At 44.6% G+C, this 115,343-nt stretch carries 123 protein-coding genes, 1 tRNA gene, 1 pseudogene, 1 riboswitch and 1 other annotated feature (2 of these 127 running past the window's edge); of the genes and pseudogenes, 109 read left to right on the plus strand and 16 right to left on the minus strand.

Going from position 1 to position 115,343, the window contains the following annotated elements:
- A riboswitch (FMN riboswitch) is annotated at positions 1 to 83 on the plus strand (it extends 99 nt beyond the left edge of the window).
- Between the two features lie 234 nt (positions 84 to 317).
- The 9 genes from ribD to ytfJ all read left to right on the plus strand — a co-directional run bounded on the left by ribD (position 318) and on the right by ytfJ (position 7,537).
- Positions 318 to 1,427, plus strand: coding sequence for a bifunctional diaminohydroxyphosphoribosylaminopyrimidine deaminase/5-amino-6-(5-phosphoribosylamino)uracil reductase RibD (gene ribD, locus QFZ77_RS18575; protein WP_307441706.1), 1,110 nt, complete (start codon positions 318 to 320; stop codon positions 1,425 to 1,427).
- A 16-nt stretch (positions 1,428 to 1,443) separates the two neighbouring features.
- A complete protein-coding gene (gene ribE, locus QFZ77_RS18580) occupies positions 1,444 to 2,115 on the plus strand; it encodes a riboflavin synthase (RefSeq protein WP_307441708.1) in 672 nt (223 codons plus the stop codon).
- 130 nt (positions 2,116 to 2,245) lie between these two features.
- Positions 2,246 to 3,472 carry a bifunctional 3,4-dihydroxy-2-butanone-4-phosphate synthase/GTP cyclohydrolase II gene (locus QFZ77_RS18585; RefSeq protein WP_307441709.1) on the plus strand — a complete coding sequence of 409 codons (1,227 nt, stop codon included), beginning with the start codon at positions 2,246 to 2,248 and terminating at the stop codon, positions 3,470 to 3,472.
- A gap of 51 nt (positions 3,473 to 3,523) precedes the next feature.
- Positions 3,524 to 3,994, plus strand: coding sequence for a 6,7-dimethyl-8-ribityllumazine synthase (gene ribH / locus QFZ77_RS18590; RefSeq protein ID WP_029192962.1), 471 nt, complete (start codon positions 3,524 to 3,526; stop codon positions 3,992 to 3,994).
- A complete protein-coding gene (locus tag QFZ77_RS18595) occupies positions 3,994 to 4,635 on the plus strand; it encodes a site-2 protease family protein (protein ID WP_307441711.1) in 642 nt (213 codons plus the stop codon). Before ribH ends, QFZ77_RS18595 begins: the two co-directional genes overlap by 1 nt.
- Before the next feature lie 16 nt (positions 4,636 to 4,651).
- On the plus strand, positions 4,652 to 5,443 hold the full coding sequence (locus tag QFZ77_RS18600) for a segregation and condensation protein A (protein WP_307441713.1): 792 nt from the start codon (positions 4,652 to 4,654) through the stop codon (positions 5,441 to 5,443).
- Positions 5,427 to 6,029 (plus strand): SMC-Scp complex subunit ScpB, encoded by a 603-nt coding sequence (scpB, locus tag QFZ77_RS18605; RefSeq protein ID WP_307449636.1) that lies wholly within the window; start codon positions 5,427 to 5,429, stop codon positions 6,027 to 6,029. Before QFZ77_RS18600 ends, scpB begins: the two co-directional genes overlap by 17 nt.
- Before the next feature lie 182 nt (positions 6,030 to 6,211).
- The gene (locus QFZ77_RS18610; RefSeq protein WP_307441715.1) at positions 6,212 to 6,922 is read left to right on the plus strand and encodes a DUF2953 domain-containing protein; all 711 of its coding nucleotides are present in this window, start codon (positions 6,212 to 6,214) and stop codon (positions 6,920 to 6,922) included.
- A gap of 117 nt (positions 6,923 to 7,039) precedes the next feature.
- Complete coding sequence (ytfJ, locus tag QFZ77_RS18615; RefSeq protein ID WP_307441717.1) at positions 7,040 to 7,537, plus strand: GerW family sporulation protein; 498 nt, start codon at positions 7,040 to 7,042, stop codon at positions 7,535 to 7,537.
- Positions 7,538 to 7,595: 58 nt separating this feature from the next.
- Here the strand turns inward: ytfJ and QFZ77_RS18620 are convergent, their stop codons facing one another.
- Entirely contained in the window at positions 7,596 to 8,891 is a 1,296-nt protein-coding gene (locus QFZ77_RS18620; RefSeq protein ID WP_307441718.1) for an ArsB/NhaD family transporter, read from the minus strand.
- Between the two features lie 272 nt (positions 8,892 to 9,163).
- Between QFZ77_RS18620 and QFZ77_RS18625 the strand changes: the two genes are divergently transcribed.
- The 9 genes from QFZ77_RS18625 to QFZ77_RS18665 all read left to right on the plus strand — a co-directional run bounded on the left by QFZ77_RS18625 (position 9,164) and on the right by QFZ77_RS18665 (position 18,662).
- Positions 9,164 to 10,357, plus strand: a complete 1,194-nt coding sequence (locus QFZ77_RS18625) for a D-alanyl-D-alanine carboxypeptidase family protein (protein ID WP_307441719.1) — start codon at positions 9,164 to 9,166, stop codon at positions 10,355 to 10,357.
- A gap of 103 nt (positions 10,358 to 10,460) precedes the next feature.
- Entirely contained in the window at positions 10,461 to 11,060 is a 600-nt protein-coding gene (locus QFZ77_RS18630; RefSeq protein WP_057301847.1) for a nucleoside recognition domain-containing protein, read from the plus strand.
- Between the two features lie 6 nt (positions 11,061 to 11,066).
- Positions 11,067 to 11,600: a spore maturation protein gene (locus QFZ77_RS18635; protein WP_047674096.1), complete on the plus strand. Its 534-nt coding sequence runs from the start codon at positions 11,067 to 11,069 to the stop codon at positions 11,598 to 11,600.
- Between the two features lie 107 nt (positions 11,601 to 11,707).
- Positions 11,708 to 12,454: a pseudouridine synthase gene (locus tag QFZ77_RS18640; RefSeq protein ID WP_047674099.1), complete on the plus strand. Its 747-nt coding sequence runs from the start codon at positions 11,708 to 11,710 to the stop codon at positions 12,452 to 12,454.
- Positions 12,455 to 12,539: 85 nt separating this feature from the next.
- The gene (locus QFZ77_RS18645) at positions 12,540 to 13,073 is read left to right on the plus strand and encodes a redoxin domain-containing protein (RefSeq protein ID WP_307441722.1); all 534 of its coding nucleotides are present in this window, start codon (positions 12,540 to 12,542) and stop codon (positions 13,071 to 13,073) included.
- Positions 13,074 to 13,108: 35 nt separating this feature from the next.
- On the plus strand, positions 13,109 to 14,770 hold the full coding sequence (resB, locus tag QFZ77_RS18650; protein WP_307441723.1) for a cytochrome c biogenesis protein ResB: 1,662 nt from the start codon (positions 13,109 to 13,111) through the stop codon (positions 14,768 to 14,770).
- Positions 14,767 to 16,026: a cytochrome c biogenesis protein CcsA gene (ccsA, locus tag QFZ77_RS18655; RefSeq protein WP_307441724.1), complete on the plus strand. Its 1,260-nt coding sequence runs from the start codon at positions 14,767 to 14,769 to the stop codon at positions 16,024 to 16,026. The genes resB and ccsA overlap by 4 nt, the downstream gene beginning before the upstream one ends.
- A 37-nt stretch (positions 16,027 to 16,063) precedes the next feature.
- Entirely contained in the window at positions 16,064 to 16,777 is a 714-nt protein-coding gene (locus tag QFZ77_RS18660) for a response regulator transcription factor (protein ID WP_307441725.1), read from the plus strand.
- A gap of 1 nt (position 16,778) precedes the next feature.
- Positions 16,779 to 18,662: an ATP-binding protein gene (locus tag QFZ77_RS18665; protein WP_307441726.1), complete on the plus strand. Its 1,884-nt coding sequence runs from the start codon at positions 16,779 to 16,781 to the stop codon at positions 18,660 to 18,662.
- A gap of 136 nt (positions 18,663 to 18,798) precedes the next feature.
- Here the strand turns inward: QFZ77_RS18665 and serA are convergent, their stop codons facing one another.
- Positions 18,799 to 20,379 (minus strand): phosphoglycerate dehydrogenase, encoded by a 1,581-nt coding sequence (gene serA, locus QFZ77_RS18670; protein ID WP_307441727.1) that lies wholly within the window; start codon positions 20,377 to 20,379, stop codon positions 18,799 to 18,801.
- Between the two features lie 107 nt (positions 20,380 to 20,486).
- Positions 20,487 to 20,718, minus strand: a binding site (T-box leader).
- 283 nt (positions 20,719 to 21,001) lie between these two features.
- Between serA and QFZ77_RS18675 the strand changes: the two genes are divergently transcribed.
- Positions 21,002 to 21,283: a rhodanese-like domain-containing protein gene (locus tag QFZ77_RS18675; RefSeq protein WP_307441728.1), complete on the plus strand. Its 282-nt coding sequence runs from the start codon at positions 21,002 to 21,004 to the stop codon at positions 21,281 to 21,283.
- Positions 21,284 to 21,320: 37 nt separating this feature from the next.
- On the opposite strand, the gene QFZ77_RS18680 is transcribed toward QFZ77_RS18675, so the two are convergent.
- A complete protein-coding gene (locus QFZ77_RS18680) occupies positions 21,321 to 22,241 on the minus strand; it encodes a hypothetical protein (protein ID WP_307441730.1) in 921 nt (306 codons plus the stop codon).
- Between the two features lie 91 nt (positions 22,242 to 22,332).
- Here QFZ77_RS18680 and QFZ77_RS18685 point away from each other — a divergent pair, with 91 nt between their 5' ends.
- Together QFZ77_RS18685 and QFZ77_RS18690 are read left to right on the plus strand one after the other, a co-directional pair.
- Positions 22,333 to 22,941, plus strand: a complete 609-nt coding sequence (locus QFZ77_RS18685) for a CPBP family intramembrane glutamic endopeptidase (protein ID WP_307441731.1) — start codon at positions 22,333 to 22,335, stop codon at positions 22,939 to 22,941.
- 316 nt (positions 22,942 to 23,257) lie between these two features.
- Positions 23,258 to 24,913, plus strand: coding sequence for a stalk domain-containing protein (locus QFZ77_RS18690; RefSeq protein WP_307441732.1), 1,656 nt, complete (start codon positions 23,258 to 23,260; stop codon positions 24,911 to 24,913).
- A 57-nt stretch (positions 24,914 to 24,970) separates the two neighbouring features.
- Here QFZ77_RS18690 and QFZ77_RS18695 read toward each other — a convergent pair whose 3' ends face one another.
- Positions 24,971 to 25,804 (minus strand): polysaccharide deacetylase family protein, encoded by an 834-nt coding sequence (locus tag QFZ77_RS18695; RefSeq protein ID WP_307441733.1) that lies wholly within the window; start codon positions 25,802 to 25,804, stop codon positions 24,971 to 24,973.
- 165 nt (positions 25,805 to 25,969) lie between these two features.
- Between QFZ77_RS18695 and QFZ77_RS18700 the strand changes: the two genes are divergently transcribed.
- The 63 genes and pseudogenes from QFZ77_RS18700 to QFZ77_RS19010 all read left to right on the plus strand — a co-directional run bounded on the left by QFZ77_RS18700 (position 25,970) and on the right by QFZ77_RS19010 (position 77,886).
- The gene (locus QFZ77_RS18700; RefSeq protein ID WP_307441734.1) at positions 25,970 to 26,281 is read left to right on the plus strand and encodes a hypothetical protein; all 312 of its coding nucleotides are present in this window, start codon (positions 25,970 to 25,972) and stop codon (positions 26,279 to 26,281) included.
- 247 nt (positions 26,282 to 26,528) lie between these two features.
- Positions 26,529 to 27,134, plus strand: coding sequence for a genetic competence negative regulator (locus tag QFZ77_RS18705; protein ID WP_029192986.1), 606 nt, complete (start codon positions 26,529 to 26,531; stop codon positions 27,132 to 27,134).
- Between the two features lie 131 nt (positions 27,135 to 27,265).
- Entirely contained in the window at positions 27,266 to 28,768 is a 1,503-nt protein-coding gene (locus QFZ77_RS18710; RefSeq protein WP_307441735.1) for a DnaB-like helicase C-terminal domain-containing protein, read from the plus strand.
- A gap of 87 nt (positions 28,769 to 28,855) precedes the next feature.
- Positions 28,856 to 29,551, plus strand: a complete 696-nt coding sequence (gene prsW, locus QFZ77_RS18715; RefSeq protein ID WP_307441737.1) for a glutamic-type intramembrane protease PrsW — start codon at positions 28,856 to 28,858, stop codon at positions 29,549 to 29,551.
- 69 nt (positions 29,552 to 29,620) lie between these two features.
- On the plus strand, positions 29,621 to 29,776 hold the full coding sequence (locus tag QFZ77_RS18720) for a hypothetical protein (RefSeq protein ID WP_162257309.1): 156 nt from the start codon (positions 29,621 to 29,623) through the stop codon (positions 29,774 to 29,776).
- Between the two features lie 109 nt (positions 29,777 to 29,885).
- On the plus strand, positions 29,886 to 31,259 hold the full coding sequence (gene ypeB / locus QFZ77_RS18725) for a germination protein YpeB (RefSeq protein WP_307441738.1): 1,374 nt from the start codon (positions 29,886 to 29,888) through the stop codon (positions 31,257 to 31,259).
- A gap of 103 nt (positions 31,260 to 31,362) precedes the next feature.
- Positions 31,363 to 32,016, plus strand: coding sequence for a flagellar brake protein (locus tag QFZ77_RS18730; RefSeq protein WP_307441739.1), 654 nt, complete (start codon positions 31,363 to 31,365; stop codon positions 32,014 to 32,016).
- 108 nt (positions 32,017 to 32,124) lie between these two features.
- Positions 32,125 to 32,349 carry a hypothetical protein gene (locus QFZ77_RS18735; RefSeq protein WP_307441742.1) on the plus strand — a complete coding sequence of 75 codons (225 nt, stop codon included), beginning with the start codon at positions 32,125 to 32,127 and terminating at the stop codon, positions 32,347 to 32,349.
- Positions 32,350 to 32,488: 139 nt separating this feature from the next.
- The gene (cmk, locus tag QFZ77_RS18740) at positions 32,489 to 33,172 is read left to right on the plus strand and encodes a (d)CMP kinase (protein WP_307441743.1); all 684 of its coding nucleotides are present in this window, start codon (positions 32,489 to 32,491) and stop codon (positions 33,170 to 33,172) included.
- Between the two features lies 1 nt (position 33,173).
- A complete protein-coding gene (locus QFZ77_RS18745) occupies positions 33,174 to 33,755 on the plus strand; it encodes a lysophospholipid acyltransferase family protein (RefSeq protein WP_307441745.1) in 582 nt (193 codons plus the stop codon).
- A 151-nt stretch (positions 33,756 to 33,906) separates the two neighbouring features.
- Positions 33,907 to 35,211 (plus strand): 30S ribosomal protein S1, encoded by a 1,305-nt coding sequence (rpsA, locus tag QFZ77_RS18750; protein ID WP_307441746.1) that lies wholly within the window; start codon positions 33,907 to 33,909, stop codon positions 35,209 to 35,211.
- Between the two features lie 29 nt (positions 35,212 to 35,240).
- Complete coding sequence (gene fni / locus QFZ77_RS18755; protein WP_307441748.1) at positions 35,241 to 36,299, plus strand: type 2 isopentenyl-diphosphate Delta-isomerase; 1,059 nt, start codon at positions 35,241 to 35,243, stop codon at positions 36,297 to 36,299.
- A gap of 129 nt (positions 36,300 to 36,428) precedes the next feature.
- Positions 36,429 to 37,055, plus strand: a complete 627-nt coding sequence (locus QFZ77_RS18760) for a YphA family membrane protein (protein WP_307441749.1) — start codon at positions 36,429 to 36,431, stop codon at positions 37,053 to 37,055.
- A complete protein-coding gene (locus QFZ77_RS18765) occupies positions 37,055 to 37,960 on the plus strand; it encodes a YIEGIA family protein (protein ID WP_307441750.1) in 906 nt (301 codons plus the stop codon). Before QFZ77_RS18760 ends, QFZ77_RS18765 begins: the two co-directional genes overlap by 1 nt.
- A gap of 6 nt (positions 37,961 to 37,966) precedes the next feature.
- Positions 37,967 to 38,146: a capping complex subunit for YIEGIA gene (locus tag QFZ77_RS18770; protein WP_307441752.1), complete on the plus strand. Its 180-nt coding sequence runs from the start codon at positions 37,967 to 37,969 to the stop codon at positions 38,144 to 38,146.
- Positions 38,147 to 38,277: 131 nt separating this feature from the next.
- Positions 38,278 to 39,603 carry a ribosome biogenesis GTPase Der gene (der, locus tag QFZ77_RS18775; protein WP_307441753.1) on the plus strand — a complete coding sequence of 442 codons (1,326 nt, stop codon included), beginning with the start codon at positions 38,278 to 38,280 and terminating at the stop codon, positions 39,601 to 39,603.
- Positions 39,604 to 39,616: 13 nt separating this feature from the next.
- Positions 39,617 to 40,219, plus strand: coding sequence for a glycerol-3-phosphate 1-O-acyltransferase PlsY (plsY, locus tag QFZ77_RS18780; protein ID WP_307441755.1), 603 nt, complete (start codon positions 39,617 to 39,619; stop codon positions 40,217 to 40,219).
- 91 nt (positions 40,220 to 40,310) lie between these two features.
- Entirely contained in the window at positions 40,311 to 41,354 is a 1,044-nt protein-coding gene (locus QFZ77_RS18785) for an NAD(P)H-dependent glycerol-3-phosphate dehydrogenase (RefSeq protein ID WP_307441757.1), read from the plus strand.
- A 76-nt stretch (positions 41,355 to 41,430) separates the two neighbouring features.
- Positions 41,431 to 41,712 carry a stage VI sporulation protein F gene (locus QFZ77_RS18790; protein ID WP_171692376.1) on the plus strand — a complete coding sequence of 94 codons (282 nt, stop codon included), beginning with the start codon at positions 41,431 to 41,433 and terminating at the stop codon, positions 41,710 to 41,712.
- A gap of 103 nt (positions 41,713 to 41,815) precedes the next feature.
- The gene (locus QFZ77_RS18795; RefSeq protein WP_047674167.1) at positions 41,816 to 41,995 is read left to right on the plus strand and encodes a DUF2768 family protein; all 180 of its coding nucleotides are present in this window, start codon (positions 41,816 to 41,818) and stop codon (positions 41,993 to 41,995) included.
- 19 nt (positions 41,996 to 42,014) lie between these two features.
- Positions 42,015 to 42,308, plus strand: a complete 294-nt coding sequence (locus QFZ77_RS18800) for a 2Fe-2S iron-sulfur cluster-binding protein (protein ID WP_307441760.1) — start codon at positions 42,015 to 42,017, stop codon at positions 42,306 to 42,308.
- Between the two features lie 27 nt (positions 42,309 to 42,335).
- On the plus strand, positions 42,336 to 42,923 hold the full coding sequence (locus QFZ77_RS18805) for a nucleotidyltransferase family protein (RefSeq protein ID WP_307441762.1): 588 nt from the start codon (positions 42,336 to 42,338) through the stop codon (positions 42,921 to 42,923).
- 31 nt (positions 42,924 to 42,954) lie between these two features.
- Positions 42,955 to 43,302 (plus strand): 2Fe-2S iron-sulfur cluster-binding protein, encoded by a 348-nt coding sequence (locus tag QFZ77_RS18810; protein ID WP_307441764.1) that lies wholly within the window; start codon positions 42,955 to 42,957, stop codon positions 43,300 to 43,302.
- Between the two features lie 24 nt (positions 43,303 to 43,326).
- The gene (locus QFZ77_RS18815) at positions 43,327 to 44,076 is read left to right on the plus strand and encodes a hypothetical protein (protein WP_307441766.1); all 750 of its coding nucleotides are present in this window, start codon (positions 43,327 to 43,329) and stop codon (positions 44,074 to 44,076) included.
- A 304-nt stretch (positions 44,077 to 44,380) separates the two neighbouring features.
- Positions 44,381 to 45,860, plus strand: a pseudogene (gene spoIVA / locus QFZ77_RS18820) (stage IV sporulation protein A).
- Positions 45,861 to 46,106: 246 nt separating this feature from the next.
- Positions 46,107 to 46,379 carry an HU family DNA-binding protein gene (locus tag QFZ77_RS18825; RefSeq protein WP_029193008.1) on the plus strand — a complete coding sequence of 91 codons (273 nt, stop codon included), beginning with the start codon at positions 46,107 to 46,109 and terminating at the stop codon, positions 46,377 to 46,379.
- Positions 46,380 to 46,532: 153 nt separating this feature from the next.
- Positions 46,533 to 46,606: transfer RNA gene (locus QFZ77_RS18830), tRNA-Pro, on the plus strand.
- Positions 46,607 to 46,701: 95 nt separating this feature from the next.
- Entirely contained in the window at positions 46,702 to 47,628 is a 927-nt protein-coding gene (locus QFZ77_RS18835) for a phosphatase PAP2 family protein (protein ID WP_307441769.1), read from the plus strand.
- A gap of 78 nt (positions 47,629 to 47,706) precedes the next feature.
- On the plus strand, positions 47,707 to 47,955 hold the full coding sequence (gene mtrB / locus QFZ77_RS18840) for a trp RNA-binding attenuation protein MtrB (RefSeq protein WP_047674174.1): 249 nt from the start codon (positions 47,707 to 47,709) through the stop codon (positions 47,953 to 47,955).
- Between the two features lie 123 nt (positions 47,956 to 48,078).
- Entirely contained in the window at positions 48,079 to 48,612 is a 534-nt protein-coding gene (locus QFZ77_RS18845) for a hypothetical protein (protein WP_307441770.1), read from the plus strand.
- 96 nt (positions 48,613 to 48,708) lie between these two features.
- Entirely contained in the window at positions 48,709 to 49,575 is an 867-nt protein-coding gene (locus tag QFZ77_RS18850; RefSeq protein ID WP_307441771.1) for a heptaprenyl diphosphate synthase component 1, read from the plus strand.
- A 19-nt stretch (positions 49,576 to 49,594) separates the two neighbouring features.
- Positions 49,595 to 50,344 (plus strand): demethylmenaquinone methyltransferase, encoded by a 750-nt coding sequence (locus tag QFZ77_RS18855; protein ID WP_307449639.1) that lies wholly within the window; start codon positions 49,595 to 49,597, stop codon positions 50,342 to 50,344.
- A 7-nt stretch (positions 50,345 to 50,351) separates the two neighbouring features.
- Positions 50,352 to 51,227, plus strand: coding sequence for a UbiA-like polyprenyltransferase (locus QFZ77_RS18860; protein ID WP_047674183.1), 876 nt, complete (start codon positions 50,352 to 50,354; stop codon positions 51,225 to 51,227).
- On the plus strand, positions 51,224 to 51,835 hold the full coding sequence (locus QFZ77_RS18865; protein WP_307441773.1) for a UbiX family flavin prenyltransferase: 612 nt from the start codon (positions 51,224 to 51,226) through the stop codon (positions 51,833 to 51,835). The genes QFZ77_RS18860 and QFZ77_RS18865 overlap by 4 nt, the downstream gene beginning before the upstream one ends.
- Positions 51,816 to 52,679: a menaquinone biosynthetic enzyme MqnA/MqnD family protein gene (locus QFZ77_RS18870; RefSeq protein ID WP_307441774.1), complete on the plus strand. Its 864-nt coding sequence runs from the start codon at positions 51,816 to 51,818 to the stop codon at positions 52,677 to 52,679. The genes QFZ77_RS18865 and QFZ77_RS18870 overlap by 20 nt, the downstream gene beginning before the upstream one ends.
- Positions 52,676 to 53,653 carry a polyprenyl synthetase family protein gene (locus QFZ77_RS18875; RefSeq protein WP_307441775.1) on the plus strand — a complete coding sequence of 326 codons (978 nt, stop codon included), beginning with the start codon at positions 52,676 to 52,678 and terminating at the stop codon, positions 53,651 to 53,653. The genes QFZ77_RS18870 and QFZ77_RS18875 overlap by 4 nt, the downstream gene beginning before the upstream one ends.
- Before the next feature lie 123 nt (positions 53,654 to 53,776).
- The gene (ndk, locus tag QFZ77_RS18880) at positions 53,777 to 54,220 is read left to right on the plus strand and encodes a nucleoside-diphosphate kinase (protein ID WP_307441777.1); all 444 of its coding nucleotides are present in this window, start codon (positions 53,777 to 53,779) and stop codon (positions 54,218 to 54,220) included.
- A gap of 217 nt (positions 54,221 to 54,437) precedes the next feature.
- Complete coding sequence (locus tag QFZ77_RS18885) at positions 54,438 to 55,220, plus strand: CheR family methyltransferase (RefSeq protein ID WP_307441779.1); 783 nt, start codon at positions 54,438 to 54,440, stop codon at positions 55,218 to 55,220.
- Between the two features lie 131 nt (positions 55,221 to 55,351).
- Positions 55,352 to 55,516, plus strand: coding sequence for a hypothetical protein (locus QFZ77_RS18890; RefSeq protein WP_164826741.1), 165 nt, complete (start codon positions 55,352 to 55,354; stop codon positions 55,514 to 55,516).
- 309 nt (positions 55,517 to 55,825) lie between these two features.
- Complete coding sequence (gene aroC, locus QFZ77_RS18895; protein ID WP_307441780.1) at positions 55,826 to 56,989, plus strand: chorismate synthase; 1,164 nt, start codon at positions 55,826 to 55,828, stop codon at positions 56,987 to 56,989.
- Between the two features lies 1 nt (position 56,990).
- Positions 56,991 to 58,085, plus strand: a complete 1,095-nt coding sequence (aroB, locus tag QFZ77_RS18900; protein WP_307441782.1) for a 3-dehydroquinate synthase — start codon at positions 56,991 to 56,993, stop codon at positions 58,083 to 58,085.
- Positions 58,086 to 58,088: 3 nt separating this feature from the next.
- Complete coding sequence (gene aroH / locus QFZ77_RS18905; protein WP_307441783.1) at positions 58,089 to 58,475, plus strand: chorismate mutase; 387 nt, start codon at positions 58,089 to 58,091, stop codon at positions 58,473 to 58,475.
- 289 nt (positions 58,476 to 58,764) lie between these two features.
- Positions 58,765 to 60,312, plus strand: a complete 1,548-nt coding sequence (trpE, locus tag QFZ77_RS18910) for an anthranilate synthase component I (RefSeq protein WP_307441784.1) — start codon at positions 58,765 to 58,767, stop codon at positions 60,310 to 60,312.
- A 26-nt stretch (positions 60,313 to 60,338) separates the two neighbouring features.
- Positions 60,339 to 61,379, plus strand: a complete 1,041-nt coding sequence (gene trpD / locus QFZ77_RS18915; protein WP_307441785.1) for an anthranilate phosphoribosyltransferase — start codon at positions 60,339 to 60,341, stop codon at positions 61,377 to 61,379.
- Positions 61,369 to 62,166: an indole-3-glycerol phosphate synthase TrpC gene (gene trpC, locus QFZ77_RS18920; RefSeq protein WP_307441786.1), complete on the plus strand. Its 798-nt coding sequence runs from the start codon at positions 61,369 to 61,371 to the stop codon at positions 62,164 to 62,166. The genes trpD and trpC overlap by 11 nt, the downstream gene beginning before the upstream one ends.
- 24 nt (positions 62,167 to 62,190) lie before the next feature.
- Positions 62,191 to 62,889 (plus strand): phosphoribosylanthranilate isomerase, encoded by a 699-nt coding sequence (locus tag QFZ77_RS18925; protein WP_307441787.1) that lies wholly within the window; start codon positions 62,191 to 62,193, stop codon positions 62,887 to 62,889.
- Positions 62,886 to 64,082, plus strand: a complete 1,197-nt coding sequence (trpB, locus tag QFZ77_RS18930; RefSeq protein ID WP_307441788.1) for a tryptophan synthase subunit beta — start codon at positions 62,886 to 62,888, stop codon at positions 64,080 to 64,082. The genes QFZ77_RS18925 and trpB overlap by 4 nt, the downstream gene beginning before the upstream one ends.
- 3 nt (positions 64,083 to 64,085) lie before the next feature.
- A complete protein-coding gene (gene trpA, locus QFZ77_RS18935; protein ID WP_307441789.1) occupies positions 64,086 to 64,901 on the plus strand; it encodes a tryptophan synthase subunit alpha in 816 nt (271 codons plus the stop codon).
- A gap of 17 nt (positions 64,902 to 64,918) precedes the next feature.
- Positions 64,919 to 66,019 carry a histidinol-phosphate transaminase gene (gene hisC, locus QFZ77_RS18940; protein WP_307441791.1) on the plus strand — a complete coding sequence of 367 codons (1,101 nt, stop codon included), beginning with the start codon at positions 64,919 to 64,921 and terminating at the stop codon, positions 66,017 to 66,019.
- A gap of 23 nt (positions 66,020 to 66,042) precedes the next feature.
- Complete coding sequence (locus tag QFZ77_RS18945) at positions 66,043 to 67,131, plus strand: prephenate dehydrogenase (RefSeq protein ID WP_307441793.1); 1,089 nt, start codon at positions 66,043 to 66,045, stop codon at positions 67,129 to 67,131.
- Between the two features lie 174 nt (positions 67,132 to 67,305).
- Positions 67,306 to 68,175, plus strand: a complete 870-nt coding sequence (locus QFZ77_RS18950) for a polysaccharide deacetylase family protein (RefSeq protein ID WP_307441795.1) — start codon at positions 67,306 to 67,308, stop codon at positions 68,173 to 68,175.
- Positions 68,176 to 68,595: 420 nt separating this feature from the next.
- Positions 68,596 to 69,177 carry an RNA polymerase sigma factor gene (locus QFZ77_RS18955; RefSeq protein WP_047674226.1) on the plus strand — a complete coding sequence of 194 codons (582 nt, stop codon included), beginning with the start codon at positions 68,596 to 68,598 and terminating at the stop codon, positions 69,175 to 69,177.
- A 6-nt stretch (positions 69,178 to 69,183) separates the two neighbouring features.
- Positions 69,184 to 69,813, plus strand: a complete 630-nt coding sequence (locus tag QFZ77_RS18960) for an anti-sigma factor family protein (protein WP_307441798.1) — start codon at positions 69,184 to 69,186, stop codon at positions 69,811 to 69,813.
- A 52-nt stretch (positions 69,814 to 69,865) separates the two neighbouring features.
- Complete coding sequence (locus QFZ77_RS18965) at positions 69,866 to 70,447, plus strand: histidine phosphatase family protein (RefSeq protein WP_307441801.1); 582 nt, start codon at positions 69,866 to 69,868, stop codon at positions 70,445 to 70,447.
- A 141-nt stretch (positions 70,448 to 70,588) separates the two neighbouring features.
- Positions 70,589 to 71,743, plus strand: a complete 1,155-nt coding sequence (locus QFZ77_RS18970; RefSeq protein ID WP_307449641.1) for a hypothetical protein — start codon at positions 70,589 to 70,591, stop codon at positions 71,741 to 71,743.
- A gap of 178 nt (positions 71,744 to 71,921) precedes the next feature.
- Complete coding sequence (locus QFZ77_RS18975; protein ID WP_047674234.1) at positions 71,922 to 72,110, plus strand: IDEAL domain-containing protein; 189 nt, start codon at positions 71,922 to 71,924, stop codon at positions 72,108 to 72,110.
- A gap of 143 nt (positions 72,111 to 72,253) precedes the next feature.
- Positions 72,254 to 73,285, plus strand: coding sequence for an LCP family protein (locus tag QFZ77_RS18980; RefSeq protein ID WP_307441803.1), 1,032 nt, complete (start codon positions 72,254 to 72,256; stop codon positions 73,283 to 73,285).
- Between the two features lie 70 nt (positions 73,286 to 73,355).
- Complete coding sequence (locus QFZ77_RS18985) at positions 73,356 to 73,787, plus strand: DUF2487 family protein (protein WP_307441804.1); 432 nt, start codon at positions 73,356 to 73,358, stop codon at positions 73,785 to 73,787.
- 283 nt (positions 73,788 to 74,070) lie between these two features.
- A complete protein-coding gene (locus tag QFZ77_RS18990; protein WP_307441805.1) occupies positions 74,071 to 74,616 on the plus strand; it encodes a QcrA and Rieske domain-containing protein in 546 nt (181 codons plus the stop codon).
- A gap of 17 nt (positions 74,617 to 74,633) precedes the next feature.
- Complete coding sequence (gene qcrB / locus QFZ77_RS18995; RefSeq protein WP_029193037.1) at positions 74,634 to 75,305, plus strand: menaquinol-cytochrome c reductase cytochrome b subunit; 672 nt, start codon at positions 74,634 to 74,636, stop codon at positions 75,303 to 75,305.
- A 20-nt stretch (positions 75,306 to 75,325) separates the two neighbouring features.
- On the plus strand, positions 75,326 to 76,213 hold the full coding sequence (locus QFZ77_RS19000; RefSeq protein ID WP_307441807.1) for a menaquinol-cytochrome c reductase cytochrome b/c subunit: 888 nt from the start codon (positions 75,326 to 75,328) through the stop codon (positions 76,211 to 76,213).
- A 68-nt stretch (positions 76,214 to 76,281) separates the two neighbouring features.
- A complete protein-coding gene (locus QFZ77_RS19005; RefSeq protein WP_307441809.1) occupies positions 76,282 to 76,941 on the plus strand; it encodes a DUF1405 domain-containing protein in 660 nt (219 codons plus the stop codon).
- Positions 76,942 to 77,007: 66 nt separating this feature from the next.
- Positions 77,008 to 77,886: a sporulation protein YpjB gene (locus QFZ77_RS19010; protein ID WP_307441811.1), complete on the plus strand. Its 879-nt coding sequence runs from the start codon at positions 77,008 to 77,010 to the stop codon at positions 77,884 to 77,886.
- Positions 77,887 to 77,939: 53 nt separating this feature from the next.
- Here QFZ77_RS19010 and QFZ77_RS19015 read toward each other — a convergent pair whose 3' ends face one another.
- Entirely contained in the window at positions 77,940 to 78,812 is an 873-nt protein-coding gene (locus QFZ77_RS19015) for a YitT family protein (RefSeq protein WP_307441812.1), read from the minus strand.
- A gap of 111 nt (positions 78,813 to 78,923) precedes the next feature.
- On the opposite strand from QFZ77_RS19015, the gene QFZ77_RS19020 reads away from it, so the two are divergent.
- The 14 genes from QFZ77_RS19020 to QFZ77_RS19085 all read left to right on the plus strand — a co-directional run bounded on the left by QFZ77_RS19020 (position 78,924) and on the right by QFZ77_RS19085 (position 92,160).
- On the plus strand, positions 78,924 to 79,262 hold the full coding sequence (locus QFZ77_RS19020; protein ID WP_079420731.1) for a nucleotide pyrophosphohydrolase: 339 nt from the start codon (positions 78,924 to 78,926) through the stop codon (positions 79,260 to 79,262).
- A gap of 64 nt (positions 79,263 to 79,326) precedes the next feature.
- The gene (locus QFZ77_RS19025) at positions 79,327 to 79,830 is read left to right on the plus strand and encodes a tetratricopeptide repeat protein (protein ID WP_307441815.1); all 504 of its coding nucleotides are present in this window, start codon (positions 79,327 to 79,329) and stop codon (positions 79,828 to 79,830) included.
- A 33-nt stretch (positions 79,831 to 79,863) separates the two neighbouring features.
- Complete coding sequence (dapB, locus tag QFZ77_RS19030; protein ID WP_307441817.1) at positions 79,864 to 80,667, plus strand: 4-hydroxy-tetrahydrodipicolinate reductase; 804 nt, start codon at positions 79,864 to 79,866, stop codon at positions 80,665 to 80,667.
- Between the two features lie 26 nt (positions 80,668 to 80,693).
- Entirely contained in the window at positions 80,694 to 81,113 is a 420-nt protein-coding gene (locus tag QFZ77_RS19035) for a methylglyoxal synthase (RefSeq protein ID WP_057301781.1), read from the plus strand.
- A gap of 1 nt (position 81,114) precedes the next feature.
- Positions 81,115 to 81,807, plus strand: coding sequence for a bacillithiol biosynthesis deacetylase BshB1 (bshB1, locus tag QFZ77_RS19040; RefSeq protein ID WP_307441819.1), 693 nt, complete (start codon positions 81,115 to 81,117; stop codon positions 81,805 to 81,807).
- A gap of 18 nt (positions 81,808 to 81,825) precedes the next feature.
- Positions 81,826 to 82,998: an N-acetyl-alpha-D-glucosaminyl L-malate synthase BshA gene (gene bshA, locus QFZ77_RS19045; RefSeq protein ID WP_307449643.1), complete on the plus strand. Its 1,173-nt coding sequence runs from the start codon at positions 81,826 to 81,828 to the stop codon at positions 82,996 to 82,998.
- A 26-nt stretch (positions 82,999 to 83,024) separates the two neighbouring features.
- Positions 83,025 to 84,344, plus strand: coding sequence for a CCA tRNA nucleotidyltransferase (locus QFZ77_RS19050; RefSeq protein WP_307441821.1), 1,320 nt, complete (start codon positions 83,025 to 83,027; stop codon positions 84,342 to 84,344).
- 227 nt (positions 84,345 to 84,571) lie between these two features.
- Positions 84,572 to 85,540, plus strand: a complete 969-nt coding sequence (locus QFZ77_RS19055; protein ID WP_307441822.1) for a biotin--[acetyl-CoA-carboxylase] ligase — start codon at positions 84,572 to 84,574, stop codon at positions 85,538 to 85,540.
- A 243-nt stretch (positions 85,541 to 85,783) separates the two neighbouring features.
- Complete coding sequence (panB, locus tag QFZ77_RS19060; RefSeq protein ID WP_307441823.1) at positions 85,784 to 86,641, plus strand: 3-methyl-2-oxobutanoate hydroxymethyltransferase; 858 nt, start codon at positions 85,784 to 85,786, stop codon at positions 86,639 to 86,641.
- A 23-nt stretch (positions 86,642 to 86,664) separates the two neighbouring features.
- A complete protein-coding gene (gene panC, locus QFZ77_RS19065; protein ID WP_307449646.1) occupies positions 86,665 to 87,528 on the plus strand; it encodes a pantoate--beta-alanine ligase in 864 nt (287 codons plus the stop codon).
- 5 nt (positions 87,529 to 87,533) lie between these two features.
- Positions 87,534 to 87,917, plus strand: coding sequence for an aspartate 1-decarboxylase (panD, locus tag QFZ77_RS19070; RefSeq protein ID WP_307441825.1), 384 nt, complete (start codon positions 87,534 to 87,536; stop codon positions 87,915 to 87,917).
- An 80-nt stretch (positions 87,918 to 87,997) separates the two neighbouring features.
- The gene (locus tag QFZ77_RS19075; protein ID WP_307441827.1) at positions 87,998 to 88,591 is read left to right on the plus strand and encodes a tetratricopeptide repeat protein; all 594 of its coding nucleotides are present in this window, start codon (positions 87,998 to 88,000) and stop codon (positions 88,589 to 88,591) included.
- A 90-nt stretch (positions 88,592 to 88,681) separates the two neighbouring features.
- Positions 88,682 to 91,537, plus strand: coding sequence for an ATP-dependent DNA helicase DinG (gene dinG, locus QFZ77_RS19080; protein ID WP_307441828.1), 2,856 nt, complete (start codon positions 88,682 to 88,684; stop codon positions 91,535 to 91,537).
- A gap of 2 nt (positions 91,538 to 91,539) precedes the next feature.
- A complete protein-coding gene (locus QFZ77_RS19085; protein ID WP_307441829.1) occupies positions 91,540 to 92,160 on the plus strand; it encodes a redox-sensing transcriptional repressor Rex in 621 nt (206 codons plus the stop codon).
- Positions 92,161 to 92,201: 41 nt separating this feature from the next.
- Here the strand turns inward: QFZ77_RS19085 and QFZ77_RS19090 are convergent, their stop codons facing one another.
- Both QFZ77_RS19090 and QFZ77_RS19095 read right to left on the minus strand, forming a co-directional pair.
- A complete protein-coding gene (locus QFZ77_RS19090; protein WP_307441831.1) occupies positions 92,202 to 93,203 on the minus strand; it encodes an inorganic phosphate transporter in 1,002 nt (333 codons plus the stop codon).
- 64 nt (positions 93,204 to 93,267) lie between these two features.
- Positions 93,268 to 93,894, minus strand: a complete 627-nt coding sequence (locus QFZ77_RS19095; RefSeq protein WP_307441834.1) for a DUF47 domain-containing protein — start codon at positions 93,892 to 93,894, stop codon at positions 93,268 to 93,270.
- A 245-nt stretch (positions 93,895 to 94,139) separates the two neighbouring features.
- Between QFZ77_RS19095 and QFZ77_RS19100 the strand changes: the two genes are divergently transcribed.
- From QFZ77_RS19100 to QFZ77_RS19135, 8 genes are all read left to right on the plus strand, one after another.
- Entirely contained in the window at positions 94,140 to 95,435 is a 1,296-nt protein-coding gene (locus tag QFZ77_RS19100) for an amidohydrolase (protein ID WP_307441836.1), read from the plus strand.
- A 42-nt stretch (positions 95,436 to 95,477) separates the two neighbouring features.
- Entirely contained in the window at positions 95,478 to 95,972 is a 495-nt protein-coding gene (locus tag QFZ77_RS19105) for a cell wall elongation regulator TseB-like domain-containing protein (protein ID WP_307441838.1), read from the plus strand.
- Between the two features lie 114 nt (positions 95,973 to 96,086).
- Complete coding sequence (locus QFZ77_RS19110) at positions 96,087 to 96,617, plus strand: hypothetical protein (protein WP_307441840.1); 531 nt, start codon at positions 96,087 to 96,089, stop codon at positions 96,615 to 96,617.
- Positions 96,610 to 98,112: an AAA family ATPase gene (locus QFZ77_RS19115; RefSeq protein WP_307441842.1), complete on the plus strand. Its 1,503-nt coding sequence runs from the start codon at positions 96,610 to 96,612 to the stop codon at positions 98,110 to 98,112. The genes QFZ77_RS19110 and QFZ77_RS19115 overlap by 8 nt, the downstream gene beginning before the upstream one ends.
- 342 nt (positions 98,113 to 98,454) lie before the next feature.
- Positions 98,455 to 99,327 (plus strand): 3-hydroxyacyl-CoA dehydrogenase family protein, encoded by an 873-nt coding sequence (locus tag QFZ77_RS19120; RefSeq protein ID WP_307441843.1) that lies wholly within the window; start codon positions 98,455 to 98,457, stop codon positions 99,325 to 99,327.
- Complete coding sequence (locus tag QFZ77_RS19125; protein ID WP_307441844.1) at positions 99,324 to 100,532, plus strand: acetate/propionate family kinase; 1,209 nt, start codon at positions 99,324 to 99,326, stop codon at positions 100,530 to 100,532. The genes QFZ77_RS19120 and QFZ77_RS19125 overlap by 4 nt, the downstream gene beginning before the upstream one ends.
- Before the next feature lie 118 nt (positions 100,533 to 100,650).
- The gene (gene asnS / locus QFZ77_RS19130; RefSeq protein ID WP_307441845.1) at positions 100,651 to 101,940 is read left to right on the plus strand and encodes an asparagine--tRNA ligase; all 1,290 of its coding nucleotides are present in this window, start codon (positions 100,651 to 100,653) and stop codon (positions 101,938 to 101,940) included.
- Between the two features lie 42 nt (positions 101,941 to 101,982).
- Positions 101,983 to 102,657: a DnaD domain protein gene (locus tag QFZ77_RS19135; RefSeq protein WP_307441847.1), complete on the plus strand. Its 675-nt coding sequence runs from the start codon at positions 101,983 to 101,985 to the stop codon at positions 102,655 to 102,657.
- 57 nt (positions 102,658 to 102,714) lie between these two features.
- Here the strand turns inward: QFZ77_RS19135 and QFZ77_RS19140 are convergent, their stop codons facing one another.
- The 9 genes from QFZ77_RS19140 to QFZ77_RS19180 all read right to left on the minus strand — a co-directional run bounded on the left by QFZ77_RS19140 (position 102,715) and on the right by QFZ77_RS19180 (position 113,077).
- Positions 102,715 to 103,224: a hypothetical protein gene (locus tag QFZ77_RS19140; RefSeq protein ID WP_307441849.1), complete on the minus strand. Its 510-nt coding sequence runs from the start codon at positions 103,222 to 103,224 to the stop codon at positions 102,715 to 102,717.
- Between the two features lie 610 nt (positions 103,225 to 103,834).
- Positions 103,835 to 104,479 (minus strand): methylthioribulose 1-phosphate dehydratase, encoded by a 645-nt coding sequence (gene mtnB, locus QFZ77_RS19145; RefSeq protein WP_307441851.1) that lies wholly within the window; start codon positions 104,477 to 104,479, stop codon positions 103,835 to 103,837.
- Complete coding sequence (locus QFZ77_RS19150; RefSeq protein WP_307441853.1) at positions 104,476 to 105,138, minus strand: 2-hydroxy-3-keto-5-methylthiopentenyl-1-phosphate phosphatase; 663 nt, start codon at positions 105,136 to 105,138, stop codon at positions 104,476 to 104,478. The genes mtnB and QFZ77_RS19150 overlap by 4 nt, the downstream gene beginning before the upstream one ends.
- The gene (locus tag QFZ77_RS19155; protein ID WP_307441854.1) at positions 105,135 to 106,403 is read right to left on the minus strand and encodes a 2,3-diketo-5-methylthiopentyl-1-phosphate enolase; all 1,269 of its coding nucleotides are present in this window, start codon (positions 106,401 to 106,403) and stop codon (positions 105,135 to 105,137) included. The genes QFZ77_RS19150 and QFZ77_RS19155 overlap by 4 nt, the downstream gene beginning before the upstream one ends.
- 43 nt (positions 106,404 to 106,446) lie before the next feature.
- Positions 106,447 to 107,316, minus strand: coding sequence for a pyrroline-5-carboxylate reductase (proC, locus tag QFZ77_RS19160; RefSeq protein WP_307441855.1), 870 nt, complete (start codon positions 107,314 to 107,316; stop codon positions 106,447 to 106,449).
- A 28-nt stretch (positions 107,317 to 107,344) separates the two neighbouring features.
- On the minus strand, positions 107,345 to 108,592 hold the full coding sequence (locus QFZ77_RS19165) for a glutamate-5-semialdehyde dehydrogenase (protein ID WP_307441857.1): 1,248 nt from the start codon (positions 108,590 to 108,592) through the stop codon (positions 107,345 to 107,347).
- Positions 108,585 to 110,321 carry a proline--tRNA ligase gene (locus tag QFZ77_RS19170; RefSeq protein ID WP_307441858.1) on the minus strand — a complete coding sequence of 579 codons (1,737 nt, stop codon included), beginning with the start codon at positions 110,319 to 110,321 and terminating at the stop codon, positions 108,585 to 108,587. The genes QFZ77_RS19165 and QFZ77_RS19170 overlap by 8 nt, the downstream gene beginning before the upstream one ends.
- 25 nt (positions 110,322 to 110,346) lie before the next feature.
- A complete protein-coding gene (proB, locus tag QFZ77_RS19175) occupies positions 110,347 to 111,447 on the minus strand; it encodes a glutamate 5-kinase (protein ID WP_307441859.1) in 1,101 nt (366 codons plus the stop codon).
- Between the two features lie 427 nt (positions 111,448 to 111,874).
- Entirely contained in the window at positions 111,875 to 113,077 is a 1,203-nt protein-coding gene (locus QFZ77_RS19180; RefSeq protein WP_307441861.1) for a pyridoxal phosphate-dependent aminotransferase, read from the minus strand.
- A 154-nt stretch (positions 113,078 to 113,231) separates the two neighbouring features.
- Here QFZ77_RS19180 and QFZ77_RS19185 point away from each other — a divergent pair, with 154 nt between their 5' ends.
- The 3 genes from QFZ77_RS19185 to QFZ77_RS19195 all read left to right on the plus strand — a co-directional run.
- Positions 113,232 to 113,759: a DUF1572 family protein gene (locus tag QFZ77_RS19185; RefSeq protein ID WP_307441863.1), complete on the plus strand. Its 528-nt coding sequence runs from the start codon at positions 113,232 to 113,234 to the stop codon at positions 113,757 to 113,759.
- 79 nt (positions 113,760 to 113,838) lie between these two features.
- A complete protein-coding gene (locus QFZ77_RS19190; protein ID WP_307441865.1) occupies positions 113,839 to 114,639 on the plus strand; it encodes a carbon-nitrogen family hydrolase in 801 nt (266 codons plus the stop codon).
- Between the two features lie 368 nt (positions 114,640 to 115,007).
- On the plus strand, positions 115,008 to 115,343 hold the 5' end (the start) of the coding sequence (locus tag QFZ77_RS19195; RefSeq protein ID WP_307441867.1) for a glycine--tRNA ligase. 1,047 nt of this gene lie beyond the right edge of the window; only the first 336 of its 1,383 coding nucleotides appear in the window; the start codon lies at positions 115,008 to 115,010; the stop codon falls past the right edge of the window.

Consider the following 115,343-nt stretch of genomic DNA (forward strand, 5'->3'; position numbering starts at 1 on the left):
CGGTACCTGACACACAGCTTCGCTACGGCTGATCCGGTGCAATTCCGGAACCGACAGTATAGTCTGGATGGGAGAAGGAAAACGCGAACATTTGATTCGCTATGCATGCTTGTACATTTTTTCACGTAAACAAAAATTCGGCAGGTCTGTTTTTTGAAGCAGATACGTCGTTGTTGTTTGATTTGATCAAAAATGCGGCAAGTATGGATGGATGAAGCTTCTTCGTGTTATCTAGACAATCTCTGGCCCCTATCCGATACACGGAGGGGCCTTTTTGCATTCAAATTTTGGAATAGATCTGAAAGGCGGTGAACTTCGTGCATGTACTGAATGACGAAGCCTACATGAGACTTGCTCTGCAAATGGCTGAAAGTGCTCTTGGTCAGACAGGAATTAATCCCGTAGTAGGGTGTGTCCTTGTTAAGAATGGACGCATCATTGGCATGGGAGCGCACCTGAAGCGCGGACATGGCCATGCCGAGGTTCTCGCCTTGCAAATGGCAGGCGAGGAAGCTAAAGGCAGCACGGCTTATGTGACATTAGAGCCATGCAGTCACTTTGGCAAGACTCCACCGTGTAGCGACCGACTCATTGAGGCTGGCGTGTCACGGGTTGTCGTCGCTGGAAGGGATCCGAACCCGCAGGTTGCTGGGACAGGCATCGCTAAGATGTATGATCATGGTCTCGACGTGACGGTTGGGCTGCTTGCAGAGGAGGCCGCGGCAATGAACGAGGCCTTCAACAAATACATCGTCACCCGCATGCCTTATGTGACGATGAAGACAGCGAGCACGCTTGACGGCCGCATCGCCTCGAAGACCGGCGACAGCAAGTGGATCACGTCGCCAGCGTCGCGTGCCTTCGTTCATACCCTGCGCCATCGGCATCAGGGTATCATGGTCGGCGTCAACACCGTCATCGCCGACGACCCGCTGCTGAGCGCGCGCGGCGACGTACCGGCTGTGCAGCCGGTAAGGATCGTCGCGGACTCGCTCTTGCGAGTCCCGCTGGGCGCCCGGGTGCTCACGGAGCAGGATCGTCAGCAGACGATCCTGCTCGCAAGCGCACAGGCGCCTGCAGAGCGGCGTGCCGCGCTGGAAGCGCGCGGCATCACGGTCCTCACCTGCGGGGACGGCCCGCAGGTGGACCTGACGCTCGCCATGCGGCAGCTCGGCGAGCACGAGATCGGCTCCATCCTCCTAGAGGGTGGAGGGAAGCTCAATGGCGCCATGCTGGAGCGGCGCCTGATCGATAAGCTGGTGCTGATGTTTGCGCCGAAAATCATCGGCGGCGGCTCTGCAGCACCTGTAAACATCAACTTCGATGGCTTCGCGAAGATGGATGATGCGATTACGCTCGACCGACTCAAGGTCGAGCAGTTCGGACCGGATATTTGCATAACCGGCTATCCGAATTATAAGAGCTAACGAATGGAGGACTTGCATGTTTACCGGAATTATCGAAGAAATCGGCCACATGCGCCGCATTCATAGTCAAGGGCAAGCGATGGTATTGACCATCGCTGCTAAGAAAGTGCTTGAAGATGTCCACCTAGGTGACAGTATTTCTGTAAATGGCGTCTGTTTGACGGTCATATCTTTTGATAACGACTCATTTTCCGTGGATGTTATGCCAGAAACATACCGCAAGACGAATCTTCGCAAACTACAAACAGGCACACGCGTGAATTTGGAGCGAGCGATGGCAGCGAATGGCCGGTTCGGCGGGCACATTGTTCAAGGACATGTGGATGCAACCGCAACGATCCTTTCACGAATACCCGAAGAAAATGCGGTCGTTTACCGGTTCGAACCGGAGAATAAGCACATTTTCCGATATATCATTTCCGGGGGTTCCATCACAATTGACGGCATAAGCCTAACCGTTGTTGATGTTAATGATCGTGAAGTGGCGGTTTCCATCATCCCGCATACCCTTGCTCAAACGGTCCTACATGATAAAAAGGCCGGGGATACGGTCAACATGGAATGTGACGTATTAGGCAAATATATGGAGCGTCTACTAAAGTTCGGTCCATCTGAATCTTCGGAGGGCAACGGGAAAAAGCAAAGCACGCTAACTGCGAGCTTTCTCGCCGATAACGGCTTTATGTAGGTGTTTGAAACCAGCTTTGCTAATGTAAAGCTCTAGTTTACGCTTACGAAGAAAGCTTTGCTAAAGCAAAGCTCTAGCTTATGCTTACGAAGTCAGTTTTGCTAAAGCAAAACTCTTAGGAGAGGTGAATATGACACAAATAATCTTTAACACAATAGAAGAAGCGCTGGATGATCTTAAACTAGGTAAAGTCATTATTGTTGTAGACGATGAGGATCGTGAGAACGAAGGCGATTTTATCGCACTTGCTGATAAAACTACGCCAGAGGTCATTAATTTCATGATCAGAGAGGGACGCGGACTCGTTTGTGCACCAATAACAGAAGAACGTGCAAAAGAACTTGAGTTGCCTCCCATGGTTGCTCGGAATACGGATTATCACGGAACAGCGTTTACCGTTTCTGTTGACCATATGGATACAAGCACTGGGATATCTGCGCATGAGCGTTCAAGAACGATTATGGGCCTGATTGATCCCGAAACAAAACCGCAGGATTTCCGCAGACCTGGTCATATTTTCCCGCTGATTGCCAAGAAGGGCGGTGTCCTCCGCAGAGCTGGACATACAGAAGCGACGATAGATCTAGCTATCTTGTGTGGCTCTTATCCAGCAGGGGTCATTTGTGAAGTTATCAAGGAAGACGGGACGATGGCTCGTGTACCGGATCTCATGGAAATCGCAGAGAAACACGACCTGCGCATTATCACGATTCAAGACTTAATCCAATACCGTAATCAGCAAGAGAAATTGGTTGAGCGTGAAGTTGAAATTAAGCTTCCAACTGATTTTGGTACATTCAAGGCTATTGCTTATACGAATCAACTGGATAATAAAGAGCATGTGGCCCTTGTCAAAGGAACAATTGACCCTTCTAAACCAACGTTGGTACGCGTGCATTCCGAGTGCTTGACTGGGGATGTTTTCCATTCTCATCGCTGCGACTGCGGTCCACAACTGGATGCCGCATTAAAACAGATTGATGAAGAAGGCAATGGTGTATTATTATATATGCGACAGGAAGGTCGCGGAATCGGTTTAATCAATAAATTGAAGGCTTATGCTTTGCAAGAGCAGGGATTAGACACCGTAGAGGCGAATATTAAGCTTGGCTTTGCTCCAGATCTTCGGGATTATGGGATTGGGGCGCAAATTTTGAAAGATCTTGGCATCACTCAACTTCGTCTATTAACGAATAATCCACGCAAAATTAAAGGTCTGGAAGGCTACGGCCTTGAAGTTGTTGAGCGGGTTCCGATTCAAATGGATAGTAAGGCAGATAACCTCAGTTATTTACAAACGAAGAAAAACAAGCTTGGCCATATGCTCAGTTTCCATGACTCGGGCAGCGGCATTTAAATCCAATCTAATCCAAATAACCTGTTTTAATAAGAAAGGGAGTATTTCACCATGGCTAACATTTTTGAAGGACATTTAATTTCACAAAACTTGAAATATGGTATCGTTGTAGGTCGTTTCAATGAATTTATTACATCCAAATTATTAGGTGGCGCACAGGATGCTCTGAAGCGTCATGGCGTAAATGAAGATGAAGTAGATATTGCTTGGGTACCAGGCGCATTTGAACTTCCCCTAATCGCTCAAAAAATGGCTGAAAGCGGAAAGTATGATGCTGTTATTACACTAGGTGCGGTCATTCGAGGATCAACTCCGCATTTTGATTATGTGTGCAGCGAAGTAGCGAAAGGTGTTTCTGCTATTAACCTGAAAACAGGCGTTCCTACGATTTTCGGTGTTCTGACAACAGATTCCATTGAACAAGCGGTGGAACGTGCGGGTACCAAAGCTGGAAATAAAGGCTGGGAAGCTGCCGTTACAGCTATTGAAATGGCGAATTTGACGAAGCAATTCACTTCGTAATGCTTTCTTATTATCATCTGGAAACGCTGCTGCCCAGGTTGTTCGCTTTTCTGATCGCAATGACGCTGCACGATGCAGCTCATGCGGGGGTAGCTTGGCTGCTCGGAGATCGTACAGCTCGAGAAAGCAAACGGTTATCGCTAAACCCCTTGGCACATTTAGATGCCTTGGGGCTAGCTATGATCATCTTCGGACCCTATGGCTGGTCGAAGAGATTACCGGTAGATGAATCACGATTTAAGAAGAGACCTAGGCTATCCCATACACTTGTTTATTTAGCGGGGCCTTTTACGAATTTGCTGCTCGTTTTGTTCTTCTGGTGGCTCTATTTCTTTCTTCCGGCTTTGGTAGGAGGAGGGACAGAGTCCATAACTGTTGAACAGTGGCGAGTCTATTTGCAGTACTGCGTCATCGTCAATTTAATGATTTGTCTTATACATATGCTGCCCCTTTATCCGCTCGACGGATGGTATGTTTTGAAAGGACTTGTTCCTTCCCGAAAGCAGGGATGGTTTGCACGTAATCAACGCTATGCACTTATTCTAGTTATTGTTTTAATGATTACACCGGTTGGTCAATGGGCGCTCGGACATATTTATCCGTTTGCCGCGCAGTTTGTTATGAATCTATTTTCACTATGACAAGGGGGAGAACGGAATGAAAGTAACCTACAAGTTAGAAGCATTTGAAGGCCCCCTTGATCTATTGCTTCATCTTATCGATAAAAATGAACTTGACATTTATAATATTCCAATCAAAGAAATTACAGACCAGTACTTAGGTTATGTTCAAGCTATGCATGAATTGGAGCTGGATATTACGAGTGAATTTCTTGTGATGGCAGCAACGCTTCTCTCTATCAAGAGCAAAATGCTATTACCTAAGCCGCCTGTTATTGAATTTGATGAATATTTTGATGATATGGACGACTCTCTAGATCCTCGCGCAGAACTTGTTGCGAAGCTAATTGAATACCGAAAATACAAATCGATTGCCGATATGCTTAGGGATAAAGAAGTAGAACGTAGTCTGGTTTACACGCGAGAACCTGAGGATTTGACTTCATACCTGCCTGATATCCAGGAGAACCCTGTTGAAGGTCTTGATGTCGCAGATCTTTTGTTTGCCTTTCAGCGAACGTTAAGGAAGTTGGCTAACCGCAATGTGGTTGCGAGAATACGTAGAGATGAAATTTCCGTTAAAGACCGCATCCGAGAGGTTATTGACTTACTTAAATTTAAAGGCGGCAAGCTGCTTTTCTCGAAGCTATTCGATTACGAAATGACACGTGAAGAAATTGTTGTGACTTTCTTAGCGATACTCGAATTAATGAAAATGAAAAAAGTTATTTGCTATCAGTATAAGCTATTTGAAGACATCGTCATCCAAGCGAAAGAGGAGGTTTCTGACATTGACACTCAATTTCCCACAGATGAAATCAATTATTGAAGGACTGCTCTTTGCCTCTGGCGACGAAGGCTTGGATGCCAAGCAATTAGCTGAAGTCATGGAGCTTGATCTTTATTTGATTCGTGATCTGCTCAAAGATATGAGAACGGAGTTCAAACGAAAGGGTCGTGGCGTTCAGATTGTCGAAGTAGCTGGAGCGTATCAGTTAACAACCTTAGCTGAGCATGCGCCCTATTTTGAACGACTAGCTTATTCACCTTCACGATCATCCCTATCACAAGCGGCGTTAGAGACTTTATCCATCGTTGCTTATAAACAGCCAATTACAAGAGTCGAAATTGAGGAGATCCGCGGCGTGAAATGCGATCGGGCCTTGGCAACCTTAACCGGTAAAGACTTGATAACGGAAGTTGGACGTGCCGATGCGGTAGGTAGACCGATATTGTACGGAACCTCCAAGCAATTTCTAGAATATTTCGGGCTTAGTTCGATTACGGAGCTGCCGGATTCGGCAAGCTTTCAAGGGAATTTCGATTTGGAAGAAGAGACACGTCTATTATTTGACCGAATAGGCGGGGATCAGAAGCAGTTTACTCTTGAAGATGTAAGTGATGAAACTGAATAAGAACCCGCACACATGCATTTCATTTCCTTTTTAAGGTCATACTAACTCCACTTACGAGAAGATATTTGTCTTGTAGGCGGAGTTTTTTGTTAAGCGGAGAGACTTTGAGCTCGCTCAAAGATCCCAAAGCGGAGAGACTTTGAGCTAAGCTCAAAGATCCCTATATTAGGAGGGATTCTAAGTTGTTATGGCTGGGGATTGTCATTCTTTTTGTCATTTTTGCGATCATCGTTTTCTTATTCAGTTTCATTCGCGGAGAGTTAAATTTCTCCAGAGTGAAAGACAACGATACGTTATCAGTGGAAATGCGGGCGTTATTCGGGCTTATACGCTATCGTTACGTCATACCAATCATACAATTCAAAGGCTTTACGAAGGGGATTTTGATTAAATCGGAAGTTGTAACCAAATCCAGTTCCAAACTTAAAGATGAAACCAGGGATCATATCACGAAAGAAAAAATACTCTCCGTTTACAAACAAGCAAAGGAAGCACTTGTACATACCTTAAACCTTTATGATTGGATGAAGCAGACATTAGCGAAAGTCGAGTGTACCGATTTGAAATGGATAACTCGCATAGGCATAGGTGATGCTCCTGAAACAGCGATTACAACAGGGGCAATATGGGGAATCAAATCTTCGCTGCTTGGCTTTTCCATTCGCTATGTGAACTTAACGGCGAAACCGCACATCGATGTTATTCCGCAATATAATGAGAAGAAGTTTACTACCGATTTTCGTTTTGCAGGACGTATCCGTGTATGGTTTGTAGTCGTTGCAGGAGTGCGTTTGATTAGCAGAGCGGCCAAAGTAAAAGGTGGTATTCGTACATGGATTCAAATAGTTTTGAAGACACTGAAGATAAGGTCGCGAGTTAAAACGGCTTCTTAAAGTGTACATAACGATATTCCACTAAGGGCATTCTACAAATGAACCATTATTGCTTTTTAACGCTTGTGCTTCCGATGCCAGTTTATCTGGCTAAAAACTCTAAGGAGGAATACGATCATGTCCGAACACCCGATTCAAGGCCTCATGAAAGTCGCCATGGAAAATATTAAAGAAATGGTCGACGTTAACACGATTGTCGGTGATCCTGTTGAAACGCCGGACGGAAGTGTTATTATGCCGATATCCAAAGTAGGTTTCGGTTTTGCCGCAGGCGGCAGCGAATTCGTGACAGATTCTGAAATTGAAATCGAAGGCGGCTCTGTCGGTAAAAGCGATGCACTGAATTCAAGGGTTGCTCTACCTTTTGGCGGCGGCAGCGGCGGCGGGGTATCCATTACACCTATTGCATTCCTCGTCGTAGGCAAGAATGGCGTGAAGGTTGTTCCACTGGACAACCAGACACATATTCTTGAACGCCTCATTGACTCCGCTCCCCAAGTAGTGGACAAAATCCAAAGCATGATCAAAGGCTTTGGAGCTAAGACACCTGCCAGTACTGTAGGCGCGAGCGGAACAAATGTAACCAATATCGAGAATCAAAATTTCATTGTGTAGCTGATTGGCCTTCGTTTGAGCTGTCCTTTGTGGGCAGCTTTTTTCATGTTCTATTCCCCTATAGCAGATAACGAATATAAATATAAACATGAGCCAATGCCAAAGACACAAGGGTTATAGGAGCCCCCACCTTCAGAAATTCCATATAACTGAAGCCTTTGCCCTCTTTGGCGGCGAGTCCGGCAACGATAACATTGGCGGAAGCGCCGATAATTGTGCCATTTCCTCCTAAACAAGCCCCTAAAGCAAGCGACCACCATAGGATATTGATAGGCTCCGAATCAACGGCAAGTCCAAGCCCCACGGCCATGTCTTTAATTAAGGGGATCATCGTAGCAACGAATGGAATGTTGTCAATGGTCGCTGATGCAAGACCAGAACCCCAGAGAATCAATAATGAAGCCGTGGTGATGTCTCCTTCCGTTACATCTAGAGCTTTCATGGCTAGAGATTTAATTAATCCAACCTCTTGTAAACCTCCGACTAAGCTAAAAAGGCCAGCAAAGAAGAAAATCGTTACCCACTCAATAGAATCAAAAGCTTTTTCGACATCGTGTTCCTTGAGACCGAAAAGCATGAGCAAAATAGCACCGGTTATCGCGATAACTGCGGCATCAACATGAATAATAGCATGAAGCATAAATCCGATAATAGTCAGTGATAAAATAAGTAAAGATTTTTTCATGAGCAGCTTATCCTTGATATAATCGCGTTCATTCAGCTCTAAGAGTTTAGTTTGCAGAGCAGGATTAGGTCGCAGTTGCTTTCTATACATCATATACAACATGAAAAGGGCTACACCGAAAATAAGGATCGTAATAGGCGCTAAATTGAGCAGAAAGGCATTAAAGGTTAAATGCGGGTTGGCAGATCCAATCATGATGTTGGGAGGATCTCCAATGAGTGTAGCTGTACCTCCTATATTGGAAGCAATGATTTCAGACATCAAGAAAGGGACGGGATTAATTTCCAGTATCCGAGTAATCGCAATGGTGACAGGGACGACCAATAAGACGGTTGTCACGTTATCCAAGAGGGCTGAGCCAATAGCAGTTAAAACGGACAGTACGAGTAATATACGCAAGGGATCCCCCTTCACAGCTTTCGCGGCGCGGATGGCGACGAACTGAAATACACCCGTTTGATTCGTAATTCCTACGAGAATCATCATTCCAATAAGAAGAGTGATGGTCTCCCATTCGATATACTGTTGAAACACTTTGTGCACATCTAGAATACCGGCAAATACCATGATCACAGCACCGAGTAAGGCGATGACCGCTCGATTGACTTTCTCAGAAATAATAAGCGCATAAGTCAATACAAAAATAATTAAGGCAACCCAAGTTAGCATGTTTTCCTCCTCACAGTAAGCTTTTGCTTTACTGACTTAGTAAGTAAAAATTATTATGTCCATTTTCAAGGAGAACCCCAAAAAACGCAAAAAGAAGCCTGCAGTGGCAGGCTCCTCCGGTGATCTCCGTATTAAATTATTACTCATTATACCGACTGATTTCTGTTTTGTAAATAAGAAGACTTGGACATATCCCCATTCCATAAGCATATACTTGTACAAAGTTTTGTCTAGTCAAAAAGGTACAAGTTCTTTTGTGTAGGGGGAAAACGATGAAGATAAGAGTCAGGTTTATCCTATTATGGATTGCGATCATTAGTTTACTGTGGGCACCATTTGGACAAGTGGAGGCAGCACCGCCTGGCATCCATACGAATGCTGTGGGTGCTTCCCTTATTGATGTGGAGTCAGGCCGTATCCTCTATAGTGAAAAAGGGGACACGCCTATGCGAATAGCCAGCTTGACCAAAATTATGACCGCGATCATTGCGATTGAAGAAGGTAAATTGACGGATAAAGTCAAGGTTAGTAAAAATGCGTTTGGCAAAGAAGGTTCTTCCATTTATCTGAAGCTTGGTGAAGAAATGCGTCTGCACGACATGCTGTACGGTCTGATGATGCGCTCTGGAAATGATGCAGCAACCGCTATCGCCGAGCATATAGGAGGAAGTGTGGAAGGCTTCGTTTATTTGATGAATGAGAAAGCGAAGATGCTCGGTATGGATCATTCGCATTTCACGAATCCCTCGGGCCTCGATGAGGGAGAAGGTCATCGCTCCAGTCCGAACGATATGGCTAAGCTGACGGCTTATGCCCTAAAAAATGCCGTATTTCAAGATATTGTTTCCACGAAAATCAAGAAAGTGCCGAACCCGAATGAAGCTTGGGATTATTCATGGCTTAACAAGAATAAGATGCTGTCTCTCTTTGAAGGTGCTGACGGTGTGAAAACGGGTTATACGAAGCTAGCCAAGCGCTGCTTGGTCTCATCAGCCACCAGAAACGGCCAGCATCTCGCCGTTGTTACGCTCAATGATCCGGATGACTGGGGGGATCACGCTCGGTTACTTCAATATGGGTTTAAATATTATCCGTTACAAACGATTGTCAAGAAGGGGGATGCCGTGGAGGGCACTCCGTGGGTCGTGGGGAGGTCGTTCTCCTATCCATTGGCTGAAGGTGAAGCCGCGCAACTAACTCGGAAAGTAGTACTAGTCGATCCTGCTTCTATGGAATACCGGTTAGCAGAACGAGGGACAGTGCAATTTTCACTCAATCAGAAATCAATTCAAACAGTACCCATCTATGATTCAACAAGTCCGTTGCTGCAAACGACCAGTCAGTCCACATTCTCCTTTAAAGAAGGTAATGCGTATAAAGAAACATGGTTTTCACACTACGGATACATTTGTAGATTGTTAGTACAGAGCCTGTTTACAGTCTCAGAATCACAATGGGCGGATTAAACTAAGATTATGCTTACGATGCCAGTTTTGCTGAAGCAAAACTCTAAGGTTATGCTTACGATGCCAGTTTTGCTGAAGCAAAACTCTAAGGAGGCCATTTGATATGGTGAATTGGATTTGGCTGTTTTTTATTGTCGTTGGTTTCGGCGTGGCGGCATTGAATGGGAATGTGGAAACTGTCACACAAGCAGCTTTCGATGGTGCTAAGAGCGGAGTAACGGTCTGCTTTGGATTAATTAGTGTGCTGGTCTTTTGGATGGGGATGATGCGGATAGCCGAAGATGCTGGTCTTCTTAGCAAACTTGCAAGATTATTGCAGCCAGCGGTTCGTTTTTTATTTCCAAGTGTTCCCAAGAATCACCCAGCCATCGGCTACATCATGTCCAACATGAGTGCCAATATCCTTGGTCTTGGGAACGCGGCTACACCTATGGGAATTAAGGCGATGCAGGAGCTGCAAAAGTTGAATCCCGATAAAGACACGGCTAGCACCGCTATGTGTACCCTTCTAGCACTTAACACATCCAGCATTACACTTATTCCTACAACCTTAATCGCCATTCGCATGAATTACAATTCTTTAAATCCTGCGGAAATCGTCGGCACAACGCTAATTGCCACTGTCATTTCGACGGCCGCGGCTATTTTTGTGGATCGATGGTATCGAAGGTCACGCTCACCCATCCCTCCTTTGAAAGGATGATTACGTATGTATGCCTTCGTTTCACTCATCTCTGCATGGGCTATCCCTATCATGATCGTCTTCATTCCTTTATTCGCGGCCTATCGAAAAGTGCCCGTTTATGAATCGTTTGTTGACGGAGCTAAAGAGGGTTTTGATACAGCTATCAAAATCATCCCTCATTTAGTCGGTATGATGGTAGCCATATCTGTCTTTCGTGCCTCCGGTGCGATGGATTTATTAATTGGCTGGATGCGACCATTCTTTGAAAGCATCGGGGTTCCAACCGAAGTGCTGCCATTGGCCATTCTACGTCCGATTACTGGAGCGGGCTCGCTTGCTTTTACAACAGATCTTATCGAGCAGTTTGGCCCGGATTCCATGATTGGCCGCATTGCTTCGACGGTTCAAGGGAGTACGGACACGACTTTATATGTGATTACGGTATATTTCGGTGCTATTGGCATTCGGAAGGCTGGATACGCGCTAAAAGTAGGACTTATATCTGACTTGGTCGGCTTTGTAGCTTCCATCATCATCTGTTTTTTGGTATTCACTTAGAATGATTATTCTAACGTGCTTTGCAACCACGTGTTAATCTCAATATGCCTTCGCTCTTGAGATTTATATGGAACTCCGTTATCATTAGCTTGAGGTGAAAGCGGATCATGGAAAGACTGCAAAAAGTATTAGCCGAAGCGGGGATCGCATCCCGTCGGAAATGTGAGGAAATTATCACAGCAGGACGTGTTCAAGTGAACGGTGAAGTCGTCACCACGCTTGGCGTGAAAGTAAACACGGAAGAAGATGAAATTAGAGTTGATGGACGTGCTATTGGTCAACAAAAGAAGATCTATGTCATTTTGAATAAACCCAAGGGTGTTATTACAAGTGCAACGGACCCAGAGGGCCGTAAAGTAGTAACAGACTTCTTGCCTGGGATTAGAGAACGCGTTTATCCGGTCGGACGATTGGATTATGATACGGAAGGGTTGCTCCTTCTGACGAATGATGGTGAATTTGCCCATTTACTCACGCATCCTAAACATCACGTGCCCAAAACCTATCAAGCCACTGTAAAAGGGGTACCGCACGGAACGTTATTAGACAAGCTAAAAACGGGTATACAGTTAGAGGATGGCATGACGGCTCCGGCTGAGGTTGAATATGCGGATGTGAATATGGAGAAGAATGAGTCCATCATTCAAATTACGATCTACGAGGGCAGGAATCGACAAGTCAGACGTATGTTCGAGGCAATCTCCTTTCCAGTGATCAAATTAAAACGAATTAAATTCGGTCCAATCTTTTTAACTGGCCTGCCAAGAGCCAAGTATCGTCACTTGACGCCTAAAGAGGTTGAGGAGCTTAGGAACGAAGCTCTCAAGACACATAACGTTCAAAAAGGCCAATAAGAATTGGCCTTCTTTTCGTTATAATATAAGGTATAAACCTATGTGAAAATACTAACATTGTCAAAAAAAGCGAAGGTGATTATACGTGGGTCCAAATAAGAAATGGGTACAGATTGGGATTTTTGCGGTCGTGCTTATTATTGGCGTGTTTACCATTATTACCAATTTGTCGGCTTCTGACAGCAAGAAGTATCCCCAAACAGGCGACAAAGCGACGAATTTCTCCTTAGTCGGCTTAGATGGTAAAACGCATGAATTATCGGATTATAAGGGCAAACCGGTTTTGATTAATTTCTGGGGAACTTTTTGTCCGCCGTGCAAAGAAGAAATGCCTGCTCTCCAAAAGCAATATGATAAATGGAGCAAAGAAGGTGTGGTTTTCTTAGAGGTCAACGTTGATAAGAATAAAGTAACGGTTCAAAGCTTCATGGATCAGTATAAGTTGAATATGCCTGTGCTTCTGGATGCCAAAGAAGTCGTACGTAAGCAGTATGGCGTCATGGATTATCCGACAACCTTCTTTATTGGAGCAGACGGCAAAGTGAGTATCAAAAAAATCGGCCAGATGACAGAGTCTTTTATCGATGAATCGATCGCTAAGTTGGTTGACAAGTCTTAAAATGAACGAATGCTTAAAGTTTTCAGGAGGTCATCATGTTCTACAACACCAAATGCGATTGCGGGCATCAGAATCCCACAGGTACTACGCTTTGTGAATCTTGTGGTAATCCGCTGATTGACACGGAGGGCAGAGATATACTGGAAATGCGATACGACGGTATGGCCCGTCGCTCTCAGAAATCGAACCCTTCTTTGTTAGATAAAGTCTGGAATTTCTTTTCCTCGGTTAGAATAGCGGTATGGATCATTATTTGGACGGTCGTCGCATCTGCCGTAGGCACTATTTTTCCACAAGAAAATACGTTCTTAGATATGGATCCTGCCCAGTATTATTCGCAAAATTATGGTACACTGGGGACCATTTATCACTTTCTGGGCTTCTCCCACACGTTTAGTTCATGGTGGTTCATCACGCTGCTGTTCATGATAGGAACATCTCTAGTCATTTGTAGTTTGGATCGGGTGTTGCCATTATATCGCGCGCTAACTAAGCAGCAAATTCGTAAACACTTGAATTTTCTCACGAGACAGAAAGTGACGCTTGTCGCCGATCTGCCGCCGGGTACGGATGAGGAAGCATGGACAAATAAGCTTGGCGATCTTTTGCGTAAAAAAAATTACCGTGTACATACAGATGGAGCAGCGCTTCTGGCTGAGAAATACCGTTTTAGCCGCTGGGGCCCCTATATTAATCATATTGGTCTCATTATATTTCTGATCGGTGTGTTAATGAGAAGCATTCCAGGCTGGCATATGGATGAGTACATGGGTATTCTGGAAGGGGAAACCAAGGCAATCCCTCACACTTCCTATTTCATCAAAAATGAAAAGTTCACGTTGGAGCTGTATGACGAGAAAGATTTGCCAGAAAGTATTAAGGCTAAGGGGCAAATTGTCCCGAAAACCTATGAAACTCAGGCAGTTTTGTATCACTGTTCCGCGAATTGTGACGATTCATCCAAAGAACCGGTACTTACTGAAGTACACAAACAAAACATTATCGTGAATCATCCACTTGATTACAAAGGCCTACAAGCTTATCAATTCGATTATAAATCAACACCAATGCTAATCTCCGTGAAGCCCACACTTAGCAATCCCGCTACAAGTGAGTCTTATGGAAGCTTTGATTTGCCAATGAATAATCCTAAGGATGAATATCAAGTAGGTCCTTACAAGCTGACGCTGAAAGGGTACTTCCCCGAGTTTGGTCTTGAAAAGGGACAGCCCATCAGCAAGTCGAATGAGCCCAAAGCACCTGCATTTATATTTAGCATCACAGGTCCCGATCTAGCAGCTAACGGTATACCTTACCTGTACTTCCCAAGACAAATAGATAAAGAAACGTTCTCACAAGATACAATTAATGGCCCCATAAGTCAAAAGCTGAAGCTTGCTGTCGGCTCCATGGAAGGTGTTCAATTTGCCAATTACACAACCTATCTGAACATTCGCGTAGACAAGGCTATGCCTTATATCTGGGTAGGATCTGCGATATTCATGATTGGCGTGATTATGGGCTTCTATTGGCAGCATCGCCGCATCTGGATTCGAATTGACAGCGGGAAGCTAACTTTGGGCGGTCATACAAATAAGAACTGGTTTGGACTTCGGAATGAAGTGGCAGCAGCACTCAAGAAGAACAATATAGAAGTTTCACCGAAATCATTAGATATTGGAGGGGACCAGGGGTGAATGTTAACTCACTGAGCAGCACCTTTTTACTTATAGCTTTTTTCGTTTACCTCGCTGCATTTTTGTTGTTTGTCCTCTCGATAACCGGTAGGAAATGGAGTAATCGGGACCCCGAACAACATACGAAGCGATGGGGCTTTGTTGCTTTCATTGCTTCACTAGTTGGATTTGCGTGTCACGTGACTTTCTTTTTTACTAGATGGGCGGAAGGTAATCATATCCCGACATCGAATATGTACGAATTCATGACCTTTCTAGGTATGATGATCATTTTTGCTTTCTTGATCGTGTATCTCATTTATCGCACACCTGTCCTTGGGGTATTCGCATTACCCATTGGCTTTATCATCATTGCTTATGCTTCTGTTTTCCCGAGCGAAGTGCAACCCTTAATTCCAGCGTTGCAAAGTTACTGGCTCAAGATCCATGTAACAACCGCTGCTACAGGAGAAGCTTTCTTCGGAGTCGGCTTTGCCGGCGGATTGATGTATCTGCTCCGTGCTGTCGATTACAAAGGAACATCCAAAGTAGATAAGCGTGAACAAAGAGGCGTGGAACTTACGATCTTTTTCATTCTGATGTTAATCGCCTTCATTGCTTCCATCTTTACATTTAATGGTTCTGGCTATAAAGCCGTTTTCTCCAAAGAAGTCATCGTGACCAATGCACAAGGCCAACAAGAGACGAACATTCATAATGAAACTTATGTATTGCCTCCAATTGTTAAGCCTTATGATACGAAGCTTGTAGAAATGAAGCCTTTCCTAGGCATGTCTGAACCTTTGTTCACAGCTCCATCTTGGATGGAAGGGGCAAGTGCAGGGCGTAAGTTGAATACGGTCATTTGGTCGATACTTGGAGGTCTTCTGCTCTATGGACTCGCACGTGTTGTTGCGCGTAAGCCATTAGGAGCAGCAATTGGACCCATCGTCAAAGGAATGGACCCGGAAGATCTGGATGAAATCAGCTATCGTGCCATTGCGATCGGCTATCCGATTTTCACATTAGGCGCATTGATTTTTGCGATGATTTGGGCTCAAGAAGCATGGGGCCGTTTCTGGGGTTGGGATCCCAAAGAAGTTTGGGCCTTAATTACTTGGTTGTTCTATGCGGTGTTTTTACACCTTCGTCTCTCCAAGGGCTGGCAAGGTAAGAAATCAGCTTGGTTGACTGTTATTGGATTTATTGTTGTTATGTTTACATTAGTTGGTGTGAACCTAGTCATTGCGGGTCTTCACTCCTATGCAGGTGTATAAATCATTCGAACTTAAATAGATAAGGATGTGAAGCTCCATGGAAATGAAAGCTAGCATACTCGTTGTTGATGATGAGGAACGCATTCGTCGACTACTCAGAATGTATTTGGAAAAAGAGGGCTATATCATTGAAGAAGCAGAAGACGGTGAGACCGCGCTGCGGATGGCCACAGATACGGACTATGACTTAGTGCTGCTCGATGTGATGCTGCCAGGTATTGATGGGATTGAAGTTTGCGCACGGCTTCGTCAAGTAAAGTCCACGCCTGTCATTATGCTGACAGCCAAAGGCGAAGAGACGAACCGAGTTAGCGGATTTGAGGTAGGTGCAGATGACTATGTCGTCAAACCTTTCTCACCGCGCGAAGTCATCTACCGGGTTAAAGCGATTCTGCGTCGCTCTTCTGCGACAGCGTACTTGTCCAAGGATGCGAGTTCGAGCAACAATATTGTATTTCCTAACCTAATCATCGAACATGATGCGCACCGGGTAACCGCAGGTGGACAGGAAGTAGCGTTGACTCCGAAAGAATATGAGCTGCTGCACTATTTGGCCGTATCTCCGGATAAAGTGTTCTCTCGTGAGGAACTGCTTAAGGATGTTTGGAATTATGAATTTTTTGGAGACCTACGTACCGTAGATACTCATGTAAAAAGACTCCGTGAAAAATTAAACAAAGTATCCCCGGATGCTGCGGCAATGATCACGACCGTATGGGGAGTAGGCTATAAGCTAGAGGTGCCCAAATAACGTGTTTATTTTCAGAAGTGTTGTAGGTAAGCTCTGGTTAACGATTATTGGCCTAGTTGGGGTTGTACTGCTCATACTAGGTCTTTTTCTTGTCAATTACATGGAAAATTATTTCGCTCAAGCGAATGATCAAACGAAAAATATGAAGAATATGGCCGTCAAATTCTCGGAAGAAGCTTCGCATCATATGTATGATGAGCAGTTTTATGAATTGAGTAATGAACTGCTAAGCTTCCAAGATGCAAGAATGCTGGTGATCTCCACCGATATGAAGGAAATGGTTATTCCTTCTACACAAGGGAGCGAGTTAGCCAGTTTCCATGTAACCGATTTTTACACGGAAGCGGAGCTCAGACAAGTATTCGCAGGTCAGACGAAAGACAAACAAGTCAATAAGTCCGGTACAGGACGAATTAAGACGGGGGATGAGTACCTCGTTGTAGCCGTACCGTTAATAAATCTTCAAGGCACCATCGTTGGCGCAACGCTGCTGTATCAATCTCTGCAATCGTTAGAAGCAACGCAGTCCTACATGTTGAGATTGTTTATCTATGTGTCCATAGTCGGCTTCCTTATGACGACTTTCTTCGCATTTTTCTTGTTCTCTCGGATTACTAGACCGCTTCAGCAATTGAAGAAAGCGGCTGATTTCATCACTATGGGTGAGTATGGTACCCGTGTCCCTATTCAGTCCAAGGATGAAATTGGCGAGCTGGCCAAAACGTTTAACCACATGGGCGAGAAGATGCAGGAAAGCATCCGAGCCCTTAGTCAGGAAAAAGAGCATTTATCTAGTATTTTACGAAGCATGACCGATGCGGTCATCACGCTCGATGTGAATGGATCTGTCATGCTGACCAATCCGCAAGGTGAGAAAATTGTGCAGGAGTGGAGCACGATTGAGTGGTCAGAGGATGATGAGGAGACGAGACGCTTCCGCAAACCGGATACAGCACTCGGGGATTGGGGATTAATGAGCTACAGCAATCCCTACTCGAGTCCGATCCCTGTGCCTCTGGTTCCGCTGTTCGAAGCGGTCGTGGACGAATCGTCGGAAGCAGCTACGAAGCTTCACGTGCAAAACGGCGTGTGGTCCGTCGCGATGACACCGTTATACACAAGCGATCAAGTGCGCGGCGCAGTGGCTGTCCTCCGTGATGTCACGGAGGAGGAGCGCCTCGATAAGCTGCGCAAGGATTTCGTGGCGAACGTGTCGCACGAGCTGCGCACGCCGATCTCGATGCTGCAGGGCTACAGCGAAGCCCTGCTGGATGACATCCCCTCCACGCCGGAGGAGCGCGTGGAGTTGGTGCAGGTCATTCACGACGAGTCGCTCCGCATGGGGCGCCTCGTCCGTGACCTGCTCGATTTGGCGCGGATGGAAGCCGGCCATCTCGAGCTGATCTTCAGGGAGGTCGAATTCGACTCCCTGGTGAGACGCATGCACCGCAAATTTGCGGTGATGGCCAAAGAGCGCGGCATCATGCTAAGCGCTGCGCTGCCTGAGGAGCCCCTCATCCTTGGACGGGGGGATGAGGACCGGCTTGAGCAGGTGTTAACGAACCTGCTCGACAATGCTTTTCGGCATACGGCCTCAGGGGCACGTATTGCCATTAAGGCAGAGACCGCCGTCTACAAGGATCGGCCGGCGATCCGCATTGAGGTCTCCGACGAGGGGCAGGGGATTCCTGCCGACGACCTGCCGTTCATATTTGAACGCTTCTACAAGGCGGATAAGGCCCGAACACGCGGTTCTTCGGGTGGTACAGGACTTGGACTCGCCATCGTGAAAAACATCGTAGATGCACATCATGGCAGTGTGACCGTACAAAGTGCTTTGGGACAGGGAACAACCTTTACAATTCTTTTACCATGTGAGCCTTAATAAGCTATAAATAACGAAATTCGACATAAGAAGAGGCGTTTGCTGAGAAAACTCACAGCAAACGCCTTTAATTTGTAGAATATTCAGACAAAATCTTGTTGTTCGTGAAACACTTTGTTACCTAGTCGCTATTCGATTATACCGTAAGGGCACGAACATTCACGATTTCGGCTTGTGTTGCAAGGTCAGCCAGTACTTCAGCAGGAGCGGATTTATCAATAGTTAGGACCATGATCGCCGAGCCGCCAATGACTTTACGTCCTACTTGCATCGTTGCGATGTTCACATTGTTGCTTCCTAGAAGCGTACCAACGCGGCCGATAATACCTGGTTTGTCGTTGTGGGAAATCAACAACAAGTTACCTTCTGCTGCGAAATCAACCGGATATTGATCGATGCGAACGATTCGTTCTCCGTAGCCAGCTAGTAAAGTACCAGCAAGTGTTTTCTCTTCTTGCTTCGTTTTTACAGTAACAGTTACAAGATTTGTAAAGCTGTTGGATGTGTTTGACGTTTGAACAACGATATTCACGTCACGTGATTTAGCCAAGTGCATGGCATTCACGATATTAATGGACTCTAATTGGTTCTCAAACACACCTTTTACGATGTAACGTGTTAATGGACTTGTATCTACATCAATCAAATCACCCGCATAGTTTACAACGATTTCATAAACAGCGCCATGTGCGATTTGACCAAGGATAGAGCCGATTTTTTCACCGAGTCCAAAGTATGGTTGAAGTTTGTTCAATACATTGGCTGGTACAGGCGGTAAGTTAACTGCATTTTTGAACGGTTCATTACGCAGGATATGAAGAACTTCTTCAGAAACGTCAATCGCTACGTTTTCTTGAGCTTCAATTGTAGATGCACCAAGATGAGGGGTCACAATGACTTTAGGGTTGTTCAAGAAAGGGTGATCCTTTTGTGGTGGCTCTACTTCGAATACGTCGAAAGCAGCTCCGGCTACAATCCCTTGATCAATCGCTTCAACCATCGCCATTTCATCAATAATACCGCCGCGTGCACAGTTGATAAGGCGCATACCTTTTTTCATAATATCGAATTGCGGTTTGGAGATCAGGTGGCGCGTTTCTGGTGTGAGTGGCGTATGAACCGTGATAAAATCTGCTTTTGCAACAATTTCATTGACAGTACCAAGCTTAACGCCAATTTTCTCAGCGCGTTCTTCCGTCAAGAAAGGGTCATATCCGATAACTTCCATTCCGAATACCTTAGCGCGTTTGGCTACTTCGCTGCCGATACGTCCCATACCGAGAATACCGAGAGTTTTGTTGCGAAGCTCAACACCGATAAATTTCCGATCCCATTCGCCGCCAACTGTTTTCTTATATGCTTGCGGGATCATACGTGCTGTTGACATCATCATGGCAAATGTAAGCTCACAAGTAGCAATCGTATTTCCGTCCGGTGCGTTGATGACGATAATACCGCGTTTTGTTGCTGCTTCCAAATCAATATTATCTACACCAACACCAGCGCGGCCAATAACTTTTAGCTTCGTTCCAGCATTCATGATTTTCTCTGTAACTTTCGTTTGGCTGCGAACTAGAAGGGCATCATACTCACCGATGATGGCAATGAGCTCATCTTCAGATAGGCCGGATTGCTTCACTACTTCTACATCGGTTGCATCATAAAGCATTTGAATTCCCATGTCACTAATTGGATCGGATACTAGAACTTTGTACATAATTCGGTTCCTCCTTAATATTGGGACCTTTGAGCTGGCTCAAAGACTTCCTCTGATGAACATAAAAAAACTCCCAACCCTCAGGTACAGACACGTATGTCTGTAGCCAAAGGGACGAGAGATTGCTTTCGTGGTACCACCCTAGTTCGCTGCCCATTCACACGGGAAGCCTCAATTGGTCTTGCGACCTGGAACTGTAACGTGTTCCTATCCCGATTGCATCTACTTTATTCAATGCAATAACTCTGGAGTGCTCCGCAAAATGTTCGCTACCGATTCGCACCTACCATCGGTTCTCTGAAAGCTACTTTACTTGCTTGGCTCCGTCAACGCTGTACTGTGATATAGAATTTTCATTAGATTAACATGCGTTTGAAATCGTGTCAATACATGTCGAATCAATTTCACATGAAAGTCATATTTGATATTTGAACGAGAGATTTTCCTAAGCTTTTCGTTTATTTTAAAGCAAGGACGCTTAGAAAGCAATGCTATTTCACTTGTATTTTAGCCTGATTTTCGCTATTGTACTCGTTAAATAGATATTGCTCTTGCAGCAAGTAAGGAAGGAAGTGCCGACATCGACATAACGAGTATTCATCCAAATAAATTCCTTGAAGCATTGGAACAGCAGGAACTGAAAGATAGCATCATTATCGACGTGAGGGAACTTCAAGAATGGGAGTTTTATCATCTTGAAGAAGCACAGCTTATCCCAATGCAGCAAATCCCTCATCGAATGGGTGAACTGTCAGATGATCGGGATATTTATCTCGTATGTGCGCATGGTGTGCGCAGCTATCGTGTTGCCGAGTATTTGTTGGAGAACGGTTTTGACCGGGTCATTAATGTAGATGGAGGGATGGCAGCGGTCGCCATGCTTCGCGGATTCCAATATGATTAAAAGAAAAGCCGAGCGCATCTGCGCCCGGCTTTTTCTTTTAATTCACATCCGAGAAAAATGGAAGCTGTGGAAGCAGCTCGTTGGCATACCACTTTGATTTCCCTTTGACAAAGTCTCCAGGACGAACGGCATTTGTACTTAGCAGCAGATCCATCGTTTGATTAACATCGTTCACGTTCATTTTCTTAGCTTGACCTGAGGCAATGAATTCATCAATACGTATCGTCAAATCCTGTGGGTAAAAAGGAGCAAATGCTTTATTTTTAAGTAATTTTGCTGTTATGTAATGATTTTTGACGTTTATGTTCATCGCACGCCATTGATCCAAATTGGCATTATTGTTTGGATCGAAATTCTCAATATCATGATCGATCGTTCCGTTCCAAGCAACGATGGAATCGAAATAATTTTTCTGAGCCGTCAATGCTTGTGTTTTCGCTTCCAGGATGTAGGCATCCTTCTGAATGACATCGAGCAGTTGTGGGCTTGTCAATCCGTTGGCCTTGTTTTGGTAACTTTTTAACGTATCAGCAAAAAGCTTCAGGCTTTTGAGATAACCTTGGTGAGACTGCACAAGCAGCGGGGATGAAGCCGGCATGCTCTTTTTTAGCAGCTCATTATATTTCTCGTCAGCGAGCTTGTACAACTCTTTAAGAACGGCAGAGGCATCGACTGTAGAGTTGCCAAGTTCAATTTGACTCATCAACTCAAACCATTTATTCTGAAATTCCCTAAAGGGCAAAAAGATGGTATGGTAATAAGATACGAGTACTTGTTGGTCGTAGGCTCCAATTTCCTGAATGACAGCCTTGTCGGCATGCAATATTTTATCGTATTTTTGATCTGATTTCTCCTGGCCGACTCTTAAGCCGTAGAAAAAGGCGCCAAGTATACAAACAAGCATAAAGATAAACATGAGGGCGAATAAATAATCAGTGCGGGTTAGACGTTTATCCATAATTAAAGCTCCTTATTCTCTCTTTTTCTTTTAACTTAGTATAGGGGAAATAGCCATAAAAGGGAATATGTGAGGAAATGAGGCTGCTTCCTTGAAAAAATTCGATTTTAAGAACATTCGCTTCGGAAAAGTTGATATGAGTGAATTGAATGACCGGACATTATTGCTTAATCTTTACATAACCCAACTGCTTACGCTTATTATCGGTATTATCATCTTATTTTTTCAGAGCAATCATAAGATTCTTTCCATGTTTACCATTCATGGGGGCTTGAAGATTCTCATTTGGGGAAGTTTGTTTGCTCTACTTGTCCTCGGGATCGATGTTTTGATCTCTAGATGGGTGCCCAAGGAAGTATCAGACGACGGTGGAATTAATCAAATGTTATTCGGGACGCGACCTTTATGGCATATTGCATTGATTTCGCTCATCGTAGCGATTTGTGAAGAAGTGCTGTTTCGAGGGGCGATACAGCATGCATGGGGCCCTTATTGGACTAGTATCTTGTTTGCAGCGATCCATATTCGGTATTTGCAGCATTGGTTAATGACAGGAATGGTTTTCAGTATAAGCTATGGTTTGGGATGGATTTACCTTCAAACTGGGAGTCTATGGACTCCGATAATCGCTCATTTTATCATTGATTTTGTAATGGGCTGCATACTTCGTTACAGCAAGGAGGAAGAACAGGTCACATGAGTGTAGGGGAAAGATCACCTTTACGGTCTGATCGGAGGCCAATAGAGGTAAAGGAAGACGATACGTACTTACCGCCGCGTAATGCTGTGCATCCCTCTGAGCGAGGAAAGTGGACGCGTATATTCTATCTAACTTTACTATGGTTATTCATTATTCTTGTGGTTAGTTTAACGGTTTGGGGCATTAAATATTATTCGTAGACGATTCAGATATACCAATCAACCTAAGTTGTGTAAAAGAAGTGGAGAAGCTATGATAGATTCATAGTTTTTTTCATTTTTTATCATAGTTTTTTTACCAGGAGGATGCAGCGATTATGTTGGCGAACCACACTTCAAGATGGATTTTTAATGTGAAATTAATGGCTATTATATTTGTATTATTTTCAAGTATCTTTTGGTCAGCGAAACCATCCTATGCTCTGTCTTATGGAAGCTTGTCTTATCCGCAAGGCGATGTTGGACTCTTGCGTCCAGACATTGGAGTAACACTTGAGCTAAGTGAAGGAAAAACGCCGGAAAGCTATCATTTTTATTTAAACGATAAGGAATTAAATGTTAGCTATGATCCCGTTTCGGTTAAATTTATATATCGTCCTACAGCTGATTTACTGCCTGGGAACTATAATGCTCGTTTAGTGCTGTCTTTCAATGGCTATCAACCTATATCAATTGATTGGAAATTTACGGTTATTAAAGGTGCGGTTTCGTTAACGTCTGAAACGACTAAAGAGCAGGAGGATGGACTTCGGGCGATCAATGATTATCGGGCTAAATTAGGGCTGTCGAAGGTCAAATTCAATAATGCTTTGAATACAGCGGCTCAGAAGCATGCGCAGTATTTATCCCGAAATAAAATCGATCCTATTCGGACGTCTATTTCTTTGCATGATGAGGACCCAGCGCTGCCAGGTTATATCGGCAAGTCATTAAGAGAGCGGGTACAATTTATCGGTTACTCGCGTTCAAGCAGTGAAGATGTAGCTTATAATCGGGTTACCTTAGTTGAAGCTATAGATAGTCTATTTGATGCTCCCTATCATCGTTCACCATTCATGGTGCCAGGACTCGTGGAAATCGGTGTGTTTAGAGATGGTGATTATCACGTTATCGAATTTGGTTTCTCAGACGGGATTGCACCAGAACTAGTCGTTTCTCCAGGAAATAATGATGTGTATGTACCAACCCTTTTTGATGGTCATGAGACCCCGGATCCGATTCGCTTTCATTCAGGGGCGGAATATCCAGTTGGTTATCCGATCATGGCTTCCTTAAACGGGCCCGGAGTAAAGAAGGTAAGTTTGGAGGAGGCAGAGTTAAAAGACGAGGGAGGTAACTCCGTATCACTACTGAAGAACGAGCCGGGTAAAGATGATCATTTGGAAACTGAAGTAATTGTGATGCCTTCGAAACCACTGGAATTAGATACAACTTATAAAGCCAAAATCAAATTGACAGCAATCATGGAAGATGGGAGTACTAGACCCTATTCGAAAGAATGGACATTCCGCACAGAACCTCGGGTTGGTGTTGGTGTACTTAAACTTCATAAGGATGCTGTTGCTTACATGCTGCAAATGGCTAACTTCGGGCTAAACCGCAATCACTTGGTTTCATTTGGTTTGAATGAGGACAAGTATCTACTTGATTTAATCCCTTATCCTATGAAGCAAAAGCCATATATTCAAGATGGGACTTCATACCTTTACATTAGAGACTTGGCCGCGGCACTAGGTGCAACTGTTGAATGGGACGATAACCAGAAAGCTGCTGTTTACAAAAAGAAAGACAAGACGATTATCTTTTATACGAACCGAAATGCGTATAGTTTGAATGGTGTAGAGCATGCAACAGAATCAGCTGCTAAGCTCATTCATGAAACAACGATGATTCCGGTTCGGCTGCTTTCCGAGACTCTTGGTGCGAAAGTGACCTATGAGGAAAATACAAGAACAGTGAATATTAGTTATTAAAAAACAAGAGCCCTGCAGCACCGACACCTGACGTGTAGGAGATGCAAGGCTCTTTTCTTATTTCATTTCTAGCTCAATGGCATTCGGATCTACGAAAGAATATCCTTTTTCCTCAAGTTGGGTAAGAAGTGTGTCTAAGGCTTTCACTGTCCAAGGCAGCTCGTGCATCAAAATATTACTACCGCCATGTAATTGTTTCATCACATTTTCGATCACTTTACCGGAATCGTTATTTTTATTAGTCATATCCCAGTCTAACGAACCGTTGGACCATGTCATATAAAGCATCTTATTGTCTTTCACTTTGGTTTTCAAATAATCATTGCCAGAACCAAAAGGAGGTCGGAAAAATTCAGGCGATTGCCCTGTCAATTCTTTTACTATTTTTTGGACATCATCAACTTGTTGATCAATCTTTTCATTCGTCATGCTTTTCAAGTTTTCGTGGTCCCAGGCATGATTACCAATGGGATTACCGCTGTTATGAATGAGTTTAACAAGTTCGGGCTTTTGTTTGATTCGATATCCATTCAAGAAGAAGATTGCCTTGGCATTATGCTTTTTTAGGATGTCGATTAACGCCTGATTCATGGCTTGTTCCTTAGGACCGTCATCAAAGGTTAAAAGGACGATCTTTTTGTTCCCATTGGGATCGTTTGGTACAATATCATAGTTTTTGTTCATATGATATTCTTTTTTGACGACTTCTGGAGCTGGCGTTGTCGCTGTAGGGACGGGAGTTGGAGAAGGTACAGGACTTGGTGTAATTGTGGCGACAGCTACCGGTGTAGAGCTCGTTGTTTCGATTGGACTTATTTTTGTTTGGTTCGCACTGCAGGCAGCTAATAAGATCATGACACTCATCATTAGTACACTGGCTTTTTTGTTCATTATCCTTCGTTCTCCTCAGGTCTTTATACTTGTAGGTCATTCCTATAGTACCACATTTCGCAGATAACATATCTCCTTTGTTTTCCTCCCGTCTTAACGTATGCCCTCCTAGAAACTCGCGCAACCTATGAAGGAATCATACTACTTGACATGGAGGGAGACCCAATGAAGATAGGCACATTTTTGCTCGGCGGTATTGCCGGTGCGGCGGCGGTTATATATCTCAATCGTAAAAGTAAATCAATGTTGTTCTCAGCATTCAGCTCGTCCAGTGAATCTATGGGTAAAGTTGTTGATAAAGCAAAGGACTCGTTGGTGAACAAATCATTTGGAGATTCAACGTCCAAAAGTTTCTCGACTTCAAACTCGAATGGCCTGAATCAAGTTGAAAAAATAGTGAAAGAAGATCCTCATTTGAAAGCAACTGTCAATGAAATCATGCGTGAAAATAAAGAAAGTTCATCGACTATCCAATGAACCTAAGTATGAAGCACAGTCTGGCATCCCCAAGGTGCTGGCTGTGCTTTTCTTTTTATACATAACTTGCGCGTGCAATTGCACGCAATTAATGTTAACATGATAGGTGAAAACGAAAGCAAGATGCATGTCCATTTTCGTTCTCAAAGGTTCACCTTTTTCTTTTTTTATCATATTCTGTTTTAATAAGATGACCATGCTTTCGATGCAAGCTTTCCAGTCGGAAGGCTCAAAGGAGGATCCTATCATGAAAATAGAACGCTTAAGTCAGGATAAGATACGGATTTTCCTAACATTCGATGACTTAACTGAACGCGGTATTCAAAAAGACGACATGTGGAGAGAAATTCCCAAAGTACACGAATTATTTAGTGAAATGATGGATCAAGCCTATTCAGAGCTCGGATTTGACCCGTCCGGCCCGCTTGCTGTTGAGGTGTTTGCACTCCCGGCACAAGGAATGGTTGTTATTGTGACCAGAGGTAAGCTTGATTTGTATGCAAACTCAGATGCATATGATGATCACGAAGCTGAAGAAGTGTATGAAATGGAAGTAACGCTTGAACAAAGCGATTTAGTCTCCTATGCTTTCCGTGATTTTGAAGATCTTGTGCGTGTATCCAAAGTAATTAATCCCCTTCTCATGGAAGGCGGTACCCTTTATTCATACAAAGGGAAATATATTTTACAACTCGAGCCTGTTGACCTCGAAGAAACGAAATACCAGGCATTAATTGCTGTCTTATCTGAATTCGGCGAAGCCGCTTCCGTTACACAAGCTGTGCTTGAAGAGTATGGGAAGACAATCATTGCAGATGATGCAGTTAAGGTGCTCTGCCGTCATTTCAAATAAGGCCATCTTCCTTACTTTTTGAGTAGAATGAAACAAGCATTTTCAAAAACGATTGTTTTTGTGGATGCTTGTTTTGTTGGTTATTCGTGATCATTTATCAACGTAGCGAAGAGATAATGGGGGAGACCTAGATGACTAGCATAGATCGCAAACGACTGGCGCCTACTCTGGCTGCTGTTGATTTGGACGGGTTATTGGCCTATTACCAAAAGCAGCTCCGCGAGAAGGCTTATTTCTATTTACAAAAAAGAGGGATAACGGAAGAAACGGTTATACAGTACCGTATTGGCTTTGAAATTGGCAAGATAGGATTCTATGTTGATCAGAATCAGCTAGGTGATTACTTCGAGCATAGAGTTATTGTTCCTATTCGGAACTACAACGGCGAAATTGTCGACTTAATCGGACGCTCGATAGACAATAGAGAGCCGAAATATAAACCCCTGTATGGTTTAGATCAGTATCTATTTAATTATTCAGCACTTGAAGATTCAGATGAAGTTGTTCTTTGCAACGGGATATTTGATGTCCTAACGTTGACTCAGGCCAAAATGCCTGCTGTTTGTGTACCTGATAACGGTATGTTTAAAGAACAACATATGTCATTATTTGCTGGTAAACGCGTTTATATTTGCATGGGGAATGATGAGACCGGAAGAAGGGATTCTACACGCATAGAAGCCTTATTAAGGGAACAGGGCAATGAGACGTATATTATTAATTTGCCCGAAACAATTCGAGATATTAACGATCTGTTCATTAGAGCTCAGAATCCGGTTGAGACTTTTCTTGCGCTAGTGAATCAAACTGTTGAGGAAACAAGGCTAGCCCCTGTAGCTCCAGATATCAAAAATAGCACCGTTTATTTAGAAGAATATATGAAACGGTTCCGCGGCCAAGTCGCTAGTATCCGCACTGGTTTTGCTAAGCTGGATCATTTACTTTTCGGCGGCTTTGGAAATGGCTTGTATTTACTGGCAGGTTCAGGCTCCATAGGCAAGAGCATGCTGCTTAAACAAATAGCTGATGAACTTGCTTTTCAGCAGAATCCGGTTATTTTTGTGTCATGGGATATGACGAATTTCGAACTATGGGCACGCAGCATTGCAAGGATTATTGGGATTGCTCCACAGAAAGTACTCGGGGGCAAAGTTGAGCCTGAACAGGTAGCAGAAGCTAACAAGCAGTACGTAAAAATCAGTAAAATGCTTTGGATGCTTGAGTGTACGATGGATACAACGCTCGATCAAGTAGCCGCTTCCATTGAACGGATTGCAGTTGTTGTTGGCAAAGAGCCCGTGATTTTCATTGATCATTTGCAGCGTATTCCAGCAGCTAAAGGGGTAACACCGCTAACTTGGGAGCAGCAGCAGGCTGCTATCGCCTATACGCTTAAACAATGGTCCAGAGAATGGAATTGCCCGATTATCGCTGCTACCGCATTAGAGCTTGGGCAAGATAACGTGTCTGACAATGTGCAAGCTTCAGCGGATGTGGTCATGATTATGCAGCCTAATGAAACAGAAGAGGATCAACAGCAGTCTATATCACTAGTCTTGAAGAAGAATCGAAATGGCACAATAGGGAGTATCCCACTCATTTTCCATAATGATCGTGCGTTGTTCACCGAATAAGACATTGAAAATGACTATAATGTTCATATTACGCATGGAATCGAGCTGTGGTTCTAAATGCTATTGAACGAAAAGGGGGAGCTGTAATTGCAAATTCTGCCGATTATTATGGCAGCCGTAGCGCCAGGTCTCTCATTGCTAACGTACTTTTATTTGAAGGACCGATACGAAACGGAACCGATTCATTTAGTTATTCGAATGTTCTTGTTTGGTGTTCTGCTTGTATACCCTACGATGGTACTGCAGAATTCGTTGATTGAAGAGTTTGGAAAGGGTACTTTTATCTCGGCTTTTTTCCTATCTGGTGGCGTTGAAGAGTTTCTGAAATGGTTTATCCTCTATCATTTGATCTTTAGGCATGAAGCCTTTGATGAACCCTATGACGGAATTGTGTACGCAGTGGCCGTAAGCTTAGGTTATGCGACTTTGGAAAATATCATTTATGCTTTCCTTAATGCATCGTCTTTCTCTGCGCTGATGATTCGCGCTCTGCTGCCTGTTTCAGCGCACGCATTGTTCGGTGTCATGATGGGTTACTACTTGGGCAAGGCTAAATTCATTCCACACAAAGCGCAAAGGTATTTATGGATTTCCTTACTGCTGCCTATTTTGTGGCATGGATTGTTTGATTATATTTTGCTTTTTTTCAAAACGAACTGGGTTTGGATCATGATTCCAGTCATGTCTTTTCTATGGATTCGCACAATTTGGCGGGTTGACCGTGCCAATGCTCATTCCCCACTACGCATCGCGACAGCGGATGAGAAGATTAAAGTGAGCTGAAATAGGTCATAATGGACAGTATAGATGGCGATTCCTGGCTGTAAGTCCGGAACTACCGGGAGGGTGTACATGTCCACGACAAGAGTCAAAGTAAAGATCCGCTGCCGGTTATGCGGTGAAAAGTTTGTGCTGAAAGGCAAGAAAGAAAAAGGTAAAATTGAAACGGGATTCCGCCAGTGCATTTGCAGCAATGAGCAAGACTTTGAAGTAGAGACCGAAGATTAGCGTGAGGCCATTCTTTTTAGAATTGGCCTCTTTTTGTTGTCAATCTTGTATAAACCTGCCTCCCCACGTAAAAACTAAGCGCAAGTTTGGGTACGAAAGGAGCAGTCGCGTGTATAAAAGATTAAGTATTGTCATGTTTCCATTCCTCTTGATTGCCTTGATTGGTGCTTCAGTGTGGGGATATTTGGAACACCAGGAGAAGAATTCGATTTTGATCAAAGCAGAGAATCAATATCAACGTGCGTTCCATGATCTTTCTTTCCATGTGGATAAGCTTCATACAGAGCTTGGTAATACGTTGGCTGTTAACGCAACCTCGGAGCCTTCTTACCGAAAGGGGCTAGTTAATGTATGGCGGCTAACGAGCCAAGCGCAAAGCGATATTACGCAGCTCCCGCTAACACTGCTGCCATTCAACAAAACGGAAGATTTCTTAGCTAATATGGCTAATTTCTCATACCGAATGTCCGTTCGTGACATGACGAAGCAGCCTTTAAATGAGCAAGAAATAAAAACGTTGAATGCTCTTTATGATCATTCCTCCGAGATAACGAAGGAAATACGCGGTGTTCAGGAGAAGGTTTTGTCCAAAAACTTGCGATGGATGGACGTCGAAGTCGCCCTAGCTTCTGAAAATGAAACACATGATAATGCGATCATTGATGGCTTTTCTACCGTTGACAAAAAAGTTGGAGCCTACGAGGAATTAAACTGGGGACCTGGAAATTTGAACATTTTTTCCAAAAATGATGTTAGCGTTTTGTCCGGGAATGACATGACAGCTGATCAAATTAAACAAAAAGCAGCGCAATTTCTGGGGGTGAGTGATACTACTACTATGAAAGTAGTTGAGAATGGTGGCAGTGCGCCAGAATATCAAAGCTTTAGCGTTGTGGTTCCAGGCGGAAACGGCAGTGAAAATGATATTCAGATGGATTTCACCAAAAAAGGCGGTCAGCTCATTTATTTTATGAAGCCGCGAACCATAAAAGAATCTAAGTTTGATCTTAGACAGGCGCGAGATATAGCTAATGAGTTTTTAGATCAACATGAATATAAAGATATGAGCGCAGTTAGCTATGATCAATATCAAAATATGGCTAACATTATTTTCGCTAAGCGAGAAAAGGATGTTACGATTTATCCTCAGCAGGTTAGCGTTAAAGTAGCTTTAGACACTCTTGAAGTCACTGGCGTGCAGGCAACAGACTATATATTTGGTCAAAAACAGCGAACGGTTGATCAGCCCAAAATGACGGCAGCCGAAGCACGTAAGCATCTTAGCCCGAAAATGGAAGTGACTGGCGAGTCTTTGGCGATTATCAAAAATGAATTAGACGAAGAAGTGCTTTGCTATGAATTTATCGGGAAGATGAACAACAATATTTATCGTGTTTATATGAATAGTGAGAATGGGATGGAAGAGAAAATTGAGACCATTCGCCCCGAACAAGCTGAAGCAGCAGCTGAAGCAAAGAAATAATCATAGAGAAGAAGCGGGTTCAATCCTAGCTTCTTTTTTTTGCTATCATAATTAATAGGTCATTGGTATAATTAAGATATATTACGTCTCGGAGGTGCAGAAATTGCTTCCTAAAGTCAACCAGATATTACATATGCAAGTGAATAGCATCGACGATGAAGAGTCCAAAATTGAGTACAAGTCGCGAATTGCTGACGTGACGGATAGTGTGATTGCCATTGAGCTCCCGCTGAATGAGAAAACAGGCCGACTCAAGAAGCTTTATCAAGGTGATGAATTAAGCACATTCTATTTAGGTCAAGGTGGCGTAAAGCACTATTTCACAACTTCGGTTACAGGTTTCAGAGAAGATGTGATTCGCTTAGTGGAACTGCGTAAACCAAAGCCTGAAGCCATTACGCAAGTTCAACGCAGAAGTTTTCTAAGGGTTTTGGCCGAACTTGAAATTGCCGTTAAATTGTCGGATCAAATTCAATTCATTGGCGTGACAGAAGATGTCGGCGGTGGCGGGATTTCGTTTATCTGTGAGGGACATATCCCACTCGGAATGAATGCTATTATTTCTTGTTGGGTACTTGCACCCTTCAAGAATGGTAATATTGAGCATATTCCTTTTACTGGCGAGGTTGTCCGTGTTAAACAGATTGAGTCTGGCAAGCAATTGGCAATGATTAGATTTACGGATATAGCCGATCGTGAACGTCAGAAACTAATTCGCTTTTGCTTCGAGAGACAAATGGATTTCCGTAAACGATAATGTAGGGATCTTTTGATGTAGTCAAAAGTCTCTCTACTTGTAAGCATGAGATTTCACCTGCATGGGCATACTACCAAGCAATATGTCTATTTGAGTAGGTGGGGCATCATGTCAAGGGATCAGGAGAATAAGTCATACGAGCAGCTGTTTATCCTCTTTTCTGCAAAGGTAGAAAAGATGATCATTCGGACAACGCTCGTATTTTTCGTTTTACTTATATGTGCTCAAGCCATGCTTCAAATTCCCTACATACGTAAGCATTTTACCCGTGTTGAACCATTAGAGGGAAAGCCCTATGTATGGCCTCAAAATGGGAAGGGAGAGCGCTCTTAAGCACATCTAAAAGCAATCCAATATGCGTCCATGTTTTGCATATGCCTTTTTAATGTGCTATAATTTCAATTAATTAGCAGGCAGTGCCTGCTTTTTTGTTCGTAAGGTACTGTGAGGTATTGTTAGGAGGAACAGCAGCTTGGAAAAGTTCAATATTGCCATAGATGGTCCTGCTGGAGCCGGTAAAAGCACCATTGCACGGCTAGTTGCTGGGGCACTTGGTTTCGTTTACGTGGATACAGGAGCCATGTATCGGGCAGTAACGTGGAAAGTACAGCAAGAAGGGCTGCAATCTGATCAAGAACAAGAAGTAACTGCCTTGGCGAATCGCATGCAGATTGAGCTCATTCCTCGCGAGGAAGGACAACAGGTTATCGTAGATGGCGTCGATGTGACCAAAGAAATCCGTACGACAACCATAACGGATCATGTCTCCCAAATTGCTAGCTACGGAGCTGTACGCCAGCTTCTGGTTACACTTCAGAAGCAAATGGCCATAACCAAAGGCGTAGTCATGGATGGCCGCGACATCGGTACTCATGTTATGCCAGACGCTGAAATCAAAGTATTTCTGACAGCTAGCGTAAAGGAAAGAGCAGAGCGTCGATTCAAAGAGATGCAAAACAGCGGGACTTGCAACCTTACGCTCTCTGAACTTGAACAGGACATCGCTCGTCGCGATCAATTGGACCAGGATAGAGAGATTTCACCGCTTAGACAAGCTCATGATGCTGTTTTAATGGACAGTACTTCAATGACCATTGAGGAAGTTGTGGACGAAATACTTGGGCTTTGCAAAGACAAAGTCGGAGGTGGCAAATAAGATGCTTTATCGCATCGGCAGGGCCTTATTTCGTTTTGTTTTTACCTTGTTTTTCCGTATGAGGGCCTTAGGTATGGAGAATGTCCCTACACATGGAGCAGTCGTACTTTGTGGGAATCATACCAGTTTGTTGGACCCGCCATTGTTAGGAACCCCGCTTAAGCGTATGGTTTATTTCATGGCGAAGGCCGAACTGTTTGATATCCCTGTGTTTGGTTCCATCATTTCTAGAGTAGGTGCTTTCCCTGTGAAACGCGGTGGCGTTAGCAGAGAATCGATCCGACTTGCCGTACAATTGCTTCGCGATGGTAACATGTTGGGCGTTTTCCCAGAAGGATCGCGGAACAACGCTGGGGGCATGGGCAAGAAGGGCGCAGCCAGTCTTGCACTGAAATCTGGAGCAACTGTAGTTCCTGTGGCTATTATAGGCAATTATTCCTTATTCCGCCGCATGACGATTGTATATGGAAAACCGCTTGATATAAGTGCTTATGCAGGTGCAAGCTCCGAAGATTTGGAGCAGGCAACGGAAGCTATTATGAAAGAAATTCGCCGATTACATACTGCTTATAGCAAAGGTTAACGAGGATGTATGGAATCGAAAGCTTGGAATTATACTATCTTTAAAGCGAATGGAAGTTATTGTTTTGTTTGAAACAGAGTAGAAGCTTACATTGCTGCTTTGTGACTAATAAATTATTTTTTGTTGTTTGTAATTAGAGGAGGGTAATCCCATGTCAGATGAAGTAAAAGTTGAAGATCAAACGCAAGAAGTACAAGAAGCACAAGAAACAGCCGTATCGCAAGCAGAAGCTGAGCACGCTCTTAATAACGTTGCTGTGCTGAAGAAAGGCGCTACCGTTAAAGGTAAAATCGTTAAGGTAGACGCAGATCAAGCCTTCGTGGATATCGGTTACAAATACGATGGTGTTATTCCAGTTCGTGAGCTTTCTACCGATGCAGAAGCAACACTGCTTGGACAAGAAGTTGAATTAAAAGTTGTTTCAATCAACGATGCGAAAGAAACATTGGTTCTTTCCAAACGTGTTGTTGACAACAGCAAAGTATGGGAGTCACTGCAAGGTCAGCTGGATAGCAAAGAAATCATTGAAGCTACTGTAGCTGAAGTTGTAAAAGGCGGACTTGTTGTGGATATCGGCGTACGTGGTTTCGTACCTGCTTCCATGGTTGAGCGTCAATTCGTTGAAGATTTCTCCTCTTACAAAGGCCGCACTTTGCGTCTTCGTGTGAAAGAAATCGATCGCGAGAAAAACAAAGTGATCCTGTCCCAAAAAGATATTCTAGATGAAGAATTCGAAGCTAACAAAAAGAAAATCATCGAAGGCCTTCAAGTGGGTCAAGTACTGGATGGTACTGTTCAACGCTTAACACAATTCGGTGCGTTTATTGATATCGGTGGTATCGACGGACTTGTACACATCTCCGAGCTAGCTTGGCACCATGTAGAACAAGCTTCTGACGTAGTCAAAGAAGGCGATAAAGTGAAGGTGCAAATCCTTAAGCTTGATCCTTCCAATGATAAAATAAGCTTGAGCATCAAAGCGACTCAAGAAGGTCCTTGGTCCAATGTGGAGCGTGAATTCAAAGCAGGCGATATCGTAACAGGTACAGTGAAACGTCTTGCAGCTTTCGGCGCATTCGTTGAAGTGGCTCCTGGTGTTGAAGGTCTTGTGCATATTTCCCAAATTGCCCACCGTCACATCGGTACTCCACATGAAGTATTGAAAGAAGGCCAAGAAGTTCAAGTGAAAATCTTGGAAATCAATACGGCAGAGAAACGCGTTAGCTTAAGCATTAAAGATACAGAAGAAGCTCCTGAAGCTCCAGCTGGTGCAGCTGCTCCTTCTGCTGGTAAACCAGACAGAGAAAGACAACCAAGAGGCGATCGTGACCGCGGAAACAGCGCAAGTCACCAAAAAGAGATTGCCGGCAATGAGAACGTGTCCTTGAGCAATCAAGGTCTGTCCATGACACTTGGCGAGCGTTTTGGCGATAAACTTTCCAAATTCAAAAAGTAAATGATACGACGCTTAGGGGGACCATAAGAATGCGCATCTCACGCAAAATGGAGCATGTCCATTACGCGCTGGAGCTTGGCCAATCACTGCAGCAAGGGCTGTCGGATATCAAGCTTGTGCATAACTGTCTACCTGAGACTTCGACGGATCAAATAGCATTAACTACGGAAATCGGCGATCTCATTATGAGTTCGCCGATTTTAATTAATGCAATGACGGGCGGCGCTCAGGAGACGGAAAGCATTAATCGCGAATTGGCCATCTTGGCAAGGGAAAAGGGCATGGTTATGGCCGTTGGTTCCCAAATGTCAGCAATTAAAAACAGTGAGGTTGCTTCGAGCTATCAAGTTGTTCGCCGCGAAAATCCTAAAGGGATCGTGTTCGCGAATTTGGGCAGCGAGGCGACGACCGAGCAAGCGGTCCGCGCCGTCGATATGATTGAAGCGAATGCGCTTCAAATTCATTTGAATGTGATGCAGGAGCTCATTATGCCGGAAGGGGATCGCAGCTTTGTGGGCATGTTGGGCCGCATTGAAGCGATTGTTCGGCATGTACAGGTACCTGTCATCGTGAAGGAAGTTGGCTTTGGTATCCTGAAGGATAACGCCAAACAATTGCAGAGCATCGGCGTCCGCTTTTTGGATGTCGGCGGCTCGGGTGGCACGAATTTCGCCGCCATTGAGAATGCCAGACGTCCAGCCGCCTTGGATTGGCTGAACGATTGGGGCACACCGACAAGCATTGCCTTGCTAGAGGCACTCTCGGTTTATCCGCGAGGCGGAGTTATTGCCTCAGGCGGTATTACGAACGCTTTGGAAGCGGCAAAAGCGCTAACGCTCGGCGCTTCAGCGGTTGGCATGGCTGGCGCATTCTTGAGGGTTTTGCGCAGCGAGGGAGTCGATGCGCTCCACCATTTTGCTGATGAGCTTCATCAAGGACTTATTCTTATTATGACAGCGCTAGGCGCTAATACGATTCAGGCATTGGGAAATTGTCCAGTTGTCATCATGGGCGAAACAGCTGAATGGTGCAGGGCTAGAGGTATTAACTTAACTTCATATGCAGAAAGAGCCAATCGGAGTAAATAATCGAAATATTGCCATACTATGAATCAGGTGGTGCTTCCCTCGTTAAGTTGGAGTGGAAGCCTGAAGATCCGCAGGCAGGTCGGTGGCATATGTCACCTGATCGCCTATGCATGGTAGGGTGGTCCGATTATGAACTCCGGTTATTTGTCTTTAATTCTCCTTTGTATCACGTTGATCTTATTCGCCAGCGGATGGAAAGAACTGTACATCAGAAGTATATCGCACAAGGGCATGCTTCTTTTTTTTGTCTCTTGGATTGTCTTTTCTAGGTTTACCGTAACGATCCAGCATGTTCAAGTGGGGCTCGTTTATGTCTGGGTTCTGCTCATCAGTTTGGGTATTCTCTATAAGACACAAGGATTCATACATAAGCTTCATTTACTTTCCATCGGCCTTTTATTAGGTTCCCTTCATTTCTTGTTGCAGCAGCTGCTTGAGATGGACCCCATACTCATCGTTCGTAACTCGGAATGGGATACGGCATTATTGCTTGCCGTTGTAACTCTCGTTTTACAGCGCAGTGCATGGGAGCAGATCGCGGCACTCTCGATTGGCTACTTACTAGGAGATATGTATCAGGCGGGAATTCATCCAGTAGATGGCTACCATCATGTCGGTAAGGCGACATTTCAGGACCAATGGTGGCTTTCTGTTTTTGCGGCGAGAACGATGACCATCATCCTTCAATCCGCTTATAACGGCTGCCGAAATATCATTCGCAGCTGGATGGACCGAAGAGGAGGCTGGAAGAAGTAATGGATTGGTTCTATTCGCACCGTTATACGATAGGTATTGTCGTGGGGGTTATTTTTGGCATTCTGGCACGTCTGAATATGTTAAGAACGGACTACAGGCAATATCCGACCTATCCTCACGGTAAGATTATACATATTTCCCTTGGTGTCATCGCAGCAGGACTAGGAGCCGTGGCTGTCCCTGCTTTGCTGGACAAAAATTATACGGCAGTCACTTTCTTATCGTTAGCCGCCCAACAATTTCGTGATGTGCGCAATATGGAAAGACAAAGTCTATCCAAGGTTGATGAGTTAGAGTTAGTTCCAAGAGGAGCGGCATATATTGAGGGGATAGCAATGGTGTTCGAGGGAAGGAATTATCTCGTCATTTTCTCAGCATTTCTTGCGTCTTTATTCAGTATATTGTTTGCTTGGTATTGGGGGATCGTTGCAGGGATTGTGTCCATTTGGATTGCTAACTATTTTAAATCAGGTAACAAGCTAGCGAAAATTGCAGACATCGAACCTGCTGATATTCGGATGGATGGACCAGATCTGTTCGTCGGCTCGGTTTATATCATGAACGTTGGACTCGCAGACAGCCGTGACAAAATACTTGAACACGGGCTTGGTTTCTTAATTAAACCCAAAAATCGCAATGCCCGCGTAACGTTAGCTCATTTAGGCCAAAGACAAGCTATTCTTCATGATATTTCAACCCTGTTTGGTGCTTACCGAGATGAAGGAGAGCCTTCATTGCGTCCGATGGCTAAGCTGGATATGAATACCGGCACATTAGCCGTTCTGCTCCTCCTACAGGAGAAAGATGTTGAGAAAACATATATTGCTCTTCATCGAGTACCCGTATTGGAAAGCGCTGTTCGAATGCCGTCTGAAGCGGGTGTAAACAAAAAGAAGGAGGCCTAAAACAGGATGTCGCAAATCCTAGCTATTGTAACCTTGACGAAGGAACGAATAGGTGGAGGTGCTCCAATCTTCGTTGTGGATAAGGAAGATGAGCTCCAAAAGGTCTCTTTCTCTCTAGAAAAGATATTGGATGCTAACGCTCACGATTTGCAAAATGGCACGATGATTTTGGTCAGGCATACCTGAAATAGCTGGTGTGCCCGCTTGGTATCTTGTGGAGTCTCAAATGAGATTAGCCAAGCCGTGTCTTTTTTGTTATGATGTAAGTTGCGTATTTTTCCATGGCTGATCATGGAATTCGAAGGAGTGAATGAGTAGTGGCTAGACCTGTACTTGCAATTGTTGGCCGACCAAATGTCGGCAAGTCCACCATTTTCAATCGAATCGTAGGAGATCGTCTTGCGATTGTGGAAGATAAACCGGGGGTTACACGTGATCGATTATATGGCGTAGGAGAATGGCTTAATACGTCATTCAGTGTCATTGATACAGGCGGTATTGAAATTGAGGGGGAGGATGCGATCCTCAAATCCGTTCGTATTCAAGCGGAGCTTGCTATTGAAGAGGCGGATGTCATTGTTTTTATGGTGGATGCCAAAGCGGGCGTAACACCTTCGGATGAAGAAGTTGCCCAATTGCTATTCCGCTCCAAAAAGCCGATCGTACTTGCTGTTAACAAAGTAGATAACCTTGCGCGTCAAGATGATATTTATGAATTTTACTCTCTTGGGTTCGGTGATCCAATCGGAATATCGGGCTCTCATGGTATAGGAATCGGGGATTTGCTTGAAGCTGTTTGTACACTTTTCCCTGACAAAAAAGATGATGAGTACGGCGAGGAAGTTGTGAAATTTGCGTTAATCGGTCGCCCGAATGTTGGGAAATCATCCATGACGAATGCCATTCTTGGAGAAGAAAGGGTTATCGTAAGTGAAGTGGCAGGGACGACGCGCGATGCGATCGATACCCCATTTGAACGGGATGGACAAAAGTTTGTTATTATTGATACGGCAGGAATGCGTAAGCGAGGTAAAGTCTACGAAAACACGGAAAAATATAGTGTCATGCGTGCCATGAAAGCGATTGAGCGTGCTGATGTTGTACTCGTCGTCATCGACGGTCAAGAGGGCATTATCGAGCAGGACAAGCATATTGCCGGTTATGCACATGAAGCAGGAAAAGCGATAGTGATTGTCGTAAATAAATGGGATATCGTCGATAAAGATGATAAAACGATGCAGCATTTTACACAAACCATTCGTGATCACTTCTTGTTCTTAAGCTATGCTCCAATTGTGTTTGTTTCAGCCAAAACAACGCAGCGCTTGCATAAACTGTTGCCTGTCATTGTTCAAGTTGCTGAAAATCATGCTCTTCGTGTACAAACACATCTTCTCAATGATGTTGTTTCGGATGCTGTAGCCTACAATCCGCCTCCTACGGATAAAGGTAAACGCCTTCGTATTAACTATGTGACACAAGTTGCTGTTAAGCCTCCTGTCTTTGTGCTCTTCGTGAATGAGCCTGAGCTCATGCACTTTTCATATGAACGGTACTTGGATAACAAGATTCGTGCAGCCTTCGGATTTGAAGGTACTCCGATTCGCATCTTAAGCCGTAGGAAATCATCGGACAAAGAATAGGAGATGTTGTGCATTGCTTTCGATAATAACAATTGTAGTGGGTTATTTATTAGGCTCCATAAGCTTTAGTTATTTATTCGGAAAATGGTTCAAAGGCATTGATATCCGCAAGCACGGGAGTGGCAATGCGGGGGCGACAAATACGCTTCGTGTTCTGGGTAAGGGACCTGCCATCTTAGTTCTTTTGCTTGATGCCTTGAAGGGAGTTGCTGCCGTGTGGATTGGAACATGGGCAGCTCCCGGACCCGATGACATCTGGATTCGTGTACTATGCGGGCTTGCAGCCATCGTCGGGCATAATTGGCCGGTTTACTTCGGCTTTCGAGGTGGTAAAGGTATCGCAACCACCATCGGTGTTATGGCAACACTCTGCTTCATTCCAACGTTAATTGCAGGTTTAACAGCCATTGTAATCATTGCGGTCACCAGATTTGTATCGCTCGGTTCCCTTATTCTAACTGCACTTTTACCTTTCCTTATTTGGGGGATGGACCGACCTTTGCCAATTTTGTGGATTAGCATTTTGCTGTGTGCGTTTGCCTTTATGCGTCATCGTACGAATATTGTGAAGCTTATTCAAGGCAAAGAGAACAAGCTGGGCCAGAAAAGGGCTTAGCTAATCTCACGATGTCAGTTTTGTAAAAGCAAAACTCAGTAACGCTTACGATGCCAGTTTTGCTAAAGCAAAACTCTTAGGAGGGGTAACCTTGTCAAACAAAGTATCGGTCCTAGTCGCTGGAAGTTGGGGGACGGCACTTGCCTCGGTACTGGCGGATAATGGGAAACAAGTGCTTTTATGGTCTCGTAATGAGGATCAGGTTATAGAAATAAATGAGAAACATCGTAACAGTCGATTTCTTCAAGATGTGGAGCTATCGCCGCTAATCATAGCGACAAACTCGCTGCAGGAAGCGGTAGAGGATGCAGATGCGATCATTATGGTCGTACCTTCATCTGGTATGCGCGAAGTAGCGTCACGGATGCGTCCTTTTTTGAAGAAGGATACTTTAGTAGTTCACGCTACCAAAGGCTTTGAAACGGGAACGCTAAAACGTATGACTGAGGTTCTTGCCGATGAGCTTCCAGAAATAGATCCGCAGCGGCTTGTCGTACTTTCCGGCCCAAGTCATGCCGAGGAAGTTATCCGTAAATGTCCGACGACTGTCGTGGTCGCTGCCCAGGACTTGGAAGCGGCTGAAGCCGCACAGGATTTGCTGATTAACTCCTACTTCCGCGTCTACACGAATCCGGATGTTGCCGGTGTTGAGGTTGGAGGGGCGCTTAAGAATATTATTGCGTTAGGCGCAGGGCTGACCGATGGTCTAGGCTTTGGTGATAATGCAAAGGCTGCTCTAATGACGAGGGGTTTGGCCGAGATTGCTCGTCTAGGCATGGCAATGGGAGCCAATCCGCTTACATTTTCCGGCTTAGCAGGGATTGGCGATCTGATCGTAACTTGTACGAGTCAGCATAGTAGGAATTGGCGTGCCGGCAATAAATTAGCTAAGGGTATCCCCCTAAGCGAGGTTCTTGAAGAGATGGGAATGGTCGTAGAGGGCGTGAAGACAACCAAAGCTGCCTATGAGTTGTCCCGTAGATTTGACGTAACCATGCCGATTACAGATGAGTTATACAACGTTCTCTTCGATGGGAAGTCGCCTCAGCTAGCTGCACAAGATCTGATGGGGCGCGTCAGAACCCATGAAATTGAAGAGGTAGCCAGCGTCTCAGTAACAAATGTATTGAAGTAGCCTACACCACATCCTATCCGCATTCATACTATACCTTAGAAGATCCAGTCATCCAAGGTATAGGGAGGCGGCACATTTGTCGAATAAGGATATCTCGAAAGACGTATTAAATGTGGTGAAAAAGAAAACGGGTAAATCCGTTACTTCTAAAGATATTGAGAAACTAGCCAGCGGTGTGAAACCTTCTACCCTGCAAAGTGAAGCTCAACTTCGCCAACTCATCAAACAAGTTTCTGGTTTAGTGAACGTGAAGGTTTCAGAAGAAACCATCAATGATATCGTTCAGGCGGTCAAAAGCAGTAAGTTGGATTCCAACAATATGCAGCAATTGATGAACATGATGATGGGTAAGAAATAAAAAGCATGAAGGGGAGATCGTTCCCCTTTATGCTTTTTTTCTCATCCTATGCTATACTTACTGGTGATCAATTTGAATGTTTCATACATAAGGAGTTAAGATTATGTCAAGTTTAGACAAAATGTGGGCATCATTCGTGGCGATCGGACTCATGGTCGTCGCGTCATTATTAATTTCTTACGCTAGAACTCGAACCACAGGCGTTCTTCGTGTTGTGTTATCCGTGATTGCTTTTTTCCTATTTATTCCGATTTTACTTTACATGCTGCTATCTTTGTTTTAGCAACCTGGAGGAGATATCGATGTTAGAATTAAAAACACGCAAAACACAGAAAACGATAGAGTCGGTTACCGGATTAACGATTCTGGACCACGCGCTCAAAGAAGATTTGGATTGGGGTTTTTCGTGTACACGGGGTACTTGCGCCAGATGCCGTTGTTATGTAGCTTCAGGCCGAGAGCTGCTGTCAATGCCTTCGGATGAAGAAGAGAGCCGACTGGAGCCTGAGGAGATCGAGCAGGGATATCGATTAGCTTGTCAGTGTGTAGTAAAGCAATCCGGTCATATTTCCGTTACGCATAAGCCTTATTTCTAAAATTTCTGCCTGAAAGGTGTGGGCATCTTGGTCCTGCTGGAGCCGTTACTACCAACGATTACAACCATCCATACACAATTATTGCAAGTTCCAGACGTACGATGGCTCATCGGTGGAAGCTGCGGACTGCTTTTACAAAACGTAGATATTGGAAGAAGTCCAAGAGATCTGGACATCTATGTAGATGACCACGATGTAACTGCTGTACATACTTCCTTATTCAATTATTCGGTGGATGCACCGATTTATAGTGAAACCCCCATTTATGCTTCAATCCTAAGTCATTACCTTATCGAAGGAAATACTGTGGAAGTCGTTGGTGATTTCAGGGTTAATGCCCTGCAATCTTTTTATCAGGTGGAAGCTTCGTTTCTTTGGGAAAATCATAGCCATTCGGTCACGATCGACGAACAGGAAGTTAAAATGATGCCGTTAGCCCATGAACTTCTCTTTAATTTACTTCGTAATCGTCCTGATCGTTATGAGGCTATTGCGAAGACCATGAAAACTTTTCCAGAGCTGCATATGCAGGCGTTAAGTGATTTAATGCAAAGAAATCGCTGGGGAAACGAGTTTGAGCGAAAGCTGAAACGGTTGATAGATTCAAGTAAATAGCAGGAAGATAGCCTATCAGAAGGTGGACACGATGACTGTATCCGAAGTACATTTTTGGCCCGATGATAAAAAAATAAGTGTTCGACCTGGAATGACCTTGCTGGATGCAGGGCGCAAAGCTAAGGTTCACATCCGTACCCGTTGCGGAGCCAAGGCCGCTTGCCTTATGTGTAAGGTTAAGATTAGTGATCCAAGTGGTCTTGCACCTATGAATGTGAATGAACGTTTAAAGCTAGGCACTCAGGCTGACGAGGGCTTTCGACTTGCTTGTCAGGCCCGTGTGATTGGCTCTGTTCAGGTCACTATTCCCGAAGATCCTCTTAAGGCAGCCATTCGTGCCCAACTTGCGAGGCAGGCGGAGGAAAACGATTTATTTTAGAAAAAAAGATAGGATGATTATGTCGTGAAAATAGCTCGAAGCCTTTTACATGGTAGATGGGTAGGTATCACTCTCTGTATAGTCATGCTGCTCAGTGGTTGTGCTTACCCTAAGGAGATGCGTAAAGAGAATCAAATTAACCCAGCTGAGTTCATTACCGTTGTTCAGCAGGCCATTGATCTCTACCACGAAAAGAACGGCGTCCTTCCCATCAAGAATAGTGATATGACAACACCCCTATATGAGAAATATGTGATCGATTTTGCCAAATTGAAAAAAACCAATCTATTGAGTACGGTTCCGGCAAATGCGTTCGAAAGCGGCGGCATTTTTATCTACGTGCTGGTCGATGTAGAAACAAAGCCGTTAGTTAAGTTGATGGATTTATCTGCATATCAAAGTGTCGAGGATGTCCAGAAGAAAATCAATGATTATAAGGTGAAGCATGATGGTAAACTGCCCTCGGGCATTGCTATTAATGAAGCTTTTGATTATATTGATTTTGAAAAGCTTGGCATGAAATCTCCCGAGATCAAATCCGTTTACAATCGCAAAAATTACATCACCTACTTGGTGAACAAACAAACCGGTGATGTAGCGATTGATTATGCGATGGACATTATGCAGCTTATCCAAAGCAATTCGTTAGTAAGCTCATTGAAGTCGGATCAGGATTTGCGAGAGATTCTCGTGAATAAATCTTATTTCGTGCCTATACGCAGCTACCTGTATTTATGGCAAAATAATCAGCCTATGCCTCAAAATAAACAATAGACACAACCTCTTACAGAAATCTGTAAGAGGTTTTTTTAGATTTTCAGAATAACCCATACAAGTCAATCATATATTTTTTCAATGTGGTGAGACTTTGATCTAGCGTCAAAGGTCCACTAAATATGGTTCTATAAGGAAAGCCGTATGTGCTTCATAAAATATGAGCGGCAAAAAAAGATTATACGCATCTATCATATTTCTATCGAAAGTACATATATTTCTTACTAGTCCAAATGAATGTACGAGTAGTCAATTGTTACCGTCACAAGAGTCAGTTGACGACCAAACTGTAGGAGGGATTCTCTTGGAGAAAGTGGATATCTTTAAGGACATTGCAGAGCGAACGGGAGGGGACATTTACCTGGGGGTTGTCGGAGCGGTCCGGACAGGAAAATCAACCTTTATTAAGCGTTTTGTGGAATCTGTAGTGCTTCCTAACATTCAAAGTGAAGCGGATAGGATCCGGGCTACCGATGAACTCCCGCAGAGCGCTGCTGGCCGCACGATTATGACAACGGAGCCAAAATTCGTACCGAATACGGCGGTCCAAATTTCGGTGGCTGAAGGGCTGAATGTGAATGTTCGCCTTGTTGATTGTGTAGGTTACGCAGTCGATGGCGCCAAAGGCTATGAAGACGAGAACGGACCGCGGATGATCAATACACCTTGGTTCGATGAACCGATTCCATTCCAGGAAGCAGCTGAAATCGGAACACGCAAGGTCATTCAGGAACATTCGACACTCGGTGTTGTTGTAACTACCGATGGTACGATTTCTGATATTCCGAGGTCTTCGTACGTGTTGGCAGAAGAAAGAGTCATTAATGAGCTGAAAGAAGTAGGCAAACCGTTCATTGTCATCATTAATTCACAGAAACCGAATAGTGAGCCTGCGCTTGAGCTGCGCAGCGAGCTGCCAAAGCCGCTACGACGTCCCTGTTGTGACAATGAGTGTAGCAAGCGCAGGCGAAGAGGAAATGGTCTCAGTACTGCGTGAAGTGCTCTATGAGTTCCCTGTTCATGAAGTGAACGTGAACTTACCAAGCTGGGTGATGGTTCTGGACGAGAATCATTGGCTGCGGACTCAATTCGAAGCTTCCGTACGTGATACGGTTCAGGATATTAGACGCTTGCGCGACGTTGATCGTGTCGTCAGTCAATTCGCCGAATATGAGTTCATTGATAAAGCCGCTTTAGCCGGACTTAATATGGGGCAAGGTGTAGCGGAGATTGACCTGTTTGCGCCTGATGAATTATACGACCGCATTCTGGTCGAAGTGGTCGGGGTAGAAATTCGCGGCAAAGATCATCTGCTTCAGTTAATGCAGGATTTCACACATGCGAAACGAGAATATGATCAATTCGCCGAGGCGCTCGAAATGGTGAAAACGACAGGCTACGGCATAGCGCCTCCGACGCTCGCTGAGATGGCTTTGGATGAGCCGGAGTTAATCCGTCAAGGATCTAGGTTTGGTGTCCGTTTACGGGCTACAGCGCCGTCTATCCATATGATTCGTGTGGATGTGGAGTCGGAGTTCTCACCGATTATCGGTACGGAGAAGCAAAGTGAAGAACTTGTCCGCTATCTCATGCAGGATTTCGAAGATAATCCGCTTAAAATATGGGAGTCCGATATATTCGGAAGATCGCTTCATTCGATCGTTCGTGAGGGGATTCAAGGGAAACTTGCCCAGATGCCGGACAATGCCCGCTATAAACTGCAGGAGACGCTTGGCCGAATTATTAACGAAGGATCTGGCGGTTTAATTGCAATAATTTTGTAAATATGTAGACAAAAAACACTCAAAAGAGTGTTTTTTGTCGTTTAATAGCAAAAATACCTACATAAATTGGAAAGCGATACTTGAAATTGCTGTCGGAGTGTATTACTATAAATTTATTCGTCTGCTTTCGAAGTTCATTTTTACTAAGAAAATCAACGATTTTTCATTAGATAATGTATATTTTCTGAAGAAACGGTGAAAACAGGAAGTAACGGAAGTGAGAAATCTTGGGGGGAGGTGAATGGCATGAATAAATCTGAATTGATTAACAAGGTTGCTGAAACCTCTGAGCTTTCCAAGAAAGATGCAACTAAAGCAGTTGATGCTGTTTTTGATGCAATTTCCGAAGCGCTGCAAGGCGGGGATAAAGTACAACTAGTTGGATTCGGTAACTTTGAAGTTCGTGAACGTTCTGCTCGTAAAGGACGTAATCCACAGACTGGTGATGAAATCGAAATTCCAGCAAGCAAAATTCCAGCTTTCAAACCTGGTAAAGCACTTAAAGATGGCATTCAATAATTGCGTTTTACATACTATTGAACGTTATATAACAACAAAGCCGTGACCGCTAATAGCTGTCGCGGCTTTATTTATTGCTAATAGAAAATGCCTTTACAATTCCAAAATCTCCTACTATAATTACAAAAGTGAATAAGTAACCTAAGTTACAAACGGGGTATGGCGCAGCCTGGTAGCGCGCACCCTTGGGGTGGGTGAGGTCGCACGTTCGAATCGTGTTACTCCGATTATGAAAAAGACATCGTCATCCGATGTCTTTTTCTCATGAAGAGGCTTGTTCCATAACAGATAGAACTTCTTAGAAGATTTAGGGGGAACGGTCTTGAATAAGTTGAAACTGAACGCGCTCGTGAAATCGCAAGATTGGACGATGTTTGGCATTATCGCTTCTATTTACTTGGTTTGGCGCATCGGGACGGTCGGGAACTGGAGTAAGGAATGTTGGATTCTGCTGTTAATTTGTTTGCTAGGTGTCCGCAAAGACCAGGTTGACGTGGATTGGAAACGATTCTTCCTATTTGGTATTCCTTTACTAGGTGTATTTTATTACTTCTACGGGACGGGAAATGGTTTCTGGTGGAGAGTCGCCAATTGGATGTTTGAGAATAACCGCCATCCGTGGCATTGGGATGATTATATGAACGCAATCCCGTTGAATACGGGCGGATGGGCGAGATGGATTGCATCCCCTTTTCTAGATAGAGCGATGGTATGGATTTATAATTACGGCTTTGTTTTATCTTTGTGGATCTGTATTGTGCGGAGCTTCTGGACACGCAGTATTAAAAAGATGCTTTCTTATGCATTATCCGGTCACATGCTGCAATTCCCGCTTATTTTGCCTTTTTACAATTTAATTTTGCTGCGTGAAGTCTGGTACGTTAATAAGCAGCCTGATTTATTACACCGAGTTTTTACGGATGAAAACTCTTTACTCGTGGCAACGATGAACTGTTTCCCTAGTATGCATACATCCATCTCCTTTGCTATGCTTCTTCTGGCCCTACGAGAAAAAGACCGTATATTCAAAACAATGATGGTCACATACTGCGCGGCAATCATTTTCTCAACCTTGTACTTACAAATTCATTGGCTGATTGATGTATTCGCTGGGATGCTATTTGCTTATGGTACAGTCAAGCTATCTGATTTTCTCATTCGCTTAGGATCCAAAAATATGCTGCCAACTACATTTAAGAAATTTTACCAAAAAGGAACGAAAGCAGCATCCAATGAACTAACAGTTTAAAGCTGGTTGACTTCCCGATGCTTTTTTTGGCATCATGAAGGTTAGGATTGTAGTTTAGGGCAAGAACGGAGGATGGAAATGGAACAATCGAATAAATCAAATAATCCGAATACGAATGGCAATGAATATTTCGTTATTAAAGCCAAGGATAATGGTGTACATGTCATTGGTCTAACTCGTGGTCAAGATACTCGCTTTCATCATACAGAAAAGCTGGACAAGGGTGAAGTCATGATTGCTCAGTTCACGGAGCATACATCTGCAGTAAAGGTTAGAGGCAAGGCGCTTATTATGACCAAGTACGGTACGATTGACACAGAAGAATAATTTATAATTGTTAAAGCAGGCATAGCCTGCTTTTTTTCTTTGTACAATGGTGTATAGGGCTTGGAACTATCGAATGCTTAATCAATTCGTTTGTGCTTGCAAAGTGTAGGAGGTGCTTGTTCAATGAAATGGTCGATGCGTATTGTGATAACGTTAGGTCTATCTATTATTATGGTCGTCTGTCTATCTGTACTTCCAAAGATGGATCGTTCCACGGGGTTAGGGTCGCCTTATAATTGGTCAAGCAATCGTGCAGGAGAGCTCACAAATAATAATATGGTTGATTTACTGGTGCAAGTCCCACTTCAGCTGCGGATTCGCAAAGTCGAGCTGAGCAACTCCCGCATGTCTCTTGATTTGAGCTTACCGAAAAACGCGGATTCAGCAGCCGTCTATCGAGATTTGTACACAATCGCACAAACCATGATAACGAAAACGAAAAATGTAAATCAAATTTGGGTTCGTGTCATCGATTATTCGGGTGTTACAGATTCAACATCTACACAGCTTGTGCTAGCGATGGTTGCAGAGCGCGAATATGGGAAGGATATGGAGAAGAATGCGAATGAACTCAGCCTTATTCAACTGGAGCAGCAATTACAAAACCGTTTTCGTATCACATACACCTCGAAATGGCAGCAAAGATATCCCTTATAATTAAATGTGCTTCTATGTACGTGTTATGATATAATGATTTGAATTGAGCATGTTTAGAACATAAATGATTTGGCACACGGTTACGGAGGCTTTTGCATGAATTCTTATCGGATCCCAGAGATCGCTAAGCAATACACAGAGTATGATATGATTCAAAATCACACAGACTTGCCCGATTTTCCGGAGCTTCGCACACGTCTGTTGTTTGCATTCTTGAACGGAAACAGTAAGTTTAGTTCTTCAAGCGAGTTGTATACGCTAGCTACGTCGCTTGTTCAACTTGCACTCGATACCCATGATTTGGTTACAGCTTCCAATGATGTCAAAGAGAAAAAGGCAGCAAGATCAAGACAGCTAAAAGTTCTTGCAGGGGATTATTTCAGTTCCCGCTTTTACAATCTCCTTGCTCAGGCAGGCCAGATCGAGATGATTAAACAGTTGTCGAATGCAATCTGTGAAGTCAACCGTCTCAAGATGAATATCTACATGAAAATGAAGCAATTGAAATTGACGGCAGAAGATTACATCCACCTAACCGTGGAAATTAAATCTCAGCTGTTTTTGTCTTTCTCTGAATTTATGTCTGAGGTCTATGACCAAGCATGGCCTGATATTCTGAGAAGTTATGCAAAGTGTGAGGTTATATTTGAAGAGATTTTCCGCGTCGAATCTGCAGCGAATTTCAGGGACAGCTGGGGATTCTGGCACATTCTGCAGCATGGTACGAAAGAAGAACGGAAGCAGCTGCATGCGGAAGAGTCCGATCAAGCCAGACTTCGTACGCTCATTCATAAATATAATATTACTTCGCAGCTGTATCAGATGCTGGACTCCCATACTAAGCAATTACAGTCCAAAGTACAGCAACTTGAATCGGATAAACTAATAAGTGAACTGTTTCACATTGGGGAGCCGTTTCTTCGATTCTCAGCGAAGCAGCCCAAAGTGCTAGAAGAAATTTGAGGTGACATCCAAGATGAATATGACAAAAACAAATAGCAAAACGAATACAACCAAAACCAAAGAAGAATTCGTTCACTCTGTCTTTGAAAGTATTGCACCCAAATATGACCTTATGAACAGTATCCTAAGCTTCCGTAGGCATAAAGCATGGCGTAAATTCACAATGAAGAAGATGAATGTGCAGCCTGGAGAGACAGCTATTGATCTGTGCTGTGGCACATGTGACTGGACGATCAGTCTTGCTCAGGCGAGTGGAAGCGGAAAGATGGTTGGGCTGGATTTTAGCCAAAACATGCTGGATTACGGTGCAGTGAAAATCAAGCAGCTTCACTTGGATCAGCAGATTGAGCTAATTCAAGGTAATGCGATGAGTCTTCCGTTTGACGACAATACGTTTGATTACGCAACGATCGGATTTGCCCTTCGTAATGTTCCCGATTTGGAGCAGGTCATCCGTGAAATGCAGCGTGTCGTTAAGCCAGGAGGGCTAGTTGTGTCTTTAGAGCTCTCTAAGCCAACTTGGCAGCCATTCAAGTCCATTTATTATTTTTATTTTCAGCGTGTACTACCTTTTTTGGGCAAGCTAATAGTAAAGAAGTACGAGCAGTACAAGTGGCTGCCGGAATCATTAATCCATTTTCCAGATCATAAACAGTTAGCCGCTATTTTTACGAACCAAGGATTGGAACATGTACAGGCGCACCCATTAACAGGTGGGGTTGCAGCATTGCATATAGGAACCAAGGGGAAAACGAAATCAGGAGTGTAGTCAGCATATGTTTACTAAATTGAAAATATTTTTGGAAATGATTAAATTTGAGCACAGTGTGTTTGCATTGCCTTTTGCGTTCATGGGAGCAATTCTAGGCTCAGTCGTATTAAATGGACATCTGCCTAGCTGGGCCCAGATCGGTTGGATAACACTAGCTATGGTTGGAGCGAGAACAGCAGCGATGGCCTTGAATCGTGTGATTGATAAAGCCATTGATAAAAGAAATCCAAGGACGGAGAATCGAGCCATTCCCGCGGGGCTTATCTCCATTCAGCAGGTTATTATTTATATTATTATTTCGTTTGCAATGCTTTTCTGGGCAACCTCAAATTTAAGCTCTTTATCCATGAAACTGCTGCCAATTGCAGTGTTTTTTCTTGTCTTTTACTCATACACCAAAAGATTTACATGGACTTGCCACTTTGTCTTAGGTTTGACATTAGGGTTAGCTCCACTTGGGGGCTGGGTTGCCGTAACCGGTCAATTTACATGGTCTTCTATTATTTTTTACTTGACGGTAGTATGTTGGAGCGCTGGTTTCGATCTGATTTATGCTTGTCAAGATGCCGAGTTTGATCGGAATGAAGGTCTGCATTCCTTACCAAGCCGATTCGGGATCAAGGCTGCCTTGAATACCGCTCGTGTCCTACATGTTCTTACGGCCGTTGGTTTAGTCACTTTGTTTTTCATCACACATTTGAGTTGGTTCTATTTAATTGGCCTCGTTATCGCTTATTTTATTTTGTATAAAGAACATAGACTTGTCTCACCGCAAGACTTGTCCAAATTGAATACAGCGTTTTTCACGATGAACGGTGTACTGAGCCTAGTGATGTTTGCTTTCACGTTACTTGATGTGCTTGTGAGTCAGCATTCATGAGCGGTAACTGGGTAGTAGGAATCACTGGAGCTAGTGGTGCAATCTATGGCGTGCGGCTCAGCCAAGTGCTGCTGGATCAAGGTTTACGCGTACATCTAATCGTTACGGATGCAGGCTGGAGAGTGCTGCATGATGAATTGGATTGGAACGTAAGTAAACGCCAAGAAATGCTGCAGGAACATTTTGGCGGACGCGCTGGTTCCTTTGACTATCATCCAATTGCTGATATTGGGGCAACCGTGGCCAGTGGATCTTTTCGGACCAAGGGTATGGTTGTTATTCCTTGCTCAATGGGAACTTTATCAGGGATCGCTCATGGTTCATCTGATAATTTATTGGAGCGAACAGCGGATGTCATGCTCAAAGAAGGAAGAAAATTAATCCTGGTTCCAAGGGAAACGCCATTACACGCCATACATTTGGAGAACATGTTGACCTTGTCGAGAATGGGCGTGCGCATGCTTCCAGCTATGCCGGCCTTTTATAATCGTCCGCGCTCAATCGATGAGATGGTCGATTTTTTGGTGGGTAAAGTGCTGGATAGCATGGACATTGAACATTCCTTGTACCGAAGATGGGGAGATAACAATGAGCAACCTAGACCCTAAAATACGAATTGGCCGGATTAATTATACAAACGTTTGGCCGATCTACTATTACTTTCCCGAACTTATGAGTAGCTCTGAGGTCGACATTATTGAACAAGTCCCAACCTCACTTAATCAAGAAATGGCTGCTGGGAACATCGATATGGGGCCCATTTCTTCCTTTGCTTACGGAGAATCCTTTGAAAATTACGTGCTGTACCCGGATCTTTCAGTTAGCGCTTATGGAGAAGTGAATTCCATACTGTTGTTCCATGAAAAGCCGTTACGCGAAATTGCGAATGGTCATATTGTGTTGCCAACAACCTCAGCTACGTCGGTGAACTTACTCAAAATCATTCTCCAAAAGTTCTATAATGGGAATCCGACTTATGAATATGCGAAACCCAATTTAGAAGAGATGATGGAAAAAGCAGACGGCGCTTTATTGATCGGAGACGATGCGATTAAAGAGAGTTGGCGCAATAAAACGTATATGATTACAGATCTTGGGCAAGAATGGGCCAAATGGACAGGACAGTGGATGTCATTTGCCGTATGGGCGATTCGTAAAGAGACAACCCAGAAGTATCCGGAACTAGTTGCAGCGGCTTTTGAGGCCTTCATGGCTAGTAAAGCCAAGGCACACAGAAATCCGGAAGAGATGATACGCGAGGCACAAAGTACGGTAGGTGGGACATCTCCATTTTGGCATCATTATTTTCATACGCTATGTTATGATTTTGGATCGGAACAATGGGAAGGTCTTGCTACGTATTACAAGTACTGCTATGAGCTTGGTTTCCTGCCGAAACCGGTTAGCATTGGGTTATGGTCAGAGAAAAAGAACGCACGGGTGACGGAATGAAAAATTTAATGGAAATCTATACGAGAAAGAAAAAAGATATAGCTGCAATTGAAAAAGAGCTCGAGGAAAGCGTCTATACAGATCATGCGATGCTTCGAGAAACTTCAATGCACTTACTGAAAGCGGGAGGGAAACGGATTCGCCCCGTCTTTGTTCTGCTTTCTGGCGAGTTTGGGAGCTATCAGCTCCAAACGATGAAGCACGTCGCTGTACCGCTCGAGCTCATTCATATGGCATCGCTTGTTCATGATGATGTGATTGACGATGCAAACACTAGACGCGGACAATTGACGGTCCGATCCAAATGGGATAATCGGATTGCTATGTTCACAGGAGATTATATTTTTGCCAAAGCTTTAGGAGTCATAACCCAAATTCATAAGCCAGCAGTCCATCAAATTATGTCTAAAGCCATCGTAGAGATGTCAATTGGGGAAATGGAACAAATTCGTTTCTTTTTCCAATCAGAGCAAACAATTCGAGATTATCTATTACGGATTAGACGTAAAACGGCTCTTCTAATTGCCATTTCATGCCAACTAGGGGCGATGGCGGCGGATGCACCCGACTGGGTAAGCAGCAAGCTGTATGCTTTTGGCTATAACATAGGTATGGTGTTTCAAATACGGGATGATATTCTGGATTTAATCGGTACAGAAAAGCAAATAGGGAAACCGCCGGGCAGCGATGTCAAACAAGGAAACATAACGCTACCTGTCCTGCTCGCGATGCAGGATCCATCCTTGAAGCCGCTCATTTTGTCTGAATTAGACCGTATACATAAGCTGGATGGACAAACGGATGTAAGTCGATTCTTGGATATGATCCGTGGCAGTGAAGGCATAGATAAAGCTGAGGTACTTTCTCAGAAGTATCTTGATAAGGCAATAGCTTCTCTGGACAAGCTGCCAAATGTTCAAGCCAAGAAAGATCTCATTGAAATTGCACATTTTATCGGAAATCGTTCTTATTAATGTATTGTTCTTCGATTTGAGAAAAGCTGCCAAAAAGTGTAAACTAGTGGAGAATACATAGATTGAACCTAAGTAAGTTTATGCACAAGTTTTCTTACGGAAACTATAAGGAGGAGTCCTTACATGGAAAAAACATTCTTGATGGTTAAACCGGATGGCGTACAACGCGGCCTTGTAGGCGAAATCGTAAAACGCTTTGAACAGAAGGGCTTTCAATTAATCGGCAGCAAGCTAACTGTTATTTCAAGGGAGCAAGCCGAACTTCACTATGCGGAGCATAAAGGTAAAGATTTTTTCGAAAGACTTGTAACGTTTATTACGTCTGGACCTGTATTCGCGATGGTATGGCAAGGGGATCAAGTCATTCCATTATCCCGAACGATGATTGGGAAAACGAATTCTCTTGAAGCATCACCGGGAACAATACGTGGTGACTTTGCCGTTCATACGCATTTAAATCTCATTCATGGTTCGGATTCACCTGAAAGCGCTGAGCGCGAAATTAGCAATTTCTTTAAATCGGACGAGCTTTTTGAATATATTAAAGTCATTCAGCAATGGATCTAGTTCAAAAAAACAAAGAACCTGACATCTAAACGGATGCGGGTTCTTTTTTTGTCGTATTATAAAGGATTTTGGTATTTGCTTACAGAATGTATGTTACTCCAGGATAAACGACTTCGTCGTCCCTAGGGACGAGCGCGTTTGTCAAGGTTGATGCGAAGCAAAAGTATAAAACGTATACTTTCTTATCAACAGAAATTGACCAAGGTGGGTGGACAGCATGGAAGATCAAGATTTTTTGTTATTTATAAAAAAAGTAAAAGAACACACGTCCATTGATCTTGCTCTTTATAAAGAAGCGCAAATGAAAAGACGTCTAACAACTCTACGGATGAAGCGTGGTTATAATACGTTCGTCGCTTTTTTTGATGCGATGATGAAGGATAAAGAGCTATTCTATGAATTTTTGGATCGTATGACGATTAATGTCTCTGAGTTTTGGAGGAATCCGAATCGTTGGGAGCTTGTTGAGCAGAAATTTGTACCCGAGATGTTGAAGAAGAACCGACGCTTGAAAGTATGGAGTGCGGCTTGTTCTACGGGGGAAGAGCCTTATACACTAGCGATGATTTTGGCAGAACAGGGAGCACTTAATGAAGCTCATTTACATGCGACGGATATTGATGATGGCGCCTTGGAAAAAGCACGCAAAGCGATCTACCTCGATCGTTCATTGCGAGATGTGCCTGAAAAGTATGCGAAGAAATATTTCCGACAAGAACAATTGATGTATCATATTACGGACGATCTGAAAAAATCCATTAAATTTCAAAAGCAAAACCTGCTTGTTGATACATTTGATACCGGCTATGATCTCATCGTTTGCCGCAATGTGATCATTTATTTTACGGAAGAAGCAAAGCATGTCCTGTACCAAAAATTTTCAAAAGCATTGAAACCAGGTGGATTATTGTTTGTTGGTTCTACAGAGCAAATTTTCTCCCCAGGGCAGTATGAGCTAGAACCGGCTGATACTTTCTTTTATCGCAAAAAGGGTGTATAAGATCTTCCATATATTCCAATACTAAGATGTAGCAGAAACTTATGCTTATAATCTAGTTTTCACGCTACGGAAATCTCAGTAACGCTTACGATGCAAGTTATTGCTAAGGCAATAACTCTTAGGAGGCAATTATGGACAAACGCAAAGTGATTACCGCTTATCGCAGGGGAATGATCTCCATTCAGGAATGTGCGCAGATTTTGGGAGTCGATTCGTCACAAATCGTGGGTCTCATGAATGATCCACAGCTCTCCGAACTCCCAAGAGTTGTCCAAAAGCAGCCTATGCACGGGTAATCTTTGCTCCTGACTAGATGTAGACACGCTCTCACAAAGGGGATTCTCCCTTACGTGCGAAGCGTGTTTTTGCGTTTGTGCTGTTGCCAAACCCGAGTAGCTATACTATAATGACAAAAGATAATCGCGCGTCAAAGCGCTAAAGTGTTTAAGAAAGCAACTACTCAAAAGCGGATGCTTATGAAGTTAGTATTGCTACGCAAATCTTTATAGTTAATACTTACGAAGTTAGTATGATTTCGTAATACTCAAAAGTGTATGCTTACGAAGCTAGTGATGCTTCGCAAAACTCATAGGGGGTAACAGATTGTGAGATATTTAACAGCAGGTGAAACGCACGGCCCGCAGCTCACTGCGATTATTGAAGGGTTTCCAAGTAATGTAACTCTCAACTTTGAAGATTTGAACTTCCAATTGCATAGACGTCAAAAAGGCTATGGTCGCGGTCGTAGGATGCAGATTGAGAAAGATACAGCAACCATTGCAGGCGGAGTGCGCCACGGTAAAACAACAGGAGCTCCAATCGCGCTTGTTGTTGTTAATAACGACTGGAAGCATTGGACAACGGTAATGGGGATTGAGCCGGTAGAAGAGGATAATGAAGGCAAACGTCGTGTAAACCGTCCTCGTCCGGGACATGCGGATTTAAACGGTGGCCTCAAATATAATCAAAAAGATTTACGTAACATTCTAGAGCGTTCAAGTGCGCGTGAAACGACGATGCGTGTAGCTACAGGAGCTGTAGCGCGCCAATTGTTGGCTGAGTTCGGCATTAAAGTGGCAGGACAAGTTATCCGAATCGGTGATGTAGAAGCAAAGCGTCAAGAACTTCCACTGGATGAGCTTATTCGAATCACGGAAGATTCACCGGTACGTGTGGTTGATAAAGAGGCTGAAGCTCAAATGATCGCCGCGATCGACGCAGCCAAGGAAGATGGAGATACACTAGGTGGGATCGTTGAAGTTATCATTGAAGGCGTTCCTGTAGGACTTGGCAGCCATGTACAATGGGATCGTAAGCTGGATGGTAAAATTGCGCAAGCGGTTCTTTCCATTCAAGCCTTCAAAGGTGTTGAATTCGGAATCGGCTTCGAGGCTGCAGAGCGTAGAGGCTCCAATGTTCATGATGAGATCTTATACACAAAAGAAGATGGCTTTAGTCGCAGAACGAATCGCGCTGGTGGCTTTGAGGGTGGTATGACAACGGGCGAGCAAATTATCGTGCGCGGTGTAATGAAACCAATCTCGACTCTCTACAAGCCGCTGCAAAGCGTTGATATTGATACGAAGGAAGTATTCACGGCTCAAGTTGAGCGTTCTGACACTTGTGCGGTTCCGGCTGCAGGCGTGATTATGGAGAATGTTATTGCTTGGGAAGTAGCGAATGCTTTCTTGGATAAATTCGGCGGCGACTCGATTGAGGAAATTCGTGCGAACTTAACCAACTTCTTAGCCCAAGTGGAGAGCTACTAATATGAGAGAGCTCACCGTAGATCTTGGAGAACGGTCTTATCCTATTTATATCGGCCAAGGCATTCTTAACGATATCACGGCTCTGTTTGACCGGGCGAAGCTTAGCCGCAAGTCGCCACTACTCGTAGTCACCGATGATGCGGTGGCTTCGCTGCATCTGGAGCGCGTCATGACGCTGCTCCGTGATGGCGGCTTCGCCGCCACGGCCTGCGTCGTGCCCGCAGGCGAAACCTCCAAATCCCTCGCGCAGCTCGAGGGAATTGTCACCGCCGCCCTCCAGGCGGGCCTCGATCGCAGTTCTGCGATCGTCGCCCTTGGAGGAGGCGTGGTCGGCGACCTCGCCGGTTTCGCTGCGGCGAGCTTCATGCGCGGGATCCGCTTCGTGCAGATCCCGACAACGATCCTTGCCCACGACAGTTCCGTCGGGGGCAAGGTCGCGGTTAACCATCCGATGGCGAAGAACATCATCGGGGCGTTCCACCAGCCCGAGCTCGTTCTCTTCGACATCGATTTGCTTCTAACGCTGCCGCCCCGCCAGGTGAAGGCGGGCCTCTCGGAAGTGATCAAGCATGGCTTGATCTGGGACGCTGCATTCACGAAGTGGTGCGACGACAATGCGGAGAAGCTGCTTGCCTTAGATCCGGAAGCGCTCAGTTACGCGCTTTACATAGGTTGTAAAGTCAAGTCTATCGTTGTCTCTCAAGATGAGCGCGAGAATGATTTACGTGCCATCTTGAATCTCGGCCATACGATTGGTCACGCCTTGGAAGCAGTTGCCGGTTATGGCGAACTGCTGCATGGTGAAGCGATTGCAATTGGCATGGTGGGGGCTGCTAAGTTAGCTCAGCAGTTCGGTTATGCCGAGGACATCCATACGGTGACGAAGGGTCTGTTCGAGAAATACGGATTGCCTATCAGCATTCCACCACATTTGGATACGGACAGCATCTTGGGTGCGATGATGCACGATAAGAAATTCAAAGAAGGTACGATGGTCTACATCATCCCGACGGAGATCGGCAAAGTAGAAATCCGTAAGGATGTTAAGGTAGAGCAAGTCAGAGAAATTGTCGAGCTTTTAAAAGGGGAGAGGTAACCGATGTTCTTAAGGGGAATTCGTGGTGCGACGACGGTTGAACACAACGAGGCAGAGGAAATTTTAACTGCTACCAGTGAATTGCTTCGTGCCATCGTAGAGGCGAATGATTTTCGTCCGGAAGATATTTGTTCGGTATTCATTACGGTCACAGAGGATATTACCGCTACATTCCCGGCACGTGCAATTCGTACGTTAGTCGGTTGGGAGCTAGTTCCATTAATGTGTTCTCTAGAAGTTCCGGTTGAGAACTCATTGCCCAAATGTATCCGATTAATGGTGCAGGTCAACACAAACAAAAGCCAAGCAGAGATCAACCATATTTACTTGAAGGAAGCTAAAGCGCTTCGACCTGATATTGTTAAATTGACAAATGAAGCAACACGGTAGTATAGTGTGAGTAGATGAGTTTAGGTAAGTAGAGAAGCATTTAGTCGAGTAGAGCTTAGCCCAGTTGAGATGAGAAAAGGTAACATAGGTTTGTATGAAGATAAGTACGACTCTATTCGAGGGCGTCTGTTTGTTCATACGTAGCCATGGCTTCTTTTATCATATCTTCTTGAACTTCTACTTTAACTAAAGTCAACCTCTACTTCGGTAGAGGTTTTTTTGTCATTCGAATAGAGTTTTGTGCACCACTGAGATCGACGAGTCGCACAAGCTGAGAGGGGATGTTTCCATGTATACACCTGAAATTCAAGAAGTTATTCGTTTGGCTAAAGATTATAATCTCATTCCTGTCGTGCGTCATTTGTTAGCAGATACTGAAACCCCAATACGTGTATTTCAACATCTTTACCAAGAACCGCGTGCGTTCCTCTTAGAAAGTGTTGAGGGCGGCGTGAAATGGGCCCGTTATTCCTTTATCGGCAGCGATCCTTTCTTGATGATTAAAGCGAAGCATGGGAAAACCATGGTAGAAACACAATCCGAGAATAAGGTTTTGGACGAGAAACCAATCGAAGTGTTGAAAGCCTATCTGAGATCCTACTCCAGTCCTCAGCTTGCGGACTTGCCGCGTTTTACAGGTGGTGCTGTCGGATTCTTCGGATACGATTTGCTTCAGTACTATGAGAATCTCCCAGCTCATCAAATTGATGATTTACAAATGAATGACATTCAATTCATGTTCTGCGATCAAGTCATTGTTTTCGATCATTTCAAACAGCAGATCAAAGTGATCGCCAATGTGCATGTACAGCCTTTTGCTACGGATGCTGACATTGTAAAAGCGTATCATGCGACTTGTGAGAAAATCGACGCCACAATTGAGAAGATCAAGCGTCCGCTTGGCTCAGAGACGATGACTCACAATCCGATTGTGTCCGAACCGGATCTCGGTGATATTCGATCCAACATTACGAAAGAAAAGTATATTGCCAACGTGAATAAAGCGAAGGAATATATCCGAGCTGGTGATATTTTCCAAGTTGTGTTGTCGCAGCGTTTTGAAATGGAAACGACCGTTTCGCCTTTGCAAGTGTATCGAGTACTGCGTACGATGAATCCATCACCCTATATGTACGTGCTTAAAATGGATGATGAAGTCATCGTTGGCACATCGCCGGAGCTGTTAGTTCGCGTTGAAGAAGAAAAAGTTGAGACGCGCCCAATTGCTGGTACAAGACCAAGAGGGAAGACGCCAGAAGAAGATCTTGCACTGGAAAAAGAATTGCTCGCAGATGAGAAAGAACGCGCTGAACATTTGATGCTGGTTGACTTAGGTCGCAATGACATCGGGCGTGTATCGGAATTCGGAACTGTGAAGTGCGACACATTCATGGACATTGAACGGTATTCACACGTCATGCATATCGTTTCGAACGTTTCTGGTAAAATTGCAAAAGACAAAGATTTCTTCGATGCATTTCTTTCCTGTATGCCTGCAGGGACGGTGTCTGGAGCGCCGAAACTGAGAGCTATGGAGATTATTGCTGAGCTGGAGCCAGAATCTCGCGGTGCTTATGCTGGAGCGATTGGTTACCTAGGATTCTCGGGTAATTTGGACACTTGTATTACGATCCGTACGATTATTTTTAAAAATGGCAAAGCCTATGTGCAAGCCGGAGCCGGTATTGTATGGGATTCTGTTCCTGAAAGTGAATACCAGGAGACGGTTAATAAAGCGACAGCTTTGCTGAAATCAATTCGGATGGCAGAGGCCATGTTCAGTCCTGAGCCTAGACCAGTTAGCGATATTAACAAAGATTACTTTGTTAACTCTTAAGGAGAGAAGGAGAGGAGACTCTAGTCATGAGTGGACTTATTCATATACAGCAAGCGCTCGGGAAAGTCATTAGCGGTAGTCATTTGTCGCGGGTGGAAGCGCGCGGCGTCATGTCTGAAATCATGGACGGTGCGGCGACTCCTGCTCAAATCGGCAGCCTGCTTACAGCACTTCGCATCAAAGGAGAGACGCTGGAGGAGATTACGGGCTTCGCAGAAGCGATGCGGAGCAAAGCCGTTCAGGTCAACGTACTGCAGAATGATCTGCTGGATACTTGCGGAACTGGCGGAGATGGCGCAGAGACGTTCAATATCTCCACAACGGCAGCGATTGTCGCATCTGCTGGTGGGATTCGCGTAGCGAAACATGGCAATCGGGCGATGTCGAGCAAAAGCGGAAGTGCAGATGTCCTTGAAGCTCTTGGCGTGAAGATAACGTTAAGCGGTGAACAAGCGGCTAAATGCTTAGAGAAAACAGGCATCTGCTTTATGTTTGCCCAAGCGTACCATCAATCTATGAAGCATGTGGCGGCACCTCGGCGCGAGCTAGGCTTCAGAACCGTATTCAACCTGCTTGGACCGTTAACCAATCCTGCAGGCGCTGACCGTCAAGTGCTTGGTGTATTCGACAGCACGAAGACAGAGCTGATTGCGCAAGCTCTGCAAGCCCTTGGACTGAAACGAGCATTGGTTGTAGCAAGCGAGGATGGATTGGATGAATTCAGCATTTCGGCACCTACGAAAGTAACGGAACTGAAATCAAACACCATTAGCACTTACACCATTACTCCGGATGATCTTGGTTTACGCGCACATAGCATCAAAGATGTAGCGGGTGGAGATGCGATCCTAAACGCTGAAATCATTCGTCATATTTTTGCTGGTGAGAAGGGGCCTTATCGCGATATCGTACTTGCAAACACAGCGGCCTGCTTCTATGTGACAGGGCAAGTCGGAACCCTTCAACAGGGTGTGAAATTAGCGGCTGATGTCATTGATTCAGGCCGTGCGGAACAAAAATTGAACGATTTAATCCAATATACAGGAGAACTATGCCATGTTTCTTGATAAAATTGTTGCCACCAAGCGGGCAGAGGTTGAAGCGATGAGCAGCTTTTCAATCAAGGATGCGGAGAAGTTAATCTCGGACCTGCCTCCTTGTTTAGGGTTTGAACAAGCGTTAACTACACGGAAAAACCGCGCGATGGGTCTTATTGCCGAGGTGAAGAAGGCTTCCCCGTCCAAAGGGTTGATTCGCGATGATTTTGAACCGGTTCTTTTAGCTGAAGCGTATGAAAGAGCAGGTGCAGATTGTATCTCCGTTCTGACGGATGTGGACTATTTCCAAGGTAGTAACGAGTACTTGAAAGCTGTTCGTAAGGCGGTGAATGTGCCATTGCTTCGTAAGGATTTCACAATTGATCCGAAGCAAATTTATGAAGCGCGCTTGATTGGCGCCGATGCTATTTTGCTGATTGCTGCCATTTTAACGACAGATCAAATGAAGCAGTATCTCAAGTTAGCAAGTGATCTTGGACTTGATGCACTCGTTGAGGTTCATGATCGTGAGGAGCTGGAACGTGCGCTGGAATTGGATACTCAATTGATTGGCATCAACAATCGGAATTTGAAAACATTTGTTACCGACTTAGGCACGACAGAGGAACTGATTCAATTCATTCCCGCAGGGAAAACTGTCGTCAGTGAAAGTGGCATTGCTACTGTCAAAGATATGGCTTATTTACAGCAAGTTGGTGCTCAAGCTGTTTTAATCGGCGAGCATTTCATGCGACAACCTATTGTTGAGCAGGCTGTTCATGATCTGATGGGGACGAGGGTTCAGACAACGAAGTAGTTGAAGGAGAAAGAGGCGAATTTGATGGCTGTGGGGACGGTTCCAACGGTAAAAATTTGTGGACTTCAAAGCGTTGAAGTGTTAAAATCAATCGTGCATTTGCCGATAGCACATATCGGTTTTGTATTTGCACCGAGCAAGCGGCAAGTTACGGCAGAGAAGGCCGGAGAACTGATTTCCTTTTTGAAAGCAGAAGAGGCTAAAGGGGTATCTGTCCCATTAACTGTAGGGGTATTCGTTAATCCGAGCAAGGAACAGTTAACCGATATTCTAGCGGTGGCTCCACTTGATGTCATACAGTTACATAGTCAGGAAACACCTGATTTTTGCCGATGGGTTCGTGAACATTTTCAGGTAAAAGTGTTCAAATCCGTTTCGATTTCCAAAACAGAAAATAAAATCCCCAATTTGGAGGATGTAGCCGCGCAGCTTGACCCTTATATAGGGACGGTCGATGCCGTTTTGCTGGATACCTTCGACCCTGTATACGGGGGAGGATCAGGCAAAACCTTTGCTTGGGACTGCATTCCTGTTTACCAGGAGTGGGCGCGTTCAGCAGGAGTGGCGCTGCTTGTAGCAGGCGGGCTTCAACCTGATAATGTTGATCAACTAGTAACAGCCTATTACCCCGATGGCGTAGATGTTTCCAGCGGCGTTGAGACCGATGGCGTAAAAGATATAACCAAAATTACAGCATTTGTGGAAAGGGTGACTCGAAAGTGACGCAAGTACCTGACCAGCATGGCAGATTCGGCAAGTTCGGCGGCCGTTATGTTCCTGAGACGTTGATGAATGCTTTGATTGAGCTTGAAGAAGCTTATGAAAAATATAAAGATGATCCTGAATTTATTGCCGAGGTGCGCTACTTACAAAAGCAATATTCCGGCAGGCCAACACCGCTTTATTATGCAGAGCGACTTTCTGAGCTTTTGGGCGGAGCTAAAATTTATTTGAAACGTGAGGATTTGAACCATACGGGTGCTCACAAAATTAATAACACCATTGGACAAGCGGTTCTCGCGAAACGAATGGGGAAGAAGAAGATTATTGCGGAAACTGGAGCTGGACAGCATGGTGTTGCATCAGCAACGGTAGCTGCGTTAATGGGATTTGAGTGTAAAGTATTCATGGGCGAGGAAGACACAAAGCGTCAGCAGTTAAATGTTTTCCGCATGAAATTGCTTGGATCTGATGTCATTCCTGTTACGTCTGGTACACGCACATTGAAAGATGCTTGTAATGAAACGCTTCGTTACTGGGTTAGCAACGTTCAGGATACTTATTATATCCTAGGTTCCGTTACAGGACCGCATCCTTACCCCATGATGGTGCGTGATTTCCAACGTGTCATTGGCGATGAGTCACGTGAGCAAATCCTTGAAACCGAAGGCCGATTACCTGATGCTGTAATTGCTTGCGTAGGCGGAGGCAGTAACGCCATGGGTATTTTCTACCCGTTCGTCCAAGATGAATCCGTGAAGCTCATTGGCGTGGAAGCGGCTGGCCGCGGTATTCATACCGAGGAACATGCAGCTACAATGACCAAGGGAACTCCAGGTGTTTTCCAAGGTTCACTTAGCTATTTGCTGCAGGATGAGTATGGTCAAGTACTGCCGGCCCATTCCATTTCAGCAGGCTTGGATTACCCTGGTATAGGTCCGGAGCATTCCTACCTCAAAGATATTGAACGAGCAACATATTATCCGATCACGGATCAGGAAGCACTAGATGCACTTCAGCTGCTTAGCCGCACGGAAGGAATAATTCCAGCCTTAGAGAGTGCACATGCCATTGCTCAAACGGTTAAAGTAGCTCCTACCATGTCCAAGGATGAAATTATTATCGTAAGTCTTTCTGGACGTGGCGATAAAGATGTTGAATCCATTATGAGCTATCTCGGCTTGGGGAGGGAATAAGCAATGAACCGTATTGATAGTCGATTTGCCGAGCTCAAAGAGCGCGGAGAAACAGCGATGATTCCTTTCTTGACCATAGGAGATCCTTCCCTTGAAGCATCCCTTGAGCTTATCCTGGAAATGGAACGCGCAGGTGCCGACTTGATTGAACTAGGTGTTCCTTATTCCGATCCTTTAGCTGATGGTCCTGTTATTCAACGTTCCTCTGAACGTGCATTACAGCGCAAAATTTCAATCTTTGATGTGATGGATGTAGCTCGTCAGGCTAGAAGCAGAGGTTCTAAGCTGCCATTCATTCTTTTTACGTATTATAATCCAGTTTTACAAATTGGACTGGAGCGCATTTTCAAAGCGATGCAGGAGAATGAAATCAGCGGCATTATTATTCCTGATCTTCCGTTGGAAGAAAATAGTGAGACAAGAGCGGTTGCTGAAGCCAATGGGATTCATCTTATTCCGTTGGTTGCGCCAACATCCAATGAACGCGTAAAGCGAATTGCAGCTGGAGCTCGCGGATTCGTCTACTGTGTATCATCATTAGGTGTAACAGGCGAGCGCGCCGAATTCTTCGGAGGCATTGAGGATTTCCTTGCAACGGTACGGGAAGCTGCAAGTGTTCCGATTGTCGTCGGCTTCGGTATTTCGAATCGCGAGCAAGTTAAGCGCTTTGAGAAGCTTTGTGACGGAGTCGTTGTAGGAAGTGCCATAGTACGAACGATTGAGAACGTACTGCCTCATCTTGAGGCCGATGCTGCACACCCGGAAGGACTCTTGCAAATTCGTAACTTTGTGGGACAATTAAAACGTTCGGACATATAATTGACGAGGTGACTATCATGAAACCGAAACAAACGATTGTACATTTACCTGTCTATCAACCAGGTAAACCTATTGAAGAAGTGAAACGTGAGCTAGGTTTGACAGAAGTTATTAAACTGGCATCTAACGAGAACCCTTTCGGCTCCTCGCCCAAAGTAAAAGCAGCAATTGAAGCGGAATTATCCAACATCAGCTTGTATCCTGATGGGGGAGCTGTTCAATTGACAGAAGCTGTTGCTGAATCCCTTGGTGTGGCAACGAATCAGCTTATTTTTGGCGCAGGATCTGATGAAGTTATTCTGATGCTCGCGCGGGCTTTTCTTGTTCCAGGCGACGAATCCGTCATGGCTTCACACACGTTCCCTCAGTACAAGCATAACTGTGAAATCGAAGGCGCTGTGTCCATTGAAGTTCCTTTGAAAGATGGAACACATGATCTGGATGGCATGCTTGCTGCGATTACGGAACGTACGAAAATCGTTTGGATTTGTAACCCGAACAATCCGACAGGAACGATGAATACCGACGCGGAGATTAAGGCGTTCTTGGCCAAAGTTCCAGATCATGTGTTAGTCGTTCTTGATGAAGCTTACTGCGAGTACAATACAACGGGGGAATTCCCGGATAGCATAGAAATAATTGGTCAATACCGCAATGTCATAGCGTTGCGTACTTTCTCAAAAATTTATGGATTGGCTTCCCTGCGAATTGGTTACGGGATCGGACATCCTGATGTTATTCGATCGATTAATCAAGTGCGGGAACCTTTTAACACAACCAGATTTGCTCAAGCCGCTGCTCTTGCCGCAATTAAAGATCAAGATTTTATCCAAAGCTGCCGAGAAGCGAACACGGCTGGCTTACAATACTTAACAGATGAGTTTGACAAGATGGATCTGCAGGCATTGCCAGCACACGGTAACTTCATCATGGTGAATGTTGGCCGGCCAGCAGCAGATGTATTTAATGGTTTGCTTCGCAGAGGCATCATCATTCGTGGAGGTCATATGTTGGGCTTTCCAACGTCGCTTCGGGTTACAATTGGCTCGCGCGAACAGAATGAGAAATTCATTGCCGCTCTAACACAAGTGCTTGCTGAGGTTGCTGTTAAGGCCTAATTTAAATCATAAAGGTTGATTTCATGACGAAAATTGCGATATTCGGTGTAGGGCTGATCGGTGGATCACTCGCCTTATGCTATAAAGGAAAACCTGGATTTACAGTCGTTGGTCACTCACCGAATCCGAAGTCAGTTGAAAAGCTTCTAAAACGGAATGTTGTCGATGGGGCTACAACTAGCATGGCTGAAGCGGTAGAAGGAGCGGACTACATTTTTCTATGCGTGCCAGTTGGTATGTTAGAGGAGTATGTCCAGCAGCTAGTGCAGCTCCCTCTAAAAGACGGTTGCATCATCACAGATGTCGGTAGTACCAAAGCTTCAATCACGGAAAGTGCAGCATCTTTTGTCAAGGAAAACGTCTATTTTATCGGCGGACATCCAATGGCTGGCTCCGAACGTCATGGGGTGGAGGCAGCTTCCTCGCACCTTTTTGAAAATGCGTTCTATGTCCTGACACCGGCAGAGGGTACACCGCAAGCTGAGGTTGATCGTCTAACGGAGCTGCTCAAGAAAACGAAGGCTCAAATTGTTCAAGTAGGCGCCCGTGAACATGATGACATCGTAGGAGCGATCAGCCATTTACCGCATATTATCGCGGTTGCATTGGTTAATCAAGTAAGAGGCTATAACGAAACGAATCCGCTGTATCAAAATCTGGCGGCTGGCGGCTTCAGGGATATCACACGTATCGCATCCAGTGAACCGATGATTTGGCGCGATATTCTTGTTAACAATAAAGACGTGCTGCTTAAACTGCTCAAGGATTGGAATCTAGAAATGTCGCGCTTTATTAAGTTGCTGGAACAAAGTGACGGCGAAGGGATCGCTGAACAATTCCGTGTTGCTGGTGAGTTCCGCAGTCAATTGCCTGAACGTAGAAAAGGGATGATTACGTCCTTATTCGATATTTATGTTGATATTCCCGATCATCCTGGTATCATTGGCCAAATTACAACCTTACTTGGTAACGCTAGAATAAATTTAAGCAACATTCAAATTATTGAAAGCCGTGAAGATGTTCCCGGTGTACTCCGTCTTTCTTTTCGAAATCAGGAAGACGCCGATCGGGCATCTGAGCTGCTGAGTGGGCCATACGCAGTGCATGTTTAACGCTCAAAATTGTATGTTAAATAAGCTGTTTTCTTTCCTTTTTTGGACAATTCAAAAAGAGGGAAGGGATCAGCTTATTTTATTTTTGTTAACAGATTCTCAAAGAAAAAGCTTCGTGATATAATGACATCTATTCATATATATATTACATATTTTTATTGTGGGGCGAACGTGATGAAGATCCAATTGATAGGGAAAAGTCTGCTTATTGTGTTAATCGCTTTCATGAATTTTTTACCTTCCTTAGTGCGAGCAAATGAGGTTGTATATTCAAATGAAGTTGTTGTACTGGTGTATCACCATATTGATGATCAAGTACAGGGCTCCGTGACGATATCAACGAAACTGTTCGAAAAGCAGTTGGAGGCTATGCAGCGGAAAGGCTATCATTTCATTAGCATGGATGAGTTTAAAAGCTTCAAGTCAGAGGGGACAGCAATACCTGACAATGCTGTTCTTGTAACCTTTGATGATGGCTACGAAAGCTTCTATACGAATGCTTTTCCGATTCTTAAAAAAATGCGAATACCTGCTGTGAATTTCGTTATTACCAAAGATCTGGACAACCCTGTAGGAACACTTCTGCCTTCCTTGACAAGAGAAGAGATTAAGAAAATGAGAAAAGAGTTCGCTGGAGTAGATTTTCAATGTCATTCGGATGGGCTGCATGCGATGAGCAATGGCAAACCGCTGTTGACTAACAAAATAACACAAAATGGCATAACAGAAACAGACGATGAACTCAAACAAAGAGTTCTGACCGATACGCGTACGGGCCTTACTAAACTTAATGAATTGAATGGCTCAAAATCCGTCGATTCTTATGCGTACCCTTTTGGCAGCTATGATGATCATACGATTTCGTATCTTCTGGAAGCTGGAGTTAAGTATGCCTTCACGACTAAATCAGGAATAACTACGAAGGAAACGGATCCCATGCAAATCCCACGGATTAATGCAGGCAGTCCATTCATCCGAGTACATTCTATAAACAATTTGATTAAACAAGCCAAAAGGCATCAAATACAACCTATGCAATCTTAAAAAAACGAGTTAGTAAACGTTTTCAAAATATGTATTGACAGAATGAAACCGTATACATATAATAAAAGTACAGTATGGTTTCTCTCCACTCCTATCCGATAATCGCACCATAAGTGCAACCGCCGATTCGGCGGTTTTTTTTTTGTGCTTATGTACCATATTTTTCTGAATTTATTATATAATGGGAAGGGACAGTCTGTTGTTTGCATCAGACACGCTGAGAATTGAACTTTATCGAACAATTTGTCGAATCTAGCAGGAATTTCGTGATGAATCAAGAAGGTTTTATAGGCTCGTATTTTATTCGTACATAAATTCATAATTCTTTTACAAATAACCGCAACTTTTCACTCCTGCCGCAGTACAACATGTATGAGCAGTTGGAGTGGTACCCGGGATCGTTAGGAGGGCCGCCACGTAATGACCGATTCCCAATTGATCAGAGAAATCAAGGATGGAAATGTTCAACTTTATAATGAACTTATGCGTCGTTACGAGCGTAAAATCCTTGCATTTATTTTTCATATGTTAAAGAATACGCAGATGGAAGCCATTGCTGAAGATCTGTGTAACGAAACTTTTTATAAAGCGTATCGCAGTTTGCACTCTTTCCGTGAAATCGAGGCATCCTTTTCAACCTGGTTGTACACCATTGCCCGTAATACGGTTCTGAGTGAGCTGCGCAAAAATAAAAGTGTTCAAGTCTCGCTGGAACAAAGTGGACTGACGCCACATGCATCCTTTGATGCCATGCCAGAGCAAGCTATGCTGCGTAATGAGAAAGTGTCTATGGTTCGTGAAGCAATTAATAGTTTACCAGAGAAACAACGATCGGCCTTGATACTTAGAGAGTACGATCAGATGGATTATCAGGAAATCGCGAACATTTTAGGCCAAACGGTAAGCTCGGTGAAGTCTCTCTTGTTTAGAGCAAGGGCATCCGTTAAATTACAACTGGATCCTTATTTCAGTGAACCGATATTCGAAGAATCGAAGGGATGAAAGAGCATGAAGTGTAGTGAGATCCAGGAATTATTTGGAGTATATTGGGATTTGCCGAATGATGACCTGCGTCGTGCCGCGGTAGATGAGCATATAACAACTTGTGCCGAATGTGCAGAAGAATTTCAAATATGGGAAGAAAGTACGATACTCATTCGTACTGCAGCGATCGAGAGTGAGCTGCCTGATTATGAGCCAATGGTTTCGGGCAAGGTTATGAATCGAATTTACGAAAATGAGTCATGGCGAATTCCAGTTTCTGAACGTATGTATGCAATCTCTTACACGCTTAGACGGAATCTTACCGCTGTTATTGCTTTTTGTTTGGCCTTATTCGTATTCAGCTTCTTATTTGCAATCGTTTACGATGGTACGCCACAATCTTCAATAGCAACTGCGGATAATTCCTTGTTTGATCTACAAGCACCACAAGCCTTGAAGACCAGCGATGCTGAATCGATGAATGGCCATAAGATGGGAGACGCGGTAGCGAGTCTGAATCCTAGTTTCATGGAACCTTTACGCTTCCACGTAGGACCTATTCACTCATACCCACATTACTTACTGGTTGTTTCGATACTAGGACTAATTGCCACAATCATTATTATGAATTGGTTGTCACGAACAAAAGCATAATGCTCCTGTTGGAGCATTTTTTATTTTATAGAGATGGTGGAGGGGCAAGAAAATGACAACAATCGGATTCATACGTCATGGTAGTACAGAATGGAATCGTCTTGGTAAGCTCCAGGGGCAGCTTGATACGGAATTAACGGAGGAAGGCAGAGAGCAAGCTCGATTACTTGGACTAAGATTAGCAAAAGAAACCTGGGACGGCATTATAAGCAGTGATCTGACGAGAGCAAGAGAAACTGCACAAATCGTTGCGGATCTATCTGGAATACCCTTTGTACGTACGGACAAGAGGCTAAGGGAGCGTAAATATGGGCAGGTAGAAGGAACTACCGTTGCAGAAAGAGAAGAGCGCTGGGGGCCCAATTGGAAGCTTCAAGAACTAGGTCAGGAGTCGGATGATGATCTATGGAAACGATGGACAGAGCTAGAAGCAGAATTGATTCAGGCTTATCCGAATGGGAAAATATTATTGATCTCACATGGTGGTTTTATCGTACAGATTCTTAGGGTTCTTCGCATGGATAGTGAAGATTTTCTACAGAATACATCTCTGACCATTCTACTTCGTCAAGAAGAGGGCTGGGAGCTTCAATTATATAATTGTTTAACTCACTTACAATCTATAACTGAATAATGGCTATAAAGTAAAACATGACTTTTTTGAAAGTGTCATGTTTTTTTATTTGGATTGGAATATTTTCGGTGAAAAATCCCATAATGGTTACTAGAAACCTCGGAGCTGAAAGCTTCGCTAAATGGGGGATGTAGGATGGAAATGAACCTAGCGGATATGCTCAGTTATGCCGATATCCATGAATTAGGCCGAATTGCTCATACCTACGAGTGTGAGTGTAATGGTCATTCGAAGAATGAATTGATTCAATCGATTTTGAGCACAGCGCTGCGCAAAGAGATTTTCGAGAAGCATATTCAAGGTTTAGCCTTAGAGGATATTCGGTTTTTGAATTCGCTGCTTTTCGATCCTCGCAATGCTTTCAGTATTGAAGAACTTATCGCTAGAGTTCAACAATCAAGATTTCAGAAGGAGGATTCGGAGGAATGGAATCCCCGGGATATGATCATTAAATTCAAGAAGCTTGGATGGTTGTTTAACGGCTATTCACAGCAAACGAAGTTTTTGTTTCATGTCCCGCAAGATCTGAAACGTAGATTTAGTGATGTTTTAACCGGTCAGTTCAAACAAAGCCTGAAAACAACAAATGAACCCAATGTATACCGTGATGAGCAATTACTTATCGTCGATGACATCTTTCATTTCTTGACGTTCATCTCTCAAGAACAGGAAATAGCACTCACAGCGGAAGGTTCTATGTACAAAAGACAGCTTCAACAGATTCTCAATCGATTATCGGTTCAAGAAGAGATGGTACCTAAAGGGACATGGAGATTCGGCTATGGCCGCATGTTTAAAGAGTATCCGAACCGATTTTCTTTCATCTATGATTATTGCTATTACAGGCAGCTGATTAGTGAGCATTCTCAAACACTTCGATTAACAGAAGATGGAAAAGCACGGCTGGTAGAAGGCAAGAAAGAAAACCTAGCAGAAGTGTATAAGTTCTGGCTGCGGCTTTATAAAAATCCGATTCCGAATGTCCAAAGCATTGTGGCCTGGATTGATCGTCTAGGTGGGCAATGGGTGACCATGGCTTCACTAGGAGGAGTGCTTTGTAAGCTTGTTAAACCTTTCTATTATGATAGTTCAGAATCGATCGTGGAACAACGTATTCTACAAATGATGATGCATTTGGGTCTGATTCGGATCGGGGAAGATCAGGAGTATGGAGCTGTCATTCAAGTCACCAAGCTCGGAACGAAAGTGATTCAAGGAACATTTGTAGCTGAAGAAGATAAGGTTGTCCTCTTTATGGATAAAGAAAGTATACGGTTCAAAGAAGACGTAAAGTAGATAGGTAAAGACACATTCCTATTGAATCGGGCGATTGAATGAAGCGCTAATGTACCGAGTGAATATGATGGAGTAGGGGCATAAACAAGGGGTTGGCATACACCAAGAAACAGACTTACATGTTTTTGCGAAAAAGAAGCTCCTGACAAACCGCGGACAACATTTGGAGGTAGGTCTCATGGGAAAAATGAATGTATCTAACGATGCGCTGCTGGCACTTTTCGCGGAAATGGTTTGGGATAATGCCATACGCAAATATAAAGAAGAAAATCTCTATAAAGAGATTGACCGCGCTTTAGCCAAGGGAGATCAAACTACGTTCCTAGCTCTTACATCTGAGCTTAAAACCTTACAATCTTTGGGTTAACTAATTATTTGGTGGCGGCCAAAAGGGCATGTGAATCTTATTCACGTGTCTTTTTTGCTGTATATCGGATGAAAAAAGAACTAATTTGACGACCCACGCGTCCATTTAAAAGAGCATTATATCAAAACATAAGGAGACAACGAATGAAAAAAATGATAAAAAACTCCCGTATTCGAAAAGTGTTGACGTCCGTTCTTATAATCACAGGTCTAATTGTAGGAGCTGCGTCAGTGTATGCAGCTTTTCTATATAACAAATTGAATCAGACGCTCGATCATATTGCCGCGCCTGAAGTCACTACAGCAACAAATCTAAATGGCGAAAGCATTGCGCCTGTTACGCAAGCAACCAATCCCATAGAAAAGCCGCTAACGTTCCTCCTAACGGCTATAGATGAACGAGAAGGTAATGAGGGATCGCTGAATACAGATGTCATGATGCTCTTCAGTATTAATCCAAAATCGCATCAAGGAACGGTGGTATCCATTCCAAGGGATTTGGAGATTGAAGCTGATAAGTCGGGATTAGACGGATCACACAAGGCAAATTATTTCTATGCTTATTATTACAATAAAAATAAAGACACGGCCCTTTATGAAACCAAAAGACTGTTCAGTGATGTTTATCAAGTTCCAATAGATTATATGGCCGTTATTAATTTTGAAGGCTTTCGGAAGCTCATCGATCAATTAGGGGGAATGACCGTCGAAGTTGATATGAATATGCGCTATCAGGACGAAAGTGACGGAACGGATATTCATCTGAATAAAGGGAAACAGCAGTTGAATGGCAAGCAAGTGTTAGATTTTATCCGTTACCGCAAATCCAATTTAGGCACTGCAGAATCCTCTGATATGGAGCGGAATCAAAGAGAACAGTTAGTACTTAATCAGTTACTAGATCAATTAACCACATTGAATGGTTTGACCGCATGGGCGGGTGTGCTTGACATCATTGGAGGATCCATTAAAACGGATATTCCAGTCGATGAGCTTCGTACATTGACGAAATCCTACCGTGACTTGAAGCCGGCAACCGTTCGCTACATCCAATTAAAAGGAGAATGGGAGAGTCCCTATCTGGTTGTGAATCAGCGAGATCTGGAGGAAGCGCTTGGAGCGTTGCGTCGTCAACAATCGGGTGAGCCGATTGACAGTCAATTAAGGACGGATTAAAGTACAAGATGAGATTCATGACATTACATAGCTAGCATATATTTGGCAAACAATAGGGGAGGACGATTCGTTGAAGTTTAATGATATATCAAAACAAGATTGGCCAGAATTGAAACCGTACTTGGACACTTGTTTACTTCCATTGACGGGGTTGACTGGATTTGAAGATCCTGCACAAGTGACACTCGCGTTAGAACAGCTTCGAGATGCTCTGGAAACGGTTGAAATTCCTTACAAGGGCAGAGTAGTAACCTATCCAGCGCTTCACTACATAACGGGTACGGTTATGAGAGAACAATTGAATGCCATCTCACTTCATTTAAAAAGAACGGGGTTCCGTTATGTAATCGGTCTTACCATACATAAAGAGGCAGCACTTTGGAAAGCAGAGCAAACGGATTTGCTGATTATTGTCGATATGGAGCAGTGGACGAGCCAATCGGATCTAATCAAATCAAGTATTTCCAAACAATTACAAGAACTATGGCAGCAGAACGATTAACATTAAACGGATAAGCGTATTAATGGAAAAAAAGTTGTGCAGGATAAGGGGAGAAATTAATTTCTATAGCTGCCAAAAAGTTGTGACAATTTCGTTAAAATTTGTCCAGTGGCTCGGATTTCAACCGCCAAAAAGGAGTTATGGATTCTTGACGACCTAGTAGACGTAGGCTATTATTAGTAATGTCCTAGTTATGTAGTGTAATGTCGAACGACACGTGATAGAGGTAACTGATGTCCGAGAGGGTTCGGACTTCGGCCAATGTAGGAGGGTAGACCTGAGAATGAGTGATCATAACAATCACAAAGAAGAACAGCATGGGAAGAAACCCGGGACCAAACGCGAAATGTCTCGTCGACAATTTCTTTCTTACACCCTTGGTGGCGCTGGTGGATTCATGGGAGCCGGTATTCTTATACCGATGATACGGTTTGCTGTTGATCCTGTCCTTCAAAAGAAGAGTGCTTCGGATTGGGTTAAAGTTGTCGAAGAAAGTAAAATTACAAATGTTCCACAAGCGTTTACGTTCCAAATCCATCAGGTTGACGGCTGGTACGAAAGCGATGCTGAACTGGTTGCATGGATTTCCAAAGACAGCGGCGGCAAGCTCTTTGCATTGAATCCAACTTGTAAGCATCTTGGATGTACAGTCAACTGGAACGATAATCCTGCTTACAAAGATCAGTATTTCTGTCCTTGTCACGGTGCTCACTATACGCAAGATGGTAAGAACCTTGCTGTAGCACCAAAGCCTTTGGATGAGTATACGACCAAAGTAGAGAATGGTTTCGTTTATGTGGGTCAACTACATGCTAACACAAGAGTATAAGGAGGCGTCAGCATCAGATGTTTAAAAACGTATACAACTGGATTGACGAACGTCTTGATATTACGCCAATGTGGAGGGATGTAGCAGACCACGAGGTTCCAGAGCACGTAAACCCTGCTCATCATTTTTCCGCTTTCGTATATTGCTTCGGCGGATTGACGTTTTTCATCACGGTTATTCAAATTTTGTCAGGGATGTTTTTAACCATGTACTACACTCCTGATATTATCAACGCGTATGCCAGCGTTGACTATTTACAACATAAAGTGGCTTTCGGTGTTATTGTCAGAGGTATGCACCACTGGGGAGCCAGCTTAGTAATCGTCATGATGTTCTTACATACCCTGCGCGTGTTCTTCACAGGCTCTTATAAAGCACCCCGTGAAATGAACTGGGTTGTAGGCATGTTGATTTTCTTCGTTATGTTAGGTCTTGGTTTTACCGGGTACCTGCTACCATGGGACAACAAAGCGTATTTCGCTACACAAGTAGGTATGAAGATCGCAGCAGCGGTACCGTTCGCGGGACCTTATATTGAAACATTGCTGCAAGGTGGAAGCATTGTTGGCGCTCAAACATTGACTCGTTTCTTTGCCATCCACGTATTCTTCCTGCCGGGCGTTCTGCTAGCTTTGCTTGCTGGACATTTCTTCATGATTCGCAAACAAGGTATTTCCGGACCGCTATAATTGAAGGAGGGGCAAATAGCGTGGCGCATGGTCATAAGTCTGACGAAAAAATCGTTTATGTGGGAGATTCCCGCGTAATAAAAAAATCACAAGAGCAACGTCTGATTCCTAAAGATTATTCTGCATATCCGGGGAAATCAGAAGCGTTCATACCAAACTTCTTGTTGAAAGAATGGATGGTTGGTGTAGTCGTATTGGTCGGTATGCTAGTACTGGTCATGTCGGATCCAGCTCCGCTAGGATATCCTGCGGATCCTAAGAACACAGCTTTCATTCCGATGCCGGATTGGTACTTCTTATTCATGTATCAATTGTTGAAATATCCATATACATCTGGTGATTATGTTGTTCTTGGAGCAGTTGTTGTACCTGGTTTACTGTTCGGTGGCTTGCTTCTTGCTCCGTTCTTGGATACAGGTAAAGAGCGTCGTTTCTACAGAAGACCAATCGCTTCAAGTTTGATGATTTTATCTCTTATCGCTTGTACGTATTTGACGTATACATCTTGGTCTCATTACCAAGTAGAATTGAAAGAGAAAAACATCGTTCCAGAGCACATTAAGCGTGAGGAAGAGATGCACGCGAACAAAGGTGCTGCTGGTGGCGGCGGTGCGAAGGAAACGAAGAAATCTGCAGCTATCGTTGCAGCGGATGATCCTGGTGCAGAGATCTACAAGAAAGCAACTTGCTTATCTTGTCACGGTGCTGGACTTAAAGGAATGCCGGCTTCTGGTGTACCTCCCTTACTTGGTGTTGGTGATAAGCATCCTCAAGAAGAGATTCTTGGCATTATCAAAAACGGTAAAGGCAATATGGGTAAACAATATCAAGCTAACATTGATAAAGGCTTAAGCGATGCTGATATTAATAAACTTGCTGAATGGTTATCCAAACAAAAAGTTCAATAAACAAGGAAACCTGATCGCGAGAGCGGTCAGGTTTTTTTAGATAAGTTCACACAAGAGGAGGAGCTTACTTGCAGCAAGGGTTGTCTGTTTCCTATTTTTGGAGCAAGGATTTTCTGCTCAGTAAAAAGATGTTGTGGGCGTTTTTCATTTCAAACCTTTTAGGAACTGTTTATGGCTATGAGTGGTACTGGGCACAAATGGTCGATACGATTGCTAATTACCCTGTTTGGTACGTATATTTTGTCCCAGACAGCCCAACAGCCAGCTTGTTTTTCACTCTATCAATCGGCTTCCTGCTTATGGACCGTTCTTTGGATCAGCAACCTAATAAGCTCTATCGTGCCATTCGCGGGTTTGTTGAAGCATTCGCATTGATTACTTCATTTAAATATGGAATCTGGGCAGTTGCCATGATTTGGACAGGTGCTTGGCAAGGAGTTCCCGTCGGCTGGGATGGTTGGATGCTGACAGGTTCCCATTTGGCTATGGCTGTGGAAGCACTGCTATTTGTTCGATGGTATAGATACAGGCTAACGGCTATTATTATTGTCGCTATGTGGACATTTTGGAACGATTTCATGGATTATGAAAGAGGGATTTTTCCGCGATTACCTCGGGAACTTGATGACAATCTACTTGCGATTGAATGGTTCACAGTAGCCTTAAGTATATCTGGTATTTTGATAGCAGTTGTATGCCTGCTTATCCGTAAGAAAAGAAGTACATAACCGCATAGCAGCTGGTCTAAATTGGGACAAACCTCCATATGATGATGGTGAAGGAGGGGATGTCCCATGTTTAATTATTCCGGTATGAAATGGTTAACGACCACACTTCTGCTGGCAGCCGTTATAAGTATAAGCTCAGCTTGCGGAGTTAGCACGAGTACAAACGGACAAGCCGCTAAGCCAATAGATCCTGAACAAGTAGAGCGGATAGCCTTTTTGAACCAAATTGCCGATGATATGTACAAACAAACCATGGATGGTCAAGTAACAGAAGCGAGAAATAAACTGATGCAAATGTCTGATCAGATTCCTAAGATTCATTTCGAGGGGATTACATCTGTTGAGGGGTTAAATGCTTTAACGGAGACGATTACACAAGCGAAAAGAGTTTATAATGCCGCTGCCTATTCACCGGAAGAAGGGCAGGTCGCTGTCGCCAAAATTCGTCTAGCCACGGATGCGCTAACACATAAGAACCAGCCTATGTGGCTGCAATATTATAAAGTACTGCAAAATGATACAAATAACCTGAACGAGGACGTTAAAGCGAATAAACAAAAGGAGGCGTTGGCGAATTTCGGTAAGCTCTCGCAGCATATTGCCATTATTCATCCTTCCTTGCTGATTAGCCGAGATGCTGCTTCCGTCGAAAAGCTTGATTCGCTGCTCGCTTTTATCCGAACGAATTTGAATAGTCAGCCTATGTCGACTCAACAATTGGAATCAGGGCTTGACCATCTAAATCACGTTTTGGATGATTTGTTTCTGAGGAACAAGGATGCGATCGCTTTCGTGCCAATTACAGACCCTAGACAGCCAATCATCTGGTCGTTAGGCATTGGTCTCATTATTGTCAGTGTGCTATCCTTCGTGGGATGGAGAATGTACCAATCAGGACGGCATATTGTTCCGATTAAGCATACGAGAGAAAGTGAAAATAGGTGAAACATAAAAGTGGGTCGAGCAAGCTTATACAGTTGCTGGGCCCACTTTTTTTGTTACTTTTGTTTAAATCCTTCACCAATAACATCATGCACATCACCAATAATGATGAATGCGCTAGGATCCATTGAATGAATGAGTTCACGAAGCCTTCTGGTTTCGTGACGATAGACCACACAATAAACAACTTCCTTATTGTTGCCGGAGTAGGCACCTCTAGCTGGGAATAAAGTCACTCCTCTATCTAGTTCCGACGTAATGGCTTGTGCTAACTGACTTGCTTGATCGCTAATAATTGTAAATGCTTTGGCCGCGTAAGCACCTTCGGAAATATAATCAATGAGACGAGAGCTTACGAAGACGGCAACAAGTGAATATAAGACCTTCTCTTTTGGTAAATAAATTAACGAAGAGCCAATGACGATGACGTCAATAATGAGGATGACTTGGCCAACACTCCAACCTCTCTTCTTATTGCCGATATGAGCCAAGATATCAGAGCCACCTGTAGTACCTCCGAAACGGAAGACAAGTCCCAGTCCAGCCCCGAGAGTAATACCTGCATATAGAGTCGCTAGAAAGTAATCCTGAGTGGTGTGAAAAGGGATAAGCCATTCTTTTCGAATGAGCAGCTCCATGATCCATAGAAAGAAAGACAACGAGACGACGCCGAAGATGGTGTATAGCATCTGTCCTCTTCCAAAATTTTTCCATCCGATATAAAACAAAGGAATATTAATTAATAGCGTAGATAGGGAAGGCGGCACGTTTAGTACATATTTGAGCAGCAATGAAACACCTGTAACCCCGCCTTCCATTAACTCATTGGAAATAACAAAATAGTGCAAACCAAACGCATAAATAGCCGTGCCGATCATAATTGCAACAACATTCGTAAATCGATCAGCAAATCGTTCCTTAAATCTCATTCCTGTTCCTCCAAATACTTGATGATATCGCCAAAAAAATTTGTCAACTTTTCTTCTATAGTTTAACATAGTAATGATAGCTCGGTGAAGATGATGGAAAGAAGGGTGAACATGTCCGAACGTACTCTTAAAGATATACAACAAGAGGTTGACACTTATATTTCCCAGTTTAAGGAAGGATATTTCAGTCCTTTAGCTATGCTGGCCAGAATGTCAGAGGAAGTTGGTGAATTAGCCCGAGAGGTGAATCACACATACGGTGAAAAGCCCAAAAAAAGCACGGAAGCAGATAATTCGATTGAGCTCGAACTCGGTGATATTCTTTTCATAACCATCTGTTTCGCGAACTCTTTGGGCATTGATTTGACGGAAGCACACGATAAAATCATGCATAAATTCAACACGCGGGACGCGGGTCGATGGACCAAAATTAACACCGAAACTACATAAGCTTCATAAACTATACCATCCCCAATAACGGGAGACTCGATTTCGGGTGGAGGAGGATGGGCAGATGAATGGAGAAACTCAAATACAGAAAGCGTACGAATCCATACTTGGTCATGATTTTGAAAAAGCCATTGAATGGTTTGAAAAAGCGATAGCTGAAGAACCAAACAATGCTGCCTATCACTACAAGCTATCGATTACTTTCGCAAGAAGTAACAAATTGTTTAAAGCCATTGAGCATGCTTCTAGGGCACTAGAGTTGGTTAAAGATAATGAAGTTTATCGTTATCATCTGCAAGTGCTGCATGCAAGAGAATTAGTTGAAAAAGCACAAAAACAGCTAAGTGCCCAGTCTGAGCATGAGGAACGTGCGATTTTCTTACTAAAAGAAGCGATTACTCTTGATCCTCTGGCTATTGAAGCGTATCTTATTCTAGGAGAAGCTTTTGCTTTTCGAAAAGATTATGGGAGAGCCTATCAAACCGTTATGGAAGCGGTTCGTTTGGAGCCTCATCATGAAATTGCGAAACAGCATGCGGCGCTCTATCAACAAAAGATGAAATTATAGGCTTGAAACATACAAAAAGGAGATATTCTTGACATGGATCGTAAAATTCGAGTAGCCGTTATTGGTGCAAGTGGAAGAATGGGGCGAGAGGTCGTGAAGACCGTACTCACAGAGTCCGATATGGAATTGGTGGCGGGGGTTAACCGCTCCTCTGGCCCAATTGATTTGGGAAGGATGGTAGGATTTGAAGAATGTGGAGTTACAATGAGCAATGATTTGGAACAGGCTCTAACAGAATCCAGGCCAGACGTTTTAGTAGATTTTACTGGACCGCAAACAGCGGTTTCACATACAAACTTGGCTATACGCCTAGGAATTCGCCCTGTCATGGGAACAACAGGATTTACGCCGCAAGCTATTGCTGAATTGGACAAGCAGTGCCAAGAAAGCGGAATAGGCGGAATAATCGCTCCGAATTTCTCAATAGGGGCTATACTGATGATGAAATTTGCTGCTCAAGCGTCTAAATACTTCCCTAATCTAGAAATCATTGAGTACCATGGTGATCAAAAGTTGGACGCGCCTTCAGGAACCGCAGTGAAAACCGCGGAACTTATCTCCGAAGTTAGAGGAGAGCTGCGTCAAGGCAATCCGAAAGAAGAAGAAACAATTGAAGGTTCACGCGGTGGGTATTACAATGGATTTAGAATACATAGCGTTCGACTGCCTGGCGTCTTTGCTCAGCAGGAAGTTATTATGGCGGAACAAGGCCAAGCGCTCAAAATTAGACATGACTCTTATGATCGTGCAGCCTATATGCCGGGCGTTGCCATCGCTGTGCGTAAAGTGATGACATATAGCGGAATGATTTATGGATTCGAGCATTTTATAGATTAAAGAGCCCTAGGGGAGTGGAAGACAAGATGTTAAAGATAGCGTTAATTGCCCATGATCGTAAGAAAGATGAAATGGTGAACTTCGTTACAGCGTATGAACATGTATTCGAGGGTCATAAGTTATATGGAACAGGTACGACAGCACAGCGGATTATGGATGGCACGAAATTAGACGTACATCGATTTATGTCAGGTCCTCTTGGGGGAGACCAGCAAATTGGCGCATTGGTAGCAGAAAATGAGATGGATTTTATTATTTTCCTTCGAGATCCATTAATGGCTCAACCACATGAACCGGACATTATTGCTCTTCTGCGACTATGTGATGTTCAGGGGATTCCTTGCGCTACGAATGTAGCAACAGCAGAACTACTCGTCAGAGCGCTTGATCGCGGTGATTTCGGTTGGAGAGAGTTAGTACATAAATACAAGCCAGGTATTGAATAAGATGAGCGAATCTCTCGATATTCTTATATTTGGCGCACATGCAGATGATGCTGAGATTGGAATGGGGGCCGCCATTGCCAAACATACCAAGCGTGGGCTTAAGGTTGGTCTTTGTGATTTGACCTATGCCGAAATGTCCTCTAATGGCACAGTAGAAACAAGGATCGAGGAGGCTGAACTGGCTGCGAGTATTCTAGGCGTGACGGTTCGTACGAATCTGGGATTACCCGATCGAGGATTATTTGTCACACAGGCAAATATTGAGCGTATTACGCAAGAAATTCGTAAATTTAAGCCGAGAATCGTCTTTGCACCCTACTGGCAGGATCGGCATCCAGACCATGTTGCCTGTTCGGGGTTGGTCCAGGAAGCTGTTTTTAACGCTAAGCTTCGCAAGTATTTGCCGGATTCTGATCCTGTGAACGTGGAACAGATGTACTTTTATTTTATAAATGACGTTTACGAAGCTGATCTTATGGTGGATGTAACCGATTGTTACGATGAAAAAATTGCAGCACTGAGCGCTTATCGCTCTCAATTTATAACGGGTCAAGGTACCGTAGCCACTCCCTTAAATCAAGGCTATATCGAACGAGTTGAAGCTCGAGATCGCGTATTAGGTCAAAAGCGCTTGTTAACTTATGCAGAAGGTTTCGTTTCTAAGCTGCCCTTGGTGGTAGATCAATTCGTTTGATCGGAAAAGAGGTGCATGATGAAAGATAAACTTAAGATTGGAATTACCTGTTATCCGACTTTAGGCGGTTCAGGTGTTGTTGCTACTGAACTTGGCAAGCTGCTTGCCGAAAAAGGACACGAGGTTCATTTTATTACACACAGTATGCCTTTTCGTTTGGGTAAATTTCATAAAAATATTTTTTATCATGAAGTGGAAGTCAGTCAATATTATGTCTTTCGGTATCCGCCTTATGACCTTTCTCTCGCCAGTAAATTAGCACAGGTCGCCAAGATGGAAGAGTTAGATTTATTACATGTTCATTATGCCATTCCTCATGCTGTATGTGCACTTCTGGCGAAACAGATGGTTGGTAGTAAGCTCAAGGTTGTTACGACACTCCATGGAACGGATATAACCGTTCTGGGACAGGATCAATCGATTTCCGACTTAATTCGCTATGCGATTAATGAAAGCGATGCGGTTACAGCGGTTTCGAAAGATTTAATTAAAGAAACAAGAGAATTATTGGACATCGACCGTGACATAGATTTAACTTATAATTTCGTCGATAAACGGGTGTATTACCCGCGTGATATTACGAAGCTTAGAGGCGAGTTTGCCCGGCCGGAAGAGAAGATTCTTATTCATATTTCTAATTTCAGACCTGTTAAACGTGTGCAGGATGTTATTGATATTTTTGCAAAAGTCAGCAAGCAGATTCCGTCGCGGCTTTTGTTCGTGGGAGAAGGTCCTGATTTATCCAAAATGATTTCTAAGGTAAAGGAACTTGGCCTTACAGATAAGGTGACGTTCTGTGGTAAACAGGATGATGTCGCACAGGTGATTTCCCTTGCCGACGTAATGCTGCTTCCTTCGGAAAAAGAAAGTTTCGGTCTAGTTGCCCTAGAAGCGATGGCATGCGGAGTGCCAACGATTGGCTCCAATGCCGGCGGGATTCCCGAACTTATTACGCACGGTGAAACCGGCTATTTAGCAGATGTTGGAGATACTGATAAAATGGCCGAATATGTCGTAAACTTGCTTAGTAATCAAGTATTGTACGAACAAGTGGCGCAGAATTGCTTGACTCGTGCTCGGCATACATTTTGTAATGATATAACTACGGTTCAATATGAGGAAATTTATTATCGCGTGCTGGGAAGAGAGCTTCCAGAATCTCATCGCATTACAGCTTCGTCCTGTCAATAAAAGGATGTTAGCAGGTTAGGAGTAACATGTCGGATGTTGTTAAAATAAAAGTGATAGATCGTGGAGCTTCCATAGTTCTCTCTAAGCTTACAGAAGCAGGATATGAGGCGTTTCTTGTAGGTGGTTGTGTTCGTGATGCTGTGCTTGGCAGACCGATCAAGGACATCGACATTGCGACGTCAGCATTGCCGGGGCAGGTGATATCCTGCTTCCCGCGGACGGCGCCGACAGGGCTGCAGCACGGCACCGTAACCGTCATCCTGTCACAAGGGACCTATGAGGTAACGACGTTCCGGAAGGAAACGGAGTATGAGGGATTCCGCCGCCCAACATCTGTCGAATACATTTCGGATTTGACGGAGGATTTGAAGCGGCGCGATTTTACGATGAACGCTATGGCTATGGACGCGGCGGGTATTGTGTTGGATCCTTTTGCCGGGCAGAAGGATCTTGCAGATGGGGTGCTCCGCTGCGTAGGGGCTGCGGAGGAGCGTTTCGGCGAAGATGCGCTGCGCATGCTTCGCTGTGTCCGTTTTGCCTCGACCTATGGACTGGAGGTCGAATCGAGTACGTGGCAAGCGCTGCTTGCGCAAGCTCCGCTGCTGCGCCACATCGCTATGGAGCGCGTGCGCAGCGAGCTGCAGCGCATGGTCGAAGGGCCAGCCCCCGCACGGGCTGTGCGGTTACTGCTGGCGAGCCGCCTCACGGCGCACCTCAAAAAGCAGCTGCCGCTACCTTTTGAGCGCTGGCTCGCGTGGGATGATGCGCTGGATGCTATCAGCGCGCTGGAAGGGCAGCATGACCGCTGGGCTATGCTGCTGATGCTTCTGGAGATGCCAGCGGACACGGTCCGCACGGCGCTCCAGGAGCTGACCTTCTCCCGCGCTGATTGCGAAGCGGTCGTGGCGGTGCTGGCCCTGCGCGAGGCTGTGGCCGCGCAGCTTACGAGCGGCGCTTCGCAGAACGCCGCGTTAGTGCAGGATCCGGCTCCGCTGGAGCGGGTCTGGAAGTTTGGCGCGGTGCGCCGCGGCGAAGCCGCAGCCCGCGCTCTGCTGCGGCTGCTGCAGGTGCTGCCGCAATGCCCTGAGCAGCGCGGCGAGCTCGCGCGCTTCTTGCAAACCGCCGCGCCGGAGCTGCTGCGCCGCGGGGACGCTTGGCTGAAGGAGGTTCCCTGCTTCAGCCTGAAGGAACTCGCCATATCCGGCACGGATTTGGCGGAGGAACTTGGACGGCAGCCGGGCCCATGGATGGGCATACTGCTGCAGCAGCTGCTTGAACGAACCGCGCTCGGTGAAATTCGGAACGAGCGAGAATCACTTTTACAAGCCGCGCGTGCTGCGAAGTAGCAGCGCAGCGCGGTTTTTTTTATAATGAATCCATATTCACGGTTGAATGATGTTGTAGAAACTACAACATTCCTGTAACACTATAGCCCATCTACCTTCACGAGCTGCTGAACGACTCTAAAATTGCTTTTTGGAGTTAGCACGAACTAATACAACTACAACAATTGCAGCAAAACAATATGAATCGGTCTCAAAATAAATTCCCGATAGATCGTGAGTGAAATCGTATGAACAAACGAATATTAGAGCTGTTCCAAGAGTCCCCGGAAGCATACGTTTCCGGGGAGGAAATCAGCCGAAGACTTAACGTTAGCCGCACCGCGATCTGGAAGCATATCGAAGAGCTTCGAGCGGCAGGCTATGAATTTGAAGCAGCGCCTCGCAAAGGGTATCGATTGCTGAGCAAACCTAATTCATGGCAAGTGAACGAACTATTGAGCGGATTGAAAACCAAAGTGCTTGGTCAAAAGATTCATGTTTACGGGGAAGTTGAATCAACGCAGACAATTGCACACGCTCTCGTTGCCTCGGGAGCTCCTGAGGGCACGATTGTGCTGGCAGAGGCACAGACAGCAGGGAGAGGCAGAATGGGGCGTACGTGGCATTCTCCGGCTGGTAAAGGGATCTGGATGAGTCTCGTGTTAACGCCGCGTATTCCTGTTTTTTTCATGCCCCAATTAACGCTACTTAGTGCGGTAGCGCTATGTCGCTCTATCCAGAAAGTTTGCCAGGTAGACATCGGCATCAAGTGGCCTAATGATCTTCTAATTAAAGGCAAGAAGGTAAGCGGCATTTTGTTAGAAAGCAGTGGCGAAGATGAACGGCTCAAGTATGTGATTGCAGGGATTGGTATCAGTGTGAATTTGAAGACGGAGGATTACCCCGAGGAACTGCGGAATATTGCGACTTCACTAGCGATTGAATCGGGCGCTGACATCCCAAGAGAAAGTTTGGTACAAGCTTTTCTTTTAGAATTTGAAGATCTCTATGCACTTTATATGGAGAAAGGCTTCGCCCCAATCCGTTTGCTATGGGAAGCTCTCAGTGTAACTTTGAAGCGTCCAATCCGCACGCATACACCTGCAGGAGTCATTGAAGGAGTCGCTGACTCGTTGGATGATTCAGGTGCATTAACAGTAATAACGCAAGCCGGAGAGAAAATAAAGATCTATTCCGGAGATATTGAACTGAAGTAAAGGTATCAAATGGAAGCAACATTTGGTATAATAGCAAGACAAGGCGGTATCCTTAAAGGAACTGCACTTGCAGATTGACGATGGTAGTTTGTTACAATGGAATAGGACTTGAAACAAGATGTTGGATTCTGCTCTGAGCCTTATGGGACCGAGACAGAGGGATCATTGGATTCTTTCTGCATGCGATCCTTTTAGCTCTTAGCTAAAAGGTTTTTTATTTTATATGAGGAAGCTGGGATATCAATGGAACAACGTAAGCCGCTTACGACAGCTAAGATGAGAAAAATGAAGCAAGATGGAGTTCCCATTACCATGGTAACTGCTTATGATTATCCCTCAGCCCGCTTGGCGGAAGAGGCTGGCATTGATGTCATCCTTGTAGGTGATTCTCTGGGGAATGTAGTACTGGGCTACGATTCAACCCTGCCTGTCACACTGGATGATATGGTTTACCAGACGCGAGCGGCGGTGCGTGGAGCATCAAATACGTTTATTGTAGCGGATATGCCTTTCTTGACTTACCATGGAAGCTTGGACACGACATTTCGAGGTGTTGCTCGATTAATGCAAGAGGGTGGAGCAAAAGCGGTTAAGCTGGAAGGCGGAGCTGAGATTGCGGCAACCGTCAAAGCGATCACGGAGGCTGGTGTGCCGGTCGTCGGACATCTGGGTTTAACTCCGCAATCTGTTCATCAACTTGGTGGATTCCGCGTACAAGGACGAAGTTCCGAACAAGCAGAGAAATTGCTCAGTGATGCTAAAGCACTTGAGGAAGCGGGAGCTTTCGCGGTGGTCTTAGAACTGGTAACTGATGAGCTGGCCGAATGGATAACGAAGCAGCTATCGATTCCTACGATTGGAATTGGTTCTGGGGTTCATTGCGATGGCCAGGTGCTTGTTTATCACGATCTTCTCCAGTATGGTTCTGACAGTGCTGCCAGAAAGTTCGTAAAAGCGTACGCGAATATAGGGGAAACTATTCGTGCAGGTATTGGGGAGTATGTGAAAGAAGTGAAAGCAAGGGCATTCCCTGCGCCAGAGCATACGTTTCATATGGACAACGATGTTGTTGAATACTTATATGGCGATAAGGAGAAGTGAGAGGCATGGAAGCGATCCAGACAATGGAAGTGATTCATTCAATTGCTGATTTGCGTTCTCGCATAAGAGACTATCGACGCAAGAACGACCAATCTGTTGGGTTTGTACCCACAATGGGCTATTTACACGAAGGTCATGCTAGTTTGCTACGCAAAGCACGTGCTCAAAGTGGACTTGTCGTGCTAAGTATATTTGTTAATCCGCTCCAGTTCGGTCCAGGTGAGGATTTCGAGCGATACCCGCGCAATACGGAGCGGGACTTGCAATTAGCTGAAGCCGCGGGCGTTGATCTGGTGTTTATGCCATCTGTGAGCGAAATGTATCCGTCACCGACGCGCACAACGGTCAGTGTGACAGGTCTTACCTCCCGACTTTGCGGAGCGTCGCGCCCTGGACACTTTGATGGGGTCGCAACTGTTGTTAGCAAGTTGTTTCATATTGTGCAGCCCGATCAAGCCTTTTTTGGTTTAAAGGATGCCCAGCAGGTTGCTGTCATTGAGCAAATGGTGCAAGATCTCAATCTCGGCATCGAGATTGTTCCTTGTCCTATATTGCGTGAAGCAGACGGGCTGGCAATGAGCTCGCGTAACGTATATCTTTCTGAGGAAGAGCGTAAGCAAGCTTTAGTTTTGTCACAATCCTTAAAGAAAGCTAAGGCATTTGTGGAATCACATGCAACTTTCACCCCGCAGGAGCTTGAAAGCTTGGTCAGCCAACATATTGCGACTACACCTTTAGCCATCATTGACTATGTAGAGGTACTAGCTTATCCGACATTAGAACCTTTTGAAAATAGCCATTTTACCCCTTCTATTATCATTGCTTTAGCCGTGAAATTCGGCAAAACGCGTTTGATCGATAATTTAATTTTACAAGTAAGGAAGTGACCTTCATGTTTCGAACGATGATGAAAGCTAAAATCCACCGGGCAACCGTAACAGAAGCGAATTTGAATTATATCGGAAGTATTACGATTGATGAAGATTTGATCGATTTAGTTGGTATGCTGCCGAATGAGAAAGTGCAAATTGTGAACAACAACAATGGTGCACGTCTCGAAACTTATATTATTCCGGGGCCGCGCGGCACAGGTGTGATTTGTTTAAATGGGGCTGCAGCTAGGCTAGTTCAGGCGGGTGATACGGTTATTATTATTTCTTATGCGATGATGACCGATGAAGAAGCGAAGAAGCATCAACCAACGATTGCCATTATGGGTGAAAATAATAAAGTTGCGCAGCTTCTCAAAGAAGAAGAGCATTCCACCATCCTTTAAGAGGGATCACTTCCATGCATGAAATCGGCTCTGTTTACAAAGAATGAGGATAAGCTTTCGAAGCAAAGGTGGGATGCCAAATGTTTAAGCATTTATTTTCCACAATGAACGAGGTTTTGGAAGAAATCCAAAAAGAATATCCGAATAGTGACGTGGAAAAAAAAGCTGAGCTCGACGAACAATTGCAGGTGTTGAAGACGATGAGCGATGAGTTCATCGAGGCGTGGCTGCTTTTTGAGGAGAAGTTGGGAAAGTTTTATGGGGCCGTACCAATGAGCACCCAAACCCTACATGATGAGCTGATGGAACTAGATGTGTCCGGGAAGCAGACGGATGAATTCATGCGAGGCCAGGGATTTTACAAACTTTATATGTACGATCAAGCGATCAAAGAATTCGAAATGCTGATTCAAAGGCAGCCGGATTTCTTGCTAGCTCGAGTGTATTTAGCGATGGGTCATTTGCGCAAAGGGGAGTTTGGAGAAGCGTATCAACACTTCAAGTTCCTTCTGCCCTTGACCGACAATACCAAGATGAAGGCCATTTCCTACAACGCAATGGGCTGCATACAAGTGCAAAATCAGAATATGGAAAAAGCCTTTGAATATTTTCAAAAAGCGTATCACACTGATCCTTCTTGCATGGAGCCGCTGATCAATTTGGACGAATCCTAAAACGGAAGCGGCTAACTGGGTATTCCCTTTTCCTAATAAGATTTGGTATGCTAGGAGAAGTGCAGGACGAAAGGATTGAAGATACACGTCATGAAATTTGCAGTTTTGGATTTTGAAACGACAGGAAGTCAGCCTGCGGATGAAATTATTCAGGTTGGACTCGTCATTATAGATCAATTTCAAATTACTCACAGGTATACTTCTCTGGTCAAACCAGGGATAAGTATACCTTCTTCGATTACAACACTTACAGGGATTTCGGAAGATATGGTTGCGGATGCTCCCCCGCTTGACCAAGTCATGGCGGATATGTTTCCGCTCTTGTTTGATTGTGTTCTTGTGGCGCACCATGCGGCTTTTGATTTATCCTTTCTACAAAAAGGACTAACGAATACAGGATACCCGCCTTTCACAGGACGTGTGCTGGATACGATGGATTTGCTGCGCATCCTATTTCCATCTATTTCGAGTCTTCAGCTCAGCATGGTGGCCGGTTTGTTCGGTATCGATCATGAAAGGCCACACCAAGCGGATAGTGATGCGGAAGTAACGGCAGCCATATGGATTATTTGTATGGAACGATTGCTGGGTCTGCCGCTTCTTACGATTCAACGCTTGCAGCATATTTTCGAAAACGGCAACAGTGATTTAGGTTGGTTCCTCGATGAAATATGCATCTACAAAGAGTCTATCACCAGTGTGGATATGGATACGAATCGATATTTCCGTCAATTTACGATCAATGTCACCGATTGGGGCGATGAGGATGATACGCGCAAAGACTCCGATGCGGATGGTTTAGGTTCTTCTTTTACAGAGTTCCATCAAGGTTTAAAAACAGCCTTACGGGATAAATTCGAGATCTTTGAAGACCGTGAATCCCAAGAGCAGATGATTCGTGAAGTTGAAAAGTCACTCGAGCATGATCAGCATCTGATGATTGAAGCAGGGACAGGAACAGGGAAGTCGCTAGGGTATTTGATACCATCCATTTATTATGGCATCAAGTATGAGAAGAAAGTGATCGTCTCTACGCACACGATTAATCTACAAGAACAGCTCCGTGAGCGGGACATTCCACTCTTAAAGGAGATTTTCCCTATCCCTTTCAAAGCTGCTGTGCTCAAAGGCAGAAGTCATTACTTATGCTTGCGTAAATTCGAGACAAAGCTAACATCACGTGATTACGAGAATGGCAAGGAAGATCCGATAACGGCAGCGCAGATGGTTGTATGGCTTAGTGAAACGGAGCATGGTGATGAAGAGGAGCTGCATTTTGGAAATAAGGGTGCGCAGTTCTGGTATTCAGTAGCAAGCGACACAGATTCTTGTTTGAATCGCATGTGCCCTTGGTATAAGAAATGCTTCTATCACCGCGCTCGGAATGATGCCAATACGGCCGATGTGATCATCACGAACCATTCCCTCCTCTTCACGGATATGAAGGCTGAAAACCGCCTTCTACCGTCTTACAAGCACCTTGTCATTGATGAGGCTCATCACTTCGAAGAAGTGGCAAGTAAGCATCTTGGTATTGAGCTGCATTCTTCAGCATTTTATCATTCGTTGATTTGGCTATATAAAGATAATCGCAGTGGCCAATTACCAATGCTGCGGTTTCGATTGCAGAAATCGGATGAGCAGCAGGAACGCACGGCCTCTTGGAGTCAAACCATTGACGGGCTCTATCCCAAAATCGTGCAAATCAAAGAGGATTGGGATCGGCTCAGCGAAGCGCTCTATGAACTGTTATCCTCAAGGAGCGATCCTTCGCAATCGGAAAACTCACAGTTCGTGCTGCGGATGAAGCCCGAAACACTTCCGCCCGAATGGCGAGAGCTTCTGATTATGGAAGACAATATTTATTTGAATGCGAATGATTTACTCCGCACACTTGATAAATTGTTAAATGAAGTGAAGGATATGCAGGAAGTTTTCGGGGTCCAAGGATTAGTCACCGATTTGAATGGCACGGTAAAGGAACTGTACAATCATCGGGATGCCCTGCACTTTTTTATGAAAATGGCCGATGAGGGTTATGTATATTGGATGGAAGCGGGCACCTATGCCAAATCGAAATCGCTGCAGCTTGTATCAGTACCTACCGATGTAAGTGGGCTGTTGCAGCAGCATTTCTTTGAGACCAAAGACAGTATTATCCTGACCTCCGCGACTTTATCTGTTAATAAATCTTTTCAATATTCAGCGGATCAATTAGGGTTAGTTATCCCTGAGGACGAAGAATCGGGCAAGCTGAAAACCGTTCAATTGCCATCTCCATTTAATTACAGAGAGCAAGCTCTCGTCGTAATTCCTCGGGACTTCCCGACGATCAAAGGTGCCGGTGATCCTGTTTTTATCAACGCACTTATTGGGTCGCTTAGTGATGTTGCGAGAATTACCAAAGGACGTATGTTGATTTTGTGTACTTCGAATCGTATGCTTAAGCAAATTTACGCCGGCATGAAGGATCTCTTGAAGCCACATGGGATTACCGTACTCGGGCAGGGGGTTGACAGCGGTAATCGGAGTAAACTGACCCGGATGTTCCAAGATAACAAAATGTGCGTCCTACTGGGCACCAGCTCGTTCTGGGAGGGTGTCGATATTCCAGGAGATGCCCTTAGCTGTCTAGCTATTATCAGATTGCCGTTTCAACCGCCCAATCATCCACTTGTTGAAGCTAAGTGTGAAAATATTAAGAAACGCAATGAGAATCCATTTATGAAATTTTCTGTGCCGCAGGCTGTCATTCGATTTAAGCAGGGCTTTGGCCGACTTGTCAGACGTGCATCCGATAAAGGCATCGTTATCATCTATGATACTCGTGTCATTGATACGTATTATGGCAAGCACTTCCTTTATTCATTGCCTGGTCCGAAGATTGAGCATATGACGACCGAGCAAATGTTACCTAGGATTGAAGAGTGGATGGGGGAGGCGTAGAATTGAAAACACAAAAAATATCGGAAGCTGTCGTCCGAAGGCTGCCCATTTATTTACGCTTTCTGAATGAACTTGCAATGAAAAATGTTTCGACGGTATCTTCGCAGGATTTGGGTCAAAAGCTCGATCTGAATCCGGCACAGATTCGCAAGGATTTGGCTTATTTCGGGGAATTCGGTAAAAAGGGAATCGGCTACGACATTGCTTACTTAATTGAGAAGATCAGACAGATCCTGAAGTTGGATCGCCATATTCAAGTTGCTCTTGTTGGAGCAGGTAACTTAGGTCGCGCTTTATGCAATTATAATACTTATTTACGGAATGATATGAAAATTGTCGCAGTATTTGATGCATTGCCAAGTAAGGCAGGGGAATCGATCAACAATTTAATCGTTCAACCGATGCATGAGATGAAGAATGTCTTATCTGAATTAGGCGTTCGCATCGGCATCATTACGGTTCCTGCGAACGAAGCTCAAATTGTAGCCAATCAATTCATTGAATGCGGAATCGAAGCGATATTGAATTTTGCTCCAGTCATTATTAGGGTTCCTCCCGAAGTGCGCGTACATCATGCAGATTTTACAACAGAATTGCAAAGTTTAGCTTATTATTTGGATTAGAAAAAGGCACGACCCGAAGCTTGGGTCGTGCCTTTTTATTTTTAAAAAATGAATCTGAATAGAACAAAGTAGATCGAGAATGCAAGCACGATGCTGATTGGAATCGTAATAATCCAAGTGATCAACATGCGGCCAACCGTGCCCCATTGAACCTCATGGAAGCGCATGACACTGCCTGTTCCGATAATCGCGGAGGAAATAACATGGGTCGTTGACAATGGTTTACCCAAATGAGTAGAGAATTGAATAACGAGTGATGACGTTAAGTCCGAGGCAAAGCCATTAATCGGCTCGATTTTAACAATCTTACCGGAAACGGTTTTAATAATTCGCCATCCACCGATGGATGTTCCAAGTCCCATGGCCAGAGCGGCAGCAATTTTCACCCATACGGGTACTTCCAGGTCTGTTTGAACACCGGCTGCGACTAAACCAAAAACGATAATCCCCATTGCTTTTTGTGCATCGTTTCCACCATGGGAGTATGAAAGTAATCCCGCGGATAAAATTTGCAAGGTACGGAATATGCGATTTAGTTTCGATCTTGAAGTGTTCCCAGACCATATAACGATGTACTTGATCAAGATCATAATTAGGTAACCTAGGGCGAAAGCAATAATGGGCGATAAAACCAAAATGATAATAATTTGAGTAAAACCATTCCAATTCACCGCAGAGACCCCAGCTCCAGCAATAACAGCTCCAGCAAGAGAACCAAGGAGTGTATGCGAAGAAGATGAAGGAATCGCCAGATACCAGGTCAACAAGTTCCAAATGATGGCCGCAAGTAAGGCAGCGATGACGATTTCAACGCCGTTTTCAATTTTGGCTGGGTTAGCAATGCTGCCTCCAACGGTTTTGGCAACCTTAGAGGAAACCATGGCTCCGACAAAGTTGAGAGTGGCGGCCATGGCGATGGCTACACGTGGACTTAATGCACGTGTGGAAATGGAAGTTGCAATCGCATTAGCCGTGTCGTGAAATCCATTAATGAAATCAAAAAGTAAAGCAAGCACAACGATAACGATTAAATAAGTTAACATGATTTCCTCCTAAGAGTTTTCCATTTGGAAAACTTTCTTCGTAGACATAGGACACGAATGTGCCTTATGAATAGCGAAGTACAACGCTATCAAGGATATTGGCTACATCTTCACAAGCATCCGTTGTTTCTTCCAAACGCTCATAAATTTCTTTTAGTTTAAAATCTTCGTACACATCTTTACGTGTGATGAAAATTTGGCGAATCCCTTCGCGCATCAAACGGTCTCCGTCATTCTCAAGGGAATTAATAGCAACCGTATGCTCGGGGATTTGCATGTATTTTTTCTTCGCCAGAAGCTTGAATGCATCCAGCATATGTTGGCAAGAGTCTACAATGACAGCCGAAAACTCTTTCATATAAGAATCTGTATGGGATACAGCAAGATAGTCGAAACGAGCAATTGTAGCTTCAATACCGTCTGTTACATCATCCACTTTGGAGGCTAGAACCATAATGTCTTCACGATCAATCGGTGTAATAAATACTTTGTTTAAACCTTTAAAAATTTCGTGAGTAATGGAATCGCCTGCATGCTCTAAATCGTTAATCGCTTTTACATACTCAATAGGCGGTTTATCACCCATCATGGCTGTGCGAAATAGTTGAGCAGTTTGCAATGCGTTTTCTGCAGCACGGATGAGAAGTTGCAAGAAATCGACTTCGTTCTTTTTCGTGAATAACGTTGTCATATAATCCTCCTATATTTTACTATATGTACTAGTTTTTGATCGAATATATAAGATAAACAGACCAAATGGTAGAAAAAACTCACAAAGTTAAAAGTATCATAACAATTGCATCGAAAGCAACGAAAATTCCGTGACATTTAACAATTTCTTAACATCACTTGGCTTCCTTGATTTTACAAGCCCGAAGATGTAAAGTTTAAAAAGCAATGTCTTTAATAGAATGAGCATAGAGAGGGATTTTTAGTATGAAAAAAACATTAATTACGAACGGTATTTTTATTTCAAATAATGAAGCAAAATCGTCTATAAAGGGCTGTATGGTTATTGAGGGCAGCCAGATTACATACATCGGTGAGGAAATACCTGAACCCCGAGAAAATTATGACGAAGTGATTGACGGCACGAACAAGCTTTATATGCCTGGTCTTGTGAATACGCATGGTCACGCAGCGATGTCGCTTTTACGTGGATACGGTGACGATCTTGCACTCCAAATATGGTTAGAAGAGAAAATGTGGCCGATGGAAGCCAAATTCAGCGCCCAAGATGTGAAGTGGGGGACACAGTTAACGATTCTAGAGATGGTTAAAGGTGGTACGACAACTTTTGTGGATATGTATGACCATATGAACGAAGTTGCTAAAGCCGTTGAAGAGTCAGGTATGCGCGGTGTTTTGACCCGAGGAATTATAGGTCTTTGTCCACCGGAAGTACAAGATGCTAAATTGAAAGAAGCCACCGAGTTTGCTAAAAACTGGCATGGCGGTGCGAATGGAAGAATCACGACCATGATGTCTCCACATGCACCCTATACATGTCCACCGGACTATATAGAACGGATTGTTCAAGTGGCCCATGATTTAAACTTACCTATCCATACCCACATGTCAGAAACCAGTCGTGAAGTTCAAGGAAATGTTGATCAATACGGTTTAAGACCCGTTGCTCATCTAGAAAAGCATGGCGTGTTCAGCAGACCGACGCTTATTGCGCATGGTGTACATCTCACAGATGAAGAAATCAGTATCCTTAAGCAATATGATGTTCGTATTTCCCACAACCCAGGAAGCAATCTGAAGCTTGCTAGTGGTGTTGCCCGAGTTCCTGAACTTCTTCGTTCTGGCGTGAAGGTTTCGCTTGGAACGGATGGAGCGGCATCCAATAATAACTTGGATATGTTCGAAGAAATGAGACTCGCCGCGTTGATTCACAAAGGTGTTTCTGGCGATCCTCTAGCTGTGCCTGCTGCAGAGGCGCTTCTTATGGGAACGAAAATGGGTGCAGAATCCATCTGGTTAGACAATGTAGGCTTACTGCAGGCTGGTATGAAGGCAGACTTCATCGCACTGGATATCGACCAACCTCATTTCCTCCCGAAAACGGACTTCGTGTCCCATATTGTTTACTCTGCATGTGCAAAAGATGTAGTGGATGTGTGTGTAGACGGAAATTGGATTGTCCGCAAGGGTGAATGTTTAACACTTGATGAAGAAAAAATTAAGCGTGAGTTTGAAAAATGCTTTGATAAGCTCATCGGCTAAGTGAATGCCTTTTAAGTTGGTCTGGGGAGGTGAGCGGCGTTCATGAATGCAAAGCGAACAAGGATCATAACATTCGGTGTATTTATTATTTTGACACTTGGTGTAGTGCTTAGCCGCTTTTATTTAAACGTTCAGAATGAGCACTGGGACGATAAGCGCAAAGCGGTAGAAACAGCGTATGAGAAAAGTATTATGACGAAAGCAACCAAGGTGGATTTCTTCTATGGAGATGAGCCGCTTCAAATCGTTTATGGGGAAGACAAGCTGGGTCAAGGCGTTATCGTTTGGGTTTCAGACAAAGATATACATGCTGAGATGACTTCTGAATCGTTCACTGAAACGCAAGTACGAGACACGGTGCTTAAAAAAGCTCCAGAGATTGAAATAGAACGTGTGCTGCCTGGCAAGCTTGGTAACGAATATGTCTGGGAAGTCTTCTATAAAAAGAAAGAAAACAGCGGTACACGCTATTTCTATGATTATTACAATTTCAAGGATGGACACTATATAGATACGTACCGACTCAGCCTGCATTAGGCTGAGTTTTGTTGTTTCCACTCATTTCATAAAGCTAATGTATGTATCAAGTGATATACTCATCGTATAGCAATTGAAGCAATAAAATACGTATAGAAAGGGGGACGTTGACTGATGAAGCTGCGTCTCTTACCTGTCGTCATGAGTGTTATTATCTCTGCTGGAGTTTTATTCGGTGGTTGGTTCGCTTATACAAGTTTAGCTATGGAGAATCCATTATCTGATATCATTGGCAAGGTTCCCGGTGTGGCAAGCTCAACGATGAAACTGGACAATAACCAAGTTGATATAGAAGTTAAACTAAACCCAGACGCCAATTTAAGAAATGTTGTCGAACGTATTCATAAGGATGGTGCATCCATTATCGGTAAGCGTTCTGTGAATATCGATGTGAAGAGCAACCCGTCTGAGAAACTGGATCAGTGGTGGTCTAAAGCATTATTTGAGGTAGCACAAGCGATGGAAACGAAGCATTATGCAGATATTCCAACAACGCTTCAGAAATATGCTGAGGGTGTTCCAAATATGAAAGTAGACAGTGAAATGGACCAAACTTATGTATATATTCGTTTGACAGATGGTGATGCCACTAAATTCATCATGCTACCTAGAACATCCCAGATAGGAGTGTGGCCGAATGAGTAAAATATATAAAGAAATTGGGATTGGATTTATACCGGTTCTTCTGATCTTTTTAGCTTTTCTAGGTGTGAATGTGATACCTATCTTGTTTGTTAGTGTATTGGGTGTTTCCTTGTTTTACATGATTAAAGGCCGCGGCGGTGCTGGGATATCTGCTGGTGGTGATCGTAAAAGCAAGAATCGTACACCTTCATATTTGACGTTTGATGAGATTGGTGGACAAGATCGCGCTAAGAAAGAATTGATGGAAGCTCTTGATTTTCTAATCAAGCATGAAGAAATTAAGAAATTAGGAATTCGTCCGCTCAAAGGGATTCTGCTTACTGGCCCTCCTGGAACAGGGAAAACGTTAATGGCTAAAGCTGCCGCACACTATACGAATTCTGTTTATATGGCAGCGTCAGGTAGTGAATTTGTTGAAATGTATGTCGGTGTCGGTGCAAGTCGTGTACGTGATCTTTTTAAGGAAGCTCGAACACGCGCTGTTAAAGAAGGCAAAGACAATGCGATTATTTTTATTGATGAGATTGATGTTATTGGCGGTAAACGGGATGGCGGTCAACATCGTGAGTACGATCAGACGCTGAACCAGCTATTAACTGAAATGGATGGCATTCATACGAATGATGCTCCCCGTATTTTGATCATTGCAGCAACGAACCGTAAAGAAATTCTTGACAGTGCATTATTGCGTCCAGGACGATTCGACCGTCACATTGAAGTGGACTTACCGGATAAGAAAGGTCGTTTGTCCATTCTCGATATTCATGTAAAAAATAAACCGCTGGCTCAAGGCGTTTCTTTGGATATGATCGCTGATCAAACCTTTGGTTTCTCTGGCGCACAGCTAGAGGGCGTTCTAAATGAAGCCGCCATTTATGCCATGCGAGAAGATAAATTGGCTATCGAACAGCACCATCTAGCTTCCGCCATTGATAAAGTGATGATGGGGGAAAGAACGGATAAAGAAACGGCGCAAGAGGAAAAAGAGCGCGTCGCTTATCACGAATTGGGTCACGCTATTGTTGCTGAAATTGTACGTCCTGGCTCTGTTTCTCAGGTTACTGTTAGTCCGCGGGGGAAAGCGCTCGGATATGTGCGTCATAATCCACCGAAAGATCATTATTTATACACCAAGGATTATATTGAGCAGCAAATCATGATTGCTCTCGGTGGCGCCGCGGCTGAAGAAATCTTCTATGGTGGACGCAGTACAGGTTCGCGTAACGATTTTGAGCAGTCACTTTCCATGGTTCGTAATATGATGGATTCCGGACTTACTTCCCTCGGGATCATTGACCGTGATATGGTGACGAAGGATCAGCTCATGAAAGAGAATACGATCATCCTTGATGCGCTCATGATTCGCACGAAGGAGCTGTTAGAGCAGCAGCATAGTGTATTCGAACATTCCTTTGTGATTTTGATGAAAGAAGAAGTTCTTTCTGGTGACACGTTCCGCAAGCTGTTTGATGCTTCTGTTTCGAAAAGTGCATAAGTTGACCGTTGGCCCCTGAGCCAGCGGTTTTTTCGTGTTGCTGATGGAATTTGCGTTATCCATCTTTGGTGAGTCAGAACTGATCGGAAAAAGAGGGAGCGGGTATGATTTTTTATGCCCATTAACTAACTGTGGATAAGTTGAGCTACTCCCCCATACGAACGGAATTGTGTCAAAGCTGAGATAATCTCGCGAATGTTTTGTGTATACTAATGAAATTGGAGAACAAAAATTGTATGATATGATTGAGTTTTCAAGACGAGGTTGGATAGAGAATTCATTGAGAATGTGAATAATAAGAAGTAGGTAAAGGACGCAGCGTGAGAGAAGGAGAAACATGGTATGGTATTCAAAACAATTGGTGTAATCGGCGGAGGAACGATGGGACAGGGGATTGCTGAAATGCTCGCTGCCCGCGGTTTGGACGTATTACTCGTTGAAAAAACAACAGATAAGCTGGAACGCGCAATTGAACAGATTACGGTCAGCTTAGATAAGCAAATAGAACGGTGGTCATTGACAGAAGCGGAGAAAAAGCTGATTTTAGCCAAAATCAGAAAAGCCGATTCGCTGCAAGATATGGCTGCTTGCGATATGGTTATAGAGACAATTTCAGAAGACTTGAATGCTAAAAAGCATGTATTTTTCCAACTGAATCAAATTTGTTCACCAGCCATTATTTTAGCAACGAATACATCCACTCTTAGCGTGACGGAGATTGCGGCAGTCACCACGAATCCCGAACGCGTGATTGGACTTCATTTTTTGCATCCCGTGGCGAAAATTGATCTCGTCGAAATTATCCGAGCGATGAAAACCTCGGACGAAACCTTCAAACAAACCCGCCATTTCGTGGACGAGCTTATTTTAAAGAAAAGTATTAAAGTCACGGAGTCGCCTGGCTTCATTACAACAAGGCTTATTTGTACATTGATCAATGAAGCGCTGCACACACTGTCCGAAGGAGTAGCTTCCGCTGAGGATATCGATAACGCCATGCGGATCGGCTATGATTTCAAATATGGTCCACTGGAAATGTGTGACCGATTCGGGTTAGATTCCGTACATGCGGCGCTTGAAGGCATGTTTCGCGATTATGGAGACATGAAATACCGTCCGTCCTTCCTATTGAAACAAATGGTACGAGCGGGTCATCTAGGAGTCAAAACCGGAGAAGGCTTTTTCCGTTATGATAAGGATGGTGACCGTTTGTGAATATTCTCGTTATAAATGCAGGGAGTTCTTCGCTTAAATATCAACTCTTCCAAATGGAAAATGAAGCTGTTCTCGCCAAGGGTAAGGTAGAGCGAATCGGGATGGAAACGGCGATATTGACGCATGAACCGACGGGGAAAGCCGAAGTTCATGAGGTTAGAGAAATTCTCGAACATACGACAGCCATTCGCAAGGTGCTGGAGTTGCTTGTGCACTCTGAACACGGCGTGCTGGTGTCCACGTCGGATATCGACGCCGTCGGCCATCGAGTCGTTCACGGCGGCGAATCCTTCAAGAACTCCGTCCTCGTTAATGACGAGGTGAAGAAGGAGATCAAGCGGCTCTTCGATTTGGCGCCGCTCCACAATCCGGCGCATATGCTCGGCATATCAGCGGTGGAGGCGAACATGCCCGGCGTGCCGCAGGCCGTCGTCTTCGACACCGCCTTCCATCAGTCCATGCCGGCGCATGCCTACCTATACCCGGTACCGATGGCCTTGTACCGGAAGCACAAGGTGCGCCGCTATGGCTTCCACGGCACCTCGCACAACTACGTGAGCGAGCGTGCCGCAGCCTTCCTAGGCCGCCCGCTGGAGCAGCTGAAGCTCGTTACCTGTCACATCGGTAACGGAGCTTCCTGCGCCGCCGTGATGGGCGGCAAGTCCGTGGATACGAGCATGGGGATGACCCCGCTCGAAGGGCTGATGATGGGCACGCGCAGCGGCGATCTCGATCCGGCTATCGTGCCTTATGCGATGGGCAAGGAGGATTTGACGCTTGGCGAGATCAGCTCCATGCTGAATAAACACAGCGGGCTGCAGGCGATCTCGGGGATCTCCAGCGATATGCGGGAGATCGTGGAAGCACTGGAGGCGGGCGATAAGAACGCCGCGCTTGCTTTTGAGATGTATGAGTATCGGCTGCGCAAATACATAGGGGCTTACGCCGCGTCGATGAGTGGCGTCGATGCGATTGTTTTTACAGCTGGCGTCGGAGAAAATTCCGAGCTGCTTCGCAAAACGGTCTGCGAACGCCTGACATTCCTCGGTGTGGAATTCGATGAAGAAGCGAACCGCCAAGGGAGAGGCCTGGAGCGACGGATTACGAAGCAAGGCTCCAAAGTGGAAGTGCTTGTGATCCCAACGAATGAGGAGTGGATGATTGCTCGAGATACTTATGGACTTATCCAATCACAAACCGTCTGATTTTGAACAGCCTTGATAGAGGTTTTCTCATGGAAATAGTGTACAATAAAGAAGTGTTTGGTAGGCCGAGGTTTGGAATTTTATTGAATATAATGACTTTAAGGAGGTTAAAAAGGGAATGAAATGTACGATAAACGAAGTTAAACATCATGTTGGCGAGTCGGTCACCATTGGCTGTTGGCTAAACAAGAAACGTTCAAGTGGTAAAATTCAGTTTTTACAACTAAGAGACGGTTCCGGATATATACAAGGTGTCGTAGTCAAAAGTGATGTAGGAGAAGAAGTTTGGGAAGCCGCTTCTAAGCTTACGCAGGAAAGCTCACTTTACATAACAGGAAAAGTGAAAGAGGATACAAGGAGTAAAGGCGGCTATGAGCTTGATGTCCTAGGTATTGAAATCATTCAAGTGACGGAAGATTATCCGATAACACCGAAAGAACATGGCGTTGATTTCTTGATGGATAACCGCCACTTGTGGATTCGGAGTCCGCGCCAACGTGCGGTTCTCGTAATTCGCGCTCAAATTATTCAAGCCGTACAGCAATTTTTCAATGAGCGTGGCTTCCATTTAGTCGATCCACCGATTCTAACCCCTTCCTCGTGCGAAGGAACAACGAATTTATTTCACACCAAATACTTTGATGAGGATGCCTTCCTTACACAAAGCGGACAGCTCTATATGGAAGCAGCCGCGATGGCACTTGGACGTGTGTACTCTTTCGGCCCTACATTCCGTGCAGAGAAGTCCAAAACACGCAGACATCTTATCGAGTTCTGGATGATTGAGCCGGAAATGGCTTTTGTCGATCATGTCGAGAACCTGGAAGTACAGGAGCAATTTGTTTCTTATATCGTTCAAACCGTGCTCAAAAATTGTGCAACAGAGCTGGAAACCTTAGAGAGAGACACAACGAAGTTGGAGAAAATTCAAGGCAGCTTCCCGCGAATTACGTATGATGAGGCTGTAGACTATTTACAAAAGAACGGTCATGAATTCGAATGGGGCGAGGATTTCGGTGCTCCGCATGAAACAGCGATTGCTGCTCAATATGAAACACCGGTTTTCATTACGCATTGGCCGACAGAAATTAAAGCGTTCTATATGAAGCCTGATCCTAGCCGTCCGGAAGTCGTGCTTTGTGCCGATATGATTGCGCCTGAGGGGTATGGAGAAATCATTGGAGGCAGCCAAAGGATTGATGATCCCGAGCTAATGGAGCAGCGCTTCCAGGAGCATGAGCTGTCAAAAGAAGCTTATCAATGGTACCTTGATCTTCGGAAATATGGCACCGTGCCGCACTCCGGTTTCGGGCTTGGACTTGAACGTACGGTTGCTTGGATTTGTGGTTTGGATCACGTGCGCGAAACGATTCCATTTCCTCGTCTCTTATATCGTCTGTACCCGTAAAAGGGTTTATCGACCATCGGTAGAAAGGGGATCGGATAAGTAATGCAATCTAGTACACAGCAGCAGATAGAAGCTGTCCTTGTAGCCGGCTTTCTGGAAGGGAATGTCGGAGTCCCAAGCCTTCTTCTAAAAAATTACCGCGCCCTTCAGTTGAGCGAAATTGAAGTCATGACACTGATTCATTTGATATCATTTCTGGAAAAAGAAAACAACGATTTTCCAACCACGGATGAGATTCAATTCCGTATGTCGGCTTCACCAGATTTGGTCATTGCCAGCTTGCAGAAATTGATTCATGAGCAGTTCATCGCGATCGATGAGGATACAGCAGAAATAACGGGGATACGCAGTGAGCGATACAATCTTACGCCGTTATACCAAAAATTAGCCAAACGGGTGGCCGAGCAGCAGATGGCAGAGTTAAGCACGATCCGTGCATCCATTCCGTCTGATGAGAGTGCCAAAAATATTTATTCAACATTTGAAAAAGAATTTGCACGTCCGTTAACTCCGATGGAGCTGGAAACAATCAGCGGTTGGTTGGATAAGGATATGTACAAAGAAGAGCTCATTATGACGGCTCTCAAAGAAGCTGTATTTGCAGGTAAAGTACACTTCCGATACATTGACCGGATATTACTGGAATGGAGCCGCAATCGAGTTGCGACTGTGGACCAAGCAAAGGAATATTCGCAACGATTCAGGCAATCCAGATAATTAGAAAAACGTCCTCATCTTCTCACAGTTCTCAACTGGAGAAAATGGGACGTTTTTTCATTGGGGCTGCCAGTTTTTGTAATGCTTTTTAGCCAGACTAAATAAAAGTGTGTTCAGACCAAAGGTTAAGAGATAGACAGGAAACGAGTAGATAAGCTCCCAACCATAATATTGAAACACCGAAAAGGTGACAGCAAGAGCTTCAAAGCCAACAGAGGCAATCGACCAAACTAGGATATGTATAAACTGAAAAGGAGCACGAATTGGATACTTGTCATAGAAATACACATAGAAATAGCCAACTAGAGGAAAAGGAATCGTGTAAAGCATAAAATCGAACAAATCATAGTTTGAGGTATCCATAATATCATACACATTATAAGGGTATGAGGAAGATAAGATATTATCGACGGCTCGTCCCAAATAGGAGTTGAATATCATAATGAGCAATGCGATGGGAAGTGGAATTCGCTTAGGAAGCATGCAATATATCAGGATCAAAGCGATCATAATAATCGTAGCAAAGCCTTCGTTTGCGTCAAAATGAATCGGTGGAATTAAGATCATACAGGTTGTTTGTCCCTACCTTTCAACCAACGAAGTACGTACATGAGTCCCACAGTAGAAACGATAAAAGTTAGCCACACTATTAAAGACCACCAAAATTTCCAGTGCACGACATATACATACCCGGCAAGCTCCATAATTATATGCATGCTTGCTAATATTAGGGTATAAACACTAGTGAGAATCACGCGCTGCCCCTTACGGCTGCTCATTTTTAAATAAAAATGCAGAAACCAAATCATGGACATAGGGAATAATAATAAATAATAGAACATGGTATCCCAGAATATTTGGTAAGTGCGATAAGGTACAATCAGCTGTAAATTCCTTACTACAATTTCAGAAAAATCTTCCCCGAATAGTGAGACCCAAAACCAATAAACGAAGACCTCAAAAAGATTCATGTTTTTTTTAATATACACATAAGAGATGAATAGAAGTAAAAATAAACTAGTATTAATGACTGAGAACATAGGCGATTCCTTTGCAAACGGATTTAACAAGTAAAAGTAGTTTTACCCATCCTGAGTGATTCTATGAGACAAAAAAAGTCAGAACCTCGCGCATTTGGGCAAGGACCTGACTTTTTGACTTTTTTATTCAAATAAAGCTATTCATTGCCTTTATGCAGCAAGTGCGAGCGGTATACATATTCGAAAAGGAACTCGAATGCTTCGAGATGGCGCTTAGCTTCAAAAGCATTTGCTCCCCAAGCATAAATGCCATGCTTACGAAGCACGATACCTGGAATTCTCGGAACAATCGCACCTTCCACCAGCTCGGCGATACGAGGGATTTCAGCATAATTGGGTAAAATGGGAATATCGATTTGAGCTTCTTCATCCCAAATATTGAAAGCCTTAATAAGTTCAACACCGTCTACGGGTATGCTTTTACGTTCCCAATACAGTTCAGAGATCAAATTATTGAATATCGTATGTACATGAAAAATGGCGCCTGCGCCTGTTAAGCGGTAGATTTCACTATGAATCAAGGTTTCTGCCGATGGCTTCAGGCTTGTAGCTTCCGTCGGTTGGCCTTTCTCATTAACGAGTAGAAAATCCTCAGGTGTTTGCACGGATTTATCTCTACCGCTTGATGTAATAGCGAAAGTGAATGCGTCAGGCTCGAAGCCGCCCACACGAACAGACAAATTGCCGCTTGTTGCAGGAAACCATCCTCTGGCCGCTAAATTAGCTTTAATATCACGCAAATCAGCGAATGCACGCTGCTTCTCTTCCAGTAAAATACTCATACTACAGGTTCAGCCTCCAATTGCTTCATAATATCAAAGAAAGTATCGAATGGGTGATACGGATAGTCTAGCTGCTTACACATATCGATGAGATGAGAGCGAGCAAAGATCGTATCAACCAGCTTAGCGCCTTCGAAATCCGTAATACTATCACCGATAATAATTCGCTCATATCGATTAGCGTCATAAGAGCGGATAATGCTTGTTTTGCACATCCCACAGTCTGTTGCACAATGCTCGTCACATCGGTTTGGCCACAAAATCTCAATGGTGTTTCCTTTAAAAGTACTGGCATTGCAGTAGATATGCTCACTTGGGATTGCAAAGGGCTTCAGCAGTGGATAGATAAAAAAATCAATGCCGCCGCTCGTAATCAAAAGCTTAATATTCTGTTCTTTGCAATAATCTACGAATTCTTTGAATCCATCACGAATCACTGCGTTGTTGATCGCATATTCGACAATCTCATCCTTACGGGAAGTAGGGAGGAGGGCGAACATCTCACCAACACCTTGACGTATGGATATACTTTTGTCCAAAATTCGGTCTACGATAGCTTCCCAACCAGCTGGGTTGAAATGCTTCATGATGGCAACGATGTTATCGTTCACGGTAATGGTACCGTCAAAGTCGCAAAAAATAATGCGTTCCTTACTCATTCGGGAGTCCCCCATGTGTCAATAGCTGATTGTAACTCTGGATGTGTTCGGGCGTAGTCTCGAAGGGTAATTCCTTGGATCGTTGCGTCAATCGCCTGACGGAAGGCTTGCCCACCCGCAATCGTACCGAGTGGATGTCCATGGATGCCTCCACCTGCATTGACGATGACATCCTTGCCGAAATCACGCAGAATAAGCGGGACAAGACCAGGGTGAATACCTGCCGAAGGGACAGGAAAGCTTGAAGCTAGTTTTAATTGTACATCGGCAGGAGCGTTATAGGTGTAGTCTTTTCGTAAATCATCTGTTAGAAGTGCATGCTTAATGGCCATGTTCTCTTCCCTGGGCATAATGACAGAGCCATAAGGAGAAGGGAAAAGCACTAAATCTGCTCCGGCCAAACGCATGAGCTTGCCAAGCAGCACAGAAGCGGATATCCCATAGTGCGGTGACGGATAAGTCGCACCTGCCATGGCTGGATGAGCCATGATGGGAATCGTGATTTCCGGATCGGAGCTTAATTCATGCAGCGTATCGAAACCGTAAGCTAATACATTAAATAGTAAAGCGTTAGCTCCAGCACCGATTGCTTTCTTGGCTTGAGCTGCAAGCTTGGATGTAGGACCGGTTAAATTGACAGCATAGAGCAGCTTTTGCCCTGTTTCCTTCGTGGCTAGTGCGGCTGCTTCCAGGCAAATCTCGATCCGTTTCTCCAATGGTGTTAATGGATTTTCAAACAGAATCTCATCGTCTTTAATGAGATCCACACCGCCAGCTGCTTGTAAATAAAATTGTTCACGTAGAGCTGGAAGCTCATACCCGACAACGGATTTAAAGATACTCATTAATAAAGGGCGATCATGCACACCGAGGAGCTCTCGCACACCTTGCATACCGAATTTGGGACCGGAGAAGCCAGATAAGAAGTCAGATGAGAAGGATAAGTCAATTAGCTTTATTTTGCCGTCCATCGACAGCTTTCCGAATACAGTGACCAACAAGGCAGGGATGTCCCTGCTGAAGTTAATATCAGGATATGCGATTGTGATATCGGCATAACGGTGTGAAATTGGTTCTCCATGAGCGGGCTCATGCACTTCAACCGAAATGACTTTCCCTAAATGCTTCTCCATTTGCGCTTTTTGCGCTTCCGGCAGTTCGGTCCAGCTGCCAACCGTAAGGCCGACAGCGATGCTTGTTGCTTTTTTATGAAAATCGGCTTTCTCATCGAAACTCCGATAGGTGGCTAGACAATATGCGTTCATCGTAAACATTCACCTGCTTTAAATAGAATTAGACCTCATGATATTAAGAGGATTTCGCTACGGGACTTGGCGCAGCAATTTGTTCGCCCATTTCTTTGGCTCGCTCTGCAGAACGAAATACCGCTTGTGAGATAGCTTCGCTAAACTGAAAGCGATCCAACGCTTCAATAGAAGCTTGCGTTGCCCCATTTGGCGATGTAACTTTGCGACGAAGCTCAGCAGGATTTTCTTGCGTAAGCTGAACCATATGCGCGGCTCCGAGCACTGTTTGAAGTGTTAATTGGTGTGCATCTTCTGCGGAAAGGCCACCATCAATGCCAGCTTTGATCATGGCTTCCATGAAATAGTAGACATAAGCAGGACCGCTGCCGGATACGCCTGTCAGAATTTCTAATTTCTCTTCCTCCACAATCGTTACAATACCAACAGCTTCAAACATTTGCGTAGCCACTTGCTTGAATGTAGCATTGACCTTGGAGGAGAAGCTCATCCCTGTAGCGCCTAGACCAATTGTGCTGGACGTGTTCGGCATTGTGCGAACAATCGGCATATTGGTTTGAAGCAGAGCTTCTGTTTTCGCGATAGAGAGCCCAGCAATGACCGAAACGAGAAGCTGTTGTTCGTTCAATAGCGGCTGCAGCTCGGCGAAGGCATTCTCTACATCTTTAGGCTTCATGCAGAGTACGACGACATTAGCTTCACGTAGAAAGGTTTCCTTCGTTAACGGGTCAGATGTTGCCTGCAGACCGTATTCCGAACGTAGGAAAGCTAACCTGTCTTGATCCGAACGATTCATTACATATATATTTTGGGGATCAGCGACTTTGGTTTCAATGAGTCCGCGAATGATCGCTTCCGCCATCGAACCAGCGCCGACAAAAGCAATTTTGGTTTGGGATAAAGTAGTGGACATCGTACATTCCTCCTTGAATTTTAAATGGTTATTCGCGTATTTGTCCGCTTCCATAAACGCGGTATTTGGTTGAAGTTAGCGATGGCAGACCCATCGGTCCGCGAGCGTGAAGCTTTTGGGTGGAGATGCCGATTTCCGCTCCGAAGCCGAATTCAAAACCATCGGTGAAGCGAGTCGAAGCATTGTGATAAACAGCCGCTGCATCTACTTCCTGTAAGAATCTTTCGGCATTGGCTGCATTTTCCGTCACGATACATTCAGAGTGCATGGTGCCGTATTCACGAATGTGAGCAAGGGCTTCATCGAGATCCTTCACAACTTTGATGTTAAGAATGTAGTCCCCATACTCGGTTTTCCAATCTTCGATTTCGGCAACTTGCATACTAGGTACTAACTCACGAGCTCGTTCGTTACCTTTGAGCGCAACATGAGCACCTTTGAAGGCCTCTGCTATGGCACTTAAATGCTTTTCTGCAATAGACTCATGCACAAGTAGTGTTTCCATGCTATTGCAAACAGAAGGACGCTGAGCTTTAGCGTTGATCCCGATGCGAACGGCCATATCGAGCTGTGCACTTTCATCTATAAAAGTATGACATACACCCGCACCTGTTTCAATGACAGGAACAGAGGCGTTATTGACAACATTTTGAATAAGTGAATGCCCGCCTCTTGGAATAAGCACATCGATGAGTCCATTTAATTTCAGCATTTCATCCACAGAACTGCGGTCTGCGCTTAGAATCAGTTGAAGTGCATCAGCGGGGATGGCAGAACGGCTTAATGCACCGTGCAGAACTTCAACGATTTTCTCATTGGAAAATAAAGCGGAAGAACCGCCACGCAGAACGACTGCGTTGCCTGTCTTGAGACACAAACCTGCTGCATCAACGGTCACGTTAGGTCTTGCTTCATATATAATGCCGACCACACCAAGCGGCACACGGATTTTGCGAATGCGCAGACCGTTTGGACGTTCAAAGGCTTCCAATGTATCCCCAACAGGATCTGGGAGCTCGGCTATTTGGCGCAGACCTTCAGCGATCGCTGCGATGCGGGATTCATTTAGAGCTAAACGGTCGAGCAGGGAAGCGCTTGTGCCTAATTCTTTGCCTCGCTGCAAATCTTTGGCGTTCGCTTCGATAATCGCTTGCTGCTCCGTTACAAGGCTATCTGCCATAAGAAGTAGTGCCGCATTCTTTTGTTCAGTTGTGAGATTACCCATGGTCTGGGCAGCTTGTTTGGCTAATTTAGATTTTTGAACGACTTCACTCATGGGAAGATCGACCTCCTGTTTGGAATAAAGAATGGCAATGCGTAAGTATATGCTCGACAGATCGTTCATATTGACTGCCGGTTCTGCGCTCCTTACATTCTACTACTCGCTCACTTGCTTTCTTGCCGACTGTTATTCGCAAAGGGAAGCCGAGTAGATCCGAATCATTGAACTTAACGCCAGGACGTTCATCCCGATCGTCCCATAGGACGGAGTAGCCTGCCCTAACTAACGTTGTATAAATCTCTTCGGATAATTTTATTTGAGCTTCATCCTGAACATGAATGGTCAGAAGATGAATGGAAAATGGTGTAATGGATTCAGGCCATATAATGCCTCGTTCATCATAGTTTTGCTCGATAATGGCAGCTAGCACACGTGAGACACCAATGCCATAGCAGCCCATAATGATGGGCTCGGAGACCCCATTCTCGTCGCTGAACGTTGCGCCAAGGGAACTGCTGTATTTGGTGCCGAGCTTAAATACGTGGCCAAGTTCAATCCCTTTCGCAAAAGAGAGCTCGTGCCCACAATGGGAACATAACTCACCTTGGGCGACATTGCGTACGTCATGATAAGATATCGTTCCTAAATCGCGTTCGACCTCCACATGAACCAAATGATAATCGGACTCATTGGCTCCTACGACAGCATCCTTCAAGCCCCTGATAGAGGAATCAGCGATGATTCTCACATTCTGGAGTCCAATGGGACCGATAAAACCGGCAATGGATCCTAGCTTCTCTATGTCTACTTCGGAAAGCATGGAGACCTCAACAGCCCCAATAGCTTGCTTCAGCTTGATCTCATTTAATTCATAATCGAATCGCAGGAGGACAATAAGGGGTGCTCCATCTGCTTGTAAGGCAACAGATTTAATGATCTGATTGGCATCTATTTGTAGAAATTGACTAAGCTGTTTGATGCTAGTCACTTGCGGCGTGTGAACTTTCACTGGTTGCGAAGTTGGTGAAATGTTATCCACTCGCTTGGATTTCTGTTGTTCTGGTAGCGTTCCGATTGCTTTTTCAATATTCGCTGCATACTGGCAGGAGGTGCAGTGGACGATTATATCCTCACCTACATCAGCCAGGGCCATGAATTCATGGGTATCTGTCCCGCCGATAGCGCCGGAATCGGCTTCAACCGCTCGGAACTGCAATCCGCATCGTGTGAAAATGTTATCATAAGCGTTATACATACTCTGATAACTTGCATCTAGTCCGCTTTCCGTACGGTCGAAGGAATAGGCATCCTTCATGAGGAACTCTCGTCCGCGGAGCAGACCGAACCGAGGTCTACGTTCATCGCGATATTTCGTTTGAATCTGATATAGCGTGACAGGCAGCTTCTTATAGGAATGAATCTCGTCCTTCACGATCGTCGTGATGACTTCCTCATGGGTAGCTCCTAGTGCAAACTCTCGGCCGTTCCGATCTTCCAGACGCATCAACTCTGGGCCATAGACATCCCATCTGCCAGAGGCTTTCCATAATTCGGAAGGGTGAAGAGCTGGCATTAGCATTTCCTGTGCACCGGCTGCATCCATTTCCTCTCGGACAATTTGTTGTATGTTTTGCAGGGCTTTAAGACCTAAGGGTAAATAGGAGTAGATACCACTAGAGAGCTGTCGTATTAATCCCGCACGCAGCATCAGTCTATGGCTAGCGGCTTCTGCATCTCCCGGAACGTCACGTAGAGTTGGGTTAAGCAATCGTTGTTGTCTCATAGTTGGGAGAGCCTCGCTTTCTTCATTAGGTTAAAGGAACCCATTCATCTCGGTGAATGACTTCAATTCGGGCAACTTCCACACGTTTCTGGACCTCATCGGTCGATAGCCCTGCGGCGGCTTGCACTTGCCAAGCCGCGTAGTTGACGACGCCGCGTCCTAGCAGTGCGCCTTCGGTACTGAGCACCTCGACGACGTCACCGGGGTGGAAGTCACCTGCCGCGCCTGTGATGCCTGCAGGAAGCAAGCTCTTGCCACCGCTGAGCAGGGCCGCTTTGGCGCCTTGGTCAACGATGATTTGCCCCTGGGGCAGCGAGTGGAAGCCGACCCATTGTTTCTTCACTGGCAGGTTGTTCAGAACCGTGTCGAAGTACGTGCCCTTGCCGCTGCCATCCACGGCATGCGGCAAATCACCGGGCTCGAGTACGCGCCCGATGAACACCGGCACGCCCCCGCGCATCGCGATGCGGGCGGCCTCGACCTTCGAGCGCATGCCGCCGGTGCCGACCGCGCTCCCAGAGCCTCCAGCGAAGCTGAACAGCTCATCGCTGATAGCGTCCACGCGATCGATACGCTGCGCGTTCGCATTTTTGCGGGGATCGTCCGTGTACAGGCCGTCCATGTCCGTAATAATGATCAATTTGTTCGCTTTGACCAAATTGCCTACCAAGGCCGACAACGTATCATTGTCGCCGAATTTCAGTTCATCCACCGCGACGGTATCATTCTCGTTAATGATCGGTACGACGCCCCGCTGCAGCAGCTCGTCGACCGTCATCAGAGCGTTCTGCACGCGCTTGCGGTTAGAGAAGTCGTACCTTGTGAGCAAAATTTGCGCCACGCTGATGCCGTGGTACGCAAATGCTTCGTGGTACGCCTGCATGAGAAGCGCTTGGCCGACAGCGGCTGCGGCCTGCTTCTCGTGCAGCACCTTGGGCCGTGTGCGGTAACCAAGGGAGGTGAAGCCTGCGGCAACTGCGCCGGAGGTAACCAGCAGGACTTGATGACCATCCTGCTTCAATTGCGCCAGCTCCGACGCGAAAAAACGTATTTTATCCGGATTGAGGCCCCCGGTATCTGAAGTTAAAGAGCTGCTGCCGATTTTGACGACGATTCGCTGAGTCATATCGATCCCATCCTTTGATTTACATGTATGTAGATACAAAAAAGACTCCCGTCCTCATAACATAAGGACGAAAGTCTGTAGCTTCCGCGGTACCACCTTAGATTGGCGCACACCGATGGCGGCTGCACCCAACTCTAGATTCCCTAAATAACAGCAGGGCACTGTTCAACTCATCGTTGACTGTTCAGGGGCGGGTTCGGAGTCGGTTCACGGCAAGCTCTCTCAGTCTATGGAGCTTACTCTCTGTTTACGTGCTTAACGGTTCCTACTATTCCCATCATTACGTTGCGATATAGAAGTTTTTGAGGACTTCCTTTTTTGGTTCTATCTAGAATAGCACGCTGTACAAGCGTTTGTAAAGAAGCAGAAGCCTAGACTGCATAGGCGAGCAAGTGTTGAGCCCATGACGAGCTTCTTTTTTATCCGTTTAAACAAATAGATTCAGTTTGCCGATTCGCTGTACAGCTTCTTCTAATCTTTCCTCTGTGGATAAGAGTCCAAGCCTTACATAGCCTTCCCCGTGCGTTCCGAAGCCAACGCCTGGTGCGACGACAACTTTTGCTTCTTGCAGAAGCAAATCGGCAAGACTCTGTGAGGAGTGTCCTTTTGGAACGGGCAGCCAAGAGAAGAAAGACCCCTGCGAAGGGCGTGCATGCCAGCCGATACTGGCAAGAGCAGTATAAAGGGCATTGCGGCGGCTCTCGTAAACATCACGCAGCTCCGTAACACAATCTTGCGAGGCTGTGAGAGCAGTTGCGGCTGCCACTTGGATACCGCCGAACAGCGAGCAGTAGTAATGATCCTGCATCAAGTTAATAAGGCGGATAACTTCTCTGTTCCCTAAGGCAAAGCCTACGCGCCAGCCAGCCATGTTGTATGTTTTGGAGAGCGTATAGAACTCGATACCCACTTCTTTGGCACCCGGTGTCTGTAGGAAGCTGACCGGTTTCTGATCGTCGAAGCCTATCGCACCATAAGCGAAATCACTTGCGACGACAACACCATGCTTGTGCGCGAATTCGACCGTTTCTTCATAAAAGGAAGCGGGAGCCGTAGCACCTGTTGGGTTGTTCGGATAATTAATGAACATCAGTTTCGCGCGGTTCAAATCGGATTCTTTGAGCTGTGAGTAGTCAGGAAGAAAGTTGTTTTCTTCCCGCAGGGGCATGAAAGCCATTTCGGCTCCGGCGAGAGCAACCCCTGACCAATAATCCGGGTAGCCAGGATCAGGAACGAGACATACATCGCCTGGATTAAGCAAACATTGCGCTATTTCGATCAGTCCTGTTTTACCGCCAAAAAGAATCGCTACTTCCGTTTCAGGATCAAGATCTACGTTGTGATCTTCCTTATACCGCTGAGTAATAGCTTGTTTCAGAAATGGAAATCCGCTGAAGGGCGGATATTTATGATACAACGGGTTAGCAGCTGCTTCCTGTATGGATGATACGATATGCGGAGGCGTAGGGCGGTCAGGATTCCCTTGGCCGAGATTAATGACGTCATGACCCGCAGCAATTTGCTCATTGGCTTTGCGTACGAGTGATGCAAAAAATTGAGTTGGAAGTCCATTCATACGTTCAGCAGGCTGAATCGTAAATGGGCTTGTTGTTGGGGATGTTTTTGTCACGATTTAATTCACACTCCGGAGGTCGGGATTTTAATTAATAACCTTAATGTAACATGATTAAACTTTTTTTCATAGTGATGAAAAAAATCGATTTTACATCGAGCGGTCAATATCATAAAGTTAGTTCATTAGTTAAGGAAAGGTGATGAAGACCATGTCGGACAACAAGTTAGTGGCGCAAGTTTTTTTGCAGGAATCCATACTTGCATTTGAAAATATGAAGAAGCTGGCGGATAAAGCTTTCGATCAAACGGAAGATGCTCATTTTTATCTAACGTTAGATGAGGAGTCGAATTCGTTAGAATTGTTGATTAAGCACATGCACGGGAACATGCTGTCACGGTGGACTGATTTCTTAACAACGGATGGGGAAAAGGAAACACGGCAGCGTGACGGTGAATTTGAAAGCAGCCAATACACGCGTGAACAGCTAATCTCCTTTTGGGAGGAAGGCTGGAAGGTACTGTTTGATACACTGCACGCACTCACTCCGAATGATGTTCTTAGGACTATCCAAATTAGAGGCGAAGGGCATTCTGTGCTTCAAGCCATTCAGCGGCAAGTTTCTCATTATGGCTACCATGTAGGGCAAATCGTTCTGCTCAGTAAACATTGGGCGAATCATCATTGGGAGACTTTAAGTATAGCAAGAGGACAGTCCAAAGCATTTAAACCTTCATGAGTTCCATTGAGTTCAAATATATATTAGACTACTATAGAGAGATATTGGTAATCTGCTGCCCGAAAGGAGTCATCCTAGTATGTCCGAATCACAATTACTACACATTGCACTAATTCAAATGGATATTCAGATCGGTGAACCCGATACGAACTTTGCTCAATTGGAGAAGCTTCTGCATCAAGCGGTTAGTGGAGATCAAAAGCCTGATGTGATCGTATTTCCCGAGATGTGGAATACAGGTTACGCCTTAACCGAGATTCAGCAGTTGGCTGATCCTAACGGTATTAGGACGAAAGCCTTTCTAAGTGATTTTGCCCGGACCCATCGTGTCAATATCATCGGCGGATCAATTGCTGATAAAAGAGACGATCGTGTTCTGAACACGATTTACGCCTTTGATCGCGAAGGCGCGGAAACAGCCGAGTATTCCAAAATCCACTTGTTCCGTCTTATGGACGAGGAAAAGTTTCTGCATAGCGGCGATCAGCTTGGCCGATTTGAGCTTGAAGGCGTTCCGGCTGGCGCGATGATCTGCTATGACATTCGTTTCCCTGAGCTTGCGCGCAAATTAGCGCTGGATGGGGCACGGATTTTATTCGTACCTGCGGAATGGCCGCACCCACGTTTGCACCACTGGCGTACACTGCTCATGGCCAGAGCCATTGAAAATCAGATGTATGTCGTTTCCTGTAATCGCGTTGGGACTAGTGGAACAACGAATTTCTTTGGGCACTCGATGGTTATTGATCCTTGGGGCGAAGTACTGGTGGAAGGCGATGAGAGTGAAGCGATTTTGCATGCTACCATCGACTTGACGGAAGTTGTGCGTGTTCGCGCTAAAATTCCGGTCTTTGAAGACCGTCGTCCACATTTGTATTAGATTAAATAAAAATGTACCTGCACCTATTTGATTTTTTGTCGGTTTTTCTGTAAACTAAAGCCAATTGAATGATCAATTGTGGCTGTGAAGGATGAATAGTACTTGAACAACTTCAAGTTCAGCGAGCTGGGGACGGTGAAAGCCCAGATTGAAGCTCAAGGAAAAGGCTATCCGGAGCCAATACGATAAAGGGGATATACTGCTCTATGGGTGTATCAACTAGGGTGGAACCGCGGGTGCGTAAGGCTCTCGTCCCTAGGCATTATTTGATGCCTTTGGATGTTGAGCTTTTTTTGCGTCTGCTCATATCCAAATGGTCGTCAAAGGTCATTGACCTATAAACGAGAAGCTGAAGGAGCGAACGAACAATGAGCGTTACTATGGATCAAGTTGTAGCATTAGCGAAGCACAGAGGTTTTGTATTCCCAGGTTCAGAAGTGTATGGCGGTTTGGCTAACACATGGGATTACGGCCCGCTTGGCGTCGAGCTGAAAAACAATATCAAGCGTGCTTGGTGGAAAAAATTTATTCAAGAATCCCCGTATAACGTGGGTCTTGACGCGGCTATTTTGATGAACCCGCAAGCATGGGTAGCATCCGGTCACGTTGGAAATTTCAACGATCCGATGATCGATTGCAAAAGCTGTAAAGCTCGTCACCGTGCTGATAAATTGATTGAAAATAAACTGGCTGAGAAAGATATC

It is taken from the genome of Paenibacillus sp. V4I3 (genome assembly GCF_030817215.1).
Classification (GTDB): domain Bacteria; phylum Bacillota; class Bacilli; order Paenibacillales; family NBRC-103111; genus Paenibacillus_E.

Bases quoted from the DNA above. Each gene is read 5' to 3' on its own strand.
- QFZ77_RS18705 (WP_029192986.1), top strand. From the start codon at position 26,529: ATGAAAATAGAACGCTTAAGTCAGGATAAGATACGGATTTTCCTAACA.
- QFZ77_RS19100 (WP_307441836.1), top strand. From the start codon at position 94,140: ATGAAAAAAACATTAATTACGAACGGTATTTTTATTTCAAATAATGAA.
- QFZ77_RS18660 (WP_307441725.1), top strand. From the start codon at position 16,064: ATGGAAATGAAAGCTAGCATACTCGTTGTTGATGATGAGGAACGCATT.
- QFZ77_RS18770 (WP_307441752.1), top strand. From the start codon at position 37,967: ATGTCGCAAATCCTAGCTATTGTAACCTTGACGAAGGAACGAATAGGT.
- panD (WP_307441825.1), top strand. From the start codon at position 87,534: ATGTTTCGAACGATGATGAAAGCTAAAATCCACCGGGCAACCGTAACA.
- ytfJ (WP_307441717.1), top strand. From the start codon at position 7,040: ATGTCCGAACACCCGATTCAAGGCCTCATGAAAGTCGCCATGGAAAAT.
- QFZ77_RS18690 (WP_307441732.1), top strand. From the start codon at position 23,258: ATGTTGGCGAACCACACTTCAAGATGGATTTTTAATGTGAAATTAATG.
- trpD (WP_307441785.1), top strand. From the start codon at position 60,339: ATGAGTGGACTTATTCATATACAGCAAGCGCTCGGGAAAGTCATTAGC.
- QFZ77_RS19185 (WP_307441863.1), top strand. From the start codon at position 113,232: ATGTCGGACAACAAGTTAGTGGCGCAAGTTTTTTTGCAGGAATCCATA.
- QFZ77_RS18625 (WP_307441719.1), top strand. From the start codon at position 9,164: ATGAAGATAAGAGTCAGGTTTATCCTATTATGGATTGCGATCATTAGT.
- QFZ77_RS18885 (WP_307441779.1), top strand. From the start codon at position 54,438: ATGGAAGATCAAGATTTTTTGTTATTTATAAAAAAAGTAAAAGAACAC.
- QFZ77_RS18695 (WP_307441733.1), bottom strand. From the start codon at position 25,804: ATGAACAAAAAAGCCAGTGTACTAATGATGAGTGTCATGATCTTATTA.
- QFZ77_RS18960 (WP_307441798.1), top strand. From the start codon at position 69,184: ATGAAGTGTAGTGAGATCCAGGAATTATTTGGAGTATATTGGGATTTG.
- aroH (WP_307441783.1), top strand. From the start codon at position 58,089: ATGTTCTTAAGGGGAATTCGTGGTGCGACGACGGTTGAACACAACGAG.
- QFZ77_RS18955 (WP_047674226.1), top strand. From the start codon at position 68,596: ATGACCGATTCCCAATTGATCAGAGAAATCAAGGATGGAAATGTTCAA.
- QFZ77_RS18795 (WP_047674167.1), top strand. From the start codon at position 41,816: ATGTCAAGTTTAGACAAAATGTGGGCATCATTCGTGGCGATCGGACTC.
- QFZ77_RS19140 (WP_307441849.1), bottom strand. From the start codon at position 103,224: ATGATCTTAATTCCACCGATTCATTTTGACGCAAACGAAGGCTTTGCT.
- QFZ77_RS19015 (WP_307441812.1), bottom strand. From the start codon at position 78,812: ATGAGATTTAAGGAACGATTTGCTGATCGATTTACGAATGTTGTTGCA.
- bshB1 (WP_307441819.1), top strand. From the start codon at position 81,115: ATGAGCGAATCTCTCGATATTCTTATATTTGGCGCACATGCAGATGAT.
- QFZ77_RS19055 (WP_307441822.1), top strand. From the start codon at position 84,572: ATGAACAAACGAATATTAGAGCTGTTCCAAGAGTCCCCGGAAGCATAC.
- panC (WP_307449646.1), top strand. From the start codon at position 86,665: ATGGAAGTGATTCATTCAATTGCTGATTTGCGTTCTCGCATAAGAGAC.
- QFZ77_RS18630 (WP_057301847.1), top strand. From the start codon at position 10,461: ATGGTGAATTGGATTTGGCTGTTTTTTATTGTCGTTGGTTTCGGCGTG.
- QFZ77_RS19035 (WP_057301781.1), top strand. From the start codon at position 80,694: ATGTTAAAGATAGCGTTAATTGCCCATGATCGTAAGAAAGATGAAATG.
- qcrB (WP_029193037.1), top strand. From the start codon at position 74,634: ATGTTTAAAAACGTATACAACTGGATTGACGAACGTCTTGATATTACG.
- QFZ77_RS18800 (WP_307441760.1), top strand. From the start codon at position 42,015: ATGTTAGAATTAAAAACACGCAAAACACAGAAAACGATAGAGTCGGTT.
- QFZ77_RS19090 (WP_307441831.1), bottom strand. From the start codon at position 93,203: ATGTTAACTTATTTAATCGTTATCGTTGTGCTTGCTTTACTTTTTGAT.
- aroB (WP_307441782.1), top strand. From the start codon at position 56,991: ATGAGAGAGCTCACCGTAGATCTTGGAGAACGGTCTTATCCTATTTAT.
- QFZ77_RS18635 (WP_047674096.1), top strand. From the start codon at position 11,067: ATGTATGCCTTCGTTTCACTCATCTCTGCATGGGCTATCCCTATCATG.
- QFZ77_RS19165 (WP_307441857.1), bottom strand. From the start codon at position 108,592: ATGAGTGAAGTCGTTCAAAAATCTAAATTAGCCAAACAAGCTGCCCAG.
- scpB (WP_307449636.1), top strand. From the start codon at position 5,427: ATGAAATCAATTATTGAAGGACTGCTCTTTGCCTCTGGCGACGAAGGC.
- QFZ77_RS18765 (WP_307441750.1), top strand. From the start codon at position 37,055: ATGGATTGGTTCTATTCGCACCGTTATACGATAGGTATTGTCGTGGGG.
- QFZ77_RS19115 (WP_307441842.1), top strand. From the start codon at position 96,610: ATGAGTAAAATATATAAAGAAATTGGGATTGGATTTATACCGGTTCTT.
- QFZ77_RS18680 (WP_307441730.1), bottom strand. From the start codon at position 22,241: ATGGATAAACGTCTAACCCGCACTGATTATTTATTCGCCCTCATGTTT.
- hisC (WP_307441791.1), top strand. From the start codon at position 64,919: ATGAAACCGAAACAAACGATTGTACATTTACCTGTCTATCAACCAGGT.
- proB (WP_307441859.1), bottom strand. From the start codon at position 111,447: ATGACTCAGCGAATCGTCGTCAAAATCGGCAGCAGCTCTTTAACTTCA.
- QFZ77_RS18855 (WP_307449639.1), top strand. From the start codon at position 49,595: ATGACAAAAACAAATAGCAAAACGAATACAACCAAAACCAAAGAAGAA.
- QFZ77_RS18825 (WP_029193008.1), top strand. From the start codon at position 46,107: ATGAATAAATCTGAATTGATTAACAAGGTTGCTGAAACCTCTGAGCTT.
- resB (WP_307441723.1), top strand. From the start codon at position 13,109: ATGTTCTACAACACCAAATGCGATTGCGGGCATCAGAATCCCACAGGT.
- QFZ77_RS18720 (WP_162257309.1), top strand. From the start codon at position 29,621: ATGTCCACGACAAGAGTCAAAGTAAAGATCCGCTGCCGGTTATGCGGT.
- dinG (WP_307441828.1), top strand. From the start codon at position 88,682: ATGAAATTTGCAGTTTTGGATTTTGAAACGACAGGAAGTCAGCCTGCG.
- QFZ77_RS19155 (WP_307441854.1), bottom strand. From the start codon at position 106,403: ATGAACGCATATTGTCTAGCCACCTATCGGAGTTTCGATGAGAAAGCC.
- QFZ77_RS18945 (WP_307441793.1), top strand. From the start codon at position 66,043: ATGACGAAAATTGCGATATTCGGTGTAGGGCTGATCGGTGGATCACTC.
- dapB (WP_307441817.1), top strand. From the start codon at position 79,864: ATGGATCGTAAAATTCGAGTAGCCGTTATTGGTGCAAGTGGAAGAATG.
- QFZ77_RS19135 (WP_307441847.1), top strand. From the start codon at position 101,983: ATGCAATCTAGTACACAGCAGCAGATAGAAGCTGTCCTTGTAGCCGGC.
- QFZ77_RS18585 (WP_307441709.1), top strand. From the start codon at position 2,246: ATGACACAAATAATCTTTAACACAATAGAAGAAGCGCTGGATGATCTT.
- rpsA (WP_307441746.1), top strand. From the start codon at position 33,907: ATGTCAGATGAAGTAAAAGTTGAAGATCAAACGCAAGAAGTACAAGAA.
- trpE (WP_307441784.1), top strand. From the start codon at position 58,765: ATGTATACACCTGAAATTCAAGAAGTTATTCGTTTGGCTAAAGATTAT.
- QFZ77_RS18700 (WP_307441734.1), top strand. From the start codon at position 25,970: ATGAAGATAGGCACATTTTTGCTCGGCGGTATTGCCGGTGCGGCGGCG.
- QFZ77_RS18980 (WP_307441803.1), top strand. From the start codon at position 72,254: ATGAAAAAAATGATAAAAAACTCCCGTATTCGAAAAGTGTTGACGTCC.
- QFZ77_RS18970 (WP_307449641.1), top strand. From the start codon at position 70,589: ATGAACCTAGCGGATATGCTCAGTTATGCCGATATCCATGAATTAGGC.
- QFZ77_RS18850 (WP_307441771.1), top strand. From the start codon at position 48,709: ATGAATTCTTATCGGATCCCAGAGATCGCTAAGCAATACACAGAGTAT.
- QFZ77_RS18870 (WP_307441774.1), top strand. From the start codon at position 51,816: ATGAGCAACCTAGACCCTAAAATACGAATTGGCCGGATTAATTATACA.
- QFZ77_RS18950 (WP_307441795.1), top strand. From the start codon at position 67,306: ATGAAGATCCAATTGATAGGGAAAAGTCTGCTTATTGTGTTAATCGCT.
- QFZ77_RS18595 (WP_307441711.1), top strand. From the start codon at position 3,994: ATGCTTTCTTATTATCATCTGGAAACGCTGCTGCCCAGGTTGTTCGCT.
- QFZ77_RS19025 (WP_307441815.1), top strand. From the start codon at position 79,327: ATGAATGGAGAAACTCAAATACAGAAAGCGTACGAATCCATACTTGGT.
- QFZ77_RS18760 (WP_307441749.1), top strand. From the start codon at position 36,429: ATGAACTCCGGTTATTTGTCTTTAATTCTCCTTTGTATCACGTTGATC.
- QFZ77_RS19050 (WP_307441821.1), top strand. From the start codon at position 83,025: ATGTCGGATGTTGTTAAAATAAAAGTGATAGATCGTGGAGCTTCCATA.
- ribH (WP_029192962.1), top strand. From the start codon at position 3,524: ATGGCTAACATTTTTGAAGGACATTTAATTTCACAAAACTTGAAATAT.
- trpA (WP_307441789.1), top strand. From the start codon at position 64,086: ATGAACCGTATTGATAGTCGATTTGCCGAGCTCAAAGAGCGCGGAGAA.
- QFZ77_RS19020 (WP_079420731.1), top strand. From the start codon at position 78,924: ATGTCCGAACGTACTCTTAAAGATATACAACAAGAGGTTGACACTTAT.
- QFZ77_RS18745 (WP_307441745.1), top strand. From the start codon at position 33,174: ATGCTTTATCGCATCGGCAGGGCCTTATTTCGTTTTGTTTTTACCTTG.
- QFZ77_RS18810 (WP_307441764.1), top strand. From the start codon at position 42,955: ATGACTGTATCCGAAGTACATTTTTGGCCCGATGATAAAAAAATAAGT.
- QFZ77_RS18965 (WP_307441801.1), top strand. From the start codon at position 69,866: ATGACAACAATCGGATTCATACGTCATGGTAGTACAGAATGGAATCGT.
- QFZ77_RS18600 (WP_307441713.1), top strand. From the start codon at position 4,652: ATGAAAGTAACCTACAAGTTAGAAGCATTTGAAGGCCCCCTTGATCTA.
- QFZ77_RS18620 (WP_307441718.1), bottom strand. From the start codon at position 8,891: ATGCTAACTTGGGTTGCCTTAATTATTTTTGTATTGACTTATGCGCTT.
- QFZ77_RS18845 (WP_307441770.1), top strand. From the start codon at position 48,079: ATGAAATGGTCGATGCGTATTGTGATAACGTTAGGTCTATCTATTATT.
- QFZ77_RS18735 (WP_307441742.1), top strand. From the start codon at position 32,125: ATGTCAAGGGATCAGGAGAATAAGTCATACGAGCAGCTGTTTATCCTC.
- mtnB (WP_307441851.1), bottom strand. From the start codon at position 104,479: ATGAGTATTTTACTGGAAGAGAAGCAGCGTGCATTCGCTGATTTGCGT.
- QFZ77_RS18640 (WP_047674099.1), top strand. From the start codon at position 11,708: ATGGAAAGACTGCAAAAAGTATTAGCCGAAGCGGGGATCGCATCCCGT.
- fni (WP_307441748.1), top strand. From the start codon at position 35,241: ATGCGCATCTCACGCAAAATGGAGCATGTCCATTACGCGCTGGAGCTT.
- QFZ77_RS19105 (WP_307441838.1), top strand. From the start codon at position 95,478: ATGAATGCAAAGCGAACAAGGATCATAACATTCGGTGTATTTATTATT.
- ribE (WP_307441708.1), top strand. From the start codon at position 1,444: ATGTTTACCGGAATTATCGAAGAAATCGGCCACATGCGCCGCATTCAT.
- serA (WP_307441727.1), bottom strand. From the start codon at position 20,379: ATGTACAAAGTTCTAGTATCCGATCCAATTAGTGACATGGGAATTCAA.
- QFZ77_RS18890 (WP_164826741.1), top strand. From the start codon at position 55,352: ATGGACAAACGCAAAGTGATTACCGCTTATCGCAGGGGAATGATCTCC.
- QFZ77_RS18875 (WP_307441775.1), top strand. From the start codon at position 52,676: ATGAAAAATTTAATGGAAATCTATACGAGAAAGAAAAAAGATATAGCT.
- QFZ77_RS18990 (WP_307441805.1), top strand. From the start codon at position 74,071: ATGAGTGATCATAACAATCACAAAGAAGAACAGCATGGGAAGAAACCC.
- proC (WP_307441855.1), bottom strand. From the start codon at position 107,316: ATGTCCACTACTTTATCCCAAACCAAAATTGCTTTTGTCGGCGCTGGT.
- QFZ77_RS19190 (WP_307441865.1), top strand. From the start codon at position 113,839: ATGTCCGAATCACAATTACTACACATTGCACTAATTCAAATGGATATT.
- bshA (WP_307449643.1), top strand. From the start codon at position 81,826: ATGAAAGATAAACTTAAGATTGGAATTACCTGTTATCCGACTTTAGGC.
- QFZ77_RS19120 (WP_307441843.1), top strand. From the start codon at position 98,455: ATGGTATTCAAAACAATTGGTGTAATCGGCGGAGGAACGATGGGACAG.
- trpC (WP_307441786.1), top strand. From the start codon at position 61,369: ATGTTTCTTGATAAAATTGTTGCCACCAAGCGGGCAGAGGTTGAAGCG.
- QFZ77_RS19110 (WP_307441840.1), top strand. From the start codon at position 96,087: ATGAAGCTGCGTCTCTTACCTGTCGTCATGAGTGTTATTATCTCTGCT.
- QFZ77_RS18865 (WP_307441773.1), top strand. From the start codon at position 51,224: ATGAGCGGTAACTGGGTAGTAGGAATCACTGGAGCTAGTGGTGCAATC.
- QFZ77_RS19150 (WP_307441853.1), bottom strand. From the start codon at position 105,138: ATGAGTAAGGAACGCATTATTTTTTGCGACTTTGACGGTACCATTACC.
- asnS (WP_307441845.1), top strand. From the start codon at position 100,651: ATGAAATGTACGATAAACGAAGTTAAACATCATGTTGGCGAGTCGGTC.
- QFZ77_RS19075 (WP_307441827.1), top strand. From the start codon at position 87,998: ATGTTTAAGCATTTATTTTCCACAATGAACGAGGTTTTGGAAGAAATC.
- QFZ77_RS19170 (WP_307441858.1), bottom strand. From the start codon at position 110,321: ATGAGACAACAACGATTGCTTAACCCAACTCTACGTGACGTTCCGGGA.
- ndk (WP_307441777.1), top strand. From the start codon at position 53,777: ATGGAAAAAACATTCTTGATGGTTAAACCGGATGGCGTACAACGCGGC.
- QFZ77_RS18860 (WP_047674183.1), top strand. From the start codon at position 50,352: ATGTTTACTAAATTGAAAATATTTTTGGAAATGATTAAATTTGAGCAC.
- QFZ77_RS19010 (WP_307441811.1), top strand. From the start codon at position 77,008: ATGTTTAATTATTCCGGTATGAAATGGTTAACGACCACACTTCTGCTG.
- QFZ77_RS18710 (WP_307441735.1), top strand. From the start codon at position 27,266: ATGACTAGCATAGATCGCAAACGACTGGCGCCTACTCTGGCTGCTGTT.
- mtrB (WP_047674174.1), top strand. From the start codon at position 47,707: ATGGAACAATCGAATAAATCAAATAATCCGAATACGAATGGCAATGAA.
- QFZ77_RS18975 (WP_047674234.1), top strand. From the start codon at position 71,922: ATGGGAAAAATGAATGTATCTAACGATGCGCTGCTGGCACTTTTCGCG.
- QFZ77_RS19095 (WP_307441834.1), bottom strand. From the start codon at position 93,894: ATGACAACGTTATTCACGAAAAAGAACGAAGTCGATTTCTTGCAACTT.
- QFZ77_RS18925 (WP_307441787.1), top strand. From the start codon at position 62,191: ATGGCTGTGGGGACGGTTCCAACGGTAAAAATTTGTGGACTTCAAAGC.
- panB (WP_307441823.1), top strand. From the start codon at position 85,784: ATGGAACAACGTAAGCCGCTTACGACAGCTAAGATGAGAAAAATGAAG.